The 86,070-nt window shown below is 44.0% G+C and carries 78 protein-coding genes, 1 tRNA gene and 3 riboswitches (1 of these 82 only partly in view); of the genes, 54 read left to right on the top strand and 25 right to left on the bottom strand.

Annotated elements, in window-relative coordinates; all coding sequences use genetic code 11:
• Positions 1-292 (top strand): transposase (locus F597_RS22090; protein ID WP_026327512.1); only part of this gene is annotated, 292 nt, incomplete at its 5' end.
• A gap of 3 nt (positions 293-295) precedes the next feature.
• On the opposite strand, the gene F597_RS0115300 is transcribed toward F597_RS22090, so the two are convergent.
• Together F597_RS0115300 and F597_RS21005 are read right to left on the bottom strand one after the other, a co-directional pair.
• The gene (locus tag F597_RS0115300) at positions 296-709 is read right to left on the bottom strand and encodes a 6-bladed beta-propeller (protein ID WP_019540636.1); all 414 of its coding nucleotides are present in this window, start codon (positions 707-709) and stop codon (positions 296-298) included.
• Between the two features lie 68 nt (positions 710-777).
• Positions 778-1,032 (bottom strand): NVEALA domain-containing protein, encoded by a 255-nt coding sequence (locus tag F597_RS21005; RefSeq protein ID WP_157279173.1) that lies wholly within the window; start codon positions 1,030-1,032, stop codon positions 778-780.
• A 607-nt stretch (positions 1,033-1,639) separates the two neighbouring features.
• Here F597_RS21005 and F597_RS0115290 point away from each other — a divergent pair.
• From F597_RS0115290 to F597_RS0115265, 6 genes are read left to right on the top strand one after another with little or no spacing between them, the layout of a single operon-like run.
• Positions 1,640-2,815: an AIR synthase related protein gene (locus F597_RS0115290; protein ID WP_019540634.1), complete on the top strand. Its 1,176-nt coding sequence runs from the start codon at positions 1,640-1,642 to the stop codon at positions 2,813-2,815.
• A 9-nt stretch (positions 2,816-2,824) separates the two neighbouring features.
• Positions 2,825-3,910 carry a peptide chain release factor 1 gene (gene prfA, locus F597_RS0115285; RefSeq protein ID WP_019540633.1) on the top strand — a complete coding sequence of 362 codons (1,086 nt, stop codon included), beginning with the start codon at positions 2,825-2,827 and terminating at the stop codon, positions 3,908-3,910.
• Between the two features lie 33 nt (positions 3,911-3,943).
• The gene (locus F597_RS0115280; RefSeq protein ID WP_019540632.1) at positions 3,944-4,225 is read left to right on the top strand and encodes a hypothetical protein; all 282 of its coding nucleotides are present in this window, start codon (positions 3,944-3,946) and stop codon (positions 4,223-4,225) included.
• Positions 4,203-5,027 (top strand): orotidine-5'-phosphate decarboxylase, encoded by an 825-nt coding sequence (pyrF, locus tag F597_RS0115275; protein WP_019540631.1) that lies wholly within the window; start codon positions 4,203-4,205, stop codon positions 5,025-5,027. Before F597_RS0115280 ends, pyrF begins: the two co-directional genes overlap by 23 nt.
• A gap of 45 nt (positions 5,028-5,072) precedes the next feature.
• Complete coding sequence (locus F597_RS21000; RefSeq protein ID WP_019540630.1) at positions 5,073-5,510, top strand: DUF4395 domain-containing protein; 438 nt, start codon at positions 5,073-5,075, stop codon at positions 5,508-5,510.
• A 52-nt stretch (positions 5,511-5,562) separates the two neighbouring features.
• On the top strand, positions 5,563-6,786 hold the full coding sequence (locus F597_RS0115265; RefSeq protein ID WP_019540629.1) for an HD domain-containing protein: 1,224 nt from the start codon (positions 5,563-5,565) through the stop codon (positions 6,784-6,786).
• Between the two features lie 42 nt (positions 6,787-6,828).
• Here F597_RS0115265 and F597_RS20995 read toward each other — a convergent pair whose 3' ends face one another.
• Positions 6,829-7,299, bottom strand: coding sequence for a YbaN family protein (locus F597_RS20995; protein WP_019540628.1), 471 nt, complete (start codon positions 7,297-7,299; stop codon positions 6,829-6,831).
• A 456-nt stretch (positions 7,300-7,755) separates the two neighbouring features.
• Here F597_RS20995 and F597_RS0115255 point away from each other — a divergent pair, with 456 nt between their 5' ends.
• Positions 7,756-8,265: a low molecular weight protein-tyrosine-phosphatase gene (locus F597_RS0115255; protein ID WP_019540627.1), complete on the top strand. Its 510-nt coding sequence runs from the start codon at positions 7,756-7,758 to the stop codon at positions 8,263-8,265.
• A 55-nt stretch (positions 8,266-8,320) separates the two neighbouring features.
• On the opposite strand, the gene F597_RS0115250 is transcribed toward F597_RS0115255, so the two are convergent.
• The 12 genes from F597_RS0115250 to F597_RS0115195 form a co-directional block, all read right to left on the bottom strand.
• Positions 8,321-8,728, bottom strand: a complete 408-nt coding sequence (locus F597_RS0115250) for a DUF4332 domain-containing protein (protein ID WP_019540626.1) — start codon at positions 8,726-8,728, stop codon at positions 8,321-8,323.
• 122 nt (positions 8,729-8,850) lie between these two features.
• Positions 8,851-9,786, bottom strand: coding sequence for a ribose-phosphate pyrophosphokinase (locus F597_RS0115245; protein ID WP_026327511.1), 936 nt, complete (start codon positions 9,784-9,786; stop codon positions 8,851-8,853).
• A 119-nt stretch (positions 9,787-9,905) separates the two neighbouring features.
• A complete protein-coding gene (locus F597_RS0115240) occupies positions 9,906-11,600 on the bottom strand; it encodes an alpha-amylase family protein (protein ID WP_019540624.1) in 1,695 nt (564 codons plus the stop codon).
• Positions 11,597-12,511, bottom strand: coding sequence for a patatin-like phospholipase family protein (locus F597_RS20990; protein ID WP_019540623.1), 915 nt, complete (start codon positions 12,509-12,511; stop codon positions 11,597-11,599). The genes F597_RS0115240 and F597_RS20990 overlap by 4 nt, the downstream gene beginning before the upstream one ends.
• 131 nt (positions 12,512-12,642) lie before the next feature.
• Complete coding sequence (gene folK, locus F597_RS0115230) at positions 12,643-13,140, bottom strand: 2-amino-4-hydroxy-6-hydroxymethyldihydropteridine diphosphokinase (RefSeq protein WP_019540622.1); 498 nt, start codon at positions 13,138-13,140, stop codon at positions 12,643-12,645.
• A 15-nt stretch (positions 13,141-13,155) separates the two neighbouring features.
• Positions 13,156-14,208, bottom strand: a complete 1,053-nt coding sequence (gene queA, locus F597_RS0115225) for a tRNA preQ1(34) S-adenosylmethionine ribosyltransferase-isomerase QueA (protein WP_019540621.1) — start codon at positions 14,206-14,208, stop codon at positions 13,156-13,158.
• 158 nt (positions 14,209-14,366) lie between these two features.
• On the bottom strand, positions 14,367-15,056 hold the full coding sequence (gene truB / locus F597_RS0115220) for a tRNA pseudouridine(55) synthase TruB (RefSeq protein ID WP_019540620.1): 690 nt from the start codon (positions 15,054-15,056) through the stop codon (positions 14,367-14,369).
• 6 nt (positions 15,057-15,062) lie between these two features.
• Entirely contained in the window at positions 15,063-15,947 is an 885-nt protein-coding gene (locus F597_RS0115215) for an undecaprenyl-diphosphate phosphatase (RefSeq protein WP_019540619.1), read from the bottom strand.
• 33 nt (positions 15,948-15,980) lie between these two features.
• Positions 15,981-16,229: a DUF3098 domain-containing protein gene (locus F597_RS0115210; RefSeq protein ID WP_019540618.1), complete on the bottom strand. Its 249-nt coding sequence runs from the start codon at positions 16,227-16,229 to the stop codon at positions 15,981-15,983.
• A gap of 15 nt (positions 16,230-16,244) precedes the next feature.
• Complete coding sequence (locus F597_RS0115205; protein WP_026327510.1) at positions 16,245-17,123, bottom strand: cell division protein FtsX; 879 nt, start codon at positions 17,121-17,123, stop codon at positions 16,245-16,247.
• Between the two features lie 161 nt (positions 17,124-17,284).
• The gene (locus F597_RS20985; protein ID WP_019540616.1) at positions 17,285-18,292 is read right to left on the bottom strand and encodes a TerC/Alx family metal homeostasis membrane protein; all 1,008 of its coding nucleotides are present in this window, start codon (positions 18,290-18,292) and stop codon (positions 17,285-17,287) included.
• Positions 18,293-18,509: 217 nt separating this feature from the next.
• The gene (locus F597_RS0115195; protein WP_019540615.1) at positions 18,510-19,943 is read right to left on the bottom strand and encodes a CCA tRNA nucleotidyltransferase; all 1,434 of its coding nucleotides are present in this window, start codon (positions 19,941-19,943) and stop codon (positions 18,510-18,512) included.
• Positions 19,944-20,199: 256 nt separating this feature from the next.
• Between F597_RS0115195 and F597_RS0115190 the strand changes: the two genes are divergently transcribed.
• The 16 genes from F597_RS0115190 to nrdG all read left to right on the top strand — a co-directional run bounded on the left by F597_RS0115190 (position 20,200) and on the right by nrdG (position 43,129).
• Positions 20,200-21,021, top strand: a complete 822-nt coding sequence (locus F597_RS0115190; protein ID WP_019540614.1) for a hypothetical protein — start codon at positions 20,200-20,202, stop codon at positions 21,019-21,021.
• A gap of 185 nt (positions 21,022-21,206) precedes the next feature.
• Positions 21,207-21,411, top strand: a riboswitch (cobalamin riboswitch).
• Between the two features lie 205 nt (positions 21,412-21,616).
• The gene (locus F597_RS0115185; RefSeq protein ID WP_019540613.1) at positions 21,617-21,856 is read left to right on the top strand and encodes a thioredoxin family protein; all 240 of its coding nucleotides are present in this window, start codon (positions 21,617-21,619) and stop codon (positions 21,854-21,856) included.
• Positions 21,853-22,242: a class Ib ribonucleoside-diphosphate reductase assembly flavoprotein NrdI gene (gene nrdI / locus F597_RS0115180; RefSeq protein WP_019540612.1), complete on the top strand. Its 390-nt coding sequence runs from the start codon at positions 21,853-21,855 to the stop codon at positions 22,240-22,242. Before F597_RS0115185 ends, nrdI begins: the two co-directional genes overlap by 4 nt.
• A 145-nt stretch (positions 22,243-22,387) precedes the next feature.
• Complete coding sequence (nrdE, locus tag F597_RS0115175) at positions 22,388-24,478, top strand: class 1b ribonucleoside-diphosphate reductase subunit alpha (protein ID WP_019540611.1); 2,091 nt, start codon at positions 22,388-22,390, stop codon at positions 24,476-24,478.
• Between the two features lie 340 nt (positions 24,479-24,818).
• On the top strand, positions 24,819-25,814 hold the full coding sequence (gene nrdF, locus F597_RS0115170) for a class 1b ribonucleoside-diphosphate reductase subunit beta (RefSeq protein ID WP_019540610.1): 996 nt from the start codon (positions 24,819-24,821) through the stop codon (positions 25,812-25,814).
• A 340-nt stretch (positions 25,815-26,154) separates the two neighbouring features.
• Positions 26,155-27,663, top strand: coding sequence for an acetyl-CoA carboxylase biotin carboxylase subunit (gene accC, locus F597_RS0115165; protein ID WP_019540609.1), 1,509 nt, complete (start codon positions 26,155-26,157; stop codon positions 27,661-27,663).
• A 105-nt stretch (positions 27,664-27,768) separates the two neighbouring features.
• Positions 27,769-28,272: an acyl-CoA carboxylase biotin carboxyl carrier protein subunit gene (locus F597_RS0115160; protein WP_019540608.1), complete on the top strand. Its 504-nt coding sequence runs from the start codon at positions 27,769-27,771 to the stop codon at positions 28,270-28,272.
• 21 nt (positions 28,273-28,293) lie between these two features.
• Positions 28,294-29,826, top strand: a complete 1,533-nt coding sequence (locus F597_RS0115155) for an acyl-CoA carboxylase subunit beta (protein WP_019540607.1) — start codon at positions 28,294-28,296, stop codon at positions 29,824-29,826.
• A gap of 114 nt (positions 29,827-29,940) precedes the next feature.
• Positions 29,941-30,155: riboswitch (cobalamin riboswitch) on the top strand.
• Positions 30,156-30,302: 147 nt separating this feature from the next.
• Positions 30,303-32,342 carry a TonB-dependent receptor gene (locus tag F597_RS0115150; protein WP_019540606.1) on the top strand — a complete coding sequence of 680 codons (2,040 nt, stop codon included), beginning with the start codon at positions 30,303-30,305 and terminating at the stop codon, positions 32,340-32,342.
• 13 nt (positions 32,343-32,355) lie between these two features.
• Complete coding sequence (locus F597_RS0115145) at positions 32,356-33,540, top strand: YncE family protein (RefSeq protein WP_019540605.1); 1,185 nt, start codon at positions 32,356-32,358, stop codon at positions 33,538-33,540.
• A 41-nt stretch (positions 33,541-33,581) separates the two neighbouring features.
• Positions 33,582-35,267 (top strand): PKD-like domain-containing protein, encoded by a 1,686-nt coding sequence (locus tag F597_RS0115140; RefSeq protein ID WP_019540604.1) that lies wholly within the window; start codon positions 33,582-33,584, stop codon positions 35,265-35,267.
• A gap of 19 nt (positions 35,268-35,286) precedes the next feature.
• Positions 35,287-37,407 carry a DUF5018 domain-containing protein gene (locus F597_RS0115135; RefSeq protein ID WP_026327509.1) on the top strand — a complete coding sequence of 707 codons (2,121 nt, stop codon included), beginning with the start codon at positions 35,287-35,289 and terminating at the stop codon, positions 37,405-37,407.
• Between the two features lie 14 nt (positions 37,408-37,421).
• On the top strand, positions 37,422-39,431 hold the full coding sequence (locus F597_RS0115130) for a DUF5018 domain-containing protein (RefSeq protein ID WP_019540602.1): 2,010 nt from the start codon (positions 37,422-37,424) through the stop codon (positions 39,429-39,431).
• A 27-nt stretch (positions 39,432-39,458) separates the two neighbouring features.
• Positions 39,459-39,650 carry a DUF6580 family putative transport protein gene (locus F597_RS23145; RefSeq protein WP_425413904.1) on the top strand — a complete coding sequence of 64 codons (192 nt, stop codon included), beginning with the start codon at positions 39,459-39,461 and terminating at the stop codon, positions 39,648-39,650.
• 395 nt (positions 39,651-40,045) lie between these two features.
• Positions 40,046-40,287: riboswitch (cobalamin riboswitch) on the top strand.
• 160 nt (positions 40,288-40,447) lie between these two features.
• Positions 40,448-42,565 carry an anaerobic ribonucleoside-triphosphate reductase gene (gene nrdD / locus F597_RS0115120; protein WP_019540600.1) on the top strand — a complete coding sequence of 706 codons (2,118 nt, stop codon included), beginning with the start codon at positions 40,448-40,450 and terminating at the stop codon, positions 42,563-42,565.
• An 81-nt stretch (positions 42,566-42,646) separates the two neighbouring features.
• Positions 42,647-43,129, top strand: a complete 483-nt coding sequence (gene nrdG, locus F597_RS0115115; RefSeq protein WP_019540599.1) for an anaerobic ribonucleoside-triphosphate reductase activating protein — start codon at positions 42,647-42,649, stop codon at positions 43,127-43,129.
• Positions 43,130-43,157: 28 nt separating this feature from the next.
• Here the strand turns inward: nrdG and lepA are convergent, their stop codons facing one another.
• The 4 genes from lepA to purB form a co-directional block, all read right to left on the bottom strand.
• Positions 43,158-44,945: a translation elongation factor 4 gene (lepA, locus tag F597_RS0115110; protein WP_019540598.1), complete on the bottom strand. Its 1,788-nt coding sequence runs from the start codon at positions 44,943-44,945 to the stop codon at positions 43,158-43,160.
• Between the two features lie 2 nt (positions 44,946-44,947).
• On the bottom strand, positions 44,948-46,345 hold the full coding sequence (asnS, locus tag F597_RS0115105) for an asparagine--tRNA ligase (RefSeq protein WP_019540597.1): 1,398 nt from the start codon (positions 46,343-46,345) through the stop codon (positions 44,948-44,950).
• A gap of 194 nt (positions 46,346-46,539) precedes the next feature.
• Positions 46,540-47,739 (bottom strand): pseudouridine synthase, encoded by a 1,200-nt coding sequence (locus F597_RS20980; protein ID WP_019540596.1) that lies wholly within the window; start codon positions 47,737-47,739, stop codon positions 46,540-46,542.
• Between the two features lie 305 nt (positions 47,740-48,044).
• Positions 48,045-49,382: an adenylosuccinate lyase gene (gene purB, locus F597_RS0115095; protein ID WP_019540595.1), complete on the bottom strand. Its 1,338-nt coding sequence runs from the start codon at positions 49,380-49,382 to the stop codon at positions 48,045-48,047.
• A gap of 222 nt (positions 49,383-49,604) precedes the next feature.
• Between purB and F597_RS0115090 the strand changes: the two genes are divergently transcribed.
• The 10 genes from F597_RS0115090 to F597_RS0115030 all read left to right on the top strand — a co-directional run bounded on the left by F597_RS0115090 (position 49,605) and on the right by F597_RS0115030 (position 59,090).
• Positions 49,605-49,679, top strand: a tRNA-Val gene (locus F597_RS0115090).
• Between the two features lie 508 nt (positions 49,680-50,187).
• Positions 50,188-51,108 carry a tyrosine-type recombinase/integrase gene (locus F597_RS0115085; protein WP_245542045.1) on the top strand — a complete coding sequence of 307 codons (921 nt, stop codon included), beginning with the start codon at positions 50,188-50,190 and terminating at the stop codon, positions 51,106-51,108.
• A 318-nt stretch (positions 51,109-51,426) separates the two neighbouring features.
• Positions 51,427-55,011: a DNA methylase N-4 gene (locus tag F597_RS0115075; RefSeq protein ID WP_019540592.1), complete on the top strand. Its 3,585-nt coding sequence runs from the start codon at positions 51,427-51,429 to the stop codon at positions 55,009-55,011.
• A 34-nt stretch (positions 55,012-55,045) separates the two neighbouring features.
• Complete coding sequence (dnaN, locus tag F597_RS0115070) at positions 55,046-56,161, top strand: DNA polymerase III subunit beta (protein WP_081624392.1); 1,116 nt, start codon at positions 55,046-55,048, stop codon at positions 56,159-56,161.
• A gap of 5 nt (positions 56,162-56,166) precedes the next feature.
• Positions 56,167-56,391, top strand: coding sequence for a hypothetical protein (locus tag F597_RS0115065; RefSeq protein ID WP_019540590.1), 225 nt, complete (start codon positions 56,167-56,169; stop codon positions 56,389-56,391).
• Positions 56,392-56,718: 327 nt separating this feature from the next.
• Positions 56,719-57,093 carry a PcfK-like family protein gene (locus F597_RS20975; protein WP_019540588.1) on the top strand — a complete coding sequence of 125 codons (375 nt, stop codon included), beginning with the start codon at positions 56,719-56,721 and terminating at the stop codon, positions 57,091-57,093.
• Between the two features lies 1 nt (position 57,094).
• Positions 57,095-58,015, top strand: a complete 921-nt coding sequence (locus tag F597_RS21765) for a DUF4373 domain-containing protein (protein WP_019540587.1) — start codon at positions 57,095-57,097, stop codon at positions 58,013-58,015.
• Positions 57,990-58,373, top strand: coding sequence for a hypothetical protein (locus F597_RS0115040; RefSeq protein WP_019540586.1), 384 nt, complete (start codon positions 57,990-57,992; stop codon positions 58,371-58,373). The genes F597_RS21765 and F597_RS0115040 overlap by 26 nt, the downstream gene beginning before the upstream one ends.
• Positions 58,370-58,540, top strand: coding sequence for a hypothetical protein (locus F597_RS22460; protein ID WP_019540585.1), 171 nt, complete (start codon positions 58,370-58,372; stop codon positions 58,538-58,540). The genes F597_RS0115040 and F597_RS22460 overlap by 4 nt, the downstream gene beginning before the upstream one ends.
• The gene (locus F597_RS0115030) at positions 58,530-59,090 is read left to right on the top strand and encodes a hypothetical protein (protein ID WP_019540584.1); all 561 of its coding nucleotides are present in this window, start codon (positions 58,530-58,532) and stop codon (positions 59,088-59,090) included. The genes F597_RS22460 and F597_RS0115030 overlap by 11 nt, the downstream gene beginning before the upstream one ends.
• Positions 59,091-59,193: 103 nt before the next feature.
• Here F597_RS0115030 and F597_RS0115020 read toward each other — a convergent pair whose 3' ends face one another.
• On the bottom strand, positions 59,194-59,376 hold the full coding sequence (locus tag F597_RS0115020; protein ID WP_019540582.1) for a YodC family protein: 183 nt from the start codon (positions 59,374-59,376) through the stop codon (positions 59,194-59,196).
• Between the two features lie 78 nt (positions 59,377-59,454).
• Between F597_RS0115020 and F597_RS0115015 the strand changes: the two genes are divergently transcribed.
• The 6 genes from F597_RS0115015 to F597_RS21760 all read left to right on the top strand — a co-directional run bounded on the left by F597_RS0115015 (position 59,455) and on the right by F597_RS21760 (position 73,389).
• Positions 59,455-59,712 (top strand): hypothetical protein, encoded by a 258-nt coding sequence (locus F597_RS0115015; RefSeq protein WP_019540581.1) that lies wholly within the window; start codon positions 59,455-59,457, stop codon positions 59,710-59,712.
• 4 nt (positions 59,713-59,716) lie between these two features.
• Positions 59,717-60,226 carry a terminase small subunit gene (locus F597_RS0115010; RefSeq protein WP_019540580.1) on the top strand — a complete coding sequence of 170 codons (510 nt, stop codon included), beginning with the start codon at positions 59,717-59,719 and terminating at the stop codon, positions 60,224-60,226.
• On the top strand, positions 60,223-61,539 hold the full coding sequence (locus F597_RS0115005) for a PBSX family phage terminase large subunit (RefSeq protein ID WP_019540579.1): 1,317 nt from the start codon (positions 60,223-60,225) through the stop codon (positions 61,537-61,539). Before F597_RS0115010 ends, F597_RS0115005 begins: the two co-directional genes overlap by 4 nt.
• 158 nt (positions 61,540-61,697) lie before the next feature.
• Positions 61,698-66,746, top strand: a complete 5,049-nt coding sequence (locus F597_RS0115000) for a tape measure protein (protein ID WP_019540578.1) — start codon at positions 61,698-61,700, stop codon at positions 66,744-66,746.
• Entirely contained in the window at positions 66,743-67,498 is a 756-nt protein-coding gene (locus F597_RS0114995; RefSeq protein ID WP_019540577.1) for a hypothetical protein, read from the top strand. Before F597_RS0115000 ends, F597_RS0114995 begins: the two co-directional genes overlap by 4 nt.
• Complete coding sequence (locus F597_RS21760) at positions 67,495-73,389, top strand: hypothetical protein (protein ID WP_019540576.1); 5,895 nt, start codon at positions 67,495-67,497, stop codon at positions 73,387-73,389. Before F597_RS0114995 ends, F597_RS21760 begins: the two co-directional genes overlap by 4 nt.
• Positions 73,390-73,434: 45 nt before the next feature.
• Here the strand turns inward: F597_RS21760 and F597_RS0114985 are convergent, their stop codons facing one another.
• Complete coding sequence (locus tag F597_RS0114985; protein ID WP_019540575.1) at positions 73,435-73,959, bottom strand: lipoprotein; 525 nt, start codon at positions 73,957-73,959, stop codon at positions 73,435-73,437.
• 142 nt (positions 73,960-74,101) lie between these two features.
• On the opposite strand from F597_RS0114985, the gene F597_RS0114980 reads away from it, so the two are divergent.
• Both F597_RS0114980 and F597_RS21755 read left to right on the top strand, forming a co-directional pair.
• The gene (locus F597_RS0114980; RefSeq protein ID WP_019540574.1) at positions 74,102-75,541 is read left to right on the top strand and encodes a phage portal protein; all 1,440 of its coding nucleotides are present in this window, start codon (positions 74,102-74,104) and stop codon (positions 75,539-75,541) included.
• A gap of 3 nt (positions 75,542-75,544) precedes the next feature.
• The gene (locus tag F597_RS21755) at positions 75,545-77,185 is read left to right on the top strand and encodes a hypothetical protein (protein WP_157279171.1); all 1,641 of its coding nucleotides are present in this window, start codon (positions 75,545-75,547) and stop codon (positions 77,183-77,185) included.
• Here F597_RS21755 and F597_RS22715 read toward each other — a convergent pair.
• The 3 genes from F597_RS22715 to F597_RS0114960 form a co-directional block, all read right to left on the bottom strand.
• The gene (locus tag F597_RS22715; protein WP_019540572.1) at positions 77,169-77,651 is read right to left on the bottom strand and encodes a hypothetical protein; all 483 of its coding nucleotides are present in this window, start codon (positions 77,649-77,651) and stop codon (positions 77,169-77,171) included. The genes F597_RS21755 and F597_RS22715 overlap by 17 nt on opposite strands.
• Before the next feature lie 103 nt (positions 77,652-77,754).
• A complete protein-coding gene (locus F597_RS22450; RefSeq protein ID WP_157279169.1) occupies positions 77,755-77,997 on the bottom strand; it encodes a hypothetical protein in 243 nt (80 codons plus the stop codon).
• Positions 77,998-78,018: 21 nt separating this feature from the next.
• Positions 78,019-78,861 (bottom strand): phage antirepressor KilAC domain-containing protein, encoded by an 843-nt coding sequence (locus F597_RS0114960; protein WP_221406108.1) that lies wholly within the window; start codon positions 78,859-78,861, stop codon positions 78,019-78,021.
• 239 nt (positions 78,862-79,100) lie between these two features.
• On the opposite strand from F597_RS0114960, the gene F597_RS0114955 reads away from it, so the two are divergent.
• The gene (locus tag F597_RS0114955) at positions 79,101-79,466 is read left to right on the top strand and encodes a hypothetical protein (RefSeq protein WP_019540569.1); all 366 of its coding nucleotides are present in this window, start codon (positions 79,101-79,103) and stop codon (positions 79,464-79,466) included.
• A 15-nt stretch (positions 79,467-79,481) separates the two neighbouring features.
• Here the strand turns inward: F597_RS0114955 and F597_RS0114950 are convergent, their stop codons facing one another.
• Positions 79,482-80,087: a hypothetical protein gene (locus F597_RS0114950; protein WP_157279167.1), complete on the bottom strand. Its 606-nt coding sequence runs from the start codon at positions 80,085-80,087 to the stop codon at positions 79,482-79,484.
• Positions 80,088-80,229: 142 nt separating this feature from the next.
• On the opposite strand from F597_RS0114950, the gene F597_RS21750 reads away from it, so the two are divergent.
• The 11 genes from F597_RS21750 to F597_RS0114895 form a co-directional block, all read left to right on the top strand.
• Positions 80,230-80,907: a hypothetical protein gene (locus F597_RS21750; RefSeq protein WP_019540567.1), complete on the top strand. Its 678-nt coding sequence runs from the start codon at positions 80,230-80,232 to the stop codon at positions 80,905-80,907.
• Between the two features lie 18 nt (positions 80,908-80,925).
• Positions 80,926-81,522 carry a hypothetical protein gene (locus F597_RS0114940; protein ID WP_019540566.1) on the top strand — a complete coding sequence of 199 codons (597 nt, stop codon included), beginning with the start codon at positions 80,926-80,928 and terminating at the stop codon, positions 81,520-81,522.
• 27 nt (positions 81,523-81,549) lie between these two features.
• Complete coding sequence (locus F597_RS0114935) at positions 81,550-82,662, top strand: major capsid protein (RefSeq protein WP_019540565.1); 1,113 nt, start codon at positions 81,550-81,552, stop codon at positions 82,660-82,662.
• Positions 82,663-82,665: 3 nt separating this feature from the next.
• On the top strand, positions 82,666-82,998 hold the full coding sequence (locus F597_RS0114930) for a DUF6706 family protein (protein WP_019540564.1): 333 nt from the start codon (positions 82,666-82,668) through the stop codon (positions 82,996-82,998).
• Positions 82,992-83,294 carry a hypothetical protein gene (locus tag F597_RS0114925; protein WP_019540563.1) on the top strand — a complete coding sequence of 101 codons (303 nt, stop codon included), beginning with the start codon at positions 82,992-82,994 and terminating at the stop codon, positions 83,292-83,294. Before F597_RS0114930 ends, F597_RS0114925 begins: the two co-directional genes overlap by 7 nt.
• Positions 83,291-83,755 carry an HK97 gp10 family phage protein gene (locus tag F597_RS0114920; RefSeq protein ID WP_019540562.1) on the top strand — a complete coding sequence of 155 codons (465 nt, stop codon included), beginning with the start codon at positions 83,291-83,293 and terminating at the stop codon, positions 83,753-83,755. The genes F597_RS0114925 and F597_RS0114920 overlap by 4 nt, the downstream gene beginning before the upstream one ends.
• 2 nt (positions 83,756-83,757) lie before the next feature.
• Complete coding sequence (locus tag F597_RS0114915) at positions 83,758-84,156, top strand: hypothetical protein (protein WP_019540561.1); 399 nt, start codon at positions 83,758-83,760, stop codon at positions 84,154-84,156.
• Positions 84,149-84,694: a hypothetical protein gene (locus tag F597_RS0114910; RefSeq protein WP_026327507.1), complete on the top strand. Its 546-nt coding sequence runs from the start codon at positions 84,149-84,151 to the stop codon at positions 84,692-84,694. Before F597_RS0114915 ends, F597_RS0114910 begins: the two co-directional genes overlap by 8 nt.
• A 68-nt stretch (positions 84,695-84,762) precedes the next feature.
• The gene (locus F597_RS0114905; protein WP_019540559.1) at positions 84,763-85,290 is read left to right on the top strand and encodes a hypothetical protein; all 528 of its coding nucleotides are present in this window, start codon (positions 84,763-84,765) and stop codon (positions 85,288-85,290) included.
• Entirely contained in the window at positions 85,290-85,550 is a 261-nt protein-coding gene (locus F597_RS0114900; RefSeq protein ID WP_019540558.1) for a hypothetical protein, read from the top strand. The genes F597_RS0114905 and F597_RS0114900 overlap by 1 nt, the downstream gene beginning before the upstream one ends.
• 145 nt (positions 85,551-85,695) lie before the next feature.
• Positions 85,696-86,070: the 5' portion of a phage holin family protein gene (locus F597_RS0114895; protein ID WP_019540557.1), read on the top strand. The gene runs 75 nt beyond the window's last position; 375 of the gene's 450 nt are visible here — the first part of the coding sequence; the start codon lies at positions 85,696-85,698; its stop codon lies off the right edge, out of view.

The raw sequence follows: 86,070 nt of genomic DNA, 5'->3' as shown, positions 1-86,070 counted from the left end.
TACACAATTAAAAGAACATGTCCATTCGCATACGGCATCTGTCATCCCACCCAAGGAGCTCCCCAGTGTCCTGCCCTGGGTCCATACGGCAATAAGTAATGCCAAGCGACAATTATTGGGCGTATATTACAAAATGAAACCCGAATACTTACAATATTATCTAAATCAGTTCTGTTACAAGTTCAACAGGCGTTATTTCGGTGAGAAGCAGTTTGACAGGCTTCTGGTAGCTGCCCTCACTTACACGCCCGATTTCAAATCAAGAATTTATAATAGGAACTATTGCGGATAATCATTAAAGAAAATTATTATCAATACTGTAGTTCATTATACTGTTTTTTCCAATATCTAAGACATTTAAAACTTTCTTACTATAATCAATAGTAGTAAATGCTGGGTGTATATAATCTTTAGGACCAGGACCTTTAGACGTAAGTTCCCTTATTGAATTTTTATCTAAATCAACAATATAAACAGACGGTATCTTATTTGCATCTACAATTATTAAGTTATTCATGACTTTAGAAATTTGTGTTATATCACTGATATAGCAAGAATTATTTATAGGTATTTTTAATACTTTATTGATATTAATGTCAATATTAATATTCTCTCTGTCAGATATCTTGATTATTGGTTTCTTATTATTTTCTCTGCTCATGCAGGAGATTAGTAAGAATAACCATAGAAATAAAAAAGTATATTTCATACGTAAATCTTTTAATATGGTTGAATTATTCAGTTTTATAGAAAGGGCTTTAAGCCCTTTCTAACTAATTACATACAAAAAAGATTGCCACTTCCAGCACAATTATGGCACATTTTGTACCCTCCTAAGTCTCCACAAAAATAATAAGTCACATATTCATAACGTGCCCAAGGATCTACATTCTCCATTTGGGCCAATGCTTCAATATTATTAATGGCCAAATCATTAAAAGTATCAACACTATTTTTAGAGATGCTAATACCAAATCCTGTAACAACAAGTAATGTGAGTGCAAGTACACTGACTAACATTTTCTTAACCATAATCTTCATTTTCTAATTAGTAATTAAATAATTGATAGCTATATTTATCATTTCAATAGCTGAATAGTACGATAGTATGTACTTTATCTTTCTTTAATTTTATGCCTTTAACCTCCTTCCTTTTTTTCCTTTTTCCAGATAAATGTATGTAAAAGCCATTTTGTGTACAATTTTTTTAACTCACTTATAACTCATTTTTTTATTTGACTAAATTTCAGGTTTTTACATTTATCATTTTTCTACTAAACCTTCTTGTATTGCAAATTAAAAGAAAGCAAAATGATATTTCACAAAATAATTGTGTTAAGATTCTGTCTAAATTCTGTTTTTGTAAAGAAAAAAGCTGAAGAGAATAGGAATAATAAATTAAACATAATAGTAATTATAGGAAATGGATTTAATTATTTTATTGGCATATTAGCATATTGACCCATTGGCACATTTTTATTACTTTTGTACTCATTATCCGGGCAAGATTAAAAAATAAATTTATGTACACAATCTATCACTTAGAAACAACAGTAACTAAATCAAAGTGTACAGTAAAAGTACCGACCTGTTTTCATCATAAAAGAAATCCGAAAAAATTATCCAATATATAAAATTAATGACTGACAATCAAAGATATATACAGAGAGGAGTTTCGGCATCAAAAGAAGATGTACATAATGCCATCAAAACAGTCGATAAAGGCATTTTTCCGAAAGCATTCTGTAAGATCGTACCTGATTATTTAGGTAACGATCCTGAATATTGCAATATCATGCATGCCGACGGTGCCGGTACCAAATCATCGTTAGCCTATATATACTGGCGTGAGACCGGAGATATTTCCGTATGGAAAGGTATTGCACAGGATGCATTGATAATGAATATAGATGACCTCCTTTGCGTGGGCGCTACCGATAATATCCTGCTCTCTTCCACCATCGGCAGAAATAAAAATCTGATCCCGGGAGAAGTGATCTCAGCTATCATTAGCGGTACCAATGAATTGTGCGAAGAACTTTCAGGTCTGGGGGTGCATATTTATCCCACAGGCGGTGAAACAGCCGACGTGGGTGATCTTGTACGTACTATTATTGTGGACAGCACGGTCACCTGCCGCATGAAACGTTCTGATGTCATCGATAACGCCCGTATTCAGGCCGGCGATGTGATTATCGGACTTTCCTCATCGGGACAGGCAACCTACGAGAAAGAATACAACGGCGGTATGGGCAGCAACGGGCTTACTTCGGCACGCCACGACGTGTTTGCCAATTATCTGGCACAAAAATATCCGGAAAGTTACGATGCCTCCATCCCTGCCGACCTGGTTTATTCCGGCCGGATGAAGTTGACTGATGAAATTGATAATCTGGGTATTGACGCCGGAAAACTGGTACTCTCCCCTACCCGCACTTATTCCCCTGTTATCTCTCTGGCAATTAAAGAGTTAAAGCAGGATATTCATGGAATGGTTCACTGCTCCGGAGGAGCGCAAACCAAGATACTCCATTTCCTGGAAGAAGGACTCAAAGTGGTGAAAAACAACCTATTCCCTATCCCTCCCCTCTTTGACCTGATCCAAAAGCAATCCGGTACGGCATGGGACGAAATGTATAAAGTATTCAATATGGGGCACCGGATGGAGATATATCTCTCTCCTACACATGCACAACAGGTGATCGATATCTCCCGTTCGTTCAATGTAGACGCCCGGATTGTGGGATACGTCGAAAAATCGGATGTCCGTGAACTGGTGATCGAAAGTGAATTCGGGCAATTCCGTTACATATAAACAGTATATATGTCACAAAACTCATTACTCGATAAATTAGAGCATTTGGTTACCCGCTTCGAAGAAGTGGGGACATTGATTACCGATCCGGAAGTGATTTCGGACATGGATCGTTACGTAAAACTGAACAAAGAATACAGCGACCTTCAAAAGATTGTGGAGGTGCGGAATGAGTATAAGGCTGCATTAGAGAGTATCTCCGAAGCAAAGAATATTCTGGCCAACGAATCGGATTCCGATTTAAGGCAACTTGCCAATGAAGAACTCACTGTTCATACCGAAAAACTACCCCTATTGGAAGAGAAGATCAAATTGTTACTCATTCCTGCCGATCCCGAAGATGCCAAGAATGTGGTGATGGAGATCCGTGGTGGTACCGGAGGCGACGAAGCGGCTATTTTCGCGGGAGACCTTTACAAAATGTACACTAAATATTGTGAAAGCAAGGGGTGGACTACTGAACTGGTCAGCTTTACCGAAGGTACATCCGGCGGTTATAAAGAAATCATCTTCACAGTGAGTGGCACCGATGTTTATGGTACATTGAAATATGAATCGGGTGTGCATCGCGTACAACGTGTACCGCAGACAGAAACCCAGGGGCGCGTACATACTTCGGCAGCTACTGTAGCCGTGTTGCCCGAAGCGGAAGAATTCGATGTGGAGCTTAATCCGGCCGATATAGATTTTCATACCGCCCGTTCGAGCGGTGCCGGCGGGCAGAATGTAAATAAGGTGGAAACTAAAGTGCAGCTTACCCACAGGCCGTCGGGTATCGTGGTAATCTGTCAGCAGGCCCGGTCACAGCTCAAAAACAGGGAGATCGCCATGCAAATGCTGCGTACGAAACTTTATGATATCGAACTCTCCAAACGGCAGGGTGATATTGCCTCACGACGGAAGACGATGGTGTCCACTGGCGACCGATCTGCCAAGATCCGTACTTATAACTATCCCCAGGGACGTATTACCGATCACCGTATCAATTACACAATTTACAACCTGTCGGCTTTTATGGAGGGCGATATCCAAGGAGTCATCGACCAGCTGATGGTGAGCGAAAATGCGGAAAGGATGAAAGAAGCGGAATTATAAGGTAGCATATTTTTACGAGTATTTTGAATAGATATGAACTGCACCTATTCTTCCCTGCCGGCACAGGTAGAGAATAAGATTCCGAGGCTCCGCATCAGCACGTCAGGCGGATTGGGATATTTAACTGCAACGGGAGAGGGAAATATTGATGGAGTTGTCAACAAAGAGAAAATCGATCAACTCAATAACGACCTTTGTTGGGCGACCCATCTGAACGGAGATATCCATTATTTCTTCCGATCCGGGCATGGAATCGGAACCAAATATATTTTTCATAAAACATCTAAAATATATGACCAAGCAACAACTCTTTGAACAGATACAGAAGAAGCAATCTTTCCTCTGCGTGGGACTGGATACCGATATAAAAAAGATCCCGGATCACCTGCTGGAGGCGGAAGATCCAATCTACGAATTCAATAAAGCCATTATCGATGCCACAGCACCTTACTGCGTGGCCTATAAACCCAATCTTGCCTTTTATGAGAGCGAAGGGGTGAAAGGATGGATGGCGTTTGAAAAAACCGTTGCTTATATCCGCCAGCGCTATCCGGATCAGTTTGTCATTGCCGATGCCAAACGCGGTGATATCGGGAATACCAGCGAGATGTATGCCCGCACTTTTTTCGATGAAGTAAAAGTTAACGCAGTGACGGTGGCTCCCTATATGGGAGAAGATAGCGTAAAGCCGTTCCTGATCTATTCCGAACGGTGGGTGATCCTGCTTGCACTCACCAGTAACAAGGGATCGCATGATTTCCAATTGATGGAAGACCGTAACGGCGAGCGCCTTTTCGAAAAAGTACTGCGTGTGTCGCAGCAATGGGCGACCGATGAGCAGATGATGTATGTGATAGGCGCGACCCAGGGTAAACTTTTTGAGGATGTGCGGAAGATCGTGCCCGACCATTTTTTGCTGGTTCCCGGCGTGGGGGCACAGGGTGGTTCATTGCAAGAGGTGTGCCGGTACGGAATGAACAAAAGCTGCGGCCTGCTGGTTAACTCTTCACGGGGAATTATTTATGCGGATAGCAGCGAAGATTTTGCTTATACTGCCGGACAAGAGGCGAGAAAGTTACAGCAGGAGATGCGGGAGATGCTGAAGAAATATCTGTAGACATATGATTATCCGGAAAAATAATTCTTTAAAAAATATAACCATATGGCACAAAAAAGTATTTCAAAAAATCATGTGAATGAAAGGATCGTACGGCTTGTGGCTGCACAAGTAATTCTGCTCACATTAATAACATTGCTGACAGGATGGTTATGGCTGGCACTTTTTTTAGCTGTCGATTTTGCTTTGCGGGCCTTTACACGTATACCTTCACCGTTGGCTGTTATTGCGAAGGGGCTTGCAAAAGCATTCAAATTAACGCCGAAACCTATTTTTGCACCGCCTAAAAGATTTGCTGCAGGTTTGGGTTTCGTTTTTTCATTGACGATAGCACTGTTCCTGTATCTTCATTTCTATGTGGCAGCGTATGTAACAGGAGGTATATTAATCGTATGTGCTACTTTGGAATCCGTTTTCAACATTTGTCTGGGATGTTACGTATATAATTGGATCGTAGTTCCTATGATCAATATGAAAAAATGAAAACAGGCGTTTAGTATTTTCTAATTGATTTCAATATATCTCACAGATTAATATGTCTGAGAAAAGGAAAATTATCAATGATCCGGTTTTCGGATTTATCAATATCCCGAATGATTTTATCTATAAGATCATTCAGCATCCTTTTCTGCAACGACTTAACCGTATCCGCCAACTGGGATTGGCGCCCTTTGTATACCCCGGTGCACAACATACCCGCTTTCATCATTCTATCGGAGCGATGTTTCTGATGGATGAAGCACTCAAGACGCTGAAAGAAAAAGGGCACGATATATCGAAAGAGGAAACCGATGCCGCCTTGACAGCCATCCTTCTGCACGATATCGGCCACGGCCCCTTTTCGCATGTATTGGAACATACCCTGGTCACGAATATCCACCATGAAACCATCTCGTTACTGCTTATGGAGCAGATGAATGAGGAATGGCAAGGGCACTTGCAAATGGCTATCGATATTTTTACAGATAATTATCCCAAGCGATTCCTTCACCGACTGGTGAGCGGACAACTGGATGTGGACCGGCTCGATTACCTGCGCCGGGATAGTTTCTTTACCGGCGTGGTGGAAGGAAATATCGGTTCTGCCCGTATTATCAAAATGCTCGATGTGAAAGAGGATAAACTGGTTGTGGAATCCAAAGGGATCTATTCCATTGAGAACTTCCTGATGTCAAGACGACTGATGTACTGGCAGGTCTATCTGCACAAAACGGCGGTAGCAGCAGAGAAGATGATGATCAATACGCTTCGGCGCGCTAAGGAGTTATCCATGATGGGCGAAAAACTGTTCGCCTCCCCTGCCCTCTCCTATTTTTTATCGAAAGAGAGCACTATGGCCGATTTTAAAGATAATGGAGAGGCTTTACGACATTTCGTTAACCTGGACGATAACGATATCTGGTCTGCACTGAAAGTATGGGTTTCGCACCCAGATACGGTATTGTCGGTGTTAAGCGACGGTATGGTCAACCGTAAGCTGTTTAAAATTGAGATCACTGAAGAAAAGAGCAGTGAGGAAAAAATGTCAGGTTATATAGCGTCATATATGAAAAAATTCGGTATTACTGCGCAGGAAGCAGCCTATTTCCTTTCGTCGGATATACTGACGACTGACATGTATAGCGAAGAAGACGACAGTATCGATATAATCTACAAGAACGGTGAAGTGAAAGATATTTCCAAAGCGTCGGATATGCTCAATATCGAACTGCTGTCGAAAAAAGTGAAAAAATATTATTTCACCTACCTGAGAGATTAATTATCTATCCTTTATCCTCTATTCTATATCGTGCGAAGCATATCATTCCTCTTTCGCATTGGGCACAAAAAATACCACAACGATACAGCCGACAATCCCGAGGGAAATGACTACCCACCGCAGTGTACCGGGACCGATTACTACAAATGAGGAAAATAGCACCATAATCGACATAAAAGCAAGCACACCTACTTTTCCTCTACGGGTAATTCCTTTCCGACGTTGGTAATTTTTGATCCTGGGACCTAATATTTTGTTGTTCAACAGCCAGTTATATAGTTTTGGAGAACTTTTGGCATAGAGGAAAGCCGATAACAGTGCCAGGGGAGTTACCGGAAGACCCGGTACTACGATCCCCAAAATAGCAAGTGCAAGTGAGACCGTACCTCCAATGACATAGAGGATACGTATAATTCTGTTTTTTTTGATCTCCAGTTTGACCTCTTTTTCAGATACGGTGATGGAGAAATCCTGTGTAACAGGACGGTTATGTAGATCCGGATTTTTATCCATAAATGTACTCCTTTTTAGTCTAATTTAAAAACCAGCCTACTCTGCAAGGGGTGCTTTTTTGGGCTTGGCTTATTTTTCTTCCATAAGAGATTGAGGAGGTAGTGTTAGCCACAAACCCGGCTTAAATCACCAGCCTATGGTGGTGGATAGCCGGATTTAAGTATTTCCACACTCATAAGAAAAACCTAAAGCACAAAATTAGATAAAAAATATGGTATAGTTATGAAAGAACTGAATAGATTTTAATCTACAGTTGTTGGATACGATAATTCTTTATACCTATCATTCTTTTATCTACAAAACCTGATAACTGCAAAATTTATAAGAAATTGTGATGGAGTAATCATGTTGAGCAGAGATAATCAAATAATTGGAAATATAATTTTTGTACTTCACTGAATTTCCCTTATCTTTGCGGATATTGTTAAGGTTATGAAAAATCTGTTTTAAATATAAATGATGGCTTCTACAGAGGGAAAGAAAAAAAAGATCCGCTTGCTTTTTGTTTGTCTTGGGAATATCTGCCGTTCACCAGCTGCCGAAGGCATTATGGCAAGCATCGTGGAGAAATACGGTCTGCAGGACATTATTGAAGTGGATTCGGCCGGTACTTCCGGATGGCACGAAGGTGAACTCCCTGATGAACGTATGCGGTCGCATGGCGAAAGAAGAGGATATACTTTTGATAGTCCTGCCCGGAAATTCAGAAAGTCCGATTTTGATGATTTCGATTATATCCTGGTGATGGACAGGCAGAATTTTGCCAATGTAAGAGTAATGGCTACAAGTCAGGAGCAAACCGATAAGATCCATATGATGACCGAGTTCTCCCGACAATACACTCATCACGATCATATTCCCGATCCCTATTACGGAGGAGCATCAGGATTCGAGCTGGTGCTCGACCTGCTGGAAGATGCCTGCGAAGGGTTACTGCAAGTCATCAAAAAGAAATACAGCCTTTAAAATAAAAAAAACGGCAGATTTCTCAGCCGTTTTCCCCTACCCTTTGTTTTGGGCATCAATAAGTCATCTTTGGTTCTATTTTCCCTGCCTCTTCGATCATTTTAGTGAGCTGTCCCAAAGAGGGCAGGCGGCGAACCAGTTTCTTGACTTCGTTTACTTCCTGCATTTTGGCATACAGGTTTTCGGCATTCCGGTTCCGAAGTTCTTTTACTGTATCTACACCGGCTGCTTCCAACAGTTCTGAAAATTCCGGCCCGACACCTGATATACGAAAAAGATCGGCATGGTTGGTCCATTTCAGGATGAATTTTTCATCGATTCCTGTCTCTTTCGCCATAGCGGCACGACCGGATTTACCGGCACATTTTTCGAGTAATCTTTCTGTAGTGGTGACACCGGCAGCTCTCAGCTTTTCCCCGTAAACAGTACCTATTCCCTCAATTTCTTCAATTTTGTAAGCCATACGAATAATTTTTATAGGATTTAATATTAAATGATTCCTGTCCAAATATAGCTACATCTTTGAAGTTACACACTCAGTTCTATTCGAGTTTCAGGGAATGTGTGGAAAAAATACCTACAATTTTACACTACATACAATGAACTGATGGATTCGTTGTTGCATACCCTCATAATGGAGTCGGCAAACATGTCGGCCACGGAAAGTATTTTTACTTTTTCCGATTTTTGAGAATAGGGAATGCTGTCGGTAAATATGATTTCTGTCAGTTTCGACTGGTCGACCCTCAGGGAAGCAGGATCAGACATCACGGCGTGACTGGCAATAGCCCTCACCGAGTTGGCTCCGTTATCCATGATAAGGTCGGCCGCCTTGGTAATGGTGCCGGCAGTATCTACAATATCATCGATGAGCAGCACGTCCATACCCTGCACATCCCCGATGATCTGCATATCCGATATTTCATTGGCTTTCTTCCTTAGCTTATAGCAGATCACCATCGGGCATCCGAGGAATTTGGAATAGGCACTGGCACGTTTGGTACCGCCCACATCGGGAGTAGCGATGACCATATTGCTCAGGTCGAGCTGTTTGATATATTCTACAAAAACACCGGAAGCATAGAGGTGATCTACCGGTGTATTGAAAAAACCCTGGATCTGATCGGCATGAAGGTCCATTGTAATCAAACGGCTGATTCCCGCAGCAGCCAGCATATCTGCAATCAGCTTCGCTCCGATACTTACGCGGGGCTTGTCTTTTCTGTCCTGACGTGCCCAACCGAAATAGGGAATTACAGCGACAATCGATTTTGCTGAAGCACGTTTAGCCGCATCAATCATCAGCAACAGCTCCATCAGGTTGTCAGAACTGGGGAAAGTGGATTGAATAAGAAACACCTGCTTCCCGCGGATCGACTCTTCATAGGAAACAGCAAATTCTCCGTCGGCAAAGTGTTCAATGATCATGTTACCCAGCGGGCAACTCAGACTGTTACATACCTTTTCTGCAAAGTAGCGTGACTTAGTGCCCGAAAAGATTTTAAATGGTTTCTCCTGCATTATTGATAGTTTTCTGAAAAATAATTATTTGGATCTTAATATAATTCTTCTCTCTAAAGGAAATAGTCTACTGAAAATCCCGACAAAAGTACAAAAAAGTGAACTCAATAAAGAATATATTATGAAAAAGAAATTCTGTAAATTTCTCCCGAATAGGGATCGAGTGAAATTCTGACCGGTGAGTGGGACATGAATGGCAATTCTTTACCATTTTCATGTAGCAGAGGTTTTAAAATACCCCTTCCTGTATCAGTTATTTCGAAAAATGTGAGAGCATGTCGAGGAATATGCACGGTGCACTCCTGTATTCTGTTATCGAAATTGGTTATCACCAGCAGCAGCTCTTTTTTATCACTCCGCAGAAATGCAAAGAGACGGGAGGAATCGAACTCCCGGTTTTCATAATTGGACGGCATCAGGTCGTAGAAAAGGCCGTCGGTAAGGGCTGCTTCCCTGTTACATAACGTGATCAGCTGCCGATAGAATTGCTGTAACTCCTTCTCCTCTCCGGAGAGCTGCGCATCATCCCATCGGTCGTTGTTATTCCATCGCCGCAGCGTATCTACCGACCAGTAGTCGAAGATAGTGGTACGTCCGTCCTTTCCGCTGAATCCCTCTTCATCCATTCCTCTTTCTCCCAGTTCCTGCCCGGCATATATCATTACCGGATTGGTATTGACGCAACAAGTGGCGATCATGGCAGCTTTCCCCTTATTTCCCTCCTTTAGGAAATAGTCGGATGCCAGCCGTTGCTCATCATGATTCTCCATAAAATTGAGCATCCTGTGCTGGATATCGCCTACATCGTTTAAGGCGAAAGTGATGTCGGAAGAGGGTCTGTAGCCGCAGGAGACATCCCGCAACACATCATACAGTCCCACTTTATCGTAGAGATAGTCGAAAATGTTGTCAGCCAGAAAATCACGGTATACCGAAGGGTTGTATATCTCTGCCAGAAATATGATATTCGGAAATTTCTCTTTTATCTGAGGGATTGCCCACTGCCAGAATGCTAACGGCACCATCTCGGCCATATCGCACCGGAAGCCGTCGACATCCTTTTCTGCCCAGTAGAGGAGTATATCCCTCATCTTTACCCATGTATCGGGAATGGGATCAAAATGCGCTTGCCTCCCGTTCAGGTAATCCACTCCGTAATTGAGTTTCACCGTTTCATACCAGTCGAACTGGGTCGGTCGGTTGGAAAAACAGTCGTTGCCGGTCGCTTTCGCGGGAAACTCATTGTATGCAGGACCGGTCGATTCTCTGTGTGAGCGTTGTATTTCTAACGGTTGACCAGGTATATAGTAAAAGTTGTTTTGTGGTGAGAAAGCCTGTGAGGTATCATCTCCTTCCCCAAAATCTTTTACTCCCTTCGGCTTGTTGACGGAGCGGTAATTCCTGGCTACATGGTTGGGCACGTTATCGATGATCACCTTCAGACCGGCGGTGTGTGTCCGCCGGATCAATGCCTCGAATTCCACCATCCTGCCGGGGACACTCATTGCCAGATCGGGATCAACATCGTAATAGTCCCTCACCGCGTATGGTGATCCTGCCTTGCCTTTGATGATCTCCGGGTATTCTGCCGGTAATCCGTACGCAGTATAATCGGTAGCAGAAGCATGGGCCAATACCCCTATATACCAGACATGGGTGTAGCCACTCGCTTTTATTTTTTGTAATACGGTATCGGAAATATCATTGAATTTTCCTGTTCCGTTCTCTTCAATGGAGCCATTGATTTTATTGGCAGTAGCCCTATTACCGAATAGTCGTGGTAACAGCTGGTAGATAAATATTTTTTGGTTCATGAGGCGTTTGGGTTTTCGGTAATATAGGGATTTTTCGGGTGTTGTACTTCATTCCACCCTCTGATCCGTTGGAGTTGCTCACGTACTTTCCTGGTGAGTGCATAGTGCCTGTGGCACTTTCTCACAATTTCCCACGATTCGTCTTTGCTCATTGCCACTATGGCGTAATGATATCCCGCTTCCATGATCTTTAGTTGATTCTGCAGATCGAACATGGAATACTTTTCTATCCCTTGGGTCTCGATGAGTATATCACAATAGGCCTTATCGATGAGGGTGTTGGAGTTCGACATCAGATTAAATGTACGTTCCAGCATCCTGCGAATATTGGTTTTTTCCGGAGGAGGCAGGATTAGGGATACATTTACCCCAATCACATATTTACAATTTTTCCGGATGACCGAAACGGGGAAATTTTTCAGTAATCCCCCATCCACATAGGGTACATCATGGATCATCTGAGGCTGGAATACGATGGGGATGGAACAGGAGGCGACTACCGCATCTACCAGATCGTCGCCATTGGAGAAAGTGACGGTACAAGCCCTCTCCCAGTCAGTAGTCACCACATGGAAAGGTATCTGGAGTTCCTCAAAACGTGTGGCTCTGAGGTTTTTCTTTAAAAACTTGTGTAATCCGGTACTTTTGAAAAAACCGGCTGTGGGAATAGTGAACTCGACAAATTCACGGAATTCTCTTTTGCGGAAGAGTTCCACAATCTCATCGGGATGGTAGCCGTCGGCATAGAAAACGCCGGCGAGCGCTCCCGCACTGGTGCCCGCGATCACATCGGGTTTCAATCCGCATTTTTCCAATACTTTCAATGCGCCGAGATGGGCGAACCCTTTGGCGCCGCCTCCACTCAGGGCATAACCTAAAAAATGATCGTAACTTTTACTGAAGATTGCCATGATCTCATCTCCTTTCAGATGTTTTGTGACACAAATATGGGACTTTTTTTCGATTATTCCTTCCCGATTGTCAACTATATTATCTGTCGGTAGTTGTTCATTGATCTGTATGCAGGAGTAAGCCCCAGGTATTAATCGCCGGACTGTTCGCGGTGTAATTCATCCCGTAATTGCCGTATCGGTTTTTCCAATAGTGGATGAATGAGATCGGGCGCAATTTCGTACAAAGGATCAAGTACGAAAGAGCGGGTATGAAATCGAGGGTGTGGAACGGTCAGCTCCGGCGTATCGATCACCAGATTACCGGCTAATATCAGATCGATATCTATTATCCTGTCCGCATACTGCCCGTTTTTACTTTTGTGGGATCTGCCTATCTCTTTTTCAATACCCTGTGTGATTGCGAATAATTCATAAATATTGAGGTGAGTTATCACTTCGCACACACAATTAACGAATATGCTCTCCGATTGAAATCCGACGGGGGATGTCAAATAAAAAGCGGAAAGGGAAGTAATACTTCCTATCCGCTCCTCAATTTTATCCAAAGCCTCTTCTATATTTTTCTGCTTGTCGCCGAGGTTAGATCCTAATGCCAGATAAACGGTATATTCATTCGTTCCGTTCATGTTATTTACGCTGAATCAATCTACAATCAGCATTGCATCTCCGTATGCTCCAAAAGCGTATTTCTCTTTGATTGCCTCTTCATACGCATTTATCACCTTTTCATATCCTCCAAAGGCGCAAGCCATCATCAGTAATGTGGAATAAGGCAGATGAAAATTGGTGATCAGGCTGTTGGTGAGTGTGAAGTCATAGGGAGGAAAAATGAACTTATTGGTCCACCCGTCCTTTGGTTTCAGGTGCCCGTCGGTGCTGACAGTCGTCTCTACCGCACGAAGTACGGATGTGCCGACCGCACAGATATTTTTTTCTGCATCTTTGGCCCTATTCACCTTTTCACACAATTCCTCGGTAATAATCATCTGTTCCGACTCCATCTTGTGCTTGGTCAGATCTTCCACATCGATCATTCGATAGGCGCCTAAGCCGTTATGGAGAGTAAGAAAACCGAAATCAATATCCCTTATCTCCATTCTTTTCATGAGTTCGCGGCTGAAGTGCAGACCTGCAGCAGGAGCAACCACCGCTCCCTCATTCTGGGCGAATATATTCTGGTATCTGTCCACATCCTCCGGCTCCGCACTCCGTTCCAGATACTCCGGAATAGGGGTTTCTCCAATCGAGAACAACTGCTTTTTGAATTCGTCGTATGGCCCGTCATAAAGAAAACGTAATGTACGACCACGCGAGGTGGTGTTGTCGATCACTTCCGCAACCAACTCTTCATTTTCCCCAAAATATAATTTGTTGCCGATACGTATCTTACGTGCCGGATTGACAAGCACATCCCACAGATGTTGGTCGGGATTCAATTCCCTCAATAAGAAGACCTCTATCTTGGCACCGGTCTTCTCTTTGTTTCCGAATAAACGTGCAGGAAAGACCTTGGTGTCGTTGAAAATAAAGAAATCCCCTTTATTGAAGTAATCTAACACCTCTTTGAAGGCCTTGTGCTCCAGTTGGTCCGATTTCTTGTGGACAACCAGTAACCGGGCTTCATCGCGATGTGCCGTAGGGTATTTCGCAATAAGCTCTTCCGGCAAATTGAATTTAAATTGAGAAAGCTTCATAAGTTAAAAAATCCTGTATCAATTATATTTTATCTGTTTTCTTTTGTTGCATGAGGAATATTTTCATTAAAAATAGACTTTTTGAGTCGCCTTCGCTCCTCGATTTTCAATTCTCGCAACGGTATAATACAAGTAAACTTGTCTTCTACTCGTATTGCTTAACGAAATAGTTCGTCTAAAAACTGATCTACATCATCCATATTCAGACAATCATCTACTGTTACATCCCCTACCCTTGTACGCCGTAAGCCAGTAAGGTGCGCACCTGTCTCCAGCGCCTTCCCGATATCCCTGGCCAACGCTCTTATATAGGTGCCCTTACTGCATACCACACGGATGGTAATATCCGGCATATTATAAGAAATCAATTCGATACTATCTATAACCAATAATTTGGGTTTTAGTTCAATATCTTCATTTTTTCTGGCCAACTCATATGCCCTTTTTCCGTCAACCTTGACAGCCGAAAAAACAGGTGGAACCTGTTCTATGGTACCTGTGAAACGGCGAAGTACATCCTCCACCATTTTTCTGGTGATATGGGCCGTCGGATATTCGGCATCGACCTCCGTCTCGAGATCGAACGAAGGGGTGGTTGTTCCGAGGCGAACATATGCGATATACTCTTTTGTCTCAGCTTGCAATGACTCTATAAGCTTCGTCTTTCTACCGGTGCAGAGGATCATCACTCCTGTGGCCAGCGGATCAAGTGTCCCCGCATGTCCCACCTTCAGTTTCTTTATTCCCAGCCTGCGGCATAATTTGGCACGGACAACCCCAACCACCCGGAAGGAAGTCCAGTGTAACGGTTTATCGATATATAGAATTTCACCTTCTATAAAATCCATATTTTTTTATACCATAGTCAGGCTTACACCTGAAAAAACCAAAATGAGTAGTATGGTACCTACAATGATACGGTACACACCAAAAGCCTTGAACCCATAACGGGTGAGAAAATCAATAAAAAAGCGGATAGCCAGGATTGCCACTACAAATGCTACCACGTTACCGATAACGAGCAGTAACATATTCTCTTTCAGCATTGCGGCGTTGATAGGATCTTTCAGCAGTTGATAAAGCTTATATCCTGCTGCCGCAGCCATAGTAGGTACGGCCAGAAAGAACGAGAATTCAGCGGCATTCTTACGGGTAAGTTTGGTGATCATCCCCCCTACAATGGTGGCCATGGAACGTGAAACACCGGGAATCATGGCGATACACTGAAAAAAGCCTATCGTAAGCGCCCTCTTCCACCCTATCGATTGTTCCTGCGACGGCTTGTTGAACCATCTGTCCACGAATAACATAAAGATCCCCCCCAGCACGAGCATTACTGCCACCACAGTTACATTTTCGAGCAATGTATCGATCTGATCGCCGAGAAGTAAACCTATAACTCCGGCCGGGACGACCGCAATAAACAGTTTCCAGTAAAAATCGAATTTGTAAATAAATCGGGTGAGGTAAGTCCATCCCCTTTTTCCGGCAGACATACCATGCACTGCTTCTTTATCGAAGACAATGATCGGATTGAGACGAAAAAAACGTTTCCAGTAGAGAACCACTACCGACAGAATAGCACCGAACTGAATAATCACCGTAAATGCTTTCACAAAATCAGTGCTCTCCATTCCCAGTAATGCCTGAGTGATGATCATATGGCCGGTAGACGATACCGGAAGAAACTCTGTGAGCCCCTCTACAATTGCAATGATAATTGCTTCTAATATGCTCATGGATAATATATTTTGCAGTATCCGGTGATTGGATTATTTTCCGGTTACGCTGCTTTTTTCTTTCGAGGGATACAGAATGCCGACTACCATCAGCACAAAACCGGCAAGACAAACGACAGGAGCCAATTTTATACGTCTGGCGCTGAAGATATCGGGTTCAAATCCACCTTCGAAAGTAGTGGCCGGTCCTGTCATCAGGAGAAAACCGGCAATGATAAGAAGAATGGCGATACCACAGATAATCAGGTTCGTTTTACTTAAAGCAATACTTTTTTGAGACATATTGGGTGATAGTTTTTATACATAATACAACTGGTCCGACTTCATTTTCACATATCTGTTGACTGCAAAAGCAGTGGCTATGGTGGAGATAACTACTCCCAGCAGAATCACGATTGCAAATATGATGATTAACTCCATCGAGCTGACAATGGGTTGTATTTCAGCATACTCTCTGCTGAAATAGGTGATGATGCCAAGGATAATCAGATCTGCAATAATACCCGCAATAATGCCCGTGAAAATGTTATTTACCACGAATGGCCGTCTGATAAAGCTACCGGTAGCCCCCACCAATTTCATGGTATTGATGAGGAACCGTTTTGAATAGACGCTCAGGCGAATGGTGTTGCGGATGAGCGTGAAGGATATCAATAACAGTATGGCGGCAAGAACCAGTAAGACAGTCATCACTTTCGAGAGATTGTCGTTGATCAGATCAATTGCCTCCTGCTGGTAGAGCAGGTCTGTCACATTGTTATTCTGCCGGATCACCTTGTTGATGACCGCGATACTGTCGCTGTTGGCATATTCCGAATGGAGAAAGATCTCAATACAGTCCTGCGCCGGATTATACCCCAGCAGTTCTTCCGGGTCTTCACCCAAATCCTTGATGAGTTGCTCCTTGGCTTCTTCCTTGCTGATAAATCGTGATGACTTGACGAACGGCTGGGCATCCAGATTATTCCTGATCTTTGATATCTCGGCATCTGACACCTCTGAGGAGAGCATTACGTTAAAACTCATGTTCTCCTTTACAAATCTGGACAATCCGTTTCCCATGAAAAGAATCAGTATGGTAATCCCCAACAATACCAAAACCAGCGAGATACTGATAGTGGATGTGATCTTAGCATTTAAGAATCGAGCTGTAGATACCTTTTTTTTGCCAGTCATACGAGTTACAGATAGTGTGTGCAAAAACGCAGAGAATGCACTTTTTCCAAATAAACTGCAAAGTAATAAAAATTATCGCAGAAAAAGGAACGAATGTGAAATATTAAGGTCTTTTCACTATCGTAGATTTTTTTGTCGTCGCTCGGCATAGTCTTGGTAAACTAGACTGTGTCCTCATTCCTATGAAAATTCACTTTTGCACTTTTCTCTATTAGTTTGGTCCTGATGATAGAAGCCGCAATGGATATTACGATCAATGCCGATATGATCAGCAGAGAAGTGACGGTAGGAATATGAAAATCCATTCCATGCGTGTGGGCATAATGGTTGAATATCATCTTACCTCCGATAAACAGCAGGATGGCGCTCAATGCGTATTTCAAATAGTGGAAGTAATCCATCACTCCCCTCAGTGCGAAATAGAGCGAGCGAAGTCCGAGGATGGCAAAAATATTGGATGTATAGACGATAAACATATCGGTGGAAACAGCCAATACGGCAGGGATAGAATCTATCGCAAACACCAGGTCGGTCATCTCGATCACCAGTAATGCCAGGAAAAAGGGGGTTGCCACCACTTTATGATCGATCTTCCTGAAGAATTTGGGTACGGACATATCATTCGTCATAGGGATGATCCTGCGGGTAAGTTTCACATACCAGCTATTGTTCAGGTCTTTTTCTTCTTCTTTCTCTTCGCCTCTTTTTTCACGGATAAAGTCTGCTACCATTTTTATTCCGGTAATCACCAGGAACCCTCCGAACACATACATGATCCAGGCAAAACGTTCCAACAGCGCAATTCCTGCGAAAATGAATATAGCTCTGAAGATCAAAGCACCCAGGATTCCCCAGAAGAGAACATCATGCTGGTATTTGGGGGCGATCTTAAATGAAGTAAAAATGAGTATAAAGACAAAGAGATTGTCCACACTCAACGATTTTTCAATCAAATAGGCGGTAAAAAATTCAAGGGCCGGCTCTTTGCCGAAAACAAAATAAATCCCCGCATTAAAAATAAGTGCGAGGGAAATCCAAAAAAAACTTAGCCATAATGCTTTCTTCACGTTGACAACTTCTCCCTTTTTGTGAAAGGCAAACATGTCGAGCAACAACAATACGATAATGAGGATGATAAATCCTATCCAGAACGCGGAATTTACTTCCATTTGTGAAAATGTATAAAAATATTGATATAACCTAAGAAATTTACTTCACTACAACAATTGTGCTTGTGAAAAGTTCAAAACACCCTTACTTAGGCACTCAGGCACCTACTCACTTTTCCACTTTTCACTCCATAGTCTTCCTTTCGCCCACTCTCCTAATCTCCATGGCTCTTTTCCACTTTTCCACCTTTAATTTTCAATTCTCCATTTTCCATTTTCAATTTACCTTAGGTGTAAGCCCCATCTCTGTAGCTTTTTTTAACATAAACTGAAAAGCAGCTTCCCGCTCGTTAGGTATCTCCCCTTCCAATATGGCTTCTTTTATAGCAGATTTCAGCAACCCTATTTCCCGGCATTGCGGAAGACCGAAGATCTCCATGATCTCATTACCATCCACAGGCGGCTGGAAATTACGTACCCGGTCTTTCTCCTCGATCTCTTCCAGTTTTCTCCGCACGATCCTGAAGTTATTCAGAAACCTGCGCACTTTCTCGGGATTCTTCGATGTGATATCAGCTTCACACAATGTCATCAGGTCGTCTATATCGTCTCCGGCATCAAAGAGCAGGCGGCGTACCGCCGAGTCGGTCACCTCCTCCTCCACCAGTTGCATGGGACGCATATGGAGTGACACCATCTTCTGGACATATTTCATCTTTTCATTCTGCGGCAATTTCATCCTCCGGAAGATTTTAGGTACCATCTTCTCCCCTATAAAATTATGGTTATGGAAAGTCCATCCCAGCCGCGGATCCCATCTTTTGGTGACGGGTTTGGCGATATCGTGAAGAAGTGCAGACCAGCGCAGCCAAAGGTTATCCGTCTGCCGCGCAATATTATCCAGTACTGTGAGCGTATGGTAAAAATTATCTTTATGCCCCACCCCGTCTTTCGTTTCGGCTCCTTTCAGGGCTGTCAGCTCGGGGAAAATAATATCGAGGAGACCTGTCCTTTCCAATAGAATGAATCCGACGGAGGGTTTGGGTGACAGAATTATTTTGTTAAGTTCATCGATCACCCTCTCCATCGAAAGGATGCTTAAACGCTCCTTGTTCCGGCCGATGGCATCAAATGTGTCGGGATAGATATCAAAACCGAGTTGGGAGGCGAACCGGATGGCACGCATCATCCGCAGGGGATCGTCGCTGAAGGTGATATCCGGATCGAGAGGTGTGCGGATGATCAGGTATTCCAGATCCTGCATCCCGTTGAAAGGGTCTGACAATTCCCCGTATCGCTCCCTGTTCAGACAGAAAGCCATTGCGTTGATAGTAAAATCACGCCGCCGCTGGTCATCTTCCAGAGTACCGTCCTCCACGATAGGTTTACGGGAATCCAGCCGGTAAGACTCTTTCCTGGCACCCACAAACTCAATTTCATACTCTTTGTACTTTATCTGCGCCGTACCGAAATTTTTAAAAACGGAGATCCTGCTTTTCTTACCCAGTTTTTCCGCTACCGCTTTCGCCAGTTCGATCCCCTGGCCGACTGCTACCACATCGATGTCTTTCGACGGGCGGTATAGAAAGAAATCACGCACATAACCACCGATCAGGTAGCATGCTACTCCCATCTCATCGGCCGTTTCTGAAATCAACCTGAATATCTTCTTGTCTAAATGCGCCTGTATCTCTTCCCTGGATATCTCCATAAATAATAATAGTTTTTAGCCCGGTTTGTCGTCATTTGCCATGTGCCCGTATTGTTTAACGAACACGTTTTTTTATTGGCTGTAGAATGTCCGTTCTGCCGAAGTGATTACATTACAGTGTATTATCTGTTACGAATTGCAAAATTACAATAATTGTGCTTTATAACAGCTTTTGATGAGGAATATATTTGTAATTTTGCAGAGGTAAACAAGGCCGGAGGGCGATCCTCCGTGTTCATAAAATGCTATTATTGAGATGCGTTTTTCTTTTCAGACCACTGTACTGTTCCTTTCTGTACTTCTCCTTTTTTCCTGTTCGGGAAAAAACAGAGGAGCAAAAGAATATCTTTCCCAAGCGGGAAAAGCATATCAGGAAGGCAATTATCCGCTGGCCAAGTTGAAGATTGACAGCATTAAAATTCTTTTTCCTAAATCTTTTGATGAAATCAACGCCGGATTCACACTTATGCAGGAAATACGTATGGCGGAAAACAGGCGAAATATTGTGTATTGCGACTCGATGCTTGGTGTAAAATACACCGAGCTCAATAGCAAGCTCAGCCTTTTCGATTATGTACGCGATGAGCGGTACCAGGAGTTCGGTGAGTACTACCCCAAGGCATACCCGCATCAGTCGTCCTTAAGCCGAAACGGCTTGCGTTCAGGTGTACGGGAAAAAGGTGTGCTCTTTATCGAAAGTATCCTTTCGGGGAGTACTATCAGGCATAATAAGGTCAAGGTGAGCACTGCCGACGGAAATTATGCCGAGACACTGCCTGTTACTTCCGACGGGTTGAATTACCGGTTTAATACACAGGATAAGGCCTATGAGATTGTTCGATACAGTGGAAACAGTGAAAACGGAGTTGCCGGATTTATCTATACCTTCCGGAATCAACCGATCTCCATTCAATTTATCGGTAACCGTACTGTCACAGTCACAATGACCGATGCTGCCAAAAAAGGCGTCAGCGACTCTTTCGAACTCTCCTCCCTATTGCTTGATATTGAACAGCTGAAATTAGAAAAAGAAAAAAGCGAAGCATTAATCAGGTATCTGGAAAGCAGACAACACTAACTCAGAAAACGATCCACAACTTCTACAAAACAGAAGATTTAGAAAAATAAAATCGTTCTGTAATTTTAAAAATGGAAAACTTTACTACAATTTTAAATTGAAAAATTTTCCATTTTGATAAACTTTATCGATATTCCATAGAAAAATATATTCCGTTTTAAGTATCTATTCCGTTTTTTTATTCGATATTTGTTGGAAATTTTGGTGTTCCGATCATGAGTTCTCGTGACCGGAATGAAAAGGGAATCAGGTGCAAATCCTGAACAGAGCCCGCTGCTGTAAACTCATTCAAGTGTTTCTGCAATTCTTTTTGCCACTTTTATTATATGTAAAGGGAAGGCCGCCGGAAACAGAGTAAGTCAGAAGACCTGCCAAAAGAAGAAATAATTTTCTTTCGGGTTTTATAAAGAAAATGTGCAATAAAGCTAAACTATTTTTTTATTAAGTTGTAGAATAAGAAAACTTATTGACTATCTATCTGACTTAAAAAATAGTTCAGAAGTAAAAAATTCAATCCGATATTTATTTATCCCATGCATAACAGGGTGTGTTATGCATATATCGACTATTTAATAACCTGTAAAATTGCATCAAAATGAGAAAGATCGTCAAATTTGAAAAAGAAGATTGCAATCCGTGCCTGATGGTGTCGAGATTCCTTAAAGATAAAAACATTGCTTTTGAGGCTGTCAACCCGTTTAACAGTCCGGAATTGGCAATGAAACATAAAATACGTTCTGTTCCCACTACTATCCTGGTCGACGGGAGCGAGGAATTAGTACGTATTGTGGGTTATGATCCGGAGAAGTTGAATACAATGGTAGCACAACTATGACAATCTATTATGATAGCAGAACGGGCAATGTGGAACGTTTCGTGCGTAAGGTATCAGCAAGAACCGGATGGCAATGCCTGAAAATATCTGAAGATTTGATCATTTCAAGCCCCGGTCACCTTATTACCTATACTACTAAGATAGGGCAGGTGTCCTACTCTACTGAGCGATTCATGCAGGTAAACTCCCCGTTTATCTTAACCATCTCATCGAGCGGGAATATGAACTGGGGTGCGAACTTTGCCGTGGCAGCCGACAAGATTGCGACGAGATACGGTATACCGCTCTTGCTGAAATTCGAACTGTCGGGGTTGGAACGGGATGTAAACGCCTTTATAGAAAAAGTCAACTCCTTTAAGGTGCGGCTACACGAACAGGTTATGTAGAAAATAGCAGCAATAGTGAAGAAATAGGAAGATACAAAACATGTGTAAACAGCTATTTATCATTTTTAATTCTTCACTCTTAATTTTTAATTTATCAAAAGTCTTGGTTCTTGAATCTTGATCCCTGGCTCTAAATTTTAATCAAATGAAAGTAAAAAACTGGATATTACTCAACAACCAGGTAATGGTGAAAAAGGACGATGAGTTTCAGTTCGGGAAGGACAAAGAGGCGGTACGCTCCTATTTTCTCGAATATGTCAATAAAAACACCGTATTTTTCTATACGCTGAAAGAAAAGATAGATTATCTGATCGAAAACAACTATTACGAGAATTTACTGGAATGGTATTCCTTCGAAGAGATCAAAGAGGTGTACAACCTGATGTACGAGAAGAAATTCCGTTTCCCGTCTTATATCAGCGCGTTCAAGTTCTTCCAGAATTATGCCCTGCGGGACGATAGCGGGGAGAAATTCCTGGAACGGTATGAGGACCGGTTGGCGTGTGCTGCGCTTTATCTCGGCCGTGGCGATATAAACAAGGCAATGGAATATGCCGAATTGTTTATCAACCAGGAATATCAACCCGCCACACCGACCTTCCTGAATGCCGGCAAAAAACGCTCGGGAGAGTTGGTGTCATGCTTCCTCGACGAGATCGGCGACAGCCTCAACGGTATCGGTTATGCGATCAACTCCTCCATGAAACTTTCGTCTATCGGCGGGGGCGTTTCGCTCAACCTCTCCAAGCTACGCGGACGTTCGGAAGCGATAAAAGGAGTGGAAGGCCGTGCCAGCGGCGTATTGCCGGTGATGAAACTTTTAGAGGATGTATTCTCCTATGCCAATCAACTGGGACAACGGCCGGGCGCCGGGGCGGTTTACCTGAACGTGTTCCACTCCGATATCGAGGAATTCCTCGATTGTAAAAAGATCAACGTGGACGAGAAAGTGCGTATCAAATCCCTCTCCATCGGCGTAGTGATTCCCGACAAGTTCATGGAGCTTGCCGAAAAGGATGAGCCGTTCTATGTGTTCTATCCGCACACCGTGTTTCAGGCGTACGGGCAGTATCTCGACGATATGGATATCAACGAAATGTACACCGAACTGGTCGATAACCCTAAAGTAAGGAAGAAAAGGCTCAATGCCCGCCTGATGCTGGTAAAGATTGCCCAGACACAGAAAGAGAGCGGTTATCCTTATCTCTTCTTCAAGGACAATGCTAACCGCGGGCATGCGTTGAAAGATATCGGTGAAGTGAAATTCTCCAACCTCTGTACGGAGATAATGCAATTGTCGGAAGTATCCGGGATCAACGATTATTATGAGGAGGATGTGATCCGCCGTGGTATTTCCTGTAACCTGGGCTCGCTGAATATCGTGACCGTGATGGATAACAAACGGATCAGGGAAGCGGTGAAGACCGCCATCAGCTCCCTGACGGTTGTTTCGGATATTTCCAATATCGATATTGTCCCCTCCGTCAAAAAAGCCAATGAAGAGCTGCACAGCGTGGGACTGGGAGCCATGAACCTGCACGGGTTGTTTGCCAAGAATTTTATTTCGTACGAAAGTACTGAAGCACTCGACTTCTGCAACGTGTTTTTCATGATGATGAATTTCTACTCTCTGGAGCGGTCGATGGAGATCGCACGCGAAAGAGGGATCGTATTTAAAGATTTCGACAAATCGGAATATGCCAAAGGAACCTATTTCGACAAATATACCGAATGGGATTATCTCCCTAAAACCGACAAGGTAAAAGAACTGTTCGAAGGGATCGATATCCCCGGGATCGAAGAGTGGAAGAATCTGAAAGAACAGGTAATGCAACACGGGCTGTATCATGCCTACCGGCTGGCGATAGCGCCCAACCAGTCGACTTCGTATATCATGAGCTCCACCGCTTCGGTAATGCCCGTGGTGGATACGATAGAGGTGCGCGAATATGGCGACAGCACTTCGTTCTATCCGATGCCTTACCTCACCAACGACAATTATTTCTTTTACAAATCGGCATATGATATGGATCAGATGAAAGTGATAAGGCTGATCTCGGTGATCCAACGGCATGTGGATCAAGGCATATCGACCATACTGCATACCAAAAGCAGCCATACGACCCGCGATCTGGCGCGGTACTATATCTACGCCCATAAGGCGGGATTGAAATCATTGTATTATACCCGGACAAGGAAAACGACAGTCGAAGACTGTATCTCCTGCTCGGTGTAATTGATTTTTGCAAAGAGGTATGACTACAACTAAATCATCGACTGACGATATTTTGTGACCCATTACAGCTCGTGCTACGCTAAAAGAGTAGAACTCGCTTCGCTCAAACAGCTACTCTTTTAACGCTACTCACGAGCAATGGGTCCCCACAAAATATCTAAAAGGTCTCCGCTTTAGTCTCAGTCATATTCCAAAGACACACGCGAAAATAAAAACAACAATATTATAAAAAACAAACATGAACCAACGGCCAGCATTAGCAAAACCCTTTTGCTTCCTATTACAGGACTGAATAGTCTTGTGTCTTGGCTCTTGATTCTTGGCTCTAATATTAATCATAATGAAACAATTTAAAGCCGTCAACTGGAATACTCCCGAGAACGACTACGTAGAGATGTTCTGGGAACAAAACCTGAAACAGTTCTGGATCGATACCGAATATATCCCTTCAAAAGATATCGATTCCTGGAAATCGCTTTCGCCCGAACTGCGCGAAGCATATAAAAAAGCATTGGGGGGATTGACCCTGCTCGATACCCTGCAGAGCCATACCGGTATGCCTAAGGTGATCGACAATATCGAGGGGTTGCAAAACAAATCGGTACTTTCCTATATGTGTATGATGGAAGCCATCCATGCCAAATCCTATTCCACTATTTTTACGACAGTGGCTTCCACCACCGAAATCGATGCTATCTTTGAATGGGCATCCACCAATGAACAACTCCAGTTCAAAGCCAAAACGATTGATAGCTATTACCGGAAACTCGACAAAGAGCATGTCTCCAAAGAAGAGGTATATATGGCCTTGGTAGCTTCTGTTTTTCTTGAAACATTCCTGTTCTATAGTGGTTTCTTCCTGCCTCTGTGGTTGGCAGGACAAGGACAAATGGTAGCCAGTTGCGATATCATAAAGAAGATCATCGCCGACGAATCCATTCACGGCGTATTTGTCGGTCTGCTGGCACAGGAGATATTTGAGACTTTCAACGAAAAGAAACAGGAAAAACTCAAAACCGATTTATTCGCCCTGATGGACCTGCTTTATGAAAATGAAATGAAATATACCGATCATGTGTATAGTGATATCGGTCTGGGAGCCGAAGTAAAGGAATATATACGGTATAACGGTAACAAGGCTTTGATGAACCTCGGCTTCGAACCGCGTTACGAGATCAATGAGGTAAACCCGATTGTGCTGAATGGATTGAATGTGGAAACAACACAACACGATTTCTTTTCCAAAAAATCGACCAATTACGAAAAAACCCTCGAAGTAGTGTATCTTCACGACGGTGATTTCGACATGAAAAAAGAATTGGAGATGGAGATTTGATAATTTTGCTGTTTTATTTTCAATTGGAATTGTGCTCATTGAGAACAAATATTACAAAAGATTTGTTTGAATTATACTCCTTTTGAAATGAGTGTAAGAATCAAGAGTCGGGAATTTGATTGATGTGATGATTTACTGATTAACGATCCCGACAAGTCGGGATAACTTGTCCCGATCCTTCGGGAACTTGTCCCGATTTATCGGGAAGTAGTGATGATTGGAAATTCAATTAGCTCATTAGTTTAGTCTTGTGTCTTGATTCTTGGCTCTTGTGTCTAAATTTTTTAATCATATGAAAGATTGAAATAGGTATATAAAGTGTAATTCCATTTTTTTAACGATGATACAAAAAATTCTAATTGCAAATCGGGGCGAAATTGCTGTGCGTGTGATGCGCACATGTAAAGAGATGGGTATCCGTACGGTGGCCGTCTATTCCGAGGCCGACCGTACCTCAAGGCACGTCTCTTATGCCGACGAAGCGGTATGTATCGGTCTGGCCTCTTCGCAGGAGAGCTATCTGAATGCCGATAAAATCATCAAAGCCGCAAAACAGTTCAAAGCGGACGCTATTCATCCGGGATACGGATTTCTGAGTGAAAATGCCGGTTTTGCACGTCGTTGCAAGGAAGAGGGTATTATTTTCATTGGCCCGTCGGCAGAAAGTATCGAAGCCATGGGCGATAAGATATCGGCTCGCCGGCAGATGATAAAAGCCAAGGTACCTGTGGTACCCGGTACATCGGAAGACCTGAAGCCGAGAGACCTGTTCCGTGTCTGCCGCAGGATAGGACTTCCCGTCATTATTAAAGCAACGGCCGGAGGCGGCGGTAAAGGTATGCGTCTGGTCTATGAAGAAAAACAATTGTACGAGGCCTACGAAGCCGCAAAGTCGGAAGCAAGGGCCTCATTCGGGAACGACTCGGTATATATCGAAAAATATATCGAATCGCCTCACCATATCGAAATACAGTTCCTGGGTGATGCCCACGGGAATGTGATACATCTGTTCGACCGTGAATGCTCGGTACAGCGCCGTCACCAGAAGATCGTGGAGGAAAGCCCCTCCCCTTTTATCGATGACAAGACCCGCCAGGCCATGGGCGCCATCGCCGTCAAGGCAGCCAGGTCTATCGGCTATGTCGGGGCCGGTACAATAGAATTTCTGGTGGATGGCGATATGAATTTCTATTTCCTGGAGATGAATACCCGCCTCCAGGTGGAACATCCTATTACTGAAGAGGTACTGGGCGTCGACCTGGTAAAAGAACAGATACATATTGCCAACAGAAAAAAACTACGTTTACGCCAGAAGCATTTACATCAGCGTGGTCATGCCATTGAATGCCGTATATGCGCTGAAGATCCTGAAAATAACTTCGCACCGTCGCCCGGTATTATCCGGCATATTCAAACACCCGAAGGCATAGGTGTGCGGGTGGACAGTTTTATTTACGATGGATACGAAATCCCGGTCTATTACGACTCGATGCTCGGTAAACTGATTGTGTGGGCAACCAGCCGCATCTATGCGCTGGAACGGATGCGCCGTGTGTTATATGAATATAAGATCACGGGGGTAAAGACCAATATCGATTACCTTCGCCGCATTATGGACACGCGTGATTTCGTAAAAGGAAATTATACCACCCATTTTATCGAAGACAACAGCAAGAAGCTGCAGGAAAGTGCCGGAAATAACAACGAAATAGAAGACATGGCCATCATCGCGGCCTATATAGACCATATAGTGAACAGTAATGACGCACCTTCATTATCGCCTGCCGATAATCTTCCCATAAGCCGCTGGCGCGCATTCGGTAAACAAAAAGGAGTTTTGAGGATATAATTCCCCGCCAATGTAAAAAACAACCATGTGGGTTAAAACTGATTTGAAAACAGAATGCTTTAATGATGGAATTTGAAATTTGGAATCTGAAATATTGAATATTGAATGAAAGCTAAAATAGGCAACAGGACATGTGAGGTGGAACTGATATCCAAAGATGGAAACAGAGTCGAAATCTCAGTGGACGGAAAAATATATGATATCGATGTGGTAATGTCGGAGAGCGGATTCTGTTCCATTCTTCACGAAGGACGTTCCTACAACGCCGAATCGGTACGCCATTCGGAAGGGAAATATACCATCACCACCAATTTTCGTTACTTTGACATCGAACTGTCGAATCCGCAGAAAAAATATATCAGAGGACGTCAATCCACCCCGGAAGAAGCACAGGAAACCATTACCTCCCCTATGCCGGGTAAAATCATAAAAATAATGGTTTCCGAAGGTATGGAAGTAAAACAGGGCGATCCCCTCATTGTGGTGGAAGCCATGAAGATGCAGAGCACTTATACGGCCGCCCAGAATGCTATTGTGGATAAGATCCACGTAGAGGAAGGCGATTCCGTAGCCCGCGATCAGTTACTCATATCTTTTAAGACCAATTAAAAGCAATTAAAAATCACAGCAATGACACTACAGGAAATATATCAGGCTTTTGAAGAAAAAAACAGAGCTGCCGAAGCCGGCGGTGGAGAGAAAGCAATCGGGAAACAAAAGCAAGCCGGAAAACAGACCGCACGCGAGCGCATCGATATGTTGTTGGATGATAACACGTTTGTTGAAATCGATAAATTCATACTTCACGAATGTAACCACTATGGCATGCAGAACAGCCGTATTCCCGGCGACGGCGTAGTGGCCGGTTACGGAAAGATAGACGGCCGGCTGGTGTATGTCTATGCTTACGATTTCACGGTGTACGGCGGTTCCCTGAGCCGCACCAACGCCAATAAGATTGTAAAGGTACAGAAACTCGCTATGAAAAACGGGGCGCCGATCATTGCCCTGAACGATTCGGGCGGTGCGCGCATCCAGGAAGGAGTGATGGCCCTCAGCGGCTATTCCGATATTTTTTACCAGAATATCAAAGCTTCAGGGGTTGTACCCCAGATTTCCGCTATCCTGGGCCCTTGCGCTGGCGGCGCCTGCTATTCCCCGGCGCTTACCGACTTCATCTTTATGGTGAAAGAGAAAAGCTATATGTTTGTGACCGGCCCTGATGTGGTGAAAACAGTCACGCATGAAGAACTGACCAAGGAAGAGCTGGGCGGGGCAACTACCCACGCATCCAAGAGCGGGGTGGCTCATTTTGTGGGCGAGGACGAGGAAGAAACGCTTATGATGATCCGTGAATTGCTGAGTTTTCTTCCTTCCAACAATATGGAAGATCCTCCGATAGTGCCTACAAACGACAGTATCTATCGAGAATCACCCAAATTGCAGACGCTGATTCCCGACGATCCCAATATTCCTTATGATATGAAGAAACTCATTGAAGAGGTGGTGGACGAACATTACTTCTTCGAGATCATGTCGCAATTCGCACAAAATATCGTGATAGGATTCGCCCGCATGGGGGGCCGCACAGTAGGGATTGTGGCTAATCAACCGGCTTATCTGGCCGGCGTACTGGATATCGACGCATCGGACAAAGCAGCACGGTTCATCCGTTTCTGCGACTGTTTCGACATCCCTATCATTACTTTCGAGGATGTGCCGGGTTTTCTTCCCGGGCGTGACCAGGAGCATAACGGTATTATCCGTCACGGAGCCAAGATCGTGTTTGCCTATGTGGAAGCGACCGTTCCGAAGATCACCCTTATAACGCGTAAAGCATATGGGGGCGCGTATGTTGTCATGGCATCCAAAGAGTCGGGTGCGGACGTGAATTTAGCCTATCCGAATGCCGAGATTGCGGTAATGGGAGCAGCAGGCGCGGTGAATATCCTGTATCGTTCATCCGACGAGACGGAACGGCAAAAAGCGCTGAGCGAATACGGTGAACTGTTTGCCAATCCTTACCGGGCTGCGGAAAAAGGATATATCGATGAGATCATCCTGCCGAAAGATACCCGGTTCAAATTGATCCAGGCGCTGGAAATGACGGCCAATAAGACGGAGACCAACCCGCCCAAAAAGCACGGGAACATTCCGCTGTAAGGTGGAAAACATGACTAATTCAAGCTATAGATTAAGACCACCTACACCAGTATTTTAACAACATTCTTGTGTCATTTTTACAAATTTATTGAATAAATCCCAAAAGAATAACCTATCTTTGCCCTGAATTTTGGTGTTATTCATTTCAAACGGCTTCGAAATGAATGATGAAAAGGGAATCAGGTGCAAATCCTGAACAGACCCGCTGCTGTAAGCTCCGCTTACGTGCTGGACAAATACCTCAATTGCCACTGCCCCGATTTATCGGGGTGGGAAGGCGTCCAGACACGGGAGTAAGTCAGAAGACCTGCCAGAATCAACATATGTTTATAGCTTTCGGGGATTAGAGCTTACTACATCAGGGGGAATCATTCCTTTATCCATTCTCGATCATTTTTCATTCCGGAAGGAGATACTCCTCTTCATGTGTGCATTTCTCGCGCAAAGCTGTTTATTAGCAAATAATAACCGGCAAAATGAAATTTTTTATCATTGTCAGAACCGGCCTTTTTGCCGCTGTTCTCTCCGTGGTCAGCTCCGTTGCTGCGCAGGATACCGACTCCATCAATACCTATTCGTTGGAGGAGTTCGTTGTATCGGCACGCAGAATTCAAATGGATGTGATTCCGGTGCAAACACTGTCGGGTCAACTCCTGGAAAACCTGAGCGCCCATTCGGTTGCTGATGCTCTTCGCTATTTCTCCGGCGTACAATTGAAGGATTACGGAGGGATCGGGGGCCTCAAGACAGTGAATGTGAGAAGTATGGGGAGCCAGCATGTAGGAGTGTTCTATGACGGTATAGAGATCGACAACCCGCAAAACGGTGTGGTCGATTTGGGTAGATATTCCCTTGATAACATAGAAGCCGTATCGCTCTATAACGGCCAGAAAAGCGCCATATTCCAACCCGCCAAAGATTATGCCTCCGCCAGTTCCATCTATATGAATGCGAAGATCCCGGCATTCGAAGGCGAAAAAAAACGTAATATAAAATTCACATTTAAAACAGGATCTTTTGACCTGATCAATCCGTCACTATATTGGGAACAAAAACTATCAGATAAATTATCCTCTTCAGTCAACTTCGATTATACCAACTCTTCGGGAAAATACAAATTCAGGTATATAGTGGATAATAAGCTGGACGACCGGGGCGGATATGATACAACCGCTGTTCGCCAGAACGGGGATATCCAATTGTTCAGGCTGGAACAGGCGCTGTTCGGCAAAATAAAGGACGGGGAATGGAAAACACGTCTCTATTTTTATGCCTCGGAACGAGGTTATCCGGGAGCGATCGTCAAAGAAGAACCGGGACGCTTTAAACACGAAGATCGCCAAAAAGACCGGAATATCTTCCTGCAGACATCCATAAGGAAACGGATTACAGACTCCTACTCGATCAGACTATCCGGAAAGTATGCCTACGATTACCTCTATTATGAGTCCGATACCCTGATACAGAAACTGCGTAACACATATATGCTGCACGATTTTTATATCTCGTCGGCCAATCTGTTCGGGATTCTCCCCTTTTGGACGGCCAATATCTCTGCGGATTTTCAATGGAATAAAATGAATTCCGATATAAAGGAATTTATCTATCCGCAACGCTGGTCTGGCTGGATTGCGGCGGCAACGTCGTTCGACCTGCAAAGGCTGAAAATACAGGCAAGTATCCTGGGAACTTTTGTGCATGAAACGACCCGGGAAGATAAAAAGGATATCCAGCGTGACTGGCAAAAAGTGACACCTACCGTGATGGCTTCATGGCAGCCGTTTCATGAAGAGCAGCTTTTTCTGAGGGCTTTTTATAAGGATATATTCCGCATGCCTACATTTGCCGAGATGCATCTGGCCTACATGGGAAGTCTCTCGTCCTACCTGAAGCCTGAATTTACGAAGCAACACAATATAGGTATCCTGTATTCAAAAAATGTCACCCCTTCATTGTATATGCAGGGACAGGTGGATGCCTACTATAATGAAGTGACCGATAAGCTTCTGGCAGTCCCCGGCGGAGTGAATTTCCGGTGGACGATGATGAATGTGGGGTTTGTAAAGATAAAAGGAATGGACATGTCGCTTTCTGCTACGAACCGGTTCAATAAAGAGTTGACCATCGATGCGCAACTGAACTATACCTGGCAGAAAGCACAGGATTATAGCCCTATTACCGTAGAGAGCGATACTATCACCTACAGGGGACAGATCGCTTACATCCCGACCCATAGCGGATCGGCAATTCTGAGTGCTGCTTACCGCTCATGGACTCTGTCATACAGTTTTATTTATACCGGCGAACGGTTTACCGGAAGTGCCAATATTGCCCGTAACCGGCTGCAACCGTGGTACACAAGCGATCTGGCATTGGGGCGTTCGTTCCGGTGGAATAAGTCAGACTTGAAAGCAACGGTGGAAGTGAATAACCTGTTTAACCAGGCTTACGATGTAGTATTGAATTACCCGATGCCGGGTACAAATTATAAATTTATTCTCAACATTACATTATAACTACTTTTTGCAGATGCAGATAGATTTACATAAAATTTTGTGGCCCCTTTTAATCATTGGCCTCATTCTTTTCAACTCATGCAGGGGTGAAGAAGAGGAACTTATCCCGCCCGTGGTCACCCCCGTTGCGCCGGGAGAGTCGGGTCCTGTAAAAGGATTTTTCCTGCTGAACGAGGCCAATATGGGAAGTAACAAAGCCTCCATCGATTATTTCGACAGTGAGTCGGGATACTATTATCAGAATATTTATCCGCTTATTAACCCGACAATCGCGCATGAGCTGGGAGATGTAGGCAACGATATCCAGATTTACGGCGACAAGTTGTATGCCGTGATCAATGTGTCGGGATATATTGAGGTGATGGATGTGAAAACCGGGAAACATGTGAACTCCCTGACGATACCTAATTGCCGTTATATCGTTTTTGACAAGGGATATGCCTATGTGAGTTCCTATAACGGCCCGGTAAAGATTGAACCGGATGCACCGCTCGGATGCGTGGTCAAAATAGACACCGTAACCATGAGAGAAGTCGGGCGTGTTACTGTGGGGTATCAACCCGAAGAGATGGTGATCCGGGATAATAAACTGTATGTCGCCAATTCGGGAGGCTACCGTGTACCGGACTACGATAATACCGTGTCGGTGATAGACCTGGATAATTTCCAGGAGATGAAAAAGATAACGGTCGGTATCAATCTGCACCGGCTGGAACTCGATAGCGATCACAATATCTATGTAAGTTCCCGGGGAGATTACAAGTATACCTCTTCCAATACTTATATCATCGGAAAGAACGATATGGTGACCAAATCACTCAACCTGCCCAGTTCCGAAATGACAGCAACAGGAGACTCTATCTATATGTACAGTGTTGAATGGAGCCATATCACCCAAAGAAACACCATCACCTACGCGATCGTCAATACAAGAACACAGATGGTGGTCTCCCGTAATTTCATTACGGACGGGACGGACAAACAGATTGTAACGCCCTATGGTATCGCCGTCCACCCGGAAAACAGGGATATTTACGTAACCGATGCAAAGGATTATGTCAGTCCGGGTGTATTGTATTGTTTTGATAAGTATGGTAAACGCAAATGGGCTGTGGTGACCGGAGAAATTCCTGCGCATATCGTATTTACGAGGCATCGGTTGCAGGGGATTTCATCGCTGGTAACTGGAAACAATTAATTATCATATCACAAAAACTTTAAATATAAATAGTAGGAATTATGATTAAAACAACAAGAACGAAGCTGTTACTTCTTACTCTTCTATCAGTTTTTATCATCTCTTGTTCAAAAGATGACCCTGTGATAGATCTGGGAGCCCCGGTCATTAAAATTGAGGCGGAAAACGGGGAGTATAAAGTAAAGAAAGGGAAATCGGTTCTCTTGTCCGCCACGGTGGAGAATGCCGTTAAACCCATTTATTCATGGAAATTGGATGGTAAAATCATTTCAACCGAACAGGAGTTCGAGTTCGAGGGTGAATATGCGGGCGAATACTTCGTTAATTTCCGTGTCGATGCAGAGAACGGACATGCCGAACAACAGGTGAAAGTGAGCGTACTCGATAAACTCCCTCCGGAGATCGATATGCCGTCCATGTTCATTGCTTATGCAGGGAAAGATAACGAACTTACCGCCGAGGTGCTGTATGCCGATGAAGCGCACTATGTATGGAAGCTGAACGGTGTGGTCGTATCGGAAGAAAAGACGTATGTGTTTAACGAAGTCTCCCTGGGATCCCAGACGCTTTCATTAAAAGTGGAGACCGAAGACGGCTCCGACCTGAAAGTATTCACCATCACAAACCTGCCTGTTCCCGAACCGGAATTGTTTTTTGATGACGGGCATTACCGGACGGTGACCAACAAAGATGAATTACGCAAAATGGCGGTTCCTGTCGGAAAAAGCCTGGTACTGGCCCCTGTTATTTGCAATATAGAAGATCCCGGAACATTCCAGTGGACGGTGGACGGGGCGACCCAATCCGAAACTTCGGAGTTTTTTACCTTTACTCCGTCAACCGAAGGGGTTTATCTTATTACGGTTACCGAGCAAAGCACACAGGCAAAAGCTGAGGTTGAAGTAACCTGTACAAAACCCGAAGGTACCTACTTCCGGGAAAAGACCGAAAGCAGCAAAGCTACCGCGGCCCTGGCCTTCGATTATGTCCCTGCCCCCGGACAGTTTATTAACTACCAGATCGGGTCGACAAAAGCCCGTGCTTTAAATGATCTGCAAAATGCTTTGAACAGAGGTGGCGCTCCTTATATAGGCGCTTACGGCGGTTATTGGATCGTCGGATTCGACCATAGCGTCAGGAATGTGGAAGAGAAAGCCGATTTGTTTATTGGTGGTAATGCTTTTGCCGGATGGAGCGAACCCGGAATTGTATGGGTGATGCAGGATGTAAACGGGAACGGGTTACCTGACGACACATGGTATGAACTGAAAGGCAGCGAGACAGGAAAACCTGAAACCCGTCAACGTTACGCGCTTACTTATTATAAGCCTAACAAGAAAAAAGCGGATGTATTGTGGACAGACAACTTCGGCGGTTCCAACTCGGTAGATTATAACGGGTATCATACGCAGGACTACTACTTCCCGATGTTTATCGAGGAGGACTATTATACGGTGGTAGGAACCTGTCTTGCTTCAAATATTGATTCTTCCACAGGCATAGTCTATGCCAGAGATTTCCCCTGGGGATATGTGGATAACTACAATACCGATCCCACCCGCCCAGGCGGTCATTTCTGGATCGAAGATGCAATCCAGGTCGACGGATCACCGGCAAACCTGACACACATCGACTTCGTGAAAGTACATACAGGTATGGCGGCCAAAGGCAATGCGGTTGGAGAGATATCTACCGAACCGGGATGTCCTACTAACTTGAATTTCTAACAATCAAACGCATAAAGTAATGAATGTAATATATAGTTATAAAAATATCTTTTTCATGCTGATGGTGAGCCTGTTGGTTTTGTTGGCTTGTACTAACGAACATGATCCGTTTACAGGTACCGACAGCTATATCACGTCTTTCAGTTTACGACAAGGCGAGACGGTTTTTAATGCCGAAATTACTGAGCGGCTCATCACCGTAAAGGTACCGGAAGGTATATCGCTGAAAGGCGCCACGGCGACGGTGAAATTGAGTGAAAATGCTTCGATATACCCCGATCCCGCGGACATTACCCAATGGGACGAGGAAATACTGTTTGCCGTAACCGCTTTTGACGGTACAACGCAGCTAAGCTATAAATACAGCGTCATCCGGAGCCATATCGATGCGAACGAAACGGTAATACTGGCTACACAAGCCGATGTGGATGCTTTCGGAGCAAGCGATATTACTGCCATCGGAGGAAGCCTGATTATCGGCAGTGCCACCGGCACCGACTCTATCAGGGACCTGGCGCCACTGGCAAAACTCAAAGAAATCACTTACTCATTGACGATCCATCCCAATTTTGCCGCGGCCGAATTAGCCGGATTCGACGCTCTGGAAAAAGTTGGCGGCGACATATATTCAACCGCAGCCAATATCGAAAAAGTGAGCTTCCCTAAATTACAGTCGGCCGGATCGGTATTCTTTAAAAATTCGAAGCTTGGAGAGGTAATATTTAGCCGGCTGGAGAATGTAACAAAGGCCATCACACTGCAATGCCCGTTGGGCGGTATCAGTTTTCCCAACCTGAAACAGGTGCAAAGTATTCATTTGGAAGACAGGGATGCGATGATTACTTCAGTAGCATTTCCATCGTTGGAGAAAGCCGAAAGCATAGTGGTTTATTTCCTTCCGTCGCTGACAAAGATATTACTCCCCGAATTGAAAGAAGTAGGCGATATGAAATTAAACTGGCTTACTGTGCTTGCCTTTATCGACGCTCCTAAACTGGAAGTATCGACAGGTACTATTACTCTTCCTGATGTTTCAAAATTGTCGGAATTGAGCTTCCCCGAAATGCGTCAGGCAAATACGGTCGAGGTCAAAGGAGCCGAATTGGGGCTGCTTCATTTTCCCAAACTTACAGCTATTACAAATCTTAGCATCCAGAACACTACGCTTTCCGGTATTTCAACAGGATTTGACAAACTGGAAAAGATAGAAGGCGAACTCCGGCTTATGGAAATGTCTGAAATGAGGACCCTTTCAATTCCTTCCTCAATCAGGCGAATTGAAAAGTTAACCATCTACAACCAGAATGTGGATCGCAATTTCGCTGAAATCAATATAAAAGGGATGAACCTTGGAGAACTGTCGATTGAACGGGATGCGGTAAACGGTATCAAAATTATCGGTGACGACGTGTTTCATGGAATAGTAAGTTTCGATACCCAAAACGGTAGAACGTATGACTGGGTATCTCCTGTTTTTGAGGGTTTCCATGAAATAGACTCCATATCATACGGCAACTATATATCCAATCTCAGAAATCTGGAGATGAAAGGTATACGAAAAATAAACAAAGGATTTCATATTCCTAATAACAATCTGATTGGGCTCAGCCTGCCCGATCTGGAAGAAGTAGGCGGTAACTTCGTTATCAATCACCTTTCTTCTGTATCGGTAGAGGATTCGGTGTTCATTATTCCAAAACTGAAATCGGTGGGCGGCGACTTCAGGATTACCACCGCCTCAAGAGATATAATTGCGCTGGAACTCCCTGCCTTAACCTATGTTGCAGGTAATTTTATAATAGGAACGGGGTATGCGTCAACGTCTCAGTGGGACCCTTACGGTCGCGACATGAAGAGTTTATCTTTCCCCATGTTAAAAACCATAGGCGGAAAAATAACACTTAAACCTTATCTGGATGGAGGTGATAACTATATAAATGAACGGTTTACGGATCTTGATGGATTTTCAGCGCTCGAATCGGTAAAAGGTGTCGAAATTGTGAGGCATCAGGGATTAATCTCGTATGAAGGATTCAGTAAAGCCATATCATCGTTTCCGGCAAGCGCCTGGAGTGTTGAAAACAATGGCTATAATCCTGCCTATCAGGATCTGTTGGATAACAAATGGGTGAAACCGTAAAATAGAATAATCGTATGAACAATATCAATATAAAAACAATCATCATATCGCTGTTTGCCGGTCTCTTTATGATTGCATGTGACGATGACAATAGCGCGTTCTCGGGTAATGATAATAATATAGTATCGTTCCAATTAAAACAGGGTGAGCAGACTTTCTATGCGGCCATCTCAGAAGGAAATCTGGTGGTAACCGTTCCCGCGAATTTATCGCTCGAAGGAGCAACAGCCACCGTCACCATCAGCGAACTGGCGACCATCTCTCCCGATCCGTCATCCATTACCGATTGGGACAATGAACAGACATTTACCGTTACATCCTACAACGGCAATACACAGACCTATGTCTATCGAGTCGAACACAATGCGGTTTCGAAAGATGGCGATGTGGTATTGCTTACACAAGCCGATGTCGATGCTTTTGCAGCACTCGGGCTCAGTGAATTGAACGGAAGCCTTACCATTGGTGCCGTTACAGGACAGGATTCCATCTACTCGCTGGAGGGACTGGAGAAACTTAAAAAAGTGAAATACGACCTTACAATTAATCCTACTTATGCCGGCGACGACCTCACCGGACTGGAAAATCTGGAGTTGATCGGATCGCTGCAAATAGACCAGAACAAGAAGCTGAAAACCGTGACGTTCCCCAGACTACAGGCCGTCATGCTGGGATTAATTATCAAACAGAGTAGAGTGGAAACAATACAGTTCCCCGAATTGCTTAAGGTGGATGATGAAATATCATTTATAAACCTGGATTCGCTTTTGGTAATGGAGTTCCCCAAACTGAAAAGTGTGGTGAATAATGTGACATTCCAAGCCGGTTGGAATACCAATAAGCTAAAAGTAATTGACTTTCCGGCATTGGAGAAAATCGGCGGAAAACTGGATATCACTAACTGGAAAGAAGTAACCGAAACTGTTTTCCCGAAACTGTCAGGTGTACGTGAATTGAATATAGCATCGCTTAGTAAACTGGTAAAGATTGAATTCCCTTCTCTTGAAAAGATTGAAACCAGGCTGAATCTTTCAGTGACGAACGACAATATCACTACCATCGATTTTTCCTCTTTAATTGCCATAGGAGGTGATTTCACTATGCCCGGTTTTCCGAAAATCACCGCTGCTGACTGGATAAAGTCGCTGGCTATGGTGGGTGGTAAGTTACAGATATCCAATAACGAAGCGACAAGCTTAAGCGATATTTTACCTGCGTTGGCAGATGTCGGGGAACTCACCCTGAATAACCTGCCGAACGTATCGGAATTGGATTTAACTAAATTGAAAGCAGGAAAACTGATTTTTCAGGGAACATCGAATCCTGTAAAGCTCATAGCGGGTGAAACCTGTGAAACGGAGATTGCTCTCTGGTATCTGACAATCAAAAAACTCCCTGATCTTTCGGGTATAAAACACCTGAAAGGTTTACATATATCGGGATGCAATAACATTACAACTGTTGAATTGAATGAAATAGAAAGCGTACAAAACGATCTGATCTTCGAGTATGGTTCCAATTGCATGAGTTATAAAATGCCTGCATTAAAAGAGGTAGGTGCAAGATTTATGTTCAATAACCAGTTCGGAATAGAATTTAAATTTCCGTTATTAGAAAAAGTCGGGTCTTTTTCATACTATTCCCAGGGTCAACCAACTCCTGTCGATTTGTCATTTCCTTCGTTGACCCGCTCCGAAACTTATTTTGTAATACAGACAAGTGGTAACAGCTCGATCGTGGCCAACATATCGTTCCCTCAATTGGCTTATGTGGGTGATTATTTCCAGCTTACTGCTTTCTCCAATCCGGAAAATAATTATATCAAAGATCTGGATACATTTTCAGCACTTACCTATATCGGAGGCAATGTGACAATACAAGCACAAAAAGCTCTGACATCCTTTGAAGGGCTCAAAAACGCTCTCGGAAAAGTGTTGGAAGGGGAATCCACATGGACGGTCAGAAATAATGCTTACAATCCGACAATCGATGATCTCAAAGCAGGAAAATGGAAACAGATATAACTTCGCACCCATAGGCGGCATGGCGTTATTCGTGCGGCATATTACAGCAGACGCCATTTAGTCGCTTGCTACGCAGCGGGAATACCCTTCTTCAAAAACACTATATTGGGCGATCTGGTGTATTCAACAGCGCTTTTTGGGTTGTTTGAAGCCTCAGTTTCCCTGTTCCCCTCTTTACGCAAAGATGTCCGTCGCCCACCTGCGATGACAGGCTCATAAGGAATAAAGTTCGGGAACACACACTTCTCTACTTTTTTATTTATTATTTTGACAGGAAAGGCATTCCAGACAGATTGGTTTGCCTTTCTTTTTGCTTTGGTAAGGTACTTCCGTTTTTGTTCTTCCGTTTTTTCCTGTTTCCCGAGAAAACATAATTCCCTTATTGTAAAAGAAAAAGTTTAGGATAAAAACAATAATGGAGTCGTCGCCACTCAATTCGTTAGATGTAAAATATCTAATGAAAATAATAAAAAAGAAAACTTAATCTTCTGTTTTTCCTATATAAATTGCCGGATCAAAAATATAATATATTAATAAACAAATAAATAATTGGTAATAAAAATATTGTTGATAACTTTTTTGGAAAACTTTGCACTTTATTATTGAAGATAACTTATCTTTGTTTTGTATTTGGTTTTTATTCGCACAACCTGAAAAACCGCTGCGAATAAAATGAAAAGGGAATGCCGTGAAAGTCGGCAACAGTTCCCGCTGCTGTAAGCTCTGCATAAAACCTTTGCGCAATACTCACATCCACTGGCTTGAACTCTTTCCTGTGAGAGGGTTGATGAAAGGCCGGGAAGGAAGCGCAAAAGGAGGAGTAAGTCAGAAGACCTGCCAGATGTGTACACTTTTTGATCTCTTTCGGGTAAAAAGAGAGTCGAAAACAGAGGTTTATACACCTTTTTTAACTGCTCTATCTGTATAAGCTTACCGCCGCAATGGCAAATGTTTTCCCGTATCGAAAAGTGTAATGGTATTGACATCTCTGTTCACACACTAAAAAATAAATTCGTATGGGAAACCAAACAATTCAGATCCTGAAACGGGACGGTAAACATGTCCCCTTCTCTATTAAAAAGATAGAAAATGCCGTTGCAAAAGCATTTCTCTCGGTAGGCGCATTCGCCACCGAAGATGATTTCATCGCTATCCTCTCGCGCCTTCACATCTCCGACGGGATGACCGTGGAAGAGATCCAGAACCAGGTGGAAACGGCGCTGATGGCAGAAAAATATTTTGCCGTCGCGAAATCCTATATGCTTTACCGCCAAAAGCATACCGAAACGCGTGAGATCCGGGACAACCTGAACTTCCTGATGAATTATTGCGATGCGCAAAATGCTGCCACGGGAAGTAAATTCGACTCCAATGCCAATGTGGAGAAGAAAAACATCGCCACGCTTATCGGCGAACTACCCAAAAAGAGCTTTATCGACCTGAATCGGAAGATGATCACCGACCGGCTGAAGGAGATGTACGGGAAGGAACTGGCGGATAAATATATCGGCATGCTGAACGAGCATTTCATCTATAAAAACGATGAAACCAGCCTGGCCAACTACTGCGCCAGCATCACCATGTATCCCTGGCTACTGAACGGTACCCTTGCCATCGGCGGGAACTCTACACCGCCGACCAACCTGAAATCGTTTTGTGGCGGCTTCATCAATATGGTATTCATGGTATCAAGCATGTTGAGCGGCGCCTGCGCCACACCCGAGTTTCTGATGTATCTGGACTACTTTATCCGCAAAGAGTATGGCGACGACTATTTTACCCGCAACGGGAATGTAGTGGATCTCTCTAAGCGCCAACGTACCCTCGACAAGGTGATTACCGACTGTTTCGAGCAAATCGTCTACTCCATCAACCAGCCCACTGGAGCGCGTAATTTCCAGGCTGTCTTCTGGAACATCTCCTACTACGACAAATACTACTTCGAAAACCTGTTCGGCGAATTTCAGTTTCCCGACGGCTCCCGTCCGGTATGGGATTCACTCAGTTGGCTGCAGAAACGCTTTATGCGGTGGTTCAACAAAGAGCGGACCAAGACCGTACTCACCTTTCCGGTAGAAACCATGGCGTTGCTCTCGAAAGAGGATGATGTGATGGATACCGAATATGCCGATTTTACGGCTGAAATGTATGCCGAAGGGCACTCGTTCTTCACCTACATGAGCGACAATGCCGACTCACTGTCGAGTTGCTGCCGCCTGCGCAATGAAATTCAGGACAACGGGTTCAGCTACACATTGGGAGCCGGGGGAGTCTCTACCGGTTCTAAAAGCGTGCTTACCATCAACCTGAACCGCTGCATCCAGTTCGCGAAACGTACAGGTCAACCCTACACGGCATTTCTGGAAGAGGTGGTCGATTTAACACACAAGGTACAAACCGCTTATAATGAAAACCTGAAAATGTTTCAGCAGAAAGGGATGCTTCCCCTCTTCGATGCGGGATTTATCAATATCAGCCGACAGTACCTGACCATCGGCGTGAACGGGTTGGTAGAAGCTGCCGAATCACTGGGCATCGAGATCAACCATAATCCCCGTTACGTGGCATTTGTACAGGAAATATTGGGGATCATCGAAAGGTACAATAAAAAATACCGGTCGAAAGAACTGATGTTCAACTGCGAAATGATCCCTGCCGAAAATGTGGGTGTAAAGCATGCCAAATGGGACAGGGAGGATGGATATTCAGTACCCCGTGATTGCTATAACAGCTATTTCTACCGGGTGGAAGACCCGTCACTCAATGTCATCGATAAGTTCCGCCTGCATGGACGCGATTATATCGAGCACCTGACAGGCGGATCTGCGCTCCATATGAACCTGGAAGAACATCTCTCAAAAGCGCAATACCGCCAGCTGCTGCGGGTAGCAGCCGCAGAAGGGTGCAATTACTTCACCTTTAATATTCCGAATACGGTATGCAATGATTGCGGAAAGATCGATAAACGCTATCTGAAGCAGTGCCCCGTATGCGCTTCCAGGAATCTGGATTATCTTACACGTATCATCGGTTATATGAAACGGGTAAGTAATTTCTCCGTCCCGCGTCAGGCAGAAGCATCCAAAAGGTTTTACGGGAAGTTGGAATCGGAGAAAGAGACGGTGGTATATTAAATAAACGTGATGTATTAAAATAAATGCGATATATTAAAAGAAATGGATCAGGATAAGGTTCGCTGGAAATAAGCTGTTTGTATGTTGAAATATGTCGATTATGATATTGTCTTTCAGGAAATCCCCGATGAAGTAACGTTGGCGGTCAACCTGTCGAATTGCCCGTACCGTTGTAGGGGATGCCACAGTCCGCACCTGCAGCAGGATATAGGGAAAGAGTTGAATGAATCTGCGCTTGCCGGACTGCTGCAGTCATATGAAAGGGCAATTACCTGTATATGCTTTATGGGAGGGGATGCCGATACCGGGGAGTTATACCGGTTGGCGGATTTCGTCCGGAAAAGCCGGAGAGGAAAGATCAAAACGGCATGGTATTCGGGAAACGACAGGCTGCCGGCGAATTCAAAGGATCATTTTGATTTCGTGAAGACCGGCCCCTATATCGAAATGCTCGGGGGATTGAATAAGAAGATCACGAACCAGCGGCTGTACCGGATCGAGGATGACAATATGATAGATATTACTCACCGGATGCATTCCGCAGCTCATGGTACAGCACAATAGCACCTGCATGGAATAAACATGCAGGTACTTAATCCAGCTTCAGCACTGCCAGGAACGCTTTCTGCGGAACCTCCACATTGCCGACCTGTTTCATTCGTTTCTTCCCTTCCTTCTGCTTTTCGAGCAGCTTGCGTTTACGTGAGATATCACCACCGTAACATTTTGCGGTCACATCCTTGCGGACGGCCTTCACCGTCTCACGGGCAACGATTTTAGCGCCGATGGCCGCCTGAATGGCGATATCGAACTGCTGGCGCGGGATCAACTCTTTCAGTTTCTCGCACATGCGCCGGCCGAAACTCTGTGCATTGTCTATATGGGTAAGCGTGGAGAGTGCATCCACCTGTTCGCCGTTCAGCAGGATATCCAGTTTTACCAGCTTCGACGGGCGGTAATCATGAATATGGTAATCGAATGAGGCATATCCTTTCGATATACTTTTCAGCTTGTCATAGAAATCGATCACAATCTCACCCAGCGGCAGATCGTAAATGATCTCTACCCTGTCCCCCGAAACATACTCCTGTTTGATCAGGATGCCCCTCTTACCGAGGCAGAGGGTCATGATAGGGCCGATATAGGCGGTGTTGGTGATGACCGAAGCACGGATAAAAGGCTCCTCGATGCTTTCGATAAGCGTGACATCGGGCAGGCCGCCGGGGTTATGTACCTCCTTCATATTTCCCTTCTTGTCGTATACCTTGTAGGAAACGTTGGGTACCGTGGTAATTACATCCATATTGAATTCCCGTTCCAACCGCTCCTGGACGATTTCCATATGGAGCAATCCGAGAAAGCCGCACCGGAAGCCGAAGCCTAACGCCACGGACGATTCGGGCTGGAAAGTGAGCGACGCATCGTTGAGTTGCAGCTTTTCGAGGGATGAACGAAGGTTCTCAAAATCCTCGCTGTCAATGGGGTATACGCCGGCAAAAACCATCGGCTTCACCTCTTCAAACCCTTCGATGGCCTTGGAGGCAGGCCGTTTCACATGGGTGAGGGTATCCCCCACCTTCACCTCTTTCGAGGTCTTGATGCCGGAGATGATATAACCTACATCGCCACAGCCTACCTCTTCTTTCGGCACCATATTCAGGCGCAGGATACCCACTTCATCAGCATCATACTCCTTGCCGGTATTGATGAATTTCACCAGGTCACCTTTCCTGAGGCTGCCGTTTACGATCTTAAAGTAAGCGATGATACCGCGGAACGGATTGAACACCGAGTCGAAGATCAGTGCCTGCAACGGAGCCTCCGGATCCCCCTGGGGGGCGGGCACCCGCTCAATGATGGCATGGAGTATCTCTTCGATGCCGATGCCTGTCTTTCCGCTTGCACGGATGATATCTGTACGGGGAACACCCAGCAGTTGCACGATCTGGTCTTCCACTTCATCAGGCATGGCGCTGTCTAGGTCGATCTTATTGAGTATGGGAATAATCTCCAGGTCATGCTCAATAGCCATATAGACGTTTGAGATGGTCTGTGCCTGGATACCCTGGGCAGCATCGACCACCAGCAGTGCGCCTTCGCAGGCGGCAATGGAACGCGACACCTCGTATGAGAAATCCACGTGCCCCGGCGTGTCGATCAGGTTGAAGGTATATTTCTCACCCTCATATTCATAATCCATCTGTATCGCGTGGCTTTTGATCGTGATGCCCCGTTCCCTCTCCAGGTCCATATTGTCGAGCACCTGCGCCTGCAGGTCCTTTCCTTCTACGGTCTTGGTGAACTCCAGCAGACGGTCGGCCAGCGTACTCTTGCCGTGGTCTATGTGTGCAATGATACAAAAATTGCGTATATTCTTCATAATTAAAAGTCTGCATTATTCGGCGTCCTCGGGAACGGGATCACGTCACGGATATTGCCCATACCGGTAATGAACAGCATCAACCGTTCAAAACCGAGGCCGAATCCTGAATGAGGGGCAGTACCGAACTTACGGGTTTCGAGGTACCACCAGATCGGTTCGGTATGCATTCCGGTCTCCTCTACCCTGTTCATCAGCTTATCATAATCCGCTTCACGCTCCGATCCGCCGATGATCTCGCCGATCTTGGGGAAAAGTACGTCCATCGCGCGGACGGTCTTGCCATCGTCATTCTGCTTCATATAGAACGATTTGATCTCCCTCGGATAGTCGGTCAGGATAACCGGACGTTTGAAATGTTTTTCTACCAGGTAGCGTTCGTGCTCCGACTGCAGGTCGGTACCCCAGTGTACAGGGTACTCGAATTTTTGTCCCGACTCTTCCAGTATCTTTACTCCCTCAGTATAGGTCAGACGGACAAAATCATTCTCTACCACAAAATTCAGGCGGTCTGTCAGTTCTTCGTCGTACATCTTAGCCAGGAATTCGATATCCTCCCTGCAATGCTCTAAAGCGTAACGAATGAGATATTTCAGGAAATCTTCCGCCAGATCCATATTGTCGTGGATATCATAAAATGCCATTTCCGGTTCGATCATCCAGAACTCCGCCAGGTGACGGGGCGTATTGGAATTTTCTGCACGGAATGTAGGTCCGAAAGTATAGATGGCACCCAATGCCATAGCACCCAACTCTCCTTCAAGTTGTCCGGAGACGGTGAGGTTGGTCTGGCGTCCGAAGAAATCCTGTGAGAAATCCACCTTGCCTTCTTTGTTACGCGGCGGATTTTCTATATCGAGCGTGGATACTTCGAACATGGAGCCGGCACCTTCTGCGTCGGACGCGGTGATGATAGGCGTATGAAAATAATAAAATCCTCTGTCGTTGAAATATTTGTGAATAGCATACGACATATGATGCCGCATCCTGAAGATAGCACCGAAAGTATTGGTACGCGGCCGCAGATGGGCTATTTCGCGAAGGAACTCCAGTGAGTGCCCTTTTTTCTGTAACGGATAGGTGGCAGGATCAGCAGATCCGTAGACTTCGATCTCCGTTGCCCGTATCTCTACCGACTGGCCTTTGCCCTGCGACTCCACCAGTTCGCCGTTCACGCTGATGCAGGCTCCCGTGGTGACAGGACGAAGTAACTCTTCGCCAAAATTAGCTATATCAATAACAATTTGTATGTTATTGATAGTCGATCCGTCGTTCAAAGCGACAAATCCGACATTTTTGTTTCCTCTGCGGGTACGCACCCATCCTTTTACATTGACTTCCTCACCGAAATTTGTAAGTCGTAATGCTTCTGAAATTTTTGTTCGTTTTAGTTGTTTCATACACTATATACTTCAATATCGCAAGCAACTCACATTAATCACCCACTCTTGCATGAATGATTATGCTACTCTTCGATTAAATTACCCTATAAATATCCAGTCTGTTCCTGCACGAAACCGCACAGGAACAGGATTATCATTCAATTACATTAGTCGTTTTGAGACGAGATGACTCTCTATGGGAGTGTTGTTCATTAATCGAACGCACCCATCCGAAGCATGTTGACCTCTTGTTCTGTGAGGTAACGCCATTTTCCGCGTGAAAGTTTTTTCTTGGTCAGTCCCGCGAAATAGACCCTGTCGAGTTTCATCACCCTGTAGCCCAATTTCTCGAAGATACGGCGGATGATCCGGTTCCTGCCGGAGTGGATCTCAATACCCACCTGGGTAAGGTCTTCTTCCGTCACATAGCTGATCGCATCAGCATGGATCTCACCGTCTTCCAGTTCAATACCGTCGGCGATCATCTGCATATGCTCCATTGCTACCGGCTTGTCAAGCCATACCTGATAGATTTTCCGTTTTTCGTACTTCGGATGTGTTAATTTCGATGCCAGGTCGCCATCGTTGGTCAGCAGCAATACCCCTGTGGTAGCCCTGTCCAGTCGTCCCACCGGATATATCCTCTCGGAAGCGGCGCTTTTTACCAGTTCCATCACCGTCTTGCGGTTCTCTGGATCATCGGTCGTAGTCACAAATCCTTTCGGCTTGTTCAGCAGTACATACACCTTGCTTTCAAGTTGTACCGGCTGGTTGTGGAACATCACCTGATCGGCACGGGTGATCTTGGTACCCAGTTCCGTTACCACCTCTCCGTTTACTTTTACCACACCGGCCTGGATGAACTCATCAGCCTCACGACGGGAGCATACTCCGGCATTGGCCAGGTATTTGTTCAGACGGATAGGAGCATTGGGATCCGCATTTTCTTTGTACTTGATCTGCTTGAACGGCTTTTTCTTTTTCAGCTTTTTCACCGGCTTGGCAGGCTTATTGGGTCTGCCCGGCCCGGTTGATGGTTGGTTGCCCCAGCCCCGGTTGTTATAACCGCCGCCACCGGTAACCCGCTGTGGCGACTGCGGACGTTCACCTACCCGGGGACGCCGTTTTCTCATGCCGCCTTCGCTGTTCCCACCATAGCTTTCCTGGCGGGAATCCCTGTAGTTCGGGTTGTAAGACGGTCTTTCCTGATGGTACGATCTATCCTGATTGTAGGAAGACCTCTCCGAATTGTACGACTGTCTGTCCTGATTATAGGACGGTCTATCCGAATAATAACCATCATGCTGTGTTCTCCGCTCATTGCCGTAATTTCTGTTCGAGGAAGCGTGTCTCTCATTGTTCGCGCTGTGATAACTCCGCCTTGGGCGCGATTCGTCATTGTTTGTTGTCATTGTTGCATTTACTTTTTGATTACTTAATGAAACCTCACGGTTTTTTCTTTTTTAAATCGCATTTTTTCAAATTTCTACCGCCCGGCTAACATGACCGGAACCGGATTTCTTTCAATTATTATTTACTGTTCAATTAAAATTAGTCATTCCTATCTTTATTGTACTGTTTCAAGTACTTTGGACTATTTCTTGTGTTTGGCAGATCAAATAAACTGTCTCTGCCCTTATTCAACGAAATAGTTCTCGTTATGGCAGGAGGTAAGTTTGTTTGTTCTTTGCTTGGTTTACTTCACGAAAATGTCTTCTTAAAATCCTGTATAATTTTGGGGTGTGATTTCTTTCAATTCTTTTTTCACCTGTTCATTTACATCCAAATTGTCAATAAATTCCGAAATACTCTCCCGGGTGATACGCGCATTGGTTCGTGTCAAAGCTTTCAGTGCTTCATAGGGTTTCGGATATCCTTCGCGTCTTAAAATGGTCTGGATTCCTTCGGCAACCACTGCCCAGTTATTTTCCAGATCCCTCTCTATTGCCTCTCTGTTTAATAACAATTTATGAAGCCCTTTTGTTGCACTTTTTAACGCAATTAATCCATGTGCCATAGGTATGCCGATATTCCTGATTACCGTAGAGTCGGTAAGGTCGCGCTGCAACCGTGAGACGGGCAGTTTTGCCGCAAGGTGTTCCAATAATGCGTTGGCAATACCCAGGTTACCCTCGGCATTCTCGAAGTCGATCGGGTTCACCTTGTGGGGCATGGCCGACGAACCGACTTCACCTTCCTTGATCTTCTGCTTGAAATACTCCATCGATATATATTGCCATATATCCCTTGTGAAGTCGATCAGTATGGTATGGATGCGTTTCATCGCGTCGAATGATGCGGCAAAAGCGTCGTAATTGGATATCTGCGTGGTGTACTCTTCGCGGTGCAGACCCAGTTTCTCCTGCAGGAAACGGTTACCGAACAGTTTCCAGTCGATATGGGGATAAGCCACCCGGTGCGCGTTGAAATTACCGGTTGCCCCACCGAATTTGGCTTTGGCCGGAATCTTTTTCAGCACTTCAATCTGACCGGTCAACCTGTATGTAAAGACCTTCATCTCTTTCCCCAGGCGTGTAGGTGATGCCGGTTGTCCGTGCGTACGCGCCAGCATGGGAATATCTTTCCACTCATCGACCAGTGCATCGATCCGGGAAACCAGTTTTTCCAGTTCGGGGATATAGACCTTGTGCAGTGCATCCCGCCACATCATCGGCGTAGCGGTATTATTAATATCCTGCGATGTCAATCCGAAATGAATGAATTCCTTATGATCTGACAGCTGAAGCGCATCGAATTCCTCTTTCAGGAAATATTCCACCGCCTTCACGTCATGATTGGTGATTTTTTCGATCTCTTTGATCTGCCGGGCGTCCTCTTCACTGAAATTACGGTACAAATCCCTTAATTGTTCGAAGATGGCCTCATCCTTCAACGGAAGGATTCCCTCTTCACAGAGAGAGATAAAGTAATCGATCTCCACCTGAACGCGGTACCGGATGAGTGCGTACTCGGAAAAGAACGCATCCAGATCTGCGGTCTTATCCCTGTATCGTCCGTCGACGGGTGAAATAGCTGTCAGTTGATCTAAATTCATTGTAACTTGTATTCGTATTTCCTAACGAAAACGTTTATTGCGGATTAATATAATCGCTACCCCTATTTTGATGGTACAAAAATAGGGATAATAATAGACCCGTGAAAATTTTCATAAAAAATATTTGTAAAAAGTTTTGCAGAAAAATAAAATCGACGTATCTTTGCATCGCTTTTCAGGAAAGCAACTATCGAAGATCTTTCAAAATATTCAAAAAAATCCGGGCGTTTAGCTCAGCTGGTTCAGAGCATCTGCCTTACAAGCAGAGGGTCGGCGGTTCGAATCCGTCAACGCCCACCGAGTTATCAAGCTGTATTACAGCAAACTAACAGCATAAAGCGAGTTGGTACAATTCTGTACCACTCGCTTTTTTTGTTAAAATCACCCTTATTTTTCGCTATTAAGGTGAAATAAGATCAATATTTCTTTGAACTATCTTTGAAGTGATTTTAAAAGTTGAGGTCGCGGAATTGGTTTTGTCGAATTATTTAAAACAAAATCAACGATGGCAACTTTTAAACCGGTTGTATTTACAACTAAAAACCATATTAAATCAGATGGCACGACAAATATCAAAATTCGTGTTTATCATAGCAAAGTATCGCAATACCTTCCTACCCCATATTATATTGAACCCGGATTTATGAATTCTGACGGAAATATCTCATCATTTTATCCTGATGCTGATATGCTAAATTATGAATTGGGTGAAATAATGCAGCTACATAAAAAGAATTTTCTTCAATTGGGATCGTCTCGAACATCTAAAATGTCTTGTTCTGAACTCAAAGAAATACTTCAAAGTATGTCCGAGCAAAAACCGGAATACATTGATTTCATCGATTTCACTAAAACCATAATCGATAATACGGTAAAAGAGAAAACGGCATCATGGTATCAATGCTCAATTGATTCATTTAAAAAATTCTGGAAGAGCGACAAAATCAATGCTTGTGATATTACAGCAAACAGGATGAGGGAATATAAAGAAACTTTAGAAAAGAACGGGATGCAACCGGGGGGGATCAATAATTATATGAGGGGTATCCGTTCTTTATTCAATAAATGCAAAGACCATTATAATAAAGAGGATTATGATATTATTCTCATTCCAAATAAACCATTCAAGAATGTAGATATACCAGAATATAGGCGGCGAAAGAAAAATATTCCTATTGAAACGGTAAAGAGGATTAGGGATGGAAAATTCGATACAGAACGGGAAAACATTGCAAGGGATATGTTCATGATGATGTTTTACCTCATGGGAATTAACGTAAACGATCTATTTAATCTATCCGGTCCAAGATACGGTAGAATAGAATATGAACGATCTAAAACGAATACAGACGGAAATACCTCCATGTTTCCGTTATCCATAAAGGTTGAGCCGGAATTAAAGGAATTGATTGATAAATATAGTTCAGGCTATTTTCTATCTGATATCAAAACACGATATACCTGTTCTTACAATTTTATGAAAGCTATCAATCAAGGGTTAGAGAAAATCAGTACCGAATTCAATATTCCGAAAATCACAACCAATTGGGCCCGCCATTCCTGGGCGAGTATTGCCCGGAACAAAGCGAAGGTACCGAAGGCGGATGTTGATTTCTGCCTCGGCCACGTGAATAACGATTACAAGATGGCAGATATCTATATTGATATAGATTATGAGATTTGCGATGATGCTAATAGGAAGGTATTGAATTTATTACGGGACTGATTATATAATTTCATCGAAAGATTGTATAATCGTTTATATAATTTCCCTGAAAAATTGTATAAAAAATTCTTGCAAAAAATTTGGTGATTAAAAAATAACCCGTACATTTGCATCCATAAAGCGAGTTGGATTCTGAATCGAAAGGTTCAGGGTTCAACTTTTTGTGTATATAAGGATCGGAGGCTTGCCTCGGATTTCAGGATTTTGCCGCCCGGATAGGATAACAAAAACAGGGTCGCTCCTTTATACACATTATTATCAACCTTGAACTAAAAGCTTAACACCCTCCCAATCACGCCGGGCACTTGAAAAAGTGTCATGCAAAATCAAAAAACATACGACGAATTTTTAAAGTCAAAAATTAAAGTTTCGGAGAATTTCGGGTTTAGTCTCGATATAGAAGATATTAACCCGAACTTGAAACCCCACAATAAGCTAATGGTAAAATGGCTTGTTGAGGGTGGCCGACGTGCGTGTTTTGCATCGTTTGGATTACATAAGACCGTAACCCAGTTAGAAACTGTTCGGTATACCCTCGAAAAAGCAAGCGGTTCGAAGGGCCTCATTGTTTGCCCGCTCAACATCAAACAGGAATTCGTCCAGGACTCGATCAATATCCTCGGTTGGAAAGAAGAACCGAAATTCATCCGACGCCCGTCTGAAATGTCCGGAGACGGTATATACCTTACCAACTATGAAAGCATCCGGGACGGTCGCCTTGATCCCCGTATATTCGATGTTGCAAGTTTAGACGAAGCTTCCGTATTACGTGGATTTGGCGGCTCGAAAACATTCCGGGAATTCATGCGGCTCTTTACCGGTGATGCCGGGCCTATGCAAATGCGCAGAGGCTCAGATCATATCAAATACCGTTTTGTCGCAACCGCCACGCCATCCCCTAACGACTACATAGAATTGCTCGCTTATGCTGATTTTCTCGGCATAATGGATATCTCCCAGGCAAAAACGAGATTCTTTAAACGTGATAGCACGCATGCCGATAAATTAACACTCCATGCGCACAAGGAAGAGGAATTCTGGCTGTGGGTTTCTTCGTGGGCACTGTTCGTTAATAAGCCGTCCGATATCACCGGTGATCCGAAAGATGACGAGGGGTATATTCTGCCTGAATTAGATTTGCGTTGGCACGAAATACCGGCCGATCACGTAGAGATCACTGTCGAGAAAAACGGCCAAATGCAAATGTTCAAAACGGAGGCTCTCGGATTGGAGCAATCGGCAAAAGAAAAACGGTTGAGCCTAGATAGCCGTATTAAAAAGATGCTCGAATTGAGAGCGGAAGATCCGGGAGCACACCGTATCATTTGGCACGATCTCGAAGATGAGCGCCACGCAATTGATAAGGCTATTCCCGGTATCACTTCGATATATGGCTCACAGGACTATGAGAAACGCGAAAAGAATATCCTTGACTTTTCGTACGGACGTGTACCCGAATTATCGGCCAAACCGGTTATTGCCGGGTCCGGTTGTAATTTTCAACGTTATTGCAGCTGGGCGATATATCTTGGTATAGGTTACAAATTTAACGACTTCATACAATCCATTCACCGCCTGCAGCGATTCCTTCAAAAAAACACTGTTCGTGTCGATCTTATCTATACCGAAACGGAAAAGAACGTCCGTAAATCCCTCGAACGAAAATGGCAAAACCATAACAAACTAATCAAAAAAATGACTGAAATAATAAGAAAGTACGGATTATCCCATGCCGAAATGGCAAAACACCTGGCCCGGAAAATGGGAGTTGAGAGAATAGAAATCACCGGTAATAATTTTAAGGTGGTGAATAATGACAGCATCCCTGAATTATCAGATAAAACCAGATATCCAGACAATTCGGTAGGATTGATCCTCACATCGATACCATTTTCAACACAGTACGAATATAGCCCCAATTACGCAGACCTGGGACATTCAGAAAGCAATGAAGAGTTTTTCCAGCAGATGGATTATCTAACGCCCAACCTTTTCAGGGTACTGCAACCCGGCCGGATAGCCGCCATCCACGTAAAGGACAGGATTGTCCCGATGGGACTATCAAAGGCTGGTGTTCAAACGGTTTATCCTTTTCATATTGACACGTATAATCACTTCGTGAAGCATGGTTTCGCATACATGGGCATGAAAACAATTGTTACCGATGTGGTCCGCGAAAACAATCAGACTTACAGGCTCGGATGGACGGAACAATGCAAGGATGGCACAAAGATGGGAGTCGGAATGCCGGAATATCTCCTATACTTCAGAAAACCCCAAACAGACCGGACAAATGCGTATGCCGATATCCCTGTCGAAAAGGGCAAAAAGGAGTGGGATAAAATTAATGAAGAATGGATTAACCCCGATGGTTATTCCCGCGCCCGATGGCAATTTGATGCCGCCGGCTATACACGCAGTGATGGCAATAGAGGTGTCACACCGGAAGAACTGGCCGCAATGGACCACAAACAGATTTTTCAGTGGTTCAAAAACTACACCCTCAACGAAATATGGGATTTCGAATATGTCGTAAAAGTGGCCGAAACACTGGAAATGCAGGGTAAACTTCCTTCCGGCTTCATGCTTTTACAGCCCCAAAGTTGGACAGATGAGGTATGGACGGATGTAACCCGCATGCGGACCCTCAACGGCTCACAATGGAGTAAGGGAAAGGAAATGCATCTGTGTTTGGCGAAAGGTAGTTTAATCTTAACAAAGGACGGATACAAAGAAATACAAAATATCAATATTGGGGACAATGTTTTAACCCATAACGGAAATTGGAAACCTGTTATTGCAAAAGCCTGTACCGGCATTAATCCAATCGTTCAGGTGAAAGCGCAAGGTGTGGCAAATTTAACCCTGACATCTGACCATAAAGTTTGGGCACGCAAAAACAACAAGGCTCGACCTCTTGATTATCTACCTTCAACCGAGCCGGCATGGATAGAATCAAAGGATACGAAGGGTGGTTTTGTCAATTTAAAATTACCGGAAATAGAAGAAAGCCAATTCACTGAAAATGAATGGTGGTTAATCGGCAGATATTTGGCGGATGGACACTATCATGGTGCTCGCAATCAATTCTTCATATCCGTAGGTAACAAAAAAATCGATGAATTTAAAAGCATTTGCGGTGAATTTATCGGACATGAAAACATAGCAGACGGTTGTTCTCAATTCGGATTGAACATATCATCTATCGAGTTGAAAAACATGCTGCATAAATGCGGTCACGGTGCGGAAAACAAGCAAGTACCGATAGAGGGTATTTGCCTTAACGCTGAAAAATCGGAAGCGCTTTTAAGCGGGTATCTTGCCGGTGATGGCAATAAAACGGGAAATCAGGTTACAGCATGCTCCGTTTCCCGTGCATTAGTGTTGGGTATGGCTATGGTCGCCCAACGTGCAAGAGGTGTGATCGCATCCGTATTCGCTGGAAAGAAACCAGGCAAACATAACATACAGGGGCGGGAGATCAATCAAAAACAACTATGGCAATTATCATGGCGGAACGGAGATCGTTCATTTGGGAAGATACTCGACGATGGGGCGTGGCGCCCTGTTAGGGATATTACTGAAAACGGGATAGCCGAAACTTGGACAATTCAGGTTGCCGATGATGCCAGTTATACAGCCGAGGGTTGTATTGTGAAGAATTGCCCCCTTCAATTTGATATTGCTGACCGTGTAATCGAGCAATTGAGCAACCCCGGAGAGACGGTATTGGATCCTTTCGGTGGATTAATGACGGTGCCATACCGCGCGGTCCTAAAAGGCCGGAAAGGTATCGGTATCGAGTTGAGTAATCCATATTTCATCGACGGTGCGGCATATTGCAAGGGTGCCGAAAGGAATATGAAAATGCCATCCCTGTTTGACACATTAGAAGCTATTTAATTTCAATTCAATAACTATTTAAAACAATTACAACATGAAAATTAGTCTAACAAAAAGTGATCTGCTCTCCAAATTGAGAGTTGTTTCAAAAGTTCTAAGATCCTCGGCAAAGGAGGTAATGTACAGCACGTTTTTGATACGTGTCGAGAATGACAAATCGATTTCTATTTCGGCTATGGATGAAGCCGGCCGAATCACGACAACCGTTGATTGCGTGATAAAGGATTTTCAAGAAGCATCATTCCTGCTTGATGCCCAAACTTTAATTAAAGCATTAGGCGAACTGCCGGACCAGCCGATCGAGATCGTTATCGATCCGCTTATAAAAGTGACATTCAAGTACTATAACGGTAGATTCGAGATGGCGCCGATGGATGCAATCGCTTATCCTGAACTGCCAGTATTTAACAAAGAGCTCCCGTCCTTGAGTTCATCTCTCCTTTCGAAAGGTTTCAAAACCGTTTCAAAGTATGCATCGGATGATCAATTGCGCCCCGTGATGACAGCCGTGAATGTATCGTCGAATGATGGACGCGTAGCGTTTGCCGGGACTGACGGCCATGTACTGGCAATGTATGAAGAAGATGCCCCGGAAGTTTCATTTTTCAACCTGAACGTACCGGCACGATATGCAAAGATCATATCCGAAATGCTACCGGTTGATGATACCATGATACAGATGTCTTCTTCCGGCAATAGCGTAAAGGCCATGATTGGTGAGTATGCTGTAATTTACCGGCTGATTGAGGGTTCGTATGTGAATTACCGTCGAGTGATACCTTCCAATCCTGACATGACATTGAATATCGACTGCCAGGAACTCATATCTGCGATCAACCGTGTATCCGTGTTTTCCAGTAGTGCATCGTCCATGATATCACTCAATATCAAGGATAATATTTTAAAGATCACGGCAGAAGATATCGACTTTTCCCGTAAAGCTGATGAGGATCTGATGCTGAATTCCGTGCTTGGTAAATTGGTGATTGGTTTCAGGGCGCAATTCCTTACAGATGTATTGAAAACTATTTCAGTCGATTCAAAAACATGTGATATTCATTTTTCAGGGCCTACGACATCGGCAATATTCCGCCCGGAAGGATCAGAAAAAGTGACTATCATAATTGTGCCTATGATGGTAAATAATTAAACGATATGAGTGAATTAACACCTGATGATATTTGGTTCTGCGGGCGCATAGCGGATAATCATTTTAATTCCGGCTATCTCGTGACTACGAAGGCAGGACTGAAGGGCGTGACTTATCACAAAGACGCCCTTGTCGATGGGAAACGGCTCGTTTATGCATTAAAGGACGGTAAGGAAGTAAAATTACTCTGCCATCCTGATAGTTTAACATTAAATGGATTTATAGATTGAGATTATACTAAAAGCAAAATTACAACGAGAAATATCGAATATTCTCAAACATGGGAATATTAACAAACCGGAGAATTCAGGGGCAAAACAGGGGCTTGAAAAAGCCCTTGAAATCCTGAAATCAAACCAGAAAGATTTATCCGGAATAAAGGAACTTGACACTACTCAAGCATGCGCAATCGCCAAGTTTGCGGTGGATTTTAATAACATGCAGCATAGCGGAGAATTCTTTGTCGCTCTTGGGGAATACGTCGAGGGTAAGAAACCAAATGAGAAATTCTACAAAAAGTTATGGCAGATCATGGACGATTTTAATAAAAAACAACTATGAAAGCAACGGATCATTTTAAAGAAACAATAAAGGCGCATTTGGATAAAAGAGCTGCGGACGATTCTTTGTTCGCAGTGGTTTACGCCAAAGAAGGAAAGAATATTGACGATTGCGTCACCTATATTCTGAATGAAGTGCAAAAATCAGGCTGTGTCGGCTTCACTGATCCTGAAATCTTCGGCATGGCTGCACACTACTACGATGAAGATAAAATCGATATTGGCAAGGAAATAGATCCGGGCCGTATCGTGGTTAACCATGTGGTCGAACTGACCGAAGAGGAAAAAGAGGAAGCCCGGAAAAAAGCGATCAATGACTATCAGGCTGACATCCTACATGAAATGAGGAAAACAGCCAAGAAGGCAGCATAATATGGCACGACCACAAAAAACAGGATTAGATTACTTTCCTTTCAACGTTGATCTTTTCGATGATGAGAAAGTTATTCCAATTTCAAGCGAGTTTGGAGCAAAAGGGGAATGCGTTGTAGTAAGGGTGCTCTGCGCGATATACCGTAATGGTTATTTCGCAGAGTGTTCTGAAGCTTTCAAATTTAAGATTGCAAAGCAAGCAGGCGTTCCCCAATCCCTCGTTTCAGAGGTTATATCCGGGTTAGTCAAATGGGGTTTCTTTGATAGAACCGTGTTTGATTCGTTTGGTATCATAACCAGCAAGGGAATACAAAAGAGATGGAAAGAGGCAACGCGAAAACGAGTTGAGAAAAACGAGTTGGAATTTTGGCTAATTGATGACAAAAAAGAGGTTTCCGGCGGAAGAAACTCCCTAAATTCAGAGTTTCCGGCGGAAGAAACCCCTCTAAATCGGTCGGAAAGTACACAAAAGAAAAGAAAAGAAAGTAAAGTAAATAAAGATAGTAATTCTAACGAATTACTTTGTAAGGCTTCACAGCCTCACACTGAAAAAATCGATTACGATTCCCTTATTTCTTTTTTCAATTCTGAAACGAAAGGCGTGTTTGGCAATATTAAAACCCCTTTGTCGGATAAACGGAAGAGTATGATTTCGGCCCGGATAAAAGAACATGGAAAAAGACGATTCGCTGAAGTTATTTCAAAAGCCGCTATGAGCCCATTTTTGAAAGGGCAAAACAATAGGGGTTGGACGGCTACTTTGGACTGGATTATTAAACCGACAAATTTTGAAAAAATATTATCAGGAAACTATGACAACAGAAGTAAAGAAAATACAGCAGATAATGACGCCGAACTTGCAAGAAACGTCCTTGAAGGCATCGCCCGCGCAAATTTTGAAAAACAACGACGGCAATCGTGAGGTAAGCAAATATGATGACAGCCTCGCATCGCCTATGCTTATTTATCAATCGACAAACAGGCTAAAAGCGGCATTTCCAAAGATGAGCGATCAATTTTTCAATTTGCTTTCTGAGAGGATAATAGCGAATGATTTTACTGAGAATAGGCTTATTGATGCTATAAATCACGTGATTGATAATTTCGCATACAAGGAATTGAATATCTCCGATGTGATCCGTTTCGACAGGAAGGTGAAGTTATATACCTACCCGGAAGTTTCGGACCTGGTAACAGCCGGCAAGGCTTCCTTTTCCGACTTTGAAATCAGGGAGATTGACGGGAAAACATTCAGGGTTAAAAAGTCGGATTTAATATGACAATTGAAGCTGCAAAATATATAATCGCCCTGGATATTGCGATATCATGCATGTTGTCGATATTGAAAAAGACGGACGATCGCAGTATTGAGGACGGAGTAGATCAATTGAAAAAACTGAAACTGGATATCTATAATCGACAAAAACAACCCGGTGATGGCAGATGAAGTAAACAAATACATAGAAAAGCGCTACGAACGATGGCTGGACTATTCCCGATATCACTGTTCATGTGCCGGTATTGAAGATGAGGCTACCGACGTCCTGAATGAGGTACTCTGCAGCTTGCTTCAAAAGCCGGAAAAGCAGCTTCAATCGCTCTATGAGAGGAAATCCGGGCAATATACTGAACTTGATTATTATATCCTGCGAATGATCAAGTTGAACGCCACTTCTCCAACATCCCCGTACCAGCACAAATACAGGCCGCTGCCGGTTGATGCCAATGTGGATTATTCCCGCCTCGACATCGAAGATCTCCCTGATGAAGATTATGATCGCCCCGGAGATGTTCTCGAAAAAACGAACCAGGTGCGTGAAATACTATGCCGGTTGAATTTATCGGAAAAGGCACGTAAAGTATTTGAATGGCGCTTTTTCCTGAATGAGAAATTCCGGGATTGGCCGGGACCGGAAACGGAAAAAGAACTGTTCGATTTGTATTACAAGGCTGAAAAATTGATAAAAGAGAAATTAAATGGAAAAACGCTGTTTTGAAATGCCAATAAAACCAGAAAACAAGAAACGCTACCCGAAGAATTGGAAAGAGATGCAGGGTGTTACTGGGATTTTTAGCCTGAAACACCCTGATAGCAACATGTTAATCCTCATCGCACAATAACAAGGCTTCCAATTTAAAAGTCTCGGAAATCCTTTTTTTATTGTCAAACCATGAGCAAAGAGCTTTGATCTCATAAGTGTATTCACCAATATCCTCAATTGTCATTCTGGGGCCACCTGATTTTAAAACAACTACATCGCCTGCTTTTAATTCATTTTCCATACTACTAAAAATTAATTATTGAATATCTTTCAAAGGTAATAAAAAAATCAATAGCATTATATTTTATTCAAAAACACCATGCCAAATGATATTAAGCCCCGGAATATTCGCATTCTTCGGGAACTTCCTATATCCCAAATGACGGATGAAGAGATCGTGAAGGCTGCAATGGACCGGTTGAAATCGAAAGCCGCCGTGCTGGGGTATTTGGATGATAATAGGTGGGTGTTCAGCTGGCGTTACAAAAATGGGGCTTATCCGCTTATAAAATCGTTGATACAATATCTTGAGGGATGGTTCAATTGTAAATTCGTAAAGATTGGAGAGGAGGGATAATCACATGGCAAAACTCACCATCAAACAAGAAAACTTCTGTAATTATTACATCGAGACCGGCAACGCATCGGAGGCGTATCGCCGTGCTTATTCGTGTGATAAGATGAAGGATGAGACGGTGAATGTTCAGGCCTCGAAGATGCTCAATAACCCTAAGATTACCCTAAGGGTAAAACAATTGCAAGATGTCCTGCAAAGACGCTCCGACATAACCAAGGATGAAGCGATAAAAGAACTCTCCGCCATTGTCCGCTCCCGGGTAACGGACGTTTTGAGCGCAAAAGGGATGACCGTCCGGATAAAAAGCATTGAAGAACTCCCGGATGAGGTTGTGGCTTGTATATCATCCATCAAAAAAATCAAAGGAGGGATCGAGGTGAAGTTTTATGATAAGATAGCTGCCATTGACCGGTTGAGTAAGATGTTGGGATGGGATAAGGCTACGAAAATAGACATGCAGGGGTCCGTTCCTGTGAAAGAATGGCTAAGTAAATTCGGGGGTGATGAGGAATGATAAAGGTTCAACCGGTATATAATCCGCTATATGAGAATGAAGATAAGTTTATAATTCTTGTAACCGGGGGACGTGGTAGCGCTAAATCATTCAACGTTTCCACATTCCTTGAGCGGCTGTCTTTTGAAAAAGGCCACTTGATTTTATTCAGTCGCTATACAATGACGTCGGCTGAATTGTCTGTTATCCCCGAATTCAACGAGAAAATCGAACTGGATAATACCGAAGAGTATTTTTCTGTTACAAAAAACGAGATCGTAAACAATTACTCCGGCAGTGAAATTCTTTTTCGTGGTATAAAAACAAGTTCCGGGAAGCAAACAGCCAAACTAAAATCTATCCAGGGGCTCACTACTTTTGTTTGTGACGAAGGGGAAGAATGGACCGATGAAAAGGATTTCGATAAAATAGTCCTCTCCATCCGTAAAAAGGGCATACAGCTGCGGGTAATCATCGTGATGAACCCGCCTGATGTTAATCATTTCATATACCAGAAATACATCAAGAACACCCACAAAATCGTTGAAATAGATGGCGTGGATGTTCAGGTAAGCACCCATCCGAATGTTCTCCATATCCACACGACGTACTTTGATAATATTCCAAACCTGAATGATGTATTCCTCGAGGAGATAGAAGATATCCGGAATAAATCCATTGAAAAATGCAAGAAGCCTGACGGATCAATCGACAAGCATAAATTCAATAACTCAAAATACGCACATGTTGTTATTGGCCGATGGGCAGAAATAGCGGAAGGTGTCATCTTTACATCCTATGAAATTGTGTCTGAAATACCTGATTGGGTTAAAAAGCGTGGGTTGGGTATGGATTTCGGATACTCTAACGACCCTACGGCTATTGTCGATTGTGCACTTTATGATAATGATCTGTATCTCGATGAATTGTGCTACAAAACACGCATGGGTACGGCTGATATCATTAAAGTATTGAAGCTACACAAAGAAAAAGGTCGTGTTATCAGTGAAAGCGCCGATCCCCGTCTTGTAAATGAAATACGAAATTCCGGCATAAGGATAAAACCAGTTGAAAAATATTCCGGCTCAATCAAAGCGGGTATTGATAAGATGCTCGAATTGAATATCAAAATAACCAAACGGTCGTACAATATTTTGGAAGAGTTCCGCAACTATACGTGGGATAAAGACAAGAATGATAATTTCATTAACGAGCCGATCGATGATTATAACCATGCCATCGATGCAGTCCGTTACTGGGTGCTCGAAGAGGTATTAGGTAAAAACAAGCCGCCTCAAAAGAAAGTAGTCGATCGGCCGGTTATTGTGGCGTAATTTTACAAAATGTCATGATAAATCCTATTTTTGTGACAACCTTATTTATCCGCCCGGTGAACAAACCGCACTTTTATCACGAAAACATATTAAAATGTAAACGCATGCCGGTTTAATGAAAATACCCACCGGTTTATATTTTACCATAAAACACCATTATGGGTATTCAAAATAAAAACGGAGCCCTGTTCTTTGCCACCGGTATCGACAATTCCGGCCTGAAAAAGGATTCCGAAGAGGCGAAAAGGTATATTCAGGATATATCCGATTTTGCAAAAAATGCCGGTAAAACGCTTGGCGTTGCTTTCGGTGTCGGGGCGTTGAAACAATTCGGACAGGAGATTATCAATGTCCGGGGTGAAATGCAGATGCTGGAAACATCCTTCGAGGTATTGCTCGGGGGAAAAGGCGTGCCGGCATTCATGTCCGAGATAAAGCAGTTTGCCGTCGATAGCCCGCTTTCCCTTTCGGGCGTATCACAGGCGGCACAAACCCTGTTGGGTTTCAATGTTGAGGCTGAAAAGGTGATTCCTACCATCAAGCAGCTGGGTGATATCTCTATGGGTAACGAACAGCGCTTCCAATCCCTCGCACTTGCATTCGCTCAAATGTCATCGACCGGTAAGTTGATGGGCCAGGATCTACTGCAAATGATTAATGCCGGGTTCAATCCACTTTCTGTCATTTCTGAAAAAACCGGAAAATCCATTGCAGACCTCAAAAAAGAAATGGAGTCCGGAGCGATATCCTCTCAAATGGTAGCCGATGCCTTTGCATCCGCTACTGCCGAGGGTGGGAAGTTCTACGGAATGACACAAAAGCAGGCAGAGGGTATCAAAGGCTTGCAGGCGCAATTGGAGGGTGCGTGGCAGGATGTGTTCAACAACCTTGGTAAAAGCCAGGAAGATTTTATATATTCCGGTTACAAAGGCGCCATATCGCTTGTGGAGAATTATGAACAGGTCGGAAAAATATTGGCCGAGGTAGTGGTTGCCCTTGGAGTATATAAGGCCGCAATAATTTCGGTTGATTCGTACAAACAGTTTACTGCGTCCGTTAAATATACGGAAGAGGCAAAAAGCCTTGAGGCCCTATTGACGGTAGAGGAAAAGAAAAGGATATCAACCTTAAACCTTAAGTCAGGAACAGAGGAGCACGTAAAAGCTATACAGAGAGAGATCGAAATCAGGGGGCAAAACCTGAAAGCGCAAATAGCTGAAAGTGCCGCCGAATCAAACAGGCTTGCGCAAAAAAAGCTTGCCGGTAAAGAAGCAAAAATCGCCGCAAGTGAAAATGTGGCCGCAAAACAGGCTGAACTTGCAGCAATCATCGGTACCGCAGAGGCTGAGAAGACAGTAGCACTGCAAAAGAAGATGCTACTTGCATCTGAAAAACAAAGCCGTGCCGCATTGCTCGTGAATAAACTCGAAGAACAAAAGGCGGATGCTATAAGTCAGGCGCAAAGCCTAAAAGACGTAGGGGCAACAGAGGCGAAAATAGCGGCAAAGAACAGGGAAATTGCGTCTATTCATGCAAAAATAATTGCCGCCAAAGAGGAAGAAATACAGCAAGCCCGTAATGTAGTTGCATTGAGATCTGAAATTGCAGCCGTGAGCGGAAATGTATCATCAAAAAAAACAGAAGCGGCACAAAAGCGATTAAACACGGCCGTTTTGCAGGAAAATACGGTAGCCCAGAATTATAATTCAACAGTAAAGGAATTGGCGGCCGCCAAGGCAAAAACCATGACTGCCGCCCAGCAACTCGAAACCCTATCGACTAATGTAGATACCGCCTCCAAAAAAGCAAACATAACGTTCACAACGCTCCTCACGGCTGCCAAAACCAAGTTGGCGGCTGTAGCTGTAAAATTGAATGCCGTGTTGAGCGCCAACGCATTTTCTATTGCGCTTGCAGGTGCGGTTGCTTTGACGTATGGGCTATACAAACTTATCACATACCAAACTACTGCGGAAAAGCAGCAAAAGAAACTGAATGAGTCGCTCGAAACTGAAAAATTGCGGCTGGATGCATTGGTGGAGAGTTTAAAACGTGCAGAGCCGGGAACCGAAAGATACAATCAAATAAAGAAAGAAATCAACGATAATTACGGCTCTTATCTTGATAACCTAAATCTTGAAGTTGATGTATTAGGATATTCCAAGGATGCTTACTATCAGTTGACGGCGGCCATAGAAAGCAACACCCGAGCGAAACTCCGCAACCAATTCATCGATGAAAATAACCAAGAACTTGGGAAAAGCATAGGTAGCCGATACTCTTCCCTGCGTAAGCGATTAACCGGAGATCTTGGCGCTGAGCGTGGAAAGCAGGCATTTTCCGATATAAAGGCCCGTATCGAAGATGCAGCCTTGCAGGATGCCGGGGAAATCAACCGGTATATCAAAACCATCTTCGAAGAAAGTGGAAAGTCGAGTTCTTTTGCTATCTCAAAATATTATAACGATGTAAACAGTATTTTGAGTTCTAAATATCAACTGAAAGAAATTCTCGAAGAGGCGGATGATATCTTCGGAGATGCCGGAAGTGGGACTCAAAAAGCGGCCCAGGATATCAACCAGCAGGTCGAGGAAACAAAAACCAAAATAGCCGTTCTTAAAAAGGATCTGGCAGACCTACGTTCCGGCAAAACAGAGTCGACAGACTATAAAACAGATATCGAAGCAAAAGAGAAAGAGTTGAAAAGTGTAAAGGAAACGCTTGAACTCCTAACTGGTGAATCAGAAAAATTAGCCAACAAAGCGCAAAAGGACGCCCAGAAAATCGCCAACTCCACCCTCGAACTGAAACGTGCCTCCGTTGAGCGGGAATTAGCGGTCCGGCAGGCTGAATTGGATATCTCCCAGGCCCGCATCGATATGATGGAAGATGGGTTTGCAAAGCAGGAAAAGCAAATCGAACTCAACCATAATAAAGAACTGTTATCCATCCAGCGGCGTACTCAGGAATTAATCCAGGCGCAACAGGAGATCGAGCGAAAGGAATGGGAAAGAGCAGGGAGCAAGGGGGTATTCAAGCCTACAACCTTTTCGATAGGTCAATTGCCAACCGACCAACAGGGAGAACTGAATAACTGGTATGATACAGCATGGGCATCCTACCGTAGCAATCAGGCTAAAAACCAAAAGGCCCTACTCGACCAGTACCGGACCTATGAACAGCAGCGGGCCGACATAAATAAAAAATTCGATGCGGATGCAAAGGCTATAAAAGACCAGAACCTTGCTGATGAAAAAGAACGGTTGGCGGTACTTGAAAAGCTACGTAAAGAGTCCCTGAAATCAATCAATAATGCAGAGATCGCTGAAACGGAAAAGAGTTCACAATTATTTGTAAAACTATTTTCCGATGCTTCCCGGATGAGTACCGGCAGGATTAAAGAAGTTACTGCAGAGGCTAAGAAATTGGTCGATTACCTTTCCGGGGTTAACGCAACAGTGCCAGCCGGTTTTACAGAAGGCCAGCTTGAGGCAATGAAAGCCGATCCGGAAAAGATTAAAGCCATCTATGATGCACTCATTCAGAAACAGGATGAATTGGATGACCGGACCAACTATCCGTTTGCCGGCATCATCAAGGGTTTCAATAGCTGGAAAGAGGCTGCTGAAAATACGGAAAAAGCAAGCAAGGCCGCGAATGAAGAAACAAGGCGCTATTTGTTAGCCGAAGCGGATGCACAACGGGCAAAAGGTCTGGAATACATTAAAGACGGGGCAGTTGAGGCGGCCGACGGGTTATCATCCCTTGCTGATCTGATGCAAAAATTAGCTGAGGCTTCCGGCGATTCCCGTTTTTCCGAGTTCGCCAGCCAGATGGGAGCTTTGAGCGAGAACATATCAGCCGCTGCTAAGGGATTTCAGCAAGGTGGATGGATCGGCGCTATTATCGGCGGCGCCCAAAACATGATTGAGCAAACCATTGCTTCATTCGCCCAGGCAAAGGCAGAACAAAAAGAATTCGAGCAAAACCGTCTTGATTTCCTTAACGCATACAACCTGAAATTGCTCGAAGTTGATGATAAAGACTTTGATACGATATTCGGATCATCCGGATTGGAAAAAGCCCGTGAAGCGTCCAAGAATGCACAGGAAGCGCTTACTCAATATTATGAAATAATCCGTAAAACTACCAGTCCGGAGACACAAAAAGAATTCCGGAGCCTTGCAGCTGCCATATTCGGCGGTTTGCATTTCGGTAGCTGGATAGGTCTCACTAAAACGATGAGTAGTGAATCCAAGGCGCTGCTGGATGCTTACAAGAAAGGCTACACCGATATACAAGGGATGGCTATCAAAACAAAGGATTACAGCGGGTGGGCCAATTTTTGGGGCAAAAAAGACAAATACACTTCATTAAAGGATCTTGCAAAGGATCTCTGGGATGATAACGGTGAATTTAATGTGGAGGCGGCCCAGGCGTTCCTTGATACCAATACCCAGATAACGGACGAACAGCGTAAGCAGATACAGGCCATCATAGATATGAAAGGTCGATACGAAGATTTGATGGATGTCATCCGTGACGATCTTCGTGATACTTTCGGCGGGCTTGGCGATGGCTTGATGGATTCGATTGAAAATGCTATCCGTACCGGTGCGAATAAATGGGACCTATTCCGCAAATCGGGTGAAGAGGCGCTTGAAGCGCTCGGGCGAAAGATGTCATATGAATTGTTCTTCTCTAAAAAATTTGCAAAGCTTCAGGAAGACCTTGAAAAAACATACGAACTTGACAGTTCGGAGGCGGTCGCTAAACGGCAAATGGAGCTAATGGCTAACTTCTTTGACACGATCGGCACCGATATGGACAATGCCCAGAAGTGGATGGAGCAATGGCAGGCAGAGGCGGAAAAGCGGGGTTTTGAACTATGGAAAGATGAAGCCTCTACATCCGGCGTTACCGGTGAACTGAAAGCGCAAATGACCGAACAAACCGGCTCCCAATTAGTCGGGCTCTGGAATATGACGGCTATGGATATTCGGGGTATAAGGGAGTTCTTTGAAAAGAATCCTATGCCGGATATGGGCAAGGAATTGAACGCCCTTCTTAACGAATTACAGGCCATAAAGGACAATACCCGCGAAACAGCTGATAATACCGGTTATCTCGAAGAGGGGATAAAGAAGCTCGAAGAGAAATTGGATAAGATTGAAAAGAATACAAAGCCAAACACAAGTAGGATATGATCTATAAACTTGATAATACACCCCTATCCTCTTTCGGTGCAATCCCATCCCGGGGCAATCAGTTTTATGCGCTCGAGGGATTCATGAACTTACCGAGACGAATTGGCACAACTGAACACAATTGGGGAACATCTATTGAACCATTCGTTGATGCGGAAGATATTGAGTTGGACGGCCGGTCGCTTACACTCAGCGTCGCAATCAAGCGGATTAATATCGATGCGTTTAAGGCGGCAAGCGTTGTTTGTACGGAATTGTCATTCGATCATGATATGTTTCAGGTTATCCAGAAAGATGAAATAACCGTTCAGGAAGTTGGTGGTTACTGCAAAGTACTCGTTCCTTTCTGGCAGAATAATGTAGACTTAAAACCTGTCACAATTACTCCATCCGGAACAGGCGAATACCGGATTGATAATTTTAACCTGGTGAAAGATTTCGGCATACATGTCGGTCAAAGCAACAACTTACAAAATGCCGCAAAGCGTATTGATATTCAGACAACGGAATTCTATATACGGACAAATTACCGGGGGCTGAGGACTATCGATTTATCCTGTTCAATGGTCGGGGTCAACTTTACAGATATCTACTATAAAATGGCTCAATTCCATTCTCTTTTGATGTCTCCGGGGCTACGCACACTATCGATCAGGAACAACACCTTCTCCGTATATTTTAAAGACGGATTGACGGCGAATATTATAGCCGAAAACATCATTAAATTCACATTAAGGGCAACAGTGGTATGATAAAAGTATATAGAAAAATATCAGGGGTTGAAACGGAAATTTGTGAAGTTTCTGCAAAACAATCGGTGCACAAAACAGCGATCAGGGGGGTAAATGAAATTCAAATCTCCGTTACGGTTGATGAAATGCTGCCTATCCAGGAAGGTGATTATGTCAAATTGGGCGGAGTAAATTATACCCTAAACCGTGACGTTGAATATACAATCGAGTCGGATGTAAAATACAGCTATGATCTTGTTTTTGAACATCCATTCTATGTGCTTTTGAATAAATTGTACTGTAACCGGATTACAGGGGACACGACATTCACGCTTACCGGAAAATTGCGTGATTTTGTTGAATTGCTCATTTGGTGTATCAATATAACACCCGGTAATCCTGATGGTGTTGATACCGGTTGGGCAATAGGCGAAATAATCGATACCGATTACAAAAACCTCACTTTTTCAGACCTCAACGGAAAGGAAGTACTCGACAAACTGGCCGATGAATTTCAGGCTGAATATTATTTCAATAACAAGCAAATCAACTTCGTTGAACGGATCGAGCGGATTACTGACCACTCATTCCAGCAAGGAGCCGGCAAGGGCTTGTATGCCCTCGAACAGCAAAACGTCGATAAAGAGGATACCGTAACGAGGTTAATTGTCCGGGGCGGAAACCAGAACGTACCTAATGAATATGCCGACAATGAAGGATATCTAAAACTGCCTGAAAACTACCTTGAAGATTTTTCCGAACATTCTAAAGTCGTTGAAAAGAAAAAGAGGTTTGAGGAAGAGTTCCCTAAATTCGTCGGTACCGTTGCAACTGTCTCCGGCGACAATAACAAGATCCTGACTTGTCCGCAAATTGATTTTGATGTGGCAGCTGTCGCTGTAGGTGACAATGCAAGGATCAATTTCCTCACTGGCGACCTTTTGGGAGTGCCGTTCAAATTCCAATGGCAAAACTCAAATAAACAAATAACACTTATCGAGCAGGAAGATGAAACGGCGTTGGCAGGTGCAGACGGAACAAAACCGACAATCCCGAATTCGAGTAAGAAGGCAAAAGTTGGTGATGAATTCAACTTCACCGGCGTACTCATGCCTGAATCGTATGTAACGGCTTCCATTACCCGTTTGCGTAATAAGGGGAACAAGTATCTGAATTTGTTCTCAAAGAAGCGGGTTAAATTCTCCCTTGATATTGATTACCGATACATGAGGAATAAGCCGGAATTAATCATCGGCGACCTGGTTGTTATTTCTATTCCGCAAAGGAATTTCTATCAGGTTATCCGTATTACGGAGCTTGAAAAAAACCTGCATACCGGAGCAATATCCGCAACCGTCTCAAACTATCTGGAAGAGAACTGGGAGAAGTATGTCGAAAGTAAGGTCAACGACGTAAGGAATGAAATACTCGCAAAGCAGGTGAATGTTAGGAATACGCTTGAAACAATATTCCGGGATGGGATCGTAACAGAGTCTGAGTTGGCTATTATACAATCCGTACTCGATAGGCTATACATCGAGCGCGGGCAAATGAATGCCCAATACCTTGTTATTCGTGGTAATATCAATCTCATAAATAAGACGCCTCTCACAAATGCCTGGAGCGCTTATCAAACCGCATATACAAGCGTTACGGACGCAATCAGTTCTGCGATCGCTGACGGTAAAATCACCGAGGCTGAAAAAAATGATATCGACAGCAAATTAGCTGCTTATGCAACACAATTAAATGCTTTTTCGTCAGCGTTAGAACAGGCAAGGCAAGATATTGAAGATTATAAAAATCAAGCTATACTTGATGTCGCCCAAGATAATATTGATCACCTTCAACAGCAGATCGACGGTGAAGTATCGAACTGGTTTGATGCCTATTCGCCAACTTTAAGCAATTATCCCGCCTCGGACTGGACAACTGATACGGAAAAAGACAGGCATATTGGCGATACCTTCACCAACACACAGCCATCCCCCGCAGCGGATGCCGGAAAAAGTTGGCGTTTCGTAAAGAATGGATCTGTTTACAGTTGGACACAGATCGCCGACAGCGATGCCGTAAAAGCATTACAACAGGCAGCTCAGGCACAAGCTACAGCGGACGGGAAAAGCACTACCTTCCTTGTCCAGCCGTCTAATTACCATCTGGGTGACACGTGGGTATTGAATGCAGATAGAACCGTTAACGGTACCGCCTACAAGCAAGGGGAGATACTAACAGCAACACAGGATAGCACAACTTTCGTCGAGGCTCACTGGATTAAAAGGGTGAGGTATACGGATCAGGATGCGATTGATAAGACGGTGGATAATCTTCAGATCGGAGGTAGGAATTACCTGTTAAATTCCGCCAACTGGAACAATATTTTACCCAACCATTCCACGAATTGGCCGATAGCAAAGGGAGTTGAAGATGGTGTGAACTGGGTTTATGGACGGGATGCCACCGATAACCAGCATTTTATAAGCACCTACGGGCCACTGTTCAGCTCATTGGCCAATTTCAGCGTCTTATTAACCGGACAGATAACGACAAGCGTCGAGGTGATGAGTGCCGTGGCAATGGAGGTGGCGCTGGGAAGCGGAACATACCGCACCTTGACACCGAACGTATGGACGAGAATATCGAGAACCGAAAACAACCCGTCACGAATGCCCACGCTCGTGACGAAAAAGAGTGCGGATATTGCGATTGGCACAAAATTATACTATCGGAACTGGAAGGTGGAGCTTGGTGGTAAAGCCATGGACTGGTCTCCCGCACCCGAGGACGTTCAAGCTGCTATAGATGAAGCAGTAGTAAAGGCAACATACTGGTCTGTAAAAGCGAGCGCACCTGTCATTTACAAAGATGCCATCAACGCAGCAACAAGCGGAACACATACACCAGTAACCGTAAGTGGAGAGCTAAGAAGCGGAACAACAACCACTTCAGGAGGATTCATTACCGTTACGCCCAACGGTGGTGCGGAAGCAGGAACAGCTTCGGCAAGCCCTGTAACAATTGCTCCGGCAAATGGAGACGGAAAAACGAGTTACACGGTAAGGCTTTACGATACAGCAGCGAAAACAACGCTACTCGATACAATGACAATTCCCGTTGTGTTTAAAGGGGCATCTGGAGTTAATGCTATCAATGTAGTGTTGAGCAACGAGGCAGACGTTTTGCCTGCTTCACCAGAAGGAGTTGTAAGTGACTATTCAGGTTCAGGAACAATTATAAGAGTTTTCGAGGGTGCAACAGAACTGGATTATGACGGTATAGGAACGGCAAACGGGAAGTTCAACGTTACAGCTTCGGCAACAGGAATAACAGCAGGAGCAAAAAGCGAAAGCGGTCTGACATGCGTTTTTGCGAACGCCTCAAATATGACAGCCGACAATGCAACGATAACATTTACAATCATAGGAAAAACTTCGGCAGGAGCTTCATTTAGCTTAATTAAAACCCAAACTTTTGCAAAGTCGAGAACAGGACAAAAAGGCGACGCTGGCGTTTCGATAACTGGTGTTGATGTTGAATTTGCAAAGAACACAAGTCCAACAACAGCACCAACGACAGGGTGGACTACAACCGCACCGACATTATTAGAAGGTGAACAGCTTTGGACTCGTACCAAAACAGCCTATTCGAGCGGTAATCCTACTTATTCAACTCCTGCAAACATCACCCCTAAGAAAGGTGACACTGGAGCGGTAGGACAAGGGGTTGATAGCGTGACGGAGGAGTACGCTATCTCTACATCTAAAACTACACAACCTACAACAGGTTGGAGCACAACTCAACCTACATGGTCAAGTGGGATGTATATTTGGTCAAGGGTGAAGGTGGTTTATAAAAACCCCGCTTCTACTATTTACACAGGCTATGCAGTGAGCAGTGAGTGGGAAGCGGTGAATGCTTTGGAGATTGGGGGGAGGAATTTGTTATTAAACTCAAACTTTAAGACAGGTTCATATAATGGGTGGATAAGTGTTTATGGTACTCACCAGATTACCCAAGATGGGTATATAAAAACTTATACTTCGGTATCAGCAGCTGCGAGAATAGAGAAAGCTTTTACATTAAGTAAAATAGGTACATTTACGTTTAGTGTTAAAGTAAAAACCAACGTAGCTATAAGTTGGTATAATTGGGACGGTTTATCAATTCAAGATATAAAAGTAAAGCTTATTGAAGATGATTTTGAAATTCATTCAATAACTTTTACAAATACTGATGCTGGAAGTAAGATTATTAGGGGCTATCAACCTAATGCACCAATCGGAACAACCACTTTAATTGAATGGGAGAAACTCGAAAAAGGCAACAAAGCTACCGACTATTCACCAGCTCCCGAAGACGTCCAAGCCGAAATTGACACCGAAAAGACCCGTATTAACGACATCCTTTCGGACAACGTTGCAGACCCGTCAGAGAAACAGTATCTGAGCAATCTCTGGCAGGAGATCTATGCCGAATACCCACGCATCTGGGCTCAGGCAAACACCTACGCAGTCGATAAATCGAATTACGAAGCGAAATACACGGCACTTAACAATCTGCTTTCTCCCGTGCTCGCAAATTTAACCGTAAACTCAACTGTTTCAGGCGCATCTATCAGAACAGCCTTTTCAGAGTATTACGACGCAAAAACGTTTCTGCTTAACAACATCACGAACAAGGTAAATACAACCGCTGCCGATGCCCTCGAAAAAGCGAATACATCCAAAGCCATCACCGATAAATTCGGCACGACGGTGGACGGGGGGTTGATCTCGACCGTGATGATGGTTCTAAGGGAACTCAACTCTTCTTACGAAACGGCGGGAATATCAGGCATTCAGGGAGTATTACGTAATAACCCGGCATATTGGTCTGGCGGGACGTATGCACAAGCACTTGCCCTTATCCAATTCCTTTCCAAGATGTCGGCAGGAACGACACCGGGAGCAAACGAATATGCCAATCTCGCAAAGATCACGATGCTCCATAACGGAGCGGCAAAAGTGGGTGATTTCATTATCGAGGAAAGCGGCAGGATCGTGATGGTTGACCCTTCAACTGGAAAACCACGCCTTATCTTCGGGGTATTCAATATACCCACCGTTGCGAACTTGTTGAGTGAAACGCAACTCGGGCAGTCAGTGAATACCGGATCCGGGGCAGTCAATATGACAACACCACAGGTGACGCTATCCGGTTCCGTTACCGTCAGCCAGGATAATAGCACATTGACGTTCGGAGGCACATTGATGACTATTACTGTGTTCAGAGGCCCGGGGTTGGCAAGTGCGAATGTTGCGCTAAAAGTGTACCGAAACGGCATCCTCTATGCGAATATTGCCGGTGTTTCTGTATCTGTAAGTTCCGGTGAAAGTGGCTACAATGAGGTCAATACTGGCGTCAAGGTATTAACGGGAGTCCCGACCGGGACGTACACGCTGAGGGCGGAATTGACATGGACCGGTGACCCTATATCAATAGATGGCGGTGTTCCTACTTCCACCCTTGCCTGGTCATTCTCCAAAAACGTCGAGTACTTCCAGTTCGGGTTGGACGGCATGATGTCTTGGTGGCAGGACTTCCATGTCCACATGTCGAGAAACGGGGGTTTTGACGGAAGGGCTGCGGCCGATAAATGGAACACGCCGGGGGTGCTGGCAGCGGGGAGTTCAACGTCGGGGGGAGTTCAGAGTAATGTTTGGGGTGCGAAATCGAACGCCGGAGGGATTACAATTATCTCTGGAGGGTTTAGAGTTCCATTATCGAATATGAGCCATAACAAATACGTTGTTCAAATAACCCCGCATACAAACACTACTTTTAGGGTCGGAACAAAAACAAACGCAAATTTTGAAATATTTGGTACAGGAGGGTTTGACTATGTTGTTATAGGCAACAATTATAATACATAAAAAAGCCGGACGTTTGCCCGGCTTAAAAGAGTTCTTTGAAATATTCTATTCTGAAATCGGAAGGAAGGTAAACGCTTCGTTGAATAATCTATACACTTCCGTATAATTTTCGTCGTTGTAGGCAGCTTCTATAAGCAATCTGGCTGAATTGATAACGTCATCAGGAACGTAAGCGATTGTATCTCCGTCGATATTCGTAATGACCACATTTTTAGAGTGTGTAAAATCACGAATATATTTACCTTGTGCATTAATAACATCGATCCCGAGCATCAGCAAGGCTGGCGTATCGAAGTCTTTCATTGTTTCCTCGTTGAACATGCGTGCACCACTTCTCATTTCCCCCACATCTTGATCGTCGAAGTATCGTGTTTGAAGTTTTAAAGAAACAGCTTGTTGTACAACTTCCAGCCCGTTCAATCCGGGAACGGTCGCTTTCAGTTGTACACCCTTTGCGGGTTTGATAAGGATCATTGCATTCGGGTCAAGTTTCCCCTTATCGGTAACAGGATCTTTCTCGCAGCTCGTGAGTAGTGCAAGCGCAAAAAGTAAGAATAGAATTTTTTTCATAAGGCATATAATTTTAACTAATACAAAAATATATAATAAAATGATAAGAATGAACTTGTCAATCTAAAATATAAAAAAATACCGCTTTGAGGGTATTAATGAAAAACACACCTCCTTTATATTTTATCGTAAACGGCACAATATGACCATCGATGAAATATTAGCATTAGAGGACTTTAAAAAGGCGGTTGATATACTTACAACCGACAGCAATAAAGATCGGAACCGGCAGGAGTATGTTGACGAATATAAAGGCAAACGTGACCGGCGGGAAAAGGGGGTTGACAAGCGTGAAGATAAATTCGTCGATGTATATTCTGAGACGATAGTCGACAAAAACGGCGATCCCGTGAAGGTCGGCCAGAAGTTGATTCCTGTCGCCCGGGTCAAAACCAATATCCCGAAACGTATCGTCCGTATCGCTGCAGCATTCCTCTTTGGTGGGAATATGAACGTGACCTTTGCCGATGAGAACGATGCAGCTTCATATTTCGAAGAGGTTTTTGCGGAAAGCCTTAAAATGAAATCCGTGCTGAACAAGTTTACCCGGACTGTAATGAGTGAAACGAAATCCGCCCTTGTGTTTTATCCCCGTCCATCGGAAGTTGACGGTGAAAAGAAAATCGTTATCAAGGTGAAGATCCTTTCGCTCAAAAACGGTGATTTCTGGCCCCATTTCGATGATTACGACGATATGGATGCATTCATCCGGAAATACCGTACGGTTCACACAGACGGTCAGGAAAGGGACTTCCTGTGGATTCAGACAGCCGCAAAGGAAATGACATACGTGGATGTGTCCGGGGAATGGGTTGAAGTGAAGAATATCCCCAACCTTGCAAAGAAGATCACGGTCGTGTATGCCGAACAGGACGATCCGGAATGGGATGATGGCGCTGTATCGATGGACTATTACGAGAACCGGTTATCTCGTATGGTGGACACGAACGATTACTTTGGTGATCCTATCTTGAAAAATTACGGTGAAAGTGCTCTACCCTCGAAGAACACGGTAGGCAAACAGTTGTCATACCCGATCAAGGTAGATGGCGAGGGGAGGGAGTATCATGGAGATGCCGAGTACCTGGTTTGGGATCAATCAATAGACAGCATCAAATTAGAACTTGAAACACTTCGAAATGAAATCTATTCCGGTACCTCAACACCTGATCTCTCATTCGAGAACATGAAAAGCATTGGAGCTCTTTCAGGGTCGGCTATAGAGTTAATGTTCGTCGAAACATTCATTAAGGCAGCCGAAAAGATGGAGATATTCGGCCCTGTCGTGCAGCGTTGTATTTCTATTGTTAAGGCCCTTATGTCGAATGTTACGGAAACAAAGCACAAAGAGGGCTTGAAGAAGGCGAAACCGAAAGTAACATTTGACAGCATATTGCCGGATGATTTGAAAGAAAAAATTGAAATGCTTGTGAGCGCCAATGGAGGTAAACCGATCAACAGCCAGGAAACAATCGTATCAAATTCTCCATTCACAAGGAATCTTCCGGAGGAATTATCACGGTTGAAAAAAGAAGCCGATGAGGAAAGCGCCAGAATGCCACTAACGGGACTTTCTATATAAGCCATGCCTACCCTATTGTCATTTCACGATCAGCAGCATATCACCCGCATGTTCGTACAGGAACAGCGGGTAAATATGATATTTAACCAATTCGTTTCCGCTATTGCCCCTGAAATGCGTAAGTGGAAAGATGCCGGCAACAAAAACAGCGTGTGGGTGCGTAATCCGGGCGTTGAAAAAGCAATAGACCGGTACCTCATCCAACTTCAATCCAACCTCGAAAATGAAATCAAATCCGGACAAACGAAAGCGTGGGAGGAGGCTGTCATCAAAAATGACAAGATGGTCGAAGGTTATATCAAAGGGATGTCGCTTTCATCCATCGTCAAAGAGGGAATGTTCAAACGTAACCTCGACGCCCTCGAACTACTTCAAAACCGTACGGAAAACGGGTTAAATCTCTCTCAAAGGGTGTGGAACATCACCAGCCAGACGAAAGGGAATATTGAACTATTCCTTGAAAGCGGCATTGGTTCCGGCCGGAGCGCTGATGCAATAAGCCGGGATTTCCGCCAATTACTGAATAATCCGGATAAACGTTTCCGGCGTGTCAGGGATAAAGACGGAAAACTCGTTCCATCCCAACCGATGAAAGATTACCATCCGGGCCGGGGTGTATATAAAAGCGCGAAAATGAACGCCATCCGTGTATCAGCTACTGAAACCAATATGGGTTACCGGATGAGTGACTGTGAACGATGGAAGCAGCTTGATTTTGTGCTGGGATTTGAAGTGAAGCGCTCCCGCAACGGGCATCCGTGCGCGATATGCGATGCAATGACAGGGAAATATCCAAAGGACTTTGTGTTTTCAGCCTTTCATCCATTTTGCATATGTATAGCCGTGCCGATTGTAATGGATCATGATGATTTCGCCGATTATCTACTGTTTGATACTGTGCCGGTTGATAAGTATATTCAGGATATACCATCCAGCGCAAGAAAATTCATAACGGATCAACCTGGATATGTTGGCAATTCTTATTTCGGCAAACTGAACCAGTCCTTTTTCAATGGGGCAAGAAAGGGAATTAATCCGAATAAATCTGAATTACCCAAATCGGATATATGGGAGAAAAATACGATACCGGCAGCTTACACAGAATTAACAGAAAAAATAGTCAAAGTAGAAGACGAAATACGGAAAAATGCGGATTTTGAAACAGCTGTCGTTTTTGACAAAGACGGGAAGATTATAATCGACAAACGAGGGCAGGCTACCAGTGTGAGTTTTACGGAAGGTGAGGCGAAGATGATGAAAGATTGCATATTGACACACAATCATCCAAGGGGATGGGCTGCAAAAGAGGGCACAATGGGGGGGATCGGACATTCTTTCAGTCCTCAAGACATATACCTCGCCATAGGTCAGGATGTGGCTGAAATACGTGCAGTGACACCCACATATACTTTCTCTTTAAAAAGGCCAAAAGGTGGATGGAATGTAGGGATGGTCGCATTGAACTACTCTGCAGCACATATGAGGGTTCAAACTAAAATGCAAAATATAATTGATAAGGCAAAAACAGAGGCGGTTAAGAAACAGCGGATACAGAGGGCCGAAATATTGCATCATCACCTCGTTATGAAAGACTTTGCAAAAAAATACGGATTAGGATATTCAAAAATTAAATCTTCGAAATAAATACGGTGTTTCCTTTTTGTTCAGGATCTATCTTTGTATGCTCAGCATCCCCTGACAAATATTTAACAGGGATTCCATTAGGAAAAGCCTTGCACGCCATCCCTACCATGTCGAAATGTTGACATTGGGCACATTTAGAGCCGTACGAAAAATATTCGTGCCGGTCATCTATCAGATACATCCGCTCTTTAAAATAGGGTTCATCTGAAACATATAATCCTCCGTCCATGATATCCCCTATGTATTCCATGTCGGATGTATCCATATTCTCAATGCCTGGATACACGGTGATAAGTGTTTTATTTTCCCTTACACACTTTTCAATGAGATCACAGGCCTTTTCCATGTCCATCAACGCGTACGGCAATAAAGCCACAACGCTCCGGTAATTTTCATCCGGATGTTCGTGGGTAAAATAGTAAAAAAGATCTTCACCTCTTAATTTTTGAATATCTTGCCTTTTCATTTTCTTTTAAAATATAAGCAAAAGTAAAACTATTCTTCAAGTATTTAAAATTTTCAATATACAGGAAGGCAGGCGAGATCACCAGCCTTCCTGTTAATACAAATCATTTATCCTCTTCAAACCTGAGTGTTAACTTCACGCCATCATGGATGATAATTATCCGTGCGGACATATCTGTTTGATTGGTATGGCAAAGTACCTTTTGTCCGTCACTAACCCAATTGTCAAGAAGGCGATTCAGTGAATTTTTTAGTTTCGATTTTGAAACTTTCCTGGCAAACGGTATACATGACTTCACCGTCATTGTTATCATAAATATTACCGAAGGTGATTTCTTTCGTGACAAATGGGTAATCTTTTTCGCTTTTCATAACTTGCCTCCTTTCCTCAAAGAATGAAGGAATGCACGCCCTTTTTCAGTCCACGTGGTAATTGTGTTTGTGCAATCATCCCCATTGCTGTTTTTGTAATGATGGGTCCGGGTTTTCGTGTAATCTCTTCCTGCATACTTTGCGGTAAGGTAATAACGCCCGCTTTGGCGAAACATAATACCCCTGGTTACGAGTAGGCTTACGAATACGTTCGTACTGCGGAAATTCAACTCTTTTGCCATCGCCGTCATGGTATAATCATTCACACTCTGTAGAACATTGTCCGTATATTCCGCTTTTGGAGCAAGTTCTTTGATTTTCTCCTGTTGCAGCTGCGTCTGCCCTTCCAGTATTTGTACGCGCTGTTTGTGGGCATCCAATCGGCGTTGAAGGATAAGCATGGCATTGGCGATTGTTTCATCGTCATTATTAACAGTAGCAACACCGGTAGTCAGTAGTTCCTTTATCTGGTCGTTGGTCCAGATAGCGAATGCCGGGGAGAGCCAGCGGGCAAATTCAAGGGCAACGTCTTGATGGAACCATGTGCCTTGCATGCGAAAATTACCTCCTTTGATAACTCTCACTAAATCAGCCGAAGTGATTTTTCTCACTTCGCTAAGTGCTTCAATGTAATCTTTGGCTGATTGAGTGTTAAGCCAGTCTATCGGACGTTTGCCAAATGTTTTTGCCATTTGCGTGGCATTTACCATCACTCTATTACCCCTGAAAAAGGTGATGTTAGTCCCTTCATAGGTTAAAACGATACTCGTTTCGTGAGCTGACGTACTGGATTGCATCATATCGACTGCGACATCCAATAAATCGGTTTTGTTTAGCATAAACAATTTAAAATAAAGAGGTAGCGCCTGTCCCGCTGCTAAACAAAACCATTGGGTTTTAATTTTCGGGCGCATTAACGCTCCGAACGGGGGTGCACTACCAGTTATAAGTTTTTTTAATAACTATTTAAAACATACAAGCATAAAAAAAGCCCTTACTTCACAGCGGGCGGCTTGCACCCAATAATTTTGTTTAGCATTGCAAATATGGAGATAATTTTTTAATCCACAAAAGGAAAATGATTATTTTTGCAAAAATTCATACAGCTATGGGTATTTACGTTGTAGTAGTTTTTGTCTCGCTTATTGTAATAGTCTATGCTTTATCGCTTCAATCTAAGCGTAGGAGTAAACCTCAACATGATAAATTTATTGATGAAGACACGAAAAAATTAATAAGGGAAACAAAAAAACTGGTTGAGAAAGATTCCATTTTTCTTACTCTTGACCAAATAAATGAATACAGGGATGTTATTGATGAAGATTTAATGAGATTCTATATTGATCAACACTCTTTGGATAAAGATAAGCTTTTACCTGTCGATGTTGATCTGCTTGAAATCTGGAAAGAAGAGAAGGAAGACCATGGCTTATCAGGTAATTGATGGTGTATGTAACGATCACAGTTTATTCTGTAAAGCATTTATTTCAGCTATCCACTCATTGGTATTTTCGGTTTGCTTTAAAGAGTTTATGCATTCGGACAATAATATCAGCGTTTTTTCTTTATGGCTCTCTTTCGCTTTATCTGTTTTTAGCGTTGCAATCTTTGATTTATGCGTTTTGAAAGTATTTTCCGCTATTCTGTGTATGTGATAATTGGCATGTTCTTTCAGTTCATCCGCAAAGTTGCCTTTTGATTCAAAATAAAGTGGAACGCCATTGGATATTTGTTCTCTGATCCAAAAATAATGTTCGAGCGCAATGTCATAGCGGCCAATCAATGTTTCAAGACTTTTAGTTGTTTGGATTAAATTCACACTATCCTCCAATATTCTTTTATGGGATGGAAATTCATATTTGGCGATAGCCTCTTTTGTTTTTCTGTCATAGGTGCTTTTTACATTATTACCCGAAATTCTGTTGATTGATTGGCGATCCGGCACTTTTTCATCCAATAAATAATCCGCAAACTCTTCATGACTTAATTTAGTTAACTCTTCCGGCGTTAATTTTTGGGGTTTGCTGGTATAAGTATCTCCATTATTTCTTGATTTTTTGAACATTGAGTTTATTAGAAACACAAACAGAAAGAATAATATCACGAAAAATACCCACATGGTGATTTGTTTTAAAATAGTTATTCCGCAAAGATAATTATTCCCGTCCGAAAAACACAATCCCTTTATATTTTAAAGGAAAAAGTTTATGACGATCTTAGAATTAATCACTGCTCAATGTGGCGTTCAGGGGGTTGACAAGAAATATGCCGCACGTATCGAGAAGATCTTCGGTATCACGGAAGAAAAAGACGGCAATATCATCGCCGCCGTGAAAAACTTCAAGGAAAATGTTCTGCCATCCATTCAGGAGGCCGAAAATTCTGGCAAAAAGTCCGTTGAGGAATATGAGAAAAAACACGGCCTGAAAGATGGAAAGCCTGTAGAAACAAAAAAAGATGATGAGCCGGGTAAGGTCGAAATACCTGATAATCTCGATCCGTCTGTAAAAGCGATGATTGAAGCGCAAAACAAATCTATCGAGACCCTCACAGGGCTTGTTTCAGGCATGGTAAAATCTCAAAAGAATGTGTCGGTGCTCGAAACCGTGAAGTCGAAACTGAAAGGTAAAATCGATGATAAGTTCATCGAAAAGGTAGCTGCAAAGGTGAATCTCGACGCTGAAGATATCGATGCCGAGATAGAAGCACAAGTCTCTGAGTTCAACGAGTTGAGGCAATCCATCATCGACGAGCATGTGGGTGAAAACTACATACCGAGCGGGGGCAAGTCTGCTGGTGATCGATCCGTTGAGGACTGGAAAAAACTTATGGACACCAGCGATACAGCCGATACCGGAGTTGTGGACCTGGGTTTAGGAAAGTAACCATTAATATTTTATAGTATGTTCAGGAAAAAAGAAAAAGAATTTCAATATCCTCCCGTGATTGTAAAGATCATCGAGGATGTGGTTGGCGGTGGTACCATTGCCCGCGCCGACCTGAAAGGGGTGATCGATGAATTGCCTCCCGGCGTCGTGGTCGGAAAAGATGCGAACGGGCTGTATCACCCCGTGAAAACTGCAAAGGTGGTTGTGGTCGCTGCTGCTGCCGCTACTATATACAAGGTCGCAAAGAAAACCATCTTTAAAGTTGGTGAAATCGTGGCTTTGGGTGGATCTCTCGAAGGTGCCGCCGTAGCTATTACCGCCATTGACCGGTCGGATGAAGATTTCGACGCGATTACGGTTTCGGCCACTTTGGGGGCCGCTGCTGTTGGGGATGTATTGGTGTTGGCGAAAGAAGCCGCCGATGCCGGTGATGCGGAATTCAAGTACGAACCTCAATTCGTGACGATGAACAAGGTTGATACGACCGTTGCAAACCAGCAGTCCGGACTTTTGAGGATTGGTACCGTGAATGAGGCTGTAATGCCGTATCCGGTTGACGATGCGATCAAAGCGAAACTGAGAGGCGGTATATCGCTGATCACCTTCGCATAATTGTGTAACCCATTAAAAAGCATATAAATGGAAAGAAGTTTAATCAAACAAGTGAACCGGAAAAATATGGAAGCACGCCTGAACACCAGGCACGTGAAACCCGTGTATTTCCCTAATTTTTTCGGTATCAAAGCCAAAACATCCCTGAAATGGGAAACCCTTACGGGTGAAAAAGGGGCGCCGGTTATTGCCGACGTGATCAGCTATGACGCTTCCGCGCCTATCAAAAAGCGTGAAGTGATCGGCAAAATGTCCGGGGACATCCCGAAAACAGCTCTCAAGCGCGGGATGAACGAGAGTGACTGGAACGAATACCAGCAATTGAGCCGCGACGTTGCCGGTGACGCTGACCTGCAGGCGTTGCTCGACTTAGCCTTCAAAGATCAGGATTTCGTGTATAACGGTGTTCGTGGACGTTTTGAATGGTGGTGCATGCAACTTATGTCGAATGCCGGTTTCGTCCTCAACTCGACGAATAACAACGGCGTGGTAACCGAGGAGTTCGTCGGTTGCGGAATGCCGAACGCGAACAAAAGGGTAGCGTCCGTCAACTGGGCTACGACTGCTACCGCTGATGGGCTGCAAGATATCGAAGATACCGTAGTGGCCGCTGCCGCCGATGGCGTATCAATCAAGTACGTTATCATGCGGTCGGACACTTTTTCTCTTTTGAAAAAGCAAAAATCGACCGTTGACAAGCTGAAAGGCTGGGTGAACAACACCAACAAGCTGACCGTGACAAAACAGGTGATCAATGATTACTTGTCTGCTCAGGAAAACCCTGTTCAGATTGTTATTGTGAATCCCGCTGTTCGTATTGAGGACAAAGCTCACAACCGCACCACTGTGAATCCCTGGGAGGCTAACCGTGTTACCTTCCTGGAAGACCTGAAGGTTGGTGATATCCAGCATGGCCCCATTGCGGCTGAAAACAATGAAGCGTACAAGAAGCTGGCCATTACCGTGAAGAAAGACTTCGTCTTTATCTCAAAGTGGTCGGAACTGGAACCGTTCAAGGAGTGGACCAAGGCGGAAGCCAATGCCATCCCTGTGGTGAACGATCCGGATGCGATGTATATTCTTAAAACCGACGCGACCGCATGGCCGGAAGGTAATACGGAAGCAACCGACGAAGAATAAAATATGACCGTTCAAGAAACGATATTGTCTTTTCCCGGCCTGGCTGATTTTCCGGAAGCTTATCTCTCTCTCTTGTTGGCCGGTCGCTCCCTTAACGGGGCGGCCGAGCTCAACACGGTTGATGCAAAAACGGTAAACCTCACAATCGCCGATGCACTTTCGGCAGCCGTAAATTTGCCGGACTTCACGGAAAACAAACTCTCTATATCCTATCCCCGCAGCTATTTCGAGAAAACAGCGGCCCGGTTGTACAAAGAGAACGGAGAGCCGGAAAAGGCAAATACGATCACTAACAGAATATCCGTTCCGCGTGGCAAAGCAAGCGATATATGGTAAAACGATTCCGACATAAGGCACTTGTAACCGTCGAAATTGCAGGGCATGTGGAAAACGGCGAATGGGTTGAAGGGAGTACGGATACGGTCGAGATCATCGGCCGATTTGATCCTGTCGATACCAGCGACGTAATCCGGGTGAATGCAGCCGGTAATGAGGTCATTGTTCGTGGTGAATTCTACACTCCTATCAAGAAAATGGAAGGCGCCACGATCTTGGAAGTGCCGGAATTGGGCATAAAGCGTAATATCATTTGTTGGTTTCCCTGGCAATCGCATAACGTTATTTCAGTATGAGCAAGAAAGCCGGCATAACCCCATTATTTACCAAGTCTGATTTGAACCGTTGGATGAAGATCTTCGAGGACCGTGTACATGCAAAAACGTATACCCTGTTACAGGCGGCCGGTGAAATGTTTGTCAAATACGCACGTGAAAGCGGGAAGTATATCGACCATACCGGCAATTTGCGATCGTCAATTGGCTACGTGATAGTAGAGAATGGAAGTATCGAAGGCGATAATTTCAAGATCGTACAGTCCGGCACAGACGGGAAAGAGGGTGTTGAAAAAGCGAGGCGCCTGGCACGCACTCTCGCTAATACACACAACACCGGCATGGTCCTGATTGGCCTGGCTGGAATGGAGTACGCCGTATATGTTGAAGCGATGGAAAGCAAGGATGTTATTACGGCTGCCAATATCAAAACAGAGGAATGGATGCGGAAGGCGATTCAAACACAATTCGATAGAGCTTAAATATGGATGAATTCGATATCATAGATTTGGTTTACAACCACGTTGCAGCCGCCAATACAGGGCTGACGATTTATAAGGATAATTCGGCTACCGGCGTAGAAGAAAACCATATCGTTATATCCGGGATGGAATATCACGAATTCGACTGGCAAAATAAAATGCCGGTGAACGTGAATATTTTCATTAAGCTATACCCAAATGGAATGCCAAACCGTCCATTGATGCGTGAAGTGAAAAGGAAAGTCCGCACGGAACTAAAGAAAATCAAGCCGGAAAACGGGCAATATCGTGACGTTGAACTGTCAGGCTCAGTCAGGTTGACAGGTGCAAAAGAAAACTTCGATTGCACCAATATTAAAGTAATTATTAACACTCAAAAAAATATAGAAGATTATGAGTAGACCTATTGCAATGGGCGTAAAGGAAGTACGCCATTTTGACGTTGGTGACGGCGTTCCCGGCACCGCAAATCCAAAGACAATGCCGAATCCGTCGGAAAATGCGGTTGCATTCAATTTTTCTGATCCGGAAGAGGTCCGTATCCCGATTGAAGGTACGGACGAACCATTGTATTCTCACTTCAAGAAAGGATCAACGGATTACGTTGAGGTATCCTACCCCACACCCTCCAATGATATAATCAAAGAGGTCATGGGTGGCGTGCATAACGAAGGTACCGAGGCCGCCCCTCTCGATGAATGGCAGGAAGCTGTCAGCATTCCTTCGATCAACAAGACAATCGAGATCGAATCAATGCCGATCAACGGCAAAAAGGTTATCTACACGATCGTGAATGCGAAAATTGTGGCTAAATTTTCACAGGCTCCCACGAAAGATAACGTCGAGCTGCTGATGGTAAGGTATTATAAGCAGGCTGCCATATCTGCAGCCGGTGTGCAAGGGTACGCTTTCTCCAGGAAGGTTGTAGCCGTTCCTTAATTCTCTCTTTGTCATTTTTGATTGGGCCGGGCGTTATTGTCCGGCCTTTTATATATTAAAAGAAAAGTATGATTAAAGAATTCGTGCAACTCGAAGCAAATACGATAACCGAACAGTCGCTGAAAATCCCTTTTGATTTCAGCAACCGGGATAGCCTGCCGGCTGGTAAAGATCCCGGCGATTCGATTGTAATTTCTCCCATCACCGTTCGCACCTGGTTTAAATTGAAACCTCTTTTGTTGTCGATCGACAAATCGGATTTTGACAAGGTAATAGCGAAAGAAGATCCCCTCCCTGATGCAGAGCTAACCGAAGTAATTTCAAAGTATGATGATCTATTGATCGATATTCTTTGTATCGGGATACATAACAAAAAAAGTGATCCCCCGGCATGGTTTAAAGAAGTATTGAAAGATAATTGCACATGGAAAGATATCTACATCCTATTGAATGCAATCCTCTTCCGGATCGGTTATAACCCTTTTTGCAAATCTATCACGACCGTTCAGAGCGTGAGCCCAATGACGGAAGCGGAGATAATAGCCGCTCGAAAAAATCTCGAAAGCTGGATGAAAACAGACCGGTCAGCGGAGTAATGTTCCTGGTGAATGTCCAGGAAGCGCTGGGATTGTCCTATGAACAAACGCTTGATAGCAGTTTTACCCTCATCCGTGCGATGTTATCGGAATATTCATACCTCTGGAATGAACGGAACAAAGAAGAAAAATCCGGGGAAGACGAGGGCGGTGAATATGAATGGATTGAACTTCCTGATTGGGATGATCCTTCGAAAACTAACCGGGTGAAGAAGTATAAGGATATCGGGAAATTCATCAAGGCCGAAAAGAATTTGTGAGTTATATTTTATATTGTCTCATATCAAACTGTGATTTTATATTGTTAAGTTTTATAATAGTTAATTTGGGCCGGCCGTCTGTGAAGATAGCCGGTTTTTTATTCCGAAAAAATCAATCAAATATATTTTAATAGAAACAACGATTATGGATGAAGCTCTTATTAAATTGAAAGACATCGGCGCGTTGCTTCTAACCGGGTTGATAAGTATTTGTGTTGATTTTTACTTTGCATTTATCGCTCTTTTTGCAGGATTCTGCATCAATTTTATAACAGGGATGATAGCTGCAGCAAAGGAGAAAGAGGGGTTCAGTATGGAGAAGGCAAAAGAAGGCGTGAAGCTATTCGGTTTCTATATCACCGTCATTTTCGTCTTATATGCCATGACATTCTTTAAGGCTGAACTGCCGGAAACGGTTATCGTTTATTTTACTCTGATTGTGAGTTATTTTTACCTTACCAATTCATTCCGCAACGCAACGATTATCTTCCCAAAAGACAAGGCTATCCAATTCATCTAT

This window comes from Proteiniphilum acetatigenes DSM 18083, assembly GCF_000380985.1.
Taxonomy (GTDB): domain Bacteria; phylum Bacteroidota; class Bacteroidia; order Bacteroidales; family Dysgonomonadaceae; genus Proteiniphilum; species Proteiniphilum acetatigenes.
Note: the sequence above shows the minus strand (reverse complement) of the source record. Positions and strands in the feature narration are given on the sequence as shown.

Coding starts and splice junctions, on each gene's coding strand:
- F597_RS0115300 (WP_019540636.1), bottom strand. CDS start 709: ATGAAATATACTTTTTTATTTCTATGGTTATTCTTACTAATCTCCTGC.
- F597_RS21005 (WP_157279173.1), bottom strand. CDS start 1,032: ATGGTTAAGAAAATGTTAGTCAGTGTACTTGCACTCACATTACTTGTT.
- F597_RS0115290 (WP_019540634.1), top strand. CDS start 1,640: ATGACTGACAATCAAAGATATATACAGAGAGGAGTTTCGGCATCAAAA.
- prfA (WP_019540633.1), top strand. CDS start 2,825: ATGTCACAAAACTCATTACTCGATAAATTAGAGCATTTGGTTACCCGC.
- F597_RS0115280 (WP_019540632.1), top strand. CDS start 3,944: ATGAACTGCACCTATTCTTCCCTGCCGGCACAGGTAGAGAATAAGATT.
- pyrF (WP_019540631.1), top strand. CDS start 4,203: ATGACCAAGCAACAACTCTTTGAACAGATACAGAAGAAGCAATCTTTC.
- F597_RS21000 (WP_019540630.1), top strand. CDS start 5,073: ATGGCACAAAAAAGTATTTCAAAAAATCATGTGAATGAAAGGATCGTA.
- F597_RS0115265 (WP_019540629.1), top strand. CDS start 5,563: ATGTCTGAGAAAAGGAAAATTATCAATGATCCGGTTTTCGGATTTATC.
- F597_RS20995 (WP_019540628.1), bottom strand. CDS start 7,299: ATGGATAAAAATCCGGATCTACATAACCGTCCTGTTACACAGGATTTC.
- F597_RS0115255 (WP_019540627.1), top strand. CDS start 7,756: ATGATGGCTTCTACAGAGGGAAAGAAAAAAAAGATCCGCTTGCTTTTT.
- F597_RS0115250 (WP_019540626.1), bottom strand. CDS start 8,728: ATGGCTTACAAAATTGAAGAAATTGAGGGAATAGGTACTGTTTACGGG.
- F597_RS0115245 (WP_026327511.1), bottom strand. CDS start 9,786: ATGCAGGAGAAACCATTTAAAATCTTTTCGGGCACTAAGTCACGCTAC.
- F597_RS0115240 (WP_019540624.1), bottom strand. CDS start 11,600: ATGAACCAAAAAATATTTATCTACCAGCTGTTACCACGACTATTCGGT.
- F597_RS20990 (WP_019540623.1), bottom strand. CDS start 12,511: ATGGCAATCTTCAGTAAAAGTTACGATCATTTTTTAGGTTATGCCCTG.
- folK (WP_019540622.1), bottom strand. CDS start 13,140: ATGAACGGAACGAATGAATATACCGTTTATCTGGCATTAGGATCTAAC.
- queA (WP_019540621.1), bottom strand. CDS start 14,208: ATGAAGCTTTCTCAATTTAAATTCAATTTGCCGGAAGAGCTTATTGCG.
- truB (WP_019540620.1), bottom strand. CDS start 15,056: ATGGATTTTATAGAAGGTGAAATTCTATATATCGATAAACCGTTACAC.
- F597_RS0115215 (WP_019540619.1), bottom strand. CDS start 15,947: ATGAGCATATTAGAAGCAATTATCATTGCAATTGTAGAGGGGCTCACA.
- F597_RS0115210 (WP_019540618.1), bottom strand. CDS start 16,229: ATGTCTCAAAAAAGTATTGCTTTAAGTAAAACGAACCTGATTATCTGT.
- F597_RS0115205 (WP_026327510.1), bottom strand. CDS start 17,123: ATGACTGGCAAAAAAAAGGTATCTACAGCTCGATTCTTAAATGCTAAG.
- F597_RS20985 (WP_019540616.1), bottom strand. CDS start 18,292: ATGGAAGTAAATTCCGCGTTCTGGATAGGATTTATCATCCTCATTATC.
- F597_RS0115195 (WP_019540615.1), bottom strand. CDS start 19,943: ATGGAGATATCCAGGGAAGAGATACAGGCGCATTTAGACAAGAAGATA.
- F597_RS0115190 (WP_019540614.1), top strand. CDS start 20,200: ATGCGTTTTTCTTTTCAGACCACTGTACTGTTCCTTTCTGTACTTCTC.
- F597_RS0115185 (WP_019540613.1), top strand. CDS start 21,617: ATGAGAAAGATCGTCAAATTTGAAAAAGAAGATTGCAATCCGTGCCTG.
- nrdI (WP_019540612.1), top strand. CDS start 21,853: ATGACAATCTATTATGATAGCAGAACGGGCAATGTGGAACGTTTCGTG.
- nrdE (WP_019540611.1), top strand. CDS start 22,388: ATGAAAGTAAAAAACTGGATATTACTCAACAACCAGGTAATGGTGAAA.
- nrdF (WP_019540610.1), top strand. CDS start 24,819: ATGAAACAATTTAAAGCCGTCAACTGGAATACTCCCGAGAACGACTAC.
- accC (WP_019540609.1), top strand. CDS start 26,155: ATGATACAAAAAATTCTAATTGCAAATCGGGGCGAAATTGCTGTGCGT.
- F597_RS0115160 (WP_019540608.1), top strand. CDS start 27,769: ATGAAAGCTAAAATAGGCAACAGGACATGTGAGGTGGAACTGATATCC.
- F597_RS0115155 (WP_019540607.1), top strand. CDS start 28,294: ATGACACTACAGGAAATATATCAGGCTTTTGAAGAAAAAAACAGAGCT.
- F597_RS0115150 (WP_019540606.1), top strand. CDS start 30,303: ATGAAATTTTTTATCATTGTCAGAACCGGCCTTTTTGCCGCTGTTCTC.
- F597_RS0115145 (WP_019540605.1), top strand. CDS start 32,356: ATGCAGATAGATTTACATAAAATTTTGTGGCCCCTTTTAATCATTGGC.
- F597_RS0115140 (WP_019540604.1), top strand. CDS start 33,582: ATGATTAAAACAACAAGAACGAAGCTGTTACTTCTTACTCTTCTATCA.
- F597_RS0115135 (WP_026327509.1), top strand. CDS start 35,287: ATGAATGTAATATATAGTTATAAAAATATCTTTTTCATGCTGATGGTG.
- F597_RS0115130 (WP_019540602.1), top strand. CDS start 37,422: ATGAACAATATCAATATAAAAACAATCATCATATCGCTGTTTGCCGGT.
- nrdD (WP_019540600.1), top strand. CDS start 40,448: ATGGGAAACCAAACAATTCAGATCCTGAAACGGGACGGTAAACATGTC.
- nrdG (WP_019540599.1), top strand. CDS start 42,647: ATGTTGAAATATGTCGATTATGATATTGTCTTTCAGGAAATCCCCGAT.
- lepA (WP_019540598.1), bottom strand. CDS start 44,945: ATGAAGAATATACGCAATTTTTGTATCATTGCACACATAGACCACGGC.
- asnS (WP_019540597.1), bottom strand. CDS start 46,345: ATGAAACAACTAAAACGAACAAAAATTTCAGAAGCATTACGACTTACA.
- F597_RS20980 (WP_019540596.1), bottom strand. CDS start 47,739: ATGACAACAAACAATGACGAATCGCGCCCAAGGCGGAGTTATCACAGC.
- purB (WP_019540595.1), bottom strand. CDS start 49,382: ATGAATTTAGATCAACTGACAGCTATTTCACCCGTCGACGGACGATAC.
- F597_RS0115085 (WP_245542045.1), top strand. CDS start 50,188: ATGTCCGAGCAAAAACCGGAATACATTGATTTCATCGATTTCACTAAA.
- F597_RS0115075 (WP_019540592.1), top strand. CDS start 51,427: ATGCAAAATCAAAAAACATACGACGAATTTTTAAAGTCAAAAATTAAA.
- dnaN (WP_081624392.1), top strand. CDS start 55,046: ATGAAAATTAGTCTAACAAAAAGTGATCTGCTCTCCAAATTGAGAGTT.
- F597_RS0115065 (WP_019540590.1), top strand. CDS start 56,167: ATGAGTGAATTAACACCTGATGATATTTGGTTCTGCGGGCGCATAGCG.
- F597_RS20975 (WP_019540588.1), top strand. CDS start 56,719: ATGAAAGCAACGGATCATTTTAAAGAAACAATAAAGGCGCATTTGGAT.
- F597_RS21765 (WP_019540587.1), top strand. CDS start 57,095: ATGGCACGACCACAAAAAACAGGATTAGATTACTTTCCTTTCAACGTT.
- F597_RS22460 (WP_019540585.1), top strand. CDS start 58,370: ATGACAATTGAAGCTGCAAAATATATAATCGCCCTGGATATTGCGATA.
- F597_RS0115030 (WP_019540584.1), top strand. CDS start 58,530: ATGGCAGATGAAGTAAACAAATACATAGAAAAGCGCTACGAACGATGG.
- F597_RS0115020 (WP_019540582.1), bottom strand. CDS start 59,376: ATGGAAAATGAATTAAAAGCAGGCGATGTAGTTGTTTTAAAATCAGGT.
- F597_RS0115015 (WP_019540581.1), top strand. CDS start 59,455: ATGCCAAATGATATTAAGCCCCGGAATATTCGCATTCTTCGGGAACTT.
- F597_RS0115010 (WP_019540580.1), top strand. CDS start 59,717: ATGGCAAAACTCACCATCAAACAAGAAAACTTCTGTAATTATTACATC.
- F597_RS0115005 (WP_019540579.1), top strand. CDS start 60,223: ATGATAAAGGTTCAACCGGTATATAATCCGCTATATGAGAATGAAGAT.
- F597_RS0115000 (WP_019540578.1), top strand. CDS start 61,698: ATGGGTATTCAAAATAAAAACGGAGCCCTGTTCTTTGCCACCGGTATC.
- F597_RS0114995 (WP_019540577.1), top strand. CDS start 66,743: ATGATCTATAAACTTGATAATACACCCCTATCCTCTTTCGGTGCAATC.
- F597_RS21760 (WP_019540576.1), top strand. CDS start 67,495: ATGATAAAAGTATATAGAAAAATATCAGGGGTTGAAACGGAAATTTGT.
- F597_RS0114985 (WP_019540575.1), bottom strand. CDS start 73,959: ATGAAAAAAATTCTATTCTTACTTTTTGCGCTTGCACTACTCACGAGC.
- F597_RS0114980 (WP_019540574.1), top strand. CDS start 74,102: ATGACCATCGATGAAATATTAGCATTAGAGGACTTTAAAAAGGCGGTT.
- F597_RS21755 (WP_157279171.1), top strand. CDS start 75,545: ATGCCTACCCTATTGTCATTTCACGATCAGCAGCATATCACCCGCATG.
- F597_RS22715 (WP_019540572.1), bottom strand. CDS start 77,651: ATGAAAAGGCAAGATATTCAAAAATTAAGAGGTGAAGATCTTTTTTAC.
- F597_RS0114960 (WP_221406108.1), bottom strand. CDS start 78,861: ATGCTAAACAAAACCGATTTATTGGATGTCGCAGTCGATATGATGCAA.
- F597_RS0114955 (WP_019540569.1), top strand. CDS start 79,101: ATGATTATTTTTGCAAAAATTCATACAGCTATGGGTATTTACGTTGTA.
- F597_RS0114950 (WP_157279167.1), bottom strand. CDS start 80,087: ATGTTCAAAAAATCAAGAAATAATGGAGATACTTATACCAGCAAACCC.
- F597_RS21750 (WP_019540567.1), top strand. CDS start 80,230: ATGACGATCTTAGAATTAATCACTGCTCAATGTGGCGTTCAGGGGGTT.
- F597_RS0114940 (WP_019540566.1), top strand. CDS start 80,926: ATGTTCAGGAAAAAAGAAAAAGAATTTCAATATCCTCCCGTGATTGTA.
- F597_RS0114935 (WP_019540565.1), top strand. CDS start 81,550: ATGGAAAGAAGTTTAATCAAACAAGTGAACCGGAAAAATATGGAAGCA.
- F597_RS0114930 (WP_019540564.1), top strand. CDS start 82,666: ATGACCGTTCAAGAAACGATATTGTCTTTTCCCGGCCTGGCTGATTTT.
- F597_RS0114925 (WP_019540563.1), top strand. CDS start 82,992: ATGGTAAAACGATTCCGACATAAGGCACTTGTAACCGTCGAAATTGCA.
- F597_RS0114920 (WP_019540562.1), top strand. CDS start 83,291: ATGAGCAAGAAAGCCGGCATAACCCCATTATTTACCAAGTCTGATTTG.
- F597_RS0114915 (WP_019540561.1), top strand. CDS start 83,758: ATGGATGAATTCGATATCATAGATTTGGTTTACAACCACGTTGCAGCC.
- F597_RS0114910 (WP_026327507.1), top strand. CDS start 84,149: ATGAGTAGACCTATTGCAATGGGCGTAAAGGAAGTACGCCATTTTGAC.
- F597_RS0114905 (WP_019540559.1), top strand. CDS start 84,763: ATGATTAAAGAATTCGTGCAACTCGAAGCAAATACGATAACCGAACAG.
- F597_RS0114900 (WP_019540558.1), top strand. CDS start 85,290: ATGTTCCTGGTGAATGTCCAGGAAGCGCTGGGATTGTCCTATGAACAA.